The organism is Rossellomorea sp. YZS02 (genome assembly GCF_033963925.1).
GTDB lineage: Bacteria > Bacillota > Bacilli > Bacillales > Bacillaceae_B > Rossellomorea.
The window spans coordinates 1-115343 of the sequence record NZ_JAXBLY010000003.1 but is presented as its reverse complement, the minus strand read 5'-3'; the positions used below and the strand labels follow the sequence as shown (position 1 = coordinate 115343).

Genomic DNA, 115343 nt, shown 5'->3' with positions numbered 1-115343 from the left:
CTGTTACTGGCCCTCTTCATCGTCCTGTATGCTTCAAGCTCGGTGGACGCTCAGAAGTTCAAAGAGCTCTCACAAGTTTTCAATGAAATCTTCACCGGGGGCACGGGAATGATGGAGTATCCAAGCCCTGTGGCACCTCAGCAATCAAGTGATCAGGTAGAGAAACAAGCTGCATCACTGAATCAAAAAGAAGATAAAGAGAAGGAACTAAGTAAAGAAGAGCTCGATAAACAGGCATTCATGAAGGATCAGGAAGAGTTGAAGGAAATCCAGAAAAAGATTAACGAATATATTAAAACGAATAATCTGGAGGTTCAATTCATCACTAAATTGACGGATGAGGGCTTGCTCCTGACCATTCGGGATAATGTTTTATTTGATTCGGGATCTGCTACAGTTCAGGGCAGTGATCTGAGCGTGGCCGGAGAGCTATCGGACCTCCTCGTCATGAATCCGCCGCGGAACATCATCATCAGCGGTCATACTGACAATGTGCCAATCAGGAATGCGGAGTTCGAATCGAATTGGGAGCTCAGCGTCATGAGGGCGGTCAATTTCATGAAAATCATTCTGGACAATCCAGAGCTTGATCCCCAATGGTTTAGTGCGAAAGGCTTCGGTGAGTTCGAGCCCATCGCCGATAACGGAACGGCAGAGGGACGTGGACAAAACCGCCGGGTGGAAGTATTGATCCTGCCAAGGGTGACTGAATAGAAGAGAATCTGCAGCCGTTTATAGGCTGCAGATTTTTCTGTATTGTGACGTATTTCCGGGGAAATGGGAAAATCATGTCGAAGGGCCGTACTGACTCTATCATCGATTGATGAACACATATCGCACAGCATTTGTTGCTTATTCTTCCTATTATGTTTCACTGTTCCTATTTTAGGGAAAAGTCTGGAAAAGCAATTAGAAGCAGTGGCTAATTTTTCAGGATTTGGGGGTTGCTCGACTACATACATACTTAGATATTTCCCCCTGCTTTATTCCAAACGTTAGCCAGTGCCTCTAGCAAAGGAGGAGCATAATTGGATACGTTTTTTGACATCATAGGTAAAGTTTCGGCATGGTTATGGGGTCCACCGTTGATCATCGTCCTTGGTGCAACAGGGTTGTATTTAACATTTTTATTGAAATTCATACAATTCCGGTATCCTCTGTACATTTTTAAGCAAACGGTGGGAAGCGTGTTTAAAAAGCCGAAGGGAGAAGGAACCGTCACTCCCCTGCAGGCATTGACATCGGCACTGTCGTCCACGATCGGGGCAGCGAACATCGTCGGTGTACCGGCTGCGATCATGTTCGGTGGTCCTGGAGCCGTCTTCTGGATGTGGGTGATTGCCCTGATCGGTATGGCCCTTAAATTTTCAGAAAGTGTCCTTGCGGTTCGATACCGTGAGAAGAATGAAAAGGGAGAGTATGTGGGCGGTCCCATGTACTACATGACAAAGGGACTGAATATGAGATGGCTTGGCGTCTGGTTCGCTTTTGCCCTCATGATCGAATTGATCCCAAGTGTGATGGTGCAGGGGAATGCCGTTGCATCTACTGTGGAAGAAACGTTTAATATAAACGGTCTGATTACGGGGATTATCGTTGCCCTCATTGTCGTATTGATTGTTTTCGGAGGGATTAAACGAATCGGTAAGGTAACGGAAGTATTCGTTCCCTTCATGGCCCTGATCTATGTCGGCAGCGCACTGGTGATCCTGTTTATGAACGTCGATGCCGTACCAGAGTTTTTCAGTCTGATCCTGTCCAATGCCTTCCAACCAATGTCGGCAATGGGTGGTTTTGCCGGAGTGGCTGTGGCTGAGACGATCCGCTGGGGATTTGCCCGGGGACTATACTCTAATGAGGCAGGTCTTGGAACAGCACCGATCGCCCATGCGGCCGCACAAACAGATCATCCTGTACGACAGGGGCTTTGGGCGATTGTTGGAATCGTAATCGATACAATCATCGTCTGTACAGCTACCGCTTTTGTCGTATTATCGTCCGGTGTCTGGACGGCGGAAAACGCCCTCGACGATCCGTCAGCTCTGACAACTGAGGCATTCACAAATTATTTCGGGGAATTTGGCGGGATTCTCGTCACGGTTTCATTAATCTTCTTCGTCCTGTCGACAATCATTGTCATCGTCTTTTATGGAGCCAAACAGGCAGAATTTCTGTTCGGCTGGAAGGCTTCACAGGCAATCAAAGTAGTTTACACCGTGGCCATTGTCCTTGGGTCCGTCGGGGCGGCAAAGGTCATCTGGCAGTTCCTTGATCTGGCCCTTGCAGCCATCCTTATTCCGAATATCATCGCGGTCCTTCTCCTGAGCAAGGAAGTGAAGAGGCTCACGGATGAGTTCTTTACGTCCGACGAATATTACCTGAAAGATACAGGAAAAGTGAAAGATAAGAAAGTATCTTAATATAAAGACAAAAGAGTTATAGCTCAATGAAAATCCGAACGATTATTCGATATTCTTTGATGAAGATCGAATTTGTTCGGGTTTTTATTTTCTGGCTGTTTTCGCAAAGCCTGAGGAGGCTCACCGCCAGCCCCGCGGAAAGCGAGCACCTGTAGCGGAAATCAACCGCCACTCGCTACATCCAAAAGCAACAATGTTTACGATAACCGCCTATTTTCAAACCACAAAATGTACTATTTATTGGAATTTTTTAGCTGGAGGTCAAACGTCTTTTATTAATTTTCATCTTCCAACTTGTGTAAACCAAAACAAAAGTTTAGAATATTAACAAAAGTTACTTTTCTTTATAGGGGTGGGAGAAAGTGAACGAAAAAGAAAAGCTTTTACTGTCTTACATTGAAGAGAATCCATTCATGACACAGCAGGAATTATCAGAGAGAAGCGGGATTTCGCGCTCGGCAGTGGCCGGCTATATTTCTAATCTGGTGAAGCAGGGGAAGATTCTAGGAAGAGCGTACGTGATGCCGAATAAAAACGGGATCACGTGCATAGGGGGAGCCAATATCGACCGTAAGATGCGGCTTGAGGATACGCTGATACCTGAAACATCAAATCCTGCGAAGACTGAGCAAACGAGTGGTGGAGTAGCACGGAATATTGCCGAAAACCTCGGGAGACTGGGGAGAGAAGCGAATTTAATCACCGTGGTGGGGGAAGACACAGAAGGCAGCTGGCTTCTGCAGCAGACAAAGTCATTTGCCGACGTCTCAGCTTCCCATAGGCGAATGAATGAAAGTACAGGGGCATACTCGGCTATATTGGATGAACGTGGTGAAATGATGTTCGCCCTTGCTGATATGAGCATTTATGAAAGCGTTGACATCGGGTTCATTGAGAAAAGGTGGGGGATGATTTCATCTTCGGAAATGGTGCTGCTGGACACGAACTTCCCGGAAGAAGTGCTCATTTATATTATCCGCAGGTGTCAATCCGAAGGGATTCCATTGACGGTGATCCCCGTGTCTGCTCCCAAGGTAAAGAAATTACCTTCTTCATTAGAAGGTGTTACCTGGTTCATCTGCAACAAAGGGGAAGCGGAGATGTATCTGGACATGAAGATCGAAACAGAGGGGGATTATTTTAAAGCAGCCAAGGAACTGACCTTAAGGGGAGCTGAGCGGGCGGTCATCACCCGTGGAGATCAGGGGTTGATCTATTACACCACATATAAAGAGGCGACGGCCATCCTGCCTCCAAGAGTGGAGGTCGAGGACGTGACAGGAGCAGGGGATGCTCTTGTCGCTGGAATATTATTTGGCTATTTGAAAGGATCTGATACAGATGGAGCCTGCCGAATCGGTGTAATTTGTTCGTCGATCACTCTTCAGTCAAGATACACGGTGGCACCTACTTTGAATACAAGCAAGCTACAACAGGAATTCAGTCTTTATTATTAAGGGGGAAATGTGCGTGAATCTAGAGGCATATGTAGAATATTCAGAAGAGGTAAAAGAAGCGAAGAAACAAGGCTTTCCCATCGTGGCATTAGAATCCACGATTATTTCACATGGCATGCCATACCCGCAAAATGTCAGGACCGCAAGGGAAGTGGAGGATATTATTCGCTCCAGGGGGGCTGTACCTGCAACGATTGCGATACTGAATGGAAAGATTAAAATCGGTCTGTCTCCTGAAGAACTGGAATATTTAGGGCAGGCAAGCGGCGTCATCAAGGCGAGCCGCCGTGATATACCATATATCCTAGCCTCAAAAAAAGACGGGGCGACAACGGTGGCGGCAACGATGATCTGTGCAGAGATCTCCGGTATCGCTCTGTTTGTGACAGGGGGCATCGGTGGTGTGCATCGGAATGCAGAGGTGACCATGGACATTTCGGCGGACCTTGAGGAGCTTTCCGGCACAAGTGTGGCTGTCGTTTGTGCAGGAGCCAAGTCCATCCTGGATATCGGATTGACCATGGAATATCTGGAGACAAAGGGGGTACCGGTGATAGGGTATGGTACAGACACGCTGCCTGCCTTTTATACGAGGACCAGTCCTTACTCCGTAAACTACAAAGTAGAATCGGCAAAAGAGATGGCGAGTATATTAAAGGCGAAATGGGCTCTTGGCCTAAAAGGTGGGGTAGTAATCGCAAATCCGATTCCTGAAGAAGATGCCCTGGATGAAAGCGAAATGGCCTCCATCATCGAACAAGCACTGAAGGAAGCGGATGAACAAGGGATCAAAGGGAAAGAAGCAACGCCTTTCCTGCTTGGGAAAGTGAAAGAGTTGACCGATGGGAAAAGCCTGACAGCGAATATTGCCTTGGTGAAGCATAATGCCCATGTCGGGGCTGAGATTGCGGTTCGATATTCAGAGATGAATCGTGTAGGAACATTTTAATTTCATTGATAATAGATAACCCGGGCAGATGGGGATGTCCGGGTTTTTGTTGTGAATTGACATTCACCATTTATATGTAGGTGGAGGTAGGGTAAAATGATGGTAAATAACGTTACGAAAAAGGAAGGTACTATGGCTGAAATGCACCCCTATCATGCATTGAATGTTGATTCAATTCCCGTCCCTGCAGCAATCATCGATGTGAACAATCCATCCTATATAGAAGAAAATGAAGAGTGGAGAGGAATCATCCTGAAAGAAGACAATCTTCTATCGAAAATAATAGAGGAAGAGGACTATTCAATCCGCTTGAACCATCAACCTTACGGGTTCAAACGCAAGCGGCTGGATGAATCCAAAGTATTGGTCATGATGATTCCTAAGGGAATGAAACGTGAAGATTCATCCCACTCCCAATCGGCAGTGTATGAATCCCTCATCCACAATACTCCGACTTGTGTGTGTATCATTGATAAAAACGGAAAGGTCATGGAAATGAATCATTCATTCCAGAAACTGTTTCACATTTCCGATGCCATTCTGGGTGAGCCCTTGTGTAAGCAGCAGCCCCTGGAGAACGAATCATTCATAAGCATTGTCATGAATGGATTGAAAGGCTTGAATACGACTGGTGAAGAAGTGACGTTCGATATGGAGAATCAACGTAAGATTACATGCAATATCACCATTTCACCTGCAAATTATAAGAGTGATGGAACCGTCGACAGTGTGGGGATCATCCTACATGATATTACAGAGAAGAAAAAATATGAAAATGAATTGATGTCTCTGAAAGTCGAACTGGAAAATACACTCCGCCTTCAGAAGACGATCACATATAAAATCAAGAAAAGCAATCATGACTTCGTGATTGAAATGGCAGCAGGAGAACTTTTGAAGAAGCTGAACCTGACCCCTTCCAAAGTCATCGGGAAAACGATCCAGGAAGTGTTCGATTCCCATCATTTAGGAAAGATACAACCGAAACTAAAGCGGATCTGGGAAACAGGGGAAGAATTGACGTATGAAGATGAATACAAAGAATTAGAGTATTTGGCATCCATTGTCCCGGTATTACGACATGGTACAGTCGTGGAAATCATCGTTTCCATTTCGGATATTTCACTGATCAAGGATATTCAAAGGAAGCTGATCGAAAGCGAGCAAAAATATAAATCAATCGTCAAATACAGCCCGGATAATATCTATATGGTCGACACAATGGGGGTCATACAAGAAGTGAACCCTGCTGTGAAAACGCAGTGGGATCATATTTCACCGCAGATGATCGGCAGCCATTTCAGTGAATTCATCGCCAGGGGCAGCCGGGAGACGGCCATCAAACAATTCGAAGTCGCCCTCAGAGGAGAAGCATCAAGATTTGTGACCACCTTCGAAAATGGGGAAGGTGGGAAAAGTCATGTAGCGGTCACCAATATCCCCATCCGTGTTAAAAATGAGGTCATTGGCATCTATGGGTTCGGTCAGGACATCACGGAGAAACTAAAGATGGAAGAAGAGCTGAAAGAAGCGAAAGAATTGCTTGAAGCGTACTTTGAACATGCGGGAGACGGAATCGCCCTTCTTGATCCGGAAGGAAATGTATTAAAGGTAAATCAACAATTTGAATCCATGTTCGGCTGGTCGAAGGATGAAATCACTGGAGAGGTGATCACTTTCCTTCACCAGGAAGAGCAGGTCGGACAATTCAAACAGAATCTTGCCACGGTGAAAGCCGGGAAGCGGATCAAAGATTATGAAACCGTCCGTTACCGGAAAGACGGCTCCCCGGTGGAGATCGCCTTTAATATGAATCCGATTTTAAACGACAATGGACGCTTGATTGGGATTTCAGCCATCATTCGTGATCTATCCGAAAAGAAACGGAATGAAGACTTGCTTAAGAAGTCAGAGCAGCTAGCGATGATTGGGCAGCTTGCAGCTGGTGTGGCCCATGAAATCAGGAACCCTTTGACTACACTGAAAGGCTTCCTTCAGCTCATGAAGGAAAATGCAGAGGATGATTTCTACCTTGGTGTCATCCAAGGAGAGCTTGATCGCATCGAAATCATCACCAATGAATTCTTGGCTCTGGCGAAACCAAGGGCCGTCAAATTCTCCCTTACATCTTTGACGACCCTCCTCACAAGCTCGGTCGAATTCATCAAGATGGAGTGCCTCAAGCAGGGAGTGGACGTGAGATTCTCAGTGGAAGAAGCTGAGATCTACTGCGATTCCCATCAAATGAAACAGGTCATTTTGAACGTGATGAAAAATGCCCTTGAAGCCATGCCTTCAGGCGGACTCCTCAGCGTGCAGCTTGAGAAAGACGAGGGATACGGTAAGATCACCATCCAGGATAATGGAAACGGAATACCACCTGAACGTATGAAACATCTTGGCGAACCGTTTTACAGCACGAAAGAAAAAGGGACGGGACTCGGATTGATGATTTGTCAGAAAATCATTAAAGAGCATCACGGCTCACTATCCATCCAAAGCAACGTAAGCGAAGGTACCACTGTCACGATCCTGTTGCCAATTTCAAAAGAGAAATAAAACGTACTCTACGATGAGAGATGAATCTTGTCGTAGAGTTTTTTTGTTTAAACGGATCATGTCGATAATTCAAGGAAGATATTCCGACAAAAACCAATTTTATCTCGCTGTAATAGCTGATATTTTCCGGGAAATAGTGGGTTCTACAAAATTCTTCAGGACGCCGCCACAGTATAAAAAGTGTCACATCATGGGGAGAGCACATCTGCAAGTTTCAACATCCTGGAAATGGGATAAAGAATTGGAAAGAGGTGAGAAGAGATGAAGACGAACGTCTTTATAAGCGGTGGAGGGATTGGCGGACTTACCCTCGGGTTGAAACTTGCCCGTTGTAACATTGATGTAACCGTCGTGGAACGGTTACCGGGGCCGGGTTCAGTCTACAAAGGTGAGCTACTACAGCCGAAAAGTCTGGAAATATTCGATTCCCTGGGAGTCATAGATGCCGTCCTTCATAATGGTCATAGCATTTCTGATCTGGAATTGATCGAATTGAAGCAGGCAAAATCGAAGGCGGACCATTCAACGATGAGCTATTCGATCCTCCCCACACCTTATCCGTTTTCTCTTATGATCCACCACGAAACGCTGAAGGATATCCTGCGGAAGAAGGGGGAGGAATATCCGACCTTCCATTATCGGCCGAATACCGTCTGCAAGAATATCAACAAGCGTATGGTGACCATAGAGGACCGCGAGACGAAGGTGGAACAAGAGATTCATAGTGACTTCATTATCGGGGCAGAGGGAAGGAGCTCCGTAACCCGCGACTATATGGGGGTGGATGTGAAGGAGAAAAAGTACAATCATCATTTCCTGACCGTCACATTCCCGCGTCCAAAAGATATGACGAAAGGCAGGATCGTTTCTACATATCAATCATTCTTAGGTCTGTTTCCCCTCCCGGACAATGAGGTGAGATCCGTTTATCTCATCCCGGCAGGTGAGTACAAAACCCTTCGAAAAAAGCCGGTATCGGAGTTTCATAAACTGTATATTGAAATGTGCCCGGATCTTGCCGGCTATGTGGATCAAATAGGAGATTGGAAGAAAATCCAGCTAATGGTCCCGCTGAAATATCATGCGGAAACTTATGTGAAAGATCATCTTGCCCTTATTGGGGACGCGGCCCACACGGTGCATCCGATGGCAGGGGAAGGAATGAATATGGCGATCCAGGATGGGAGCATCCTCGGAGAGCTGCTGTGTGACATGTATGCAGATGGAAAGTTGGATCCCGTTAATCTTGAATGGTATCCAAAAGTCAGAAAGAGGCGGGTTGCACACCAAATGCATCTCAGTCATTTATCCGCCCTCGTCTACTCCTACCCATATCGCCCGGTCGGCTGGCTGAGAAATAAGAGCCTTCAGAGAATGGAAAAGGATTCGATTTCCCATTACAAACAGATGCTGAACATATCGGGTCTCGGAATGTGGCGGGAATCCATTCACGACAGGTTGATTCAGGGGGGGATGCTCCCGATCAGGCATGATTCCCTAACCGAAGAAAAGAAAATAACGACTACATTTACTAGAGATCAAGATTATCCCTGGAAAGGAAAGGAGGCGTTACAATGATTGGAGAAATGGTGAAAGTATGGAGGGCAAGAACCTGGATGAAGAAGAATGTCCCGTTCCTTTACAGCTGGCATGCTTATGTCGGATACGAGATGGACTTGTTCGACAGTTTTACAGAGCCTGCGTCCATCCAGGAAGTGGCCCTCTCGAGAAACATTGAAATGGACCTCCTTGAACAATGGGTGGAGGTAGGCATCACCATCAAGCATCTTAAACGGGTGGAAGCTGAGAAAGTCACGACGAGAAACAGATGGAAGCTTCCGACTTCAAAGAAAGATCCCCATTCTTCAGGGATCCTCCTGAAAGAGATGATGGAGCTGCATATACCGGCCCTTTTATCTTATCCTCAGTTGCTGCGGAACCAGACGAAACAGCACTTTAATTCGGATGTACATGGCGCAACCGTCGCGAAGACGTCGATCCTGCTGGAACGCTTTGCCTTTCCAAAGGTACAGAAAGCGATAAAAAAATACAACGTTGATTCCATCCTGGACTTAGGATGTGGTGAAGGCGGATATGTGAAAAGAATAGGGGACCGTTATCCTGACAAGAGAATGGTCGGGATTGAAATCCATGAAGCCGTCGCCAAGGCAGCGGAAGAATCCCTTCAAGATTTTCAAAACGTGGAAATCCTCTGTAAGGACCTCCATGAATATGAACCCCAGAAGCGTTTTGACATGATCATGGCCAACAATCTTTTTCACTATATCGATCCATCGGAGCGGCTGAAGTTTTTTGAAAAGGCCTCAACCTGGCTCGAGGGGGATGGGTTGTTCTTCGTCCTGACCCCGATGCAGAAGTCCAAGCATGGAAAGCAATTTTCAAGTGCTTTCAACAGCTTCTTCATGACATTCCAGAACCTTTATCCAATCCCGTCCCAGAAGGAGATGGAGACCCTTGCGGGGAAAACCGATTTTAAAGTCGAGTCCGTGGAACCGATTGTGAAAGAAGGCGGATGGTATGTGATGATTTTCAGGAAAAACTGATCCTTGTGGGGGGATTGGTTTTTTTGTTTGGGTGAGTTCAGCTGCTGAATAATGGATGAAAATCAGCAGCTGAAATGAAAGTCATAATCAACAGCTGAATCCCCGAGCCCATCCAAACAAATTAATTTCCCAAAACAGGATAGCCTCCCATCATTTTAGGGTAAGAATAAAAAAGTAGATTCTGAATGTGGAGGAGAGCCAATTGAGTAGACAAGACATGCATGATTGTATCGGGATTGGAATCGGGCCATATAACTTGAGCTTGGCGGCCCTGATGGAAGAGAAGACGGATCTGAAGGTGAAGTTTTTCGATCAGACACCTGAATTTCAGTGGCATCCCGGGATGCTGATCAACCTGACGGATCTGCAAGTACCGTTCATCGCGGATCTCGTGACGTTTGCGAATCCTCAGAGCCGGTACAGTTATTTGAATTATTTACATACTCATAATCGTTTATATAAATTTTTCTTTTTTCAGAAGTTTGAAATGCCGCGGCAGGAGTATAATGACTATGCCAGATGGGTGGTGGGGCAACTCGGTTCCTGTCAATTTCACAGTGAAGTGATCGGGGTCACGGATGTTGGGGACTGCTATAAGGTTGAGGTGGATAACAGATTAAGGGATGTACGTGAAGTCTATTATGCAAAGCATGTGGTGATGGGGACTGGAAGCAAGCCTCTTATCCTGGATGGGATGGAAGGTCTTCCGGATGAAGACGTCCACCATACGAGCAAGTACCTGTTTCATAAGAGTGCAACGATGGAAGGATCCACCATCACCATTGTGGGATCCGGTCAAAGCGCCGCTGAGGTATTCTTCGATTTATTGAAGGAGCAGGAAAATCATTCGTACCAGCTGACATGGCTTACCCGATCAGAAGGGATCCTTCAGCTTGAATCGTCAAAGCTCGGTCAGGAATTCTTCGCCCCTGACTATGTGGATTACTTCCACGGATTGACGTTTGAAAAGCGTGAGGAAGCTTTGGGGACACTGGATCAGCTCCGGAATGGAATCGATCCGGATACCCTCAACAACATTTACAACATTCTTTATAACCATTCAGTCAGCGATCAATCACCGAGCATTACCATACAGCCCCTTACTGAAGTGAATAAGATCCATCAAGAAGAAGAAGGTTATGTTTTGAACTGCCGTCAATGGCAGGAGGATCGTGATTTTTCCTATCAAAGTGATAAGGTGATCCTCGCAACGGGATATAAACCCAATATACCGAGCTGGTTTATGGATGAATTTGAGGAAAGAATTGTATGGGAAGACGAGATGAAATTTAAGGTGTCGAGAAACTATAAGCTTCAGTTCAAAGAGAAACCGGACCGTGAACATCATTTCTATACAGTGACGAATCTGGAGCATTCCCACGGTGCAGGGGCGACGAATCTAGGACTCGCCGTTGACCGGAACATCCAGATCATCAATGACATCGTGGGGGAAGAGGTATATGAAGTGCAGAGGAATACAATCTTTTCTCAATTTACGATGGATAAAAAAGGGTTTTAATCTATGCCAAGAGGGTAAAGTACAAGTGTGATAAAAATTAAACCATTATTAGGAGTGTTTCATTTTATGGCTAAGATCGCAACGTTAATTACCGATATGTTTGAAGACGTAGAATTTACAGATCCTGAGAAAGCGTTTAAAGAAGCAGGTCACGAAGTCGTGACGATTGAAAAGGAAAAAGGCAAATCAGTCAAGGGTAAGCAGGGGGATGCAACGGTGAAGATCGATGAAAGCATCGACAACGTCAATCCATCAGACTTTGATGCCCTGTTATTACCAGGTGGATTCTCTCCGGATCAGCTCCGTGCAGATGACCGTTTCGTGAAGTTTGCAAAGCATTTCATGGATGAGAAGAAGCCGGTATTCGCTATTTGCCACGGTCCGCAATTACTGATTACGGCAAAAGCGCTGGAAGGACGGAAAGCAACGGGCTTCAAGTCCATCAAGGTGGATATGGAATATGCAGGCGTGACGTATGAGGATAAAGAAGTCGTCGTATGCGGGAATCAACTCGTCACAAGCAGGACTCCGGATGATATTCCGGCATTCAACCGTGAATCACTGGCGCTTCTTTCAAAATAGGACAAGTAAATGAAAGGGGACATTCCCCAAGGTATTTCATACCTTTGTGGGAATGTCCCCCTTTTTTTATAGGAGCTTTATGCTTTTCTTCTAAGGCTACCCATTTCTTCGATGATCGCATTCATTTCACTTGGGCTGAAGTGATCCTTGCGATTCACCATTACATATAAGTCGTGGAGGTCCTCATACATTTCTTCATTAAAGTCTTCAGGTTTTACGGCGCCTGCATTGACCATTCTGAGCTTTTCTTTGATGGCATTGACCATGAATTCGATGTTTTCAGTTGTGTTTTGAGATAAATCCATTTCCGAATCGTCCTTTCTGACGTACCTTTACTACCATTAATCTTTCCATGATTCCTTCATCCTGTCAATAAGCCCCCCGAACATGAGTGACTCTTGGAGGATTTTTTTCGAAGAATGTTTTACACTATTAAGGAATGGGAAATGAGTAGGTAAGCTAAAACGTGAGGAAGGGATTGTTCATGGTATCTGTGTTGTTTGTGTGTTTGGGAAATATTTGCAGGTCCCCGATGGCAGAGGCGATTTTCAGGGCCAAGGTGGAGGAAGAGAATCTTGGTGAATCGATCGAGGTAGATTCAGCCGGTACAGGAGACTGGCATGTAGGAAAGAAACCTCATGAAGGAACTTTAGCCATTCTTAGAGAAAATAATATAAAGAGCGATGGCCTCGTCGCGAGACAATTTCATGTTGAAGATAAGAAATATGATTATATCGTAGCGATGGACGCTTCCAATGAACAGAATATGAAGACAATACTGGACCGTGATCATCACGGGAAGGTATTCAAGCTTTTGGACCTGATGGACGAAAGCAGGGATAAGGATGTCCCTGATCCATACTACACAGGAAACTTTCAGGAAGTGTATGATCTGGTGGAATCCGGCTGCAGCCGATTATTGAATAAAATAAAAAAAGACAATCATTTAAAGGAGGGTAATACATATGGGAAGTAATAAGTTTTTTAAAGGGGTCATGCTGGGTGCTGTTGCAGGGGGGCTACTATCGCTCTTGGACAGATCAACCCGACAGGAAGTGGGTTCCACATTAAAGAATAGCGGGACTTACATTTCAACCTACTCCAAAAACCCTCAGCAACTGATCGAGTCATCCAGGGAAGTGTACGAAAAATTGCGTACGACCGCCGATCAGGTCACAAGAGACATTCAATTCATCAGTGACAAGGTTGAGGAAATCAAAGGGATGACTCCTCAGGTGAAAGAGATCATCGAGGAGACGAAAGAAACGTTTGAAGACTCATCAGAAGCATATAAAGAGACGTTTTCCGACCGTGAAACATCCAATGAACTAACTGCTCAGGATGAAGAGAGTCAGCCGATTGCTTCTTCCTTTAAGGGGTATTAATGAAATGAGGTGAAAGCATGACGGATGAAACGGTCAAAGGAGGATGGAAAGGATTTTCAAAAAGTCTTTTTGGAAATATCAGTTCGAATGATGTAACGGGCCTTGCGGCGCAAATTGCCTATTATTTTCTGTTATCACTGTTTCCACTGCTGATTTTTATCGTCACCCTCCTCCCGTATCTGCCGGTTGAACAGGGAGATATCTTGGGGCTGGTCAGAGATTTTGCTCCCGGGGAAACGATGTCAATGATTGAGGAAACGCTTCAGGACGTCATGTCAAACCGCAATTCCGGTCTACTGTCTGTCAGTATCATCGCTACGATCTGGTCGGCGTCCAACGGGATGAATGCCATCGTGAAGAGTTTGAATCGCGCCTATGACGTAGAGGAAACGAGATCGTTCATTGCTACGCGACTCATGTCGATCCTTTTGACGTTCGCCATGATTCTCGTTTTTGTCATTGCACTCTTACTACCGGTATTCGGAAAGCAAATTGGACTTTTCTTATTTTCTCAATTTGGTTTTTCAGATCAATTTCTCGCCATATGGAATGGGATTAGATGGGCGATCAGTCCCATCATTCTCTTCATCATATTTGTTGGACTGTACTATTTCGCTCCGAGTAAACGGATCAAGTGTTTAAGTGCCTTCCCGGGAGCGATCTTTGCGACCCTAGGATGGGTTCTCGTTTCCCTTGCGTTCTCCTATTATGTAGGAAGCTTCGGGAACTATTCGGCCACATACGGAAGCATCGGGGGGATCATCGTCCTCATGATCTGGTTCTATCTGACGGGCATCATCATCATGATCGGCGGGGAAATCAATGCCCTCGTGACAATCAAGGACAACGATTCATGTTAAAATAGGGGAAATGTACTCCCCGGACATATCAGAAGATAAAAAAGGGGAAGATTCAATTAAACGAAACGTTTAGTGAATCTTCTTTTTTTGTGTAAACGAAAGGAGGGATCGCATGCTGATTGCGGCCATGGTCGAGAGGCTGGGAATCATCGTAACGATTGCCTTTGTAATGACGAGGATCAGCTTCTTCCGTCATCTGATCGAGAAGCGGACCCATGTGAAGAAATCCCAAACGATTCTCCTAATCCTGCTGTTTGGTTTCTTTGGGATCGTTGGTACATATACAGGACTGATTGTGAATCCTTTTCAGGAAGAATATACGAAGTGGCAGTGGCATCTGCAGCAGAATGAAGCGATTGCGAATTCCCGGGTCATCGGAGTCGTGGTAGCCGGGCTTCTCGGAGGTCCGTGGATCGGTCTTGGTGCGGGATTAGTTGCAGGGGTCCATCGCTATTTCCTTGGTGGATTTACGGCATTCTCCTGCGGGATATCAACGGTTTTGGCCGGTTTACTCGCAGGGTGGATCGGAAAGAGGGAAAAGAAGAACAGGCTCGTCTCCCCTCAGAAAGCCTTTCTTGTCGGATTCGCGGCAGAAGGGATGCAAATGTTACTCATCCTTCTCTTGTCTAAACCGTTTGACGATGCTTACTTGCTCGTTTCAGATATAGGCTGGCCGATGATCCTGGCAAACGGAATCGGGACGGGGATCTTCCTCCTTATCATCAAAAGTGTTTTCTATGAAGAAGAACGGATGGGAGCGGCGCAGTCACAAAAAGCGCTGCGCCTGGCAGACAGTACCGTGAAGTATATGAGGAAAGGGTTGAATGCGACCTCAGCTCAGGCAACATGTGAAATCCTCATGAGGGACGTGAATGCCCTTGCTGTATCGATCACAAATACATCCAATATCCTCGCTCATGTCGGATTGGCATCAGATCACCATCATGAAGGGCGGCCGATTCAAACCGAAGCCACGAAGCGGGTCATTGAAACCGGTGAAATGATGAAGGTCGGACGGGAGGATATCCAGTGTGACCGAAGCGGTTGCCCTCTCGGAGCGGCCATTATGGCACCTCTGCTGAAAGACGAAGAGATTGTCGGGACCCTTAAATTTTATTTTCATTCGGAAAAGGAGATTTCACCGATCTTGATGGAATTAACGAAAGGGATCGCGACGCTCCTTAGCCATCAACTGGAGCTGGCTGAAATCGATACGCATAAAGAGCTCGCGAAAGAGTCGGAAGTAAAAGCATTGCAGGCACAAATCAATCCCCACTTCCTGTTCAACACGATCAATGTCATTGTGTCTCTGACGAGAATCAATCCAGACAAAGCAAGGACCCTGCTGATTTCCCTTTCCCAATTCGTCAGACAGAACTTGACGGGGAGCACGAAGTCAACGTCCACCCTTAAAGAGGAAGTACAACATGTGAAAGCCTATCTCGCGATTGAAGAAGCGCGTTTTTTTGACAGGCTTGAAGTGGTGTACCACATCGATGAAGAGGCACTGAAGGTTCAAGTTCCATCCATCACCCTGCAGCCTCTTGTGGAAAATGCAATCAAGCACGGCATGAGGAATATGGAAGAGGGATTCATTTTGAAAGTCTCGATAGCAGGGGACGAGGATGAAGTAACCGTAAGGATCGATGATAACGGGGCTGGAATCCGTGAAGATAAAATGAATTCCCTTTTGGACGAGCCAGTGGAATCCGATTCGGGAACCGGTATCGGACTATACAATGTGAACAAGCGCCTGGAAATGATGATGGGAAAAGGATCCGGCCTATTGATCTCCTCATCAACAGGAAACGGAACCGTCGTAGAATTTACCCTAAGGAGTGAGAAGGAATGAGAGTCGCGATCATCGATGATGAACCATATAGCCGTGAAGAGATGAAACATCTTCTGAGCGGTTATCCATGGGTGGAAGTGGTTGGAGAAGCAAGTTCTGCAGAAAAAGGGCTGGAGGTCATATTAACTAAAAATCCTGATGTCCTGTTTCTTGATATAGAGATGCCCGGCATGAGCGGGGTGGATCTTGCTGAAACCCTTCAGAAAATGAAGCACAAGCCGGAAATCGTATTCGCGACAGCTTATCCTGACTATGCCCTTAAAGCATTCCGGGTAGAAGCGGTGGACTATTTGTTGAAGCCCTTTGAAGAAAGTCAGCTTGCCCAGACGATGGAGAGGTTAAAGTCCCTGGTGAAGATAGAAACTGAGACCAGGGAAAGTCCTTCCCTGGGGAAACTGGCTGTTCAGGATGAGGACAAAATAGTGTTCATCAGCCCTCAAGACATCCTCTATATTTTCCGGGAGGAGAGGGAAACGTTCATCTGTACCGAAAAAAAGAAATATACGTGCAGGCTCCCAATCAAGGATCTTGAAGCAAAGCTTGCTACTTACCCATTCTTCCGGGTCCACAAAAGCTATCTCGTTCAGTTGCCGTTTGTGGAAGAACTGATTCCATGGGGGAGCGGCGTGTATCAGCTGAAGGTTCATGGAGCGGATGAAGCGATTCCGGTGAGCAGGAATTATGTGAAAGAACTGCGGGAGAGGTTGGAATTGTAAGCATTACTGTGTGTACCGGGTACAATGAGACGGATTGGTACCCGGTACATTTTTTTGTTGGGGTATGAGGCGCAATTTGGCATTTTGCACGATGCACGTCAACACCGTATCAATACACTTCAACCTTAATTACCAACATCTTAAACAGAATGTGACGAATCTGTGAAAACGCTTGCTATAATGAAAGCGTATTCATAACTGAACGAAAGGGGATCATATACATGGTCACATTTCTGGTCTCGATTGTTGTCTTAATCATAGGTTACTTCACATATGGAAAATTAATTGAAAAGATTTTTGGTATTAATGAAACACGTTCAACGCCTGCGTATGCGAAGGCGGACGGAGTGGACTACGTGCCAATGGACACGAAGCGGAACTCCATGATCCAACTGTTGAACATCGCCGGTGTCGGCCCGATCTTCGGTCCGATCATGGGAGCGTTATACGGACCGGTTGCTTTCCTTTGGATCGTTCTCGGGGCGATTTTTGCCGGCGCGGTACATGATTACTTAACGGGAATGATCTCGATCCGTAATGGAGGAGCTCATTTGCCGGAGCTTGCAGGACGATTCCTTGGAAAAACGATGAAGCATGTGGTCAACGCATTCTCGATTCTATTACTTGTATTGGTCGGGACGGTGTTCGTGACCGCGCCTGCAGCACTGATTGCGAATCTGACACCAGCCTGGATTTCTCTTGGTGTCATCATTGCAGCGATCTTTATTTATTACATTGTCGCAACGTTATTGCCGATCGATAAAATCATCGGTAAAGTATATCCCCTATTCGGTGCACTGCTTTTAATCAGTGCCGTAGGGATCGGAGCAGGGTTAGTCATCACAGGAGCAGATATTCCTGAAGTTTCTCTAACGAATATGCACCCTGATTCAGTAGCTATTTTTCCTTTATTATTCTTGACGATCTCATGTGGGGCCCTTTCAGGTTTCCATGCCACACAATCACCGATCATCTCAAGAACGACTCAAAACGAAAAGAATGGACGCAAAATTTTCTACGGCATGATGATCCTGGAAGCGATCATCGCCATGATCTGGGCAGCAGCAGCGATGAGTTTATTCGAGCCTGGTGAACTGAATAGCATCCTGAAAGAAGGCGGACCGGCAGCGGTCGTGAGCGAAGTGTCGATCCTGATGCTTGGTTCCATCGGTGGAACGCTTGCCATCCTTGGTGTCATTATTCTTCCGATCACATCCGGTGATACGTCATTCCGAAGTGCACGTATGATCATTGCCGACTACATCAAAGTAGGACAAGTGAAGATGTCCAGCCGTCTTTGGATCGCCATTCCACTGTTTGTCATTTCAGTCGTACTGACTCGCATGGACTTCAACCTGTTATGGAGATACTTCTCTTGGGCAAACCAATCGACAGCGATGATTGCCCTTTGGGTAGGTGCCATGTATCTTGGTCTTCAGAAGAAACCGCACTGGGTCGCAACAATCCCGGCGATCTTCATGACGATGGTGACCTTCACATATATCTTGAGCGCACCGATCGGATTCGGACTTTCAATGGGGACAGCTTACATGGGTGCATCCATTGTGACGATCGTAGCCATTCTTGCCTTCATCTACACGTTAAGAAAGCGCTTAAACGATGGATCGGTCATCCAGGTCGACGAAGAGGTACCGCAGCCAGCAGCGTAAATGGAGAGTTTTCCGGTTATTACCGGGAAACTCTTTTCCTTTTCTGCACAAAATAAAGATGATTCACAAACTATGTTGTAGGAGTGATTCAGCATGACAAAGAAAACGAAAAAAGACGGCGGTACAAAGCAAAACCAAAATGCAAAACCAAAGCATAAAACATCCGGTTCTGCAAACGGACAGAATGGATATCACTAGAAATTCATGGCCAATCCTTCACGGGTTGGCTTTTTTATTTATAGAGCAGATGTCTTTATCCGTTAGGATGTATTATAATGGAGGTAGTTTCAAAAATTTAGTAGTCTCAAAAGGAGATCCCATTATGTCGAATACTAATGATCAACAAATACAGCCAGAAAAGAAAAAAATCAGCCTTCAGGAAGCGATGAAGCAGCAGCTTGCGAAGAAGAAAGAAGCTCAGGCAGGGGGCAAGCAGGCAACAGGTGGCCTTGCTTCGAACCAACGCATGCAAAGCCAGCAAACGAAGAAGCCTAGTAATACCCGCCGGAAGATGGGTAGCTAATAGTGGGAGAGGAGCGCTCGGGATTTGGGAGTGCTCTTTTTTATGTTGGCAGGCGGCTGCGTGGTGCGGAATTTGTCGGTTATTGGCGACAGGTTGATAAATCGAAAAAACGGTTGATAAAATCCCAATCACGCTGCTCGCCATTAACTTCCCTATTTACACTTCCATCCATTCATGCTAATATTAGAAAAATTTCAAAAAAATGCCATGAAGAGAAGAGTAGGTATCAAAGACTTCTTTAAAGAGAGCCCCGGCAGCTGAAAAGGGGCAGGAAGGACGGTATTGAACCAAGACTCTGAGCAGTGCATCGGAACCCGGTGGGGGATGGTGTGACGGGAGCTCCCGTTATAGAGCTAGGGTATATGCCAATGAGCCGTACCTGAAAAGGCCGGTATGGTGACATATTCGGCGAACTGGGGTGGCACCGCGATTCATAATCTCGCCCCCAAGATGAATGTCTTGGGGGTGGGATTTTTTTGTTTCACAAACACAATCGCGGGGAGGAATAGTGTATGAAAAAATGGAAGGATCCTTTATTGCTTTTGAGTGGAATCGGAATTTCGAATATCGGCGGGTGGATTTATTTGATCGCCCTTAATTTGATCGTATTGGATGAGTGGGCATCTCCCATGGCAGTCGTCATGTTGTATGTATTGAAGCCCGGAGCGGCCCTTTTAACGAATGGCTGGGCCGGAAGTGTGATTGACAGGGTCAATAAACGGAATTTGATGGCATTTCTGGATTTCTTCAGGGCGGTGTTGATTGCTGCGTTGCCCCTTCTTTCTACAGGATGGTGGATGTATGTAGTGGTGCTTTTCATCAACATGGGGAGTGCCATCTTTTATCCGGCATCGATGACGTATATCACGACTTTGATTCCGGGGAATAACAGGCAGAGGTTCAATGCTCTCAGGGGACTGATCGGGTCAGGGGCATTTTTGATAGGACCAGGGGTAGCGGGGTTGATGTTCATGATGGGAACCCCGACGGTCGCGCTTTACCTGAATGCTCTTGCGCTTCTATTATCAGGAGTGATTACCCTCTTTTTACCGAAGCTAGAGAATGGGGAGCGGGTTCATAAGGGGGGTTCCAAGTGGGAAGTGGTCAAGGGTGATTGGATGGTGGTCTGGAGCTTTAGCCGCAGGGCAGCGTATGTGATGGTCCTTTACGTTCTGTTCACGGTGATGCTTGTCATGACGGCCGTGATCGATTCCCTTGAAGCCGCTTTTTCAAAGGAGGTCCTGTACCTTTCCGACAGTACGTACGGTTATCTGGTGAGTATTGCAGGGGGAGGGTTCGTAATAGGATCACTTCTGAACACGGCGTTTTCTCACAAGCTCAAGCATTTGACTCTCATGGGCTCAGGCTCTGTGGTCGTTTCCCTAGGGTATATCATCTATGCCTGTTCACATAACTTCCTGACGGTGGCGATTGGGTTCGCCCTCCTATCCTTCGCCCTCGCCTTTGCGACTACAGGATTCGAGACATTTTATCAAGAACATATTCCGGTTGATATCATGGGCCGTGTGGGAAGCCTCTATGGATTGCTTGAAGGAGTACTTGTCATTTTATTAACAGTCGTGATCGGAATCGGCGCAGAGGCGTGGTCGATCCGAACCGCCGTGGCAGGGGGCTCGATTCTCATGCTATTGATCACGCTGATTTTATATTTCAGCTTACAGAAGAATTCTTGGGAAAAACAGTTGAAACAACATTCAGAATGTTATAATAAATAAAAAATATACTCATACAGGGGGGTTCGCGGATGAAGATGACGGTGGATCAGTATTGGAACAGATGGGAAGATCTGATGAACAGGGAAGAAGCGAGCTTTGATAAGTGGGAGGGTCTTGAGGACCTATTGTTCATTGCCCAAAAGGAAGGCGATCTCTATAAGGAGTTCTGCTGCCGTTTCGGCATCATCAGTACCGTCAACTATCTCGGGGAGTATGAGGAATTATTCGATCACTTTGAATGGTGCAGCGGCTTCTTCTTTGACAATGAAGAGAATCTTGAGGATTGGGTGGAAGACCTGCTGTGGATGTATAAATGGATGGCAGAACATTTAGTGAAGATGCCCGGCATAGAAAGGGAGCTTCTGGATGCCTTTTTCCGGGATTTCCAGGAAACATACGACCGCTATGGATACAGTCTTCGCCCTTATTACCAGCATCAGCATAAACGGGCTTTGAAGACAGGTGAAGCCGGAGATGCCCATGACCATTATACAAAATGGATGGCAGCTGAGCATGATTCTCTTTCGGATTGTGAAGCGTGTGAATATCAAACCCAGCTGGAGTATTTTTATTTTACAGGAGAAAAGGAAAAAGCCTCTCCCATCGAAAAGCTTTTATTGTCAAAGGAAGTGAGCTGTGGTGAAATCCCTCATCTGACATACAGTAAACTGCTCCTGCCTTATTATGAGGATGGACGGGTGGAGGAGGCGCGCCGATACCAGTCCGAAGGATATTTCTTCATCTATGATAAACCTCACTATTTGGTGGAAGCTTCAGAACATATCCGTTTCCTGGCGTTAACCGAACCTCAAAAGGGAATCAAGGTGCTGGAACGCCATATTGAATACGCCGACAGCGGGAAGGATCCATATGGGATGTTTTATTTCTATATGAGTTGCATCGTCCTTCACCGGAAGCTGATTGAAGCGGGTCATCGTCCTGGTTTCGCAGTGGATGTGATGAGTGAGGTGGCCGAGGAGATTGCGGCGGATTTTGATGAGAGGAATGGGAATGATTTTTTTGAGGGGGAGATGGAGAGGTTTTATGCTCTGTAAACATGGGAGGTTATATGCTGTGATCATACTTAGCATTCTTTCATTGTTGGCCTGTAGCAACCAGGATTCCAGGGAATGGTTTGAGACGGAGGAAGAGGCTATTCAATATGGTTTACGCACGGAAGGTTTTGAGGGAATTCCTCCGAAAATACTTTCTACGAAAGAGTATCGGGGAGAAACTCTCGTATTCTTTGACCTGGCAGGTGATTTTGGCGCGGCCAGTATATCCCGGGGTGAAAAGGGATATAGCTGGTATCGAACCGCTCCTCATTTCGGATTCGAAGGAGGCGGTGATTATTCTACGGGAGGCTTTGAGCTCTCAACGGAAAGTGGAGTCAAGGTTCCTGTTATCTGTGGGAAAGCATTTGATGTAAGCATTAAGAAGATGGTGCTATCGGGGGACGGACCTCAAAGGGATTTGACATTTACGAGTGGTTCGCGGCTGTATTTCAGTATTCAAGAAGCAGACTATAATGGGCTTGAGGTAGCCCCTGTGCGATCGGGTGAATAAAATGCAATTGACACCCCCATCAAATCTCTATATAATCATCTAAAATAACTGAAACATTGAAGAGGATCAGTAAAAGGATCTTGTCTTTTCAGAGAGGGAGCGGTTTGGTGAGAAGCTCCCATTGATGAACCTTTGAACCTGCCTCTAAGTTCTGTATCGATTGAAGATATCAGCGGTCCGAAACCGTTATCATGGAATGAGTGTAAAGCTTTGCTTTGAATCAGGGTGGTACCGCCAGAAATGGTCCCTGATGAGAAGCAGGGCTTTTTTTGTTTCTGACGGATGGTTCGCTGAAAAAATGGACGATAAATCCAACCAAAAAACGAGGTGCTATAAAATGGCTAAAGAATTTGTAAAGGATGTAACGGGCATGGAGGAAGACTTTGCCCAGTGGTATACCGATGTCGTCAAGAAAGCGGAGCTCATCGATTACTCAAGCGTCCGGGGATCGATGATCATCAGACCTTACGGGTATGCGATTTGGGAGAATATCAAGGATGCCCTTGATGCGAAAATCAAGGAAACCGGGCATGAAAATGTGTATATGCCCCTTTTCATTCCAGAAAGCCTATTGCAAAAGGAGAAGGATCACATTGAAGGATTCGCTCCGGAAGTAGCGTGGGTGACACACGGAGGGGACGAGGAATTAACGGAAAGACTCTGCGTGCGTCCGACGTCCGAAGTATTATTCGGTGAGCATTATAAGAATATCATTCATTCGTATCGCGATCTGCCTAAGCTTTATAATCAGTGGGCGAATGTTGTCCGCTGGGAGAAGACGACCCGTCCGTTCCTCCGTACACTGGAATTCCTTTGGCAGGAGGGGCATACGTGCCATGAAACCGATCAGGATGCACATGACGAAACGGTCAAAATGCTTGAAGTATATGCAGAGCTGTGTGAAGAGATGCTTGCGATCCCGGTCATCAAGGGGCAGAAAACGGAAAAAGAAAAGTTTGCCGGTGCGAAATATACGTACACAATCGAGAGTCTGATGCATGATGGGAAAGCCCTGCAGTCAGGTACATCCCACCATCTGGGGGACGGGTTTGCGAAATCATTCGACATTCAATTCACAGACCGTGACGGCAAGCTTCAATATGTACAGCAAACATCGTGGGGTCTCACAACTCGCATCATCGGGGCCATGATCATGGTCCATGGGGACGACCGGGGGCTTGTGGTACCGCCACGGATCGCTCCGACCCAGCTGATGATCGTACCGATTGCCCAGCATAAGGAAGGTGTCCTGGATTTTGCTTATAACCTGAAAAGTCAGCTGGCAGATGTTGCCCGTGTGAAGATCGATGCGAGTGACAAGAAGCCTGGCTGGAAGTTCAATGAGTATGAAATGAAGGGGATCCCACTCCGCCTGGAAGTTGGGCCAAGAGACATCGAGAATGGGCAGGTTGTCCTCGCCAGACGCGATACCGGTGAGAAGATCATCGTGAAGATGGAGGAACTTGAAGAGAAGGTCGCTGAGCTATTGGAAGATATCCAGCGTAATCTACTGGAAAAAGCGAGGGCTCATCGAGAAGAAAAAACATCGGTAGTTAAAGACTTTGACGAGTTCAAAACCGTCATCAATGAACAGGGTGGATTCATCAAAGCGATGTGGTGCGGGGATCGTGCCTGCGAAGATAAAATCAAGGAAGAAACGAGTGCGACTTCACGCTGTATGCCGTTTGAGCAGGAGAAAGTTTCGGACAAATGTGTGTGCTGTGACAAGGATGGGGAACATTTGGTGTATTGGGCTAAGGCATATTGAGGAAAGAAAACATTATACTTGCATTGTCTATAGTCAGTAGTTTAATGCTCTTGGCATTGGCGTTTTTTCAGTGGCAACTCGTCCACATTCTGACGCCGTTTTTGATGCCGTTTCTTTGGTTGACTGTAGCAGGTTTTTTCCTTGTAACGGTCATCTTCTCTATCATTGCCATAGTCAAGAAGCAGGGATGGAAACCGGTTCTCATTCAAGCCCTTACCTTGATCTTCATCATCTTTTTTCCCATCAACAAGGTAATAATCCACCTGGACTTTGAAAAACATCGTGGTGATCGGGAAATTGTGGTGAAGAAGGTTCAGGAAGGCGTACTCGCTTCAAACGTCTCTTACAATGACTCTCTCATTCACCTTCCAGAGGAATATGGAAAGTTATCCAAAGGCGGAGGAGATATTGTGGTAGAGAAGAAGAATGACGAATGCAAGGTCCTTTTCTTTACCTTGCGCGGAATACTTGACAGCTTCTCAGGGTTTGTCTACTCGTCTTCCGGGGAGAAACCCCGTTCAGGAGACTTTGGGGGAGATTTTATCGAAGTCAAGCAGCTGGCTGAACATTGGTATTTTGTGAGTTCCAGATAGGCAGGGGACTTTCGAACCTTTTCCCCACTTTTTCTGACTAAAGCCTTCTTTTTCCTATGTTTCGTTAATAAATATAGGTAAAGGAGGCGTCGATTATATGGATGTGGGACTCATCATCATTTTTTTCATGGTCTTCGTGGTAATCAGCCTTTGGATCGTGCATTCCAAGCTCAACCGAATCACCGAGCATGTGCGGCAGATGGATGAGGAGTATTTGACCGATGAACAGATCGAGAAGGAATTAGAGGAAGAGTGGAATAAAGATAAGTGACGATGGAGGCGTTTCTCGTAAAGAGGGGCGCCTTCCGTTTGTTGAAAAAGAGCTACCATTCTAATTGGGCAGTTGGTACTATTAACATAATACATAAAAGGATGGTGCAGGAGATGAAGCACAAGGACTTAACCATTGAAACAACGCGACTGGTGATCAGGCCTTTCGTGAACAGTGATTATGAGAACTGGTTAAGGGAACATTTGAACAGGCTCCCGTCACAACATAAATATGATGTCGGTTATCAGGATATGAGCGAGTGCACGGAGTTCTGGTTCCGGGAGATGATCGAGAAGCATGACGAAATGATGGATGGGGACCAGGTCTACATTCTCGGGATCTTCCTGAAGGAAAATGGAGCCAATATCGGGACCATCGATTTCTCTACCCTCATGAGATACAACTTTAATTGGGGAAGAGTGGGCTACACTTTACATAATCGATACTGGAACCGGGGATACGGGAAGGAAGCGGTGAAAGCGGCCCTTCAACTTTCTTTCGTGAAATTGAATTATCACCGGATCGAAGCCCATATCAATCTGGATAACACTCCGTCGATCAGGCTCGCTGAGAGTGTCGGGATGCAGTATGAGTGTACGAGAAAAGGTTTCATTTACGAGTTCGGGAAGTGGACGGATAACCTGGTGTACTATGTGAACGCCGGGGAGTGAATATAGAAAGGCCGAAATCAATGATGATTCCGGCCTTTTCTTTATTGTTCTAGTCCTTCAATCGTCATGTCTTTTACAGGGAGGAATGCTTCTCCTGTATCCATATACGTAACGTTCACTTTATCATTTTCTTTCAGATAGATCGCGAGTAAGCTATTTTCTGAAGAAACGATATAGTTTTTCCCATTGTCGAGAAGGAAAGATACCACGGTATAGTCACCGGATTTTTCTTTGTATACACGGACGACCTTACCTTCCGCTTGTTTCTCCTCCGCTTTCGAGCTGCCGTCGACACTTCCGCCGCCGCGTTGGAGGGCGGTTTTATAAGCTTTCAACGCCTGGTTCGGCGTATTCGCATAAGCTGAGATTTCCGGGTTGGCGGCTGACACGATGAAATAATTCTGTAAGAAACCATTCGCATCGAGAACAGGTGTCAGCCAGCTCGCTTCACCGTAGAAATTATAGAGTACCGGCATTTCGCCGTCCCATTTTTTCTCGATGAATTTCTTCTGGATGATCTGCAGGGCCCCTTGTGAATCCATATACGATTCTTCCAGATTACCAGTGTAGAACGTCGCTTTACCGGTTCTTGAGTTTGTCAGGGAATATCCGAGCATAGAATCAACACCTTCTTTTGGAGAAGTGAAATCGGTGAAGTAGTACATGTCACCATTTTCGTCAAAAATCGGACTCACATTCGCTTCGGTCCCTTCATCTGAAGGCAGTTTCACATCTGACTTACCAAAGCGGCTGTTCCAGAATCCTTTTACGTAGTTACCGAAATAGCTGTTCTGAAGGCTCACCGTTTCAGGTGAAACCGCGCCGTCGATGAACGCAGGAACATCTTTGATGCTATAGGATTTGGTATCACCTGTTTGGGGATCGACCATGACAATCCCTTCCACTTCGAATCCATTACGTGCAGAAATGAAGTTTCCATAAGTCTGGATATAGAATGGTTTTCCTTCATCATCGATTTCAAGTTGCACGTCTCCGTTGAAAATTTCCTTCGGATAGTTCAAGCGGATGTGACGCTCGATTTTTTTATTGAAATAAGCTGAAGGTGTATACACCATTTCTTCTTTGATGAACTTAGGGTTTGCGTTTGAATCCGTGGCACTAAGCTTGAAGTACCCTGGTGTCTCGTCACCTTTGAACCATTTGAAGAAACCTGAGAATTCAACAGGGGCGATGTAGACATATTCACCGTCCACCTTTTGGATCTGCAGATTGCCGAGCTCATAATAACTCGTATTCGGAACCTGACCGAACGCTTTCTTCATTTTGTTCCGTGCGAACTTCGGAGGGACGCTTGCCGGCGTTTCCTTTTCATCAAAGGCTTGAATTTCTGTTTTGACCTCCATTTGGGCCGATTCGAATTTCTTATCAGCATTAAAGACGAAAGCTGTCATGAAATAAGCGCCTACGCAGAGGGTTGCCAGGAAAAGAAGACCTTTCACCATTCGTTCTTTCCCTGTTGAGAGTGCGGCCCCGAATCCTGACGCAATGATCAGGAGGATCCACATACTCGTAAAGTTCTGGTCAAGATTCGTCAGGTAGTAGAAGACGAATACCACAAGAGATGTGATGATGAGGGTCGCTCCGAACAGGGCCGGAAAGGATGGATATCCCTCTTTTTTATGTTGTTTTTTCATGATGGTCATTGGTACGAGGAGTAGCGCCATGACCAATCCGACAATCAGTGAAAATAATAAGATGTTTCCCATAATGTTCCCCTTTCAAGGTTGTGATTCTGTTTATAGTGTATATACGGATGAGGGGGTGGGGAAGTTTCATTTGTTTTTAGAAGTATGGGTAGTGTGACTGAGCGCTCGGTCGAAGAATGAAGAGGAGTAGTTGGTCGGTGTCGAGGATTGTAGAATGGCAGATAAAACGGGATTAAGGCAGATATCTATTTCTTGAAATATTCCAAAGCAGATTCGTCCAGTAGTGATGTTGAATGTCACTTATGATTGCGAGCAGAAAACGATTATGAATCATCTTCAAAGACCCCAACCATATACCCAACCCAATCTTCATGGGATATAATAGGAAGAAGCAACCATTCGGGAGGATATTATGGATATTTTTGATATAGCGAGGCTTGCGGGGGTGTCCCGGAAGACGGTGCAGCGGGTGTTGAATGATTCGGATCAGGTGCGGGCCGAAACCAGGGAACGGATCTTGAAGATTATGGAAGAGAATCAGTATCAGCCAAATGTGTCAGCACGACGGCTGGTGAAAAAGAAGACCCATACAATCGGATTATTCATCATTCAGGATCCAGGGAAGGCCAGGATCTATTCGGATGATCTTTTTTACAGCGTAGTGATTGGGGCTGTGATCAATGCCTGTTCTCTCCGTGGGTATAAGGTTCTCGTGACCATGACGGAGTTGGATGATCCGACCCCGGTGCTGAAGCTTTACCGGGAGAAGAGTATTGATGCGGGTATCATCATCAGCTGGAGCAATGTACAGGGAATTGTAGATGAAATCCTGTCAGCAGGCTTTTTGGTCGGGGTTTTTGATCAGAACAATGTAACGCATCGAACGTCTCTTGTTCCCATGCCTCAATTACAAAATGAACAGGGGGCGATGGAAGCGACGAATCATTTCATTGAGCTTGGTCATGAAGCAATCGCCATCATAACGGGCGATGAAGATAATCCTGCAGCATTGGAACGCCTTCACGGTTTTCAAAAGGCAGTGGAAGCAGCAGGGATTCCCCTGAAACCCGAGTACATATATAAGGGCAGGTTCATGGAACAATCGGGAAGTGATGCCGTGCGTCATTGGATGGAGAAGGATGTCCTTCCTTCGGCCATCCTTTGTTCCAATGATCATATTGCCTTTGGTGCCCTCAAGGCATTGAGAGAGGCGGGCCTGGATGTTCCGGAAGATGTTTCCCTGATCGGTTTCGATAATATTCTGTTGACGGAGTATACGTCCCCTGCACTCACGACCATGAGCGTTCCCAGGGTGGAAATGGCGGTGGCATTGGTGGAGCAGCTGATTCACTGGATCGAAGGGACCCCTTATGAAAAAATGAGTCCATTTCAAGCTACTCTTGTAACAAGGGACTCCTGCCGTGAACGTAAAGCCTGATCCTCATAGGAACAGGCTTTTTTTATTGAATGGGAGATTACTATGGTAGAAAAATGTTGTCAAACGGTGATGAGGGTTTTATAGTTATATACAAATGTCCCACGTGAGACATAAGTAAAATCAGGAGGCGTTCACATGTTGAAAAAAGCTGTCACTTCGTTTACCGCTGCATGTCTCATCTTCACTCTGCCACCAGGAATCGGCAAAGCCGCACCACAAAAAGATAAACCTTATCACCTCAAAGATTCAACGTTAAAGGACATAACCATTGAAGGGGACCTGGTGATCACGCCGGATGCCGGGAAAGACATATCCCTTGAAAACGTGACGGTACAAGGGAAGACCCTGTTTAAGGGTGAAGCCCCCGATACCCTTAAACTGACAGATTCCGAGTTGCATAGTCTTTCCGTCAAAGGGCCGGGCCATCTTTCAAAGATCACGGTTACTGGAGAATCAATCGTTGAAGAAACAGTAGTGGAAGGAAATGTATTACTGAAAGAAAACGAAATTACGTTTGAAGGATTTCAAGATGTGACGGTATCCGCTTCGAATGTGAAGACAAAAAAAGCAGATCTAGTAGGAGAGTTTGAAACGATTACGACTTCTGGAAAAAAGGGAGAAGCGCAGGTAGAACTTGAAGGGATTGCAGACCGGTTAGAATTGAACACGCTTTCATCCGTCGTCCTTTCGTCTGGGGTCGTAAAAGAGCTTCAGGTGTCTGAAGCAGGTAAAGGTTCCACCATTGATGGGGAAGGTTCCATTGAGAAAGCGACGTTAGACAGCACCATTGTTTTCAATGGAAACGAAACCAGTGACGCTTCTTCTTTTGTCACACCATGGTCCCTCGTCTGGAATGATGAATTCAATGAGGATCAAATTGACCGTAACAAGTGGACGTTTGATATCGGCAACGGCTATACCGATGCAAATGGAACCTTTATTACTGGATGGGGAAACAATGAAAAGCAATACTATACAGACCGCCCGGAAAATGCGAAAACAGAAGATGGAAAATTAGTGATCACGGCAAAAAAAGAAAACTATAACGGATCTTCTTATACGTCATCCCGCCTGAAAACGAAGGGACTGTTTTCCAAAGCATTCGGGAAATTCGAAATGAAAGCATCACTGCCAGTCGGAAAGGGATATTGGCCGGCGTTCTGGATGCTTCCGGAAGATGACCGGTACGGAGGATGGGCTGCTTCAGGTGAGATTGATATTTTAGAAGCAAAGGGGAGTCAACCTCATAATGCAATCGGCACCCTTCATTACGGAGAAAGCTGGCCGAATAATAAATATACCGGAGCGGAATATGAATTTGAAGATGGTTCGACTATCGCAGACGAGCATGTGTACTCAGTGGAATGGGAGCCGGGGGAAATCCGCTGGTATGTAGACGGGAAGCTCCGTCAGACCCAGAACAACTGGTTCAGCAAAGGGGCAGGCAATGCAGCCAACTTCACGTATCCTGCTCCTTTTGATCAGCCGTTCCATATGCTGTTGAATTTGGCCATAGGCGGGAATTTCGACGGTGATCCGACGGAAGAGACGATGTTCCCTCAATCCATGGATGTTGACTATGTACGGGTGTATGAGTTGACGGGAAGGCCGTATCAAACGTCGGAACTTCCTGTATTCGAACAGGCACCATTACCGGAAAACGCGAAGCAGCCATTGGAAGATGGAAACATGATTTATAACAATGGATTCGATCAGGAATGGGAGGAAGTTGACGGAATTGCAGGGGTACCGAATACCGATTACTGGTACTTCTTGACCGTACCTGATTTTGGAGGGAAAGCGAATCTGTCCCTGGATCAGCTTGATGGAAGAAATTTTGCAAAAGTAGATGTAGAAGAGCCGGGAAGCCAGCCTTATTCTGTACAGCTCGTTCAGGATGTTTCCCTGGGGAAGGGACGATACTACCGTGTGTCCTTTGATGCGAAGTCGACTGGCTCAAGACCGATCAATGTAAAAGTCGGTGGAGGGGCAGACAGGGGGTACAGTGCCTATTCAAACAGTGAAGCCTTTTCTTTAAATGATGGACTGGAATCTTATGAAATGGTGTTCCAAATGACCGAGGAAATTGATCTTGCAGCACGGGTGGAGTTCAATCTTGGATTGTCCAAGCTTCCTGTGTGGATCGGGAATGTCCAGGTGGAAGAGATCCCTCCTGTAGAAGTGGATCCGGATGCATCCAAACCCGCACTTCCAAGCGGGAACCTGATCTATAACGGAACATTCGACCAGGGATTCCCTGACCGTCTGTTATATTGGAACCTGGTAGGTTCTAAGAGTGCTGATTCCATCGGAGTGGATCCGGAGGCGCGGGTATTCGCGACAAAGCCTTCAAATGAAACAGACGATGTTCAACTGGTGCAAAAAGGCATTCAGCTTAAGGCTTTCAATGAATATGAATTGACATTTGATGGTGCTGCAGAGAGTGCCCGTGATATTCAGGTAGAAATGAGAAGTAAGGACGGAGAAGTCGTTTATGCTTCTGAAACCATCCCTCTGATTGGTGATTGGGAAAAGCATGTTATGAGTTTCAAGACGCCGGATGTGACAGATTTGGAATCACAGCTTTTCATCCAACTCGGTGGAAGCACCGATGAGGTAAAGCTTGATAATCTAAAGTTAAAGAAAATTGCGGGAGCGCCGGGTGCGAATATGGTTCAAAACGGTTCATTCGATGCCAATTTAGAGTTCTGGGAAAATTACATCCATTTTGATGCTTCTGGGGGTGTAACAGAAGAAAATGGACAGGCAAAGATTTCAATCGGGTATGAAGGAAACGAAACTTGGAGTGTTCAACTTTTCCAGGGTGGCTTAAAGCTTCAGCCGGGAGTGGAATACACGCTTTCCTTTGATGCGAGTTCGACGGTCGACCGTACGATGGAAGTGACACTGGAAAATGCCGCGTATACACGATATTTATCAGAAGTCGCTCAGCTTAGTGGAGATAAAACACGATATGAATATACGTTCACGATGCCTGTTGGCGATGACACGAGCCTGAAGTTCCTGCTAGGTAAAATCGGATCATCGATTGGCGCTCATGATGTGGTGATTGATAATGTGGAGTTGAAGTAGATGGTGGGCACAGCGTCTTAGGGCGCTGTGCTTTTTTGTTGGGGTGGGGGTGTTGATTTGACTGAGGGCGCGGTCAAAAGAAGGCGTGCTTTGGCGGAACGGCCTATATCCAATCCCCAAACCTTCCATCCAATAAAAAAAGAAGCAGCCGACCCAAAGTCGGCTGCTTCTCTCCATTATGACATAGTCTTTTCCGGCTGCATCGGATGCAATCGTCCATCCTCATCTCGAAATACGATGTGTTCCCGTCCAAACTTCGTCGGTGTATCGATTCCTGAGGCAGCGGCCAGGTTGTACAGGCCTTCGCGCAGAGAGATGATGTAGTTGCAGACCCGGAACGATTTTTCTTCGACGATCAAAGCGCGTTGCAGCTTCTTATCGGTGGTGGCAACTCCGACGGGGCAGTTGTTCGTGTGGCAGACCTGCGCCTGGATGCAGCCTACAGAGAACATCAAGCCCCGGGCGATGTTGACGAAGTCGGCTCCGAGTGCGAGTGCGAAGGCAATCTTATCCGGCGTCAACAGTTTCCCTGAAGCGAAGATTTTGACTTTGTCCCGGACACCGTATTTCACGAGTGTATCGTGGAGGAAGGGAAGGGCCGATTTGATCGGAACTCCGGCAGATGCCGCCAGTTCTTGATAAGATGCGCCTGTTCCGCCTTCTCCACCGTCCACGGTGATGAAATCGGGATGCTTACCTGAAGTGGCCATATAGGAGGCCAGGCTTTCGATATCGTTGGTATTCCCTACGACCAATTTAATGCCAACGGGTTTGCCGCCAACTTCCCGCAGCTGTTCGATGAAGTTCAGCATCTGTTCGTTGGAGTTAAACTCCTTGAACCGGTTCGGGCTGTCGATGGATGTCCACGGTTCCACGTTGCGGATGCTGGCAATCTCCTCTGTCACTTTTTTTCCGTCAACGTGACCGCCCCGGGTTTTGGCCCCTTGTGCGAGTTTCAATTCGAAGGCCCTCACTTCTTTCAGTTCGCTCTTCTTCTTGAATTCTTCCCAGGAAAATTCACCATCCTTTGTCCGGACACCGAATAGGCCGGGGCCGATCTGGCAGATGATATCGACGCCTCCTTTCAGGTGATGCTTGGATAATCCACCTTCTCCAGTGTTCATCCATGATCCGGAAGCGAGGTTCAAGCCGGTCGACAGCGCCGTGATCGCCTGCTCACCGAGTGACCCATAACTCATGGCGGACTGGCCGACAAGTCCTTTCACCTTAAAAGGGTGCCTGCAAGTATGCTCGCCAATGACGGGGGCATCCTCGTCTTTCAGGAGAAAAGGATCTGCTTCTGCTTCTTCCCGGTGTTCCCGTCGGCTCAGTAAATTGTCTTTGTCCAGTTTATATACTTTGGTTTTCACTTTTGGGGTCTGATCGATCCTGAGTTCGTCCCGCTGTATAGGGAACAGGGTGTTTCGAATATAGTAACCCTCCTTTTCAAAGTCACGTTCAGATCCGAACCCGAGCATCCGGGATTTATACTTTCCCGCCATGACGGTATTGGTGTATTCCAGTCTTGAGAAGGGTTTCCCTTCGTTGTCATTATGAAAGAGATACTGTCTCAGTTCCGGACCGATTTTCTCCAGGATGTATCTCATTTTTCCGAGAACGGGGAAATTCCTTAGCACCGCATGCTCCTTTTGTTTTTCGTCGGTCAGCCATAGATAAACGATAAGTCCGATGGGGATCAGGAGTGCGAGAACGATGACCGTAAGGAGAATCCACTGAATGATGGATATGCTGTTCATACTCATTCCTCCAATAGTAAAGTGAGCCCTTTTACAGGCTCACGTTGTTAAAATAGTCGTTTCAATGCTTTACGCAGCGGTGGCATTTCGGCCTCGTGCTTTTTGAAGAATTTCTTCATGACGTGCTTGGAGTAGCCTGCTGCCTGCTCAAAGTTGATCTTACCTGGAAGAGGAGGCTGGTCTTCGATCACACAGTCGATGATGACCGGCTTATTGGATTTGGCCGCCATCTCAAAGGCAGGCTGCAAGTCCTCATGCTTGATGACGCGATAGCCTTCTCCTCCGCATGCTTTGGCAAATTGGGCAAAATCGATGTCCTGTAGGTCGGTTTCATATTCCAGGTGTCCGATTGATTCCTGCTCATACTTGATCATGCCGATCTTCCGGTTGTTCATGATCACGACGATGATCGGGAGCTTGTATTTGACGGCAGTGACGAAATCATGCATCACCATGGTAAAGCCTCCGTCTCCGCACACGGCAATTGTCTGGCGGTCAGGTTCGGCAATTCCGCTTGCGATTGCGCCCGGGAGTCCGCAGCCCATCGTCGCCATCCAGCTCGAGATGATCATCTTCTGATTGGTCATTTTGAAGTGTCGCGCGGTCCATACCGTCACATTCCCGACATCGACGGACAGTGTCGCATCATCGTCTGCGATCTTCTGGAGGGCAGCGATGACTTGAGGGGGCTTCATGGGTGTCGTCACTTCGACTTCATCTTTTTCAACGTGCGTCCACCAGTTCTTCATATTGGTCTGGCATTCTTCTAAAAAGGAGCGGTCCTCTTTGTAGGGGAATTGCTGGTTCCATTGTTTCAGGACCAGGTTCGAGTCGCCGACGATCCCGGCAGAGACCGGATATCTTTTCCCGATTTGGGTTGGATCCGCATCAATCTGGATGGCAGGTGTATCATCAGGAAGGAAATCTCGATAAGGGAACGAGGTCCCGATCATGATGAGAAGATCGGCTTCTTCCATGGCTTCATAGGCGGGCTTCGTCCCGATTTGACCGAGCTGTCCGAGATTATGGGGATGCTTATCAGGGAATATGCCCTTTGCAGGGAGAGTGAAAATGACGGGAGCTGCGATTTTATCTGCGAATCTCTCGAGTTCACGTGCTGCATGTTTGGAGCCCGTTCCTGCAAGGATGACCGGACGTTTCGATTTATGTAAGTAATCCAAACCGGTCTTCACGTCTTGATCCATTGGTGCGGGGATGGATCTGGCCGGGATACTTGATGTGGCCTTCACACCGTCCTTGATTTTTTGTCCTGGTATATCGTCGGGGATGATCAATACGGATACCCCTTTTTTGGCGTAAGCGGTCCGGATCGCCTGATTCATCAAGTCTGGAAGGGACTCTGGTGATGACACCCTTTCACAGTAAACGGAGACATCTGCAAATACGCGGTCCAGATGTACCTCCTGGAATGAATCCATCCCGAGTTCTTCTGTTGCCACCTGACCTGCCAGGACCAATACGGGTGCTCCGTCGGCTTTTGCATCATACAGGCCGTTTAATAGATGGATGGCGCCTGGCCCCCCGATGGATAAACAGACACCGATGTTTCCTGTCAGCTTTGCATAGGATGATGCGGCGAGCGCCCCGACTTCTTCATGCCGGACCTGGATGAACTCGATTTCCTCTTTTTCACTTCGGAGTACATCGACGAAGTGATTGATCGAATCACCGGGAAGACCGAATACATGCTTGATTTTCCATTGTTCCATAATATCTGCTGCTAGTTGCCCTGCGAGTTTGTTTCCCATAGTCAAACCTCCTAATCTTGTATAGTGATTTTTACCACTACTCGGAGATTATTAAACGTTGGGGGAGTGGAGTGCCAGGGAGTTGCAGATTTTGCCGGTGGATGTAGAACGGTCGATATCCCATCGGTTTCGGTTGATAAACGAACATACCGGTCGAAAACTAATCAGCACAAAAAAAGCAACCGATCCAAGATCAGTTGCTTTCTCCAAGTAACACTTCCACTCCAAAATGGTCCGAGACGACAGGTTTATTATCATCATTAAAGATAACCCGGGATGATTTCACCGGAATTTTTTCACTGGAAAGAATAAGATCGATCCGCAAATCGACTTTGTTCTCGTCCCATCCGGCAATGTTTCCTTGAACAGTGACTCCACTGTCCCGTTCTACAGCTTCATTGAACGTGTCCACAAGCCCTTTGGAAAGAAGGTAATCGTAGCCTTCCCCACGGATCAGGGCGTTGTTATTGAAGTCGCCCATTAAGAAGAATGGGGATTCAGGGGTGACCTGTTCCATCAAGCTATCGACCTGGAATTGGAATGGTTCTTCATCATCCGTCCACCAGCCGAGGTGACAGGAATAGAAAGTGAAGGGCTTTCCTTTATATGAAATCGTCGCCCCAGCGATTTTACGGGTTTTCCAATAGGATTGATCGTGGCTTTTTGAAATGAAGAAGCGGTGTTCTTCCACGACCGGGTGTATGGTTAAAATGGCGACTCCTTCTTCATACATGTCGTATCCGATATGAGCGAAGTCCCAGACGAGTGTATAATCTGTTACACCACGCTTCTCCAGTTCCCCAAGGAGGACCAGGGCAAAATTGTCTTTTTTGACCAACCCTTGGACGGTTTCGCTTTCGATCAGCTGACTTACTTCCTGTAGGGCGATGACATCGTAGGATTTCTCCGCGATGTCATCGGCTAAGGTCGAAATTTTTTCGTGTTGGTTGTCTTCCTGCCAGGAGTGACAATTCAACGTAAGTAATTTCATGGATTACGCTCCTAACAAATCTTGAATATCCGATTTGATGACGTCTGCTTTTGGACCATAGATGGCCTGGACGCCTTTGTCTTTCAGGATGAGTCCGAGAGCTCCGTTCTTCTTCCATTCTTGCTCTGTACCGACAAGGGCAGTGTCTTTTACCGTCACGCGAAGGCGTGTCATGCAGGCATCCACGTCTACGATGTTTTCTTTCCCGCCAAGCATGGCAACGACTTTTGGGGCGATGGAATCGGCACTTACCGTACCGCCGCCTGTTGAAGCTTCGTCTTCAATGTAGTTTCCGTTACGACCTGGAGTCGGGAAGTTGAACTTCTTGATCAGGAAGTTGGCAACCGTGAAGTTCAGGCCAAAGAATACGATACATGCAATGACAAAGTTCACAAGGTCGACCCACAGACCTGCTTTGATGATCATCGGCACGCGGGTCAGAAGCTCGATGGATCCGAATGAGTGGACGCGGATGTGAACGATATCCACAATCGCGAAGGCAAGTCCCGTCATGATTGCATACACAACATATAGAAGTGGGGCAGCGAACATGAACATGAATTCGATCGGCTCAGTAACACCGGTTAAGAATACAGCTAAACCTGCTGAGAAGAACATAGATTTGTATTTTTTCTTTTTATCTTTATCCACATTGCGGTACATAGCGTACGCGATACCGATCAGGGCAGCTGTGGATAAAATCATTTGACCTACTTTGAAGCGGGCAGGTGTGACGTCATTCAACAGCTGTTTGTAGCTTGCTGTGTCTCCCGCTGCCAGGAAGTTATTCAAGTCTGCGATCCAGGCAAGCCATAATGGATCTTGACCGGCAACCGTCGATCCAGCACTTGATCCTGTGAGGATCGTGTAAGTCCCGCCAAGTTCTGTGTAGTTGATTGGTACCGTTAACATATGATGCAGACCGAATGGCAATAACAGACGTTCTAATGCACCGAATACGAATGGTGCGATGATTGGTGCCGTGTTACGTGATGTGGCGATCCATTGACCGAAGTCATTCAGAAGCCCTTGGATGAAAGGCCAGACAATCGACATGATGACGGCAATGATGATGGAGCCTACAATCACGACGAAGGGTACGAAGCGTTTTCCATTAAAGAAGGAAAGGGCATCAGGTAACTTACTGTAGTTGTAATACTTGTTGAAAAGATTCGCTCCAAGGAAACCGGAAATGATTCCGACGAACACACCCATGTTCAAAGCCGGTGCTCCAAGGACAGATGTGAAATAATCTGAAACGACCAGCGTTTGGCCAAATAGGGAAGAGACCGTTGCTTCCGGATTTGAAAGCATATCCCCGCTCACTCCGAAGATGGCTCCTGTAATACGGTTAATCAGAATAAATGCAATCAGGGCAGCGAATGCTCCACCTGCACGTTCTTTCGCCCATGAGCCACCGATGGCTACGGCGAACAGGATGTGGAGATTCGTGATGACTCCCCATCCGATATCTTCCATTACTCTTGCAATCGTTTGCACTAATGTGATGTCTCCACCCATCATGGCAATCAACTTACCGAGGGAAATCATAATCCCTGCAGCTGGCATGACAGCCACGACCACAAGCAGTGCTTTCCCGAACTTCTGCCAAAAATCAAATGACAATAAATTCTTCATAAACCCGTTTCCTCCTTTAATATCAATCTATTGGACTATTTTTCTTACATTGGATAACATGAGTGCGTTTACATTTCAGGATAAAAAGAAACGTTTTTTATTATGTATTCATCTTAACGCGCTATGTAACAAGATAGTATGCAAAATAGATGCAACCGTTTGCACTTCTAACATAAACACATTTTATGATATCCCTTTCAAGAAAGCAATAACAAATTATTATTTTAGTAAAATATTAGTGCGTGGAGGGACGGACCTTGGTTGGAGAAGGTGGAAACGAGTGAGTTTCGGAATCTTAATAGTGGATAAGTCGTGGGTGATAGGTTGTGGATGAAATTTGTTTGGTAGAAGAGATATTCACATGTGGATAAGATTGAACTGTAGGGTATGATTATTTATTTTACGATAACGTTAAATGAAAAAGCACCCAATCATAGAGATTGGATGCTCCGACACGTCACTTCAACAAGCGCAGACCGTTCAGGATGACCAGAATCGTACTTCCTTCATGACCGATGACCCCATATGGAAGGTCAAGGATCTGCAGGAAGTTTGAAGCAATCAACAACATGATGACGGCGATGGAGAAGATGACGTTTTGCTGGACAATGCTTTTCATTTTTTTTGATAGTTTGATGGCTTCGGCAATTCGGGTAAGGTCGTTTTTCATCAGCACGACATCGGCGGTTTCCAGGGCGACGTCGGTTCCTTCCCCCATGGCAATCCCTACGTTGGCCGTTGCAAGGGCAGGGGCGTCGTTAATTCCGTCGCCGACCATCCCAACGGTCCCGAATTGCTGCTTCAATTTCTTCAGTTCATCTACTTTCGTTTCAGGAAGGCATTCGGCAATGTAGCTTGCGACCTTTGCTTCTTCTGCAATGGCACGGGCTGTTTTCTCATTGTCACCCGTCAGCATGATCGTTTGGACGCCTTCCTTCTCAAGGAGCTTCAAGGCTTCGACGGTTTCCTTTCGTACGACGTCTTTTAAAGCGATCAGGGCCACAATCTTCTTTTCCTTTGCGACAAATACGGTTGTTTTTCCTTCGGAGGCAATTCTTTCGTATGCTCCGTCCATAAACCGTTCTGCTAACATTTTATCCACAAAGTCGGCTTTCCCGATTTTCCATTCAGACCCTTTCATAAGGGCTTTGACTCCCCAGCCGGATACATCTTCAAGGGAGTCGGGTTGGGTGAGCTCCACGTTAAGCTCCCGGGTTGAGTGACCGACGATGGCTTGTGCGAGTGGGTGATTGGATTGGTTTTCAATGGAAGCCACGACACCCATTATTTCTTGTTCATCCTCATTTTCAGCAATCAGAATGTCTGTTACAACGGGTTTCCCTTTCGTTAAGGTCCCTGTTTTATCAAAGGCGATCGCCTTGATATTACTCAGATTCTCAAGATGGGCACCGCCTTTGAAAAGGATTCCGTGGCGGGCACCGTTTGAGATTGCCGAAAGACTGGCCGGCATGATGGCAGCGACCAGGGCGCACGGTGATGCGACTACGAGCAGGACCATGGCTCGGTAAAATGTTTCCGTCCAGCTCCATCCGAGGATGTAGTGAGGGAGGAACATCATCAGGAACACGACGGCGAGCACGATTTTGACATACGTCCCTTCGAACCGTTCAATGAACTGCTGGGAAGGGGATTTTTCACTTTGTGCCGATTGAACAAGATCGATGATTTTTTGGAAAAGGGTTTCGCTGCTCGGTTTGGTCATTTCTACCGTGATGGCACCGTTAATGTTGACCGTACCGGCGAACACTTCATCCCGCTGACCTTTTGAAACAGGGACGGCTTCACCGGAAATCGCCGCTTCATCGATGGAAGTCGTGCCTTTTACGACGACACCATCCGTTGGTACCCGTTCACCTGGTTTGATCAGGATATGGTCGCCGATTTCAAGGCTTGAGACACTGACTTTCTTTTCCCCGGAATCGGTGACGAGCCATGCTTCTTCCGGCTGTAGCTGCATAAGGGCAGAAATTTCTTTTTGGCTTTTATTCATTGTATACGTTTCAAGTGCTCCGCTGACGGCGAAGATGAAAATCAGGATGGCACCTTCCGTCCAGTATCCGATGATGGCAGAACCGACGGCGGCAAAAATCATGAGCATTTCCACATTCAGTTCCTTGTTTTCGATGGTTTCTTCGATTCCTTCTTTCGCTTTGGCGAAACCTCCGATGGCAAAAGCAAGGAGGTAGAAGATGATGCTCATGCTTGAGTCATCATTTGATGTCAGCCATCCGAGTAGTATAAACACACCGCTGATGAGGGCTGCGATCAATTCTGCATGGGGCTTTATTTTTTCAAGGAAGTGGATTTTATCATTCGGTGTCCCCATTGTTAGTGCTTTGGATTGTGAGCTCATAGTATGTTCCTCCTTTGATTAATTGAAAATGGGAGATTCTCATTGAGAATAATAATCAACGTCATTACCCCTATAAAACGACGAAAGCTGCCACCAGTGAAAGGTGACAGCAAAACAACACGTGCTCTTAGCTGAAAATATATAAAGTTAGTAATTTGTAATTATTATAATCTAATCCTACCACAAGTATATGAGGATGGAAAGCATTTTGTGCTAGTTATTCTGGGTTATTTCTCCATGCCGATTTTGAAAAGAAAAGAGTAGAAGGCTCACAAAAATCATCAGCATCATGCCGGCGATCAAATAGAAGAAGCTTGATCCCTTTAGCCAATCAATGGTGATTCCGCCGATGAATGGGCCGATCATGCTGCCGAAGCTGAAGAAGATTCCGCACATGATGTTTCCCGCTGGCAGTAATTCCTTGGGAAGGAGATCTGTCATATAGCTGATGCCGAGGGAAAACGTCGAACCCACGGCCATCCCTGCAAGAGTAAAGCAAATGAATAGGCCGAGTGTGGATTGGGATACGATGCCGGCAGCCGAGAAACACAGGAATCCGATCATCATGACGATGAGGAGGACATTTTGTCTACCATATTTGTCGCTCAAGATCCCAAGGGGGACCTGTGAGATGATGCTTCCCACTGCAAATGCAGGAAGGAGGATCGCCACGGCTTCAATGGAAAGACCGTTTCGCAGGGCGAAAACAGGAAAGTTCCCGTTCAGGGAGGCTTCCAGGAATCCATATCCGAGAGGTGGCAACAAGGCGACCCATGCATATTTGAGAACCTTTCCGAAACGCTGGAATGATCCGAGGAACGAGGCACTCCCGATGTTCTGCTGCTCCGGGTGTTCATTCTGTAATTTAAAGACAAACATCCAAACTGTTAAGCTTAATAAGGAAGAAATGATGAACGGCAATGCCTGATGGATCGTGATGAGCTGGGTCATCATCGGTCCGACGGCGAATCCGATTCCAAAGGAAACTCCGTAAATGGATATGTTCCGTCCGCGATGCTCTTTCGGTGAAAACGACGTGATCCACGTCTGGGTAGAGAAATGGAGCATGTGATCACCGATTCCGATCAGAAGGCGGAGGATGAACCAGAACCAGAAGGACTTCCACACCGGGAATAATAAGAGTGATACTGCGACGACAATCCCGCCGATGATGATCATCGGTTTATAGCCGATTTTCTGCAGGGGGCGTTCCATTAAAGGAGAAGCCAGCAGAATTCCGATGTAAAGGGCTGTTGCGTTTAATCCGTTCAGGGAGGAGGACAGGCCGTCCTGCTCAAATATGATGGCGATGAGGGGAAGGAGCATTCCTTGTGAAAAACCGGAAATGGCAACGATCCCGACAAGGACCTTGAAACGGAAGGATAATGTTTGATTCATTTGTCAGAACTCCCAATCGTAGTAAATGTCTTCTTTGATGGTACCCTCAATTGCAATGTTTGGCAATACGGGATGAATAGAGTAAAATCAAAACATCTACTAACATATATAGGAAGGAATGAAGAAGAAATGGAATATAAAATGCAAGAAGGCGGATTTTACACAGATTTAGGGTTTGGAAAACTGGAGGTATCGGGTAACGAAGAATATGGATTCCGCCCGTTCCAGCTGCTCGTATCATCCGTTGCCGTTTGCAGTGGGGGCGTATTGCGTAAAGTACTGGAAAAGATGCGCATTCAATTCGACGACATCCACATCAAAGCCGACGTCACCCGCAACGAAGACGAAGCCAACCGCGTCGAAGCCATCTCCCTCCACTTCACCATCAGAGGGACGGACCTTGACGAAGCAAAGATCGAAAAGGCCATGAAGCTTACAAGGAAGAACTGCTCCATGGTGCAATCGGTACAGGACAGCATTAAGATTGAGGAAACGTTTGAATTGGTGGGATAAAAAGTTTGGAGGGACGGACCTCCATCCGCTGATGGTTACGTGAGGATGATCATTGTGTGGAGGTCCGTCCCTAATGAATGAGGGATTCGGGTGAAGTGAGTCAATAGACGAGGGACGGACCTCGGAATAGATAGAAACCTTAGTAGGTCTCTACCGATGCGAAGGTCCGTCCCTCGAAATGACAACGACCCTATCCTAACTCTTCTTGGTAGAGGTCCGTCCCTCTTCAGAATGAACTCCTCTACAGTTCCTGAGGTTCGCTGCCAGGTTTTTCGTAGTAGAGGATGGTTTTGGGGGTGAGTTTGAGGAGCAGGTATTCGGGATCGTCGGGGCTTGCGATCCAGTGCTTGAGTTTTTCGTTCCAGAATTTTGCTTTCAGGTCCGTGGATTCTTCGACCGACGCCTCTGCCTCGATTTCTACATAATGTTCATGATTAGAGTCACGGTCATACCCGAGAAGGATATGCACATAAGGATTCTGTGCGATGTCTTCGGCCTTATGGGCATGTTCGTTAGTTGCCGTGTAGAGAGTAAGATCGTCATGATCGAACATCATAAACCGAGAGTACGGTTTGTTGTCACGGATGGTGGCAAGGGTGCCGATTTTATGATGGGAAAACAGTTCTACTATTTTATCTTTCAAGGATTGTGCCATGAATATTCCTCCAAAATGGGTTCTATCTTTAATGTGTCTAATCAGGACTGTTTTAACCAAATTTCTGAAAAAGGATGGATCGTTAACGTGAATAAAGTATTTACTCTGCTCGTATTCGCAGGTGTCCCGGTTTCGGTGATCGGTTCCTTGCTTCATTGGCCAAGTGTCATCATGTTTGTTGTCTACTGCGTCACCATCATTGCACTGGCAGCCTTCATGGGAAGGGCAACGGAAAGCTTGGCTGTTGTATCGGGTCCCCGCATCGGCGGACTCTTAAATGCCACTTTCGGTAATGCTGTTGAATTGATCATTTCCATCTTTGCGCTGAAAGCTGGTTTGATCGGGGTCGTATTGGCTTCCCTGACAGGATCCGTTCTCGGGAATCTTCTTCTGGTCGCCGGCCTTTCCTTCTTCGTCGGAGGAGTCAAATTCAAGCGCCAGAAATTCAACGTGTTTGACGCCCGTCATAATTCAGGGCTTCTCATGTTCGCCATCATTGTGGCATTCGTCATTCCTGAAGTGTTCTCCATGGATATGAATGAAGGAAGGACGATGAGCCTTTCCATCGGGATCTCGGTCATTTTGATCCTCCTTTACCTATTCGCTCTTTTCTTCAAACTTGTCACTCACCGCGGAGTGTATCAGAGCGAGGGGGGAGAAGGTGCTCACGATCACGACGAAGAACCGGAGTGGAGCAAGGGGAAGGCGTTACTCATCCTCGCTGTATCTACTCTTGCAGTGGCATATGTTTCTGAACGACTTGTCCATACCTTCGAAGAAGTAGGGGAAGCTTTCGGTTGGAGCGAACTCTTCATCGGGATTATCATCGTCGCCATTGTAGGAAATGCGGCTGAGCATGCTTCAGCGGTCATTATGGCGTATAAAAATAAGATGGATGTCGCAGTGGAAATTGCCGTCGGCTCCACCTTGCAGGTCGCGATGTTTGTAGCACCTGTACTGGTCCTGGTTTCGTTATTTTTCGAAAAAAGCATGTCACTCGTATTTACTTTACCGGAACTCGTGGCCATGGTATCCGCAGTCTTACTGACGGTGATCATTTCCAATGATGGGGAAACCAACTGGTTTGAAGGGTTGACCCTGCTTGCAGCTTACTTCATCATGGGGATCGGTTTTTATTTACTGTAATCTAATAAAGCCTCGGCAGTTTCCCTGCCGGGGCTTTTTCTATTGCAAAGAACAAGGAAATCATTTTGTGAGAACCGCCTACTCATTTCTGAATAAGATACCAAGAGAGTTTCTGTGCAAAGGAATGAGTAGCATGAAAAAAAAGAAAAAACCGACGAACGGTAAAGTCATCGATTGCAAAATTGATTTACCGCCTAGAGGATGTCAAGGGATCTTTCCCTTTAAAGGGTGTAAAAATCCAACCATACAATTAGACGATATCGGTATCATCAGCTGTAAAGGCATCATCAGCGGAAGAGTATTGTGTGATTTTCAGCCCCTTCAAGGTGTGACGGTCACTTTGACATCTTCGCGTATGGATCTTCTGGACTTTGATGATCCGACACCGGTCACCGACAGCACGGGGCGTTTTTCGACGAAGGTGACCGTGGCACCAGGGACGCCGATTACACCGAATGTCATCGTTACGGCAACGGCTGTCGTCATCGGAAAGACTATCAGTGATTCCATTTCTGTAAGAGTGGACTGTATCAAATGTAAAGATCCTGACCTCTCGCTAGATCCCATTCCTTGTCCTGTCGGCTGTAAGGGAACAAAGATCAAGGGAAGGCTATTGTGCGATGGGCTTGCAATCGGAAATGCAGCCATCACCTTCATCATCGAATCCGAATCCAACCGGGTCGTCATCACTCCCAATCCTGCCATTACACAGAGTGATGGAAGATACACGGCGACTCTGGTCCCGTTTCCTGATGTAAATGAAACCATTCGCATTACGGCTGTGACAAAAATTGGAGGGAAAAAGGTGTGCTCGGAAACGAGGGAGGTGGTAGTACGCTGTGTGAAATGTAAGAATCCATCCATCAAGCTAAAGAAGCTGAAAAAAATCGACTGCCAGGCAACCGTATCAGGCAAAGTCACCTGTGATGGTGTTCCTCAGGCTAATATTCCGGTCACATTGACGGGTTCATCCATTCTGAAGTTCCAGACTCCGGAACCAATAACGGATGAAGACGGAAGATTTTCTTCTGTTGTCACTGTGAAAAAAGGAACACCGTTTCAAACGGCGTCCTATACAGCAACAGCAGAAATTGATGGCAAAACCATCAGTGACAGTGATACCGTAATAGCAGGTTGTAAAAAGTGCCGAAAGACAAAGTTAACGCTTGAAGTTCCGTGTGATACTGTCACCTGTGAAGGAGCGAAACTGTTCGGAAGGCTGACATGCGATGGCAAACCCATTCAGCGTGCCAGAATATTATTTACCGTCATCTCCTCGACACCTGATGGAGTGGAGGTGGATCCTAATCCGGCATTCACCGATGAAGATGGAAGATATGTCACCATGATCAGGCCGCGACTCGGATTCCAGGAAACCATTTTATTCAAAGCAAAAGCAACGGTTGAAGGGGAGCAGGTTGTAGCGTCTGGAGAGGTCATCATTGATTGTCGCTGTAAACATCCGAAGATTCATATCCAGAAAATAAAAAAACTTAACTGTAAAGGAATCATTGCAGGTTATCTCTCATGTGAAGGATTTCCACTGGCGAATCAGCAAGTCACTCTTTCAAGCCCAGTGATAACGTTCAAACCTGCAATCGTGGTCACAGATGAAACCGGCGAATTCTCAACCATTGCTTTCGTTCCACCGAATACACCATTTAGGGAGGTGCCATTTACAGCAACAGCCACGGTAGATGGAATAGCGGTTTCTGAAATGGTGTTCGTTCGTGCCGGTTGTCTCACTTGTGAAAAACCGAAGCTGACCCTCTGCGTACCGGACTGCATCGAATGCTGTGGTGCGCCTATTACGGGGAATTTCACTTGTGATGGAAAGCCGGTTGCCGGTGTAGATATCAAGCTGAAGATTACACCAGATGTGGGTACCATAACCCCCGATAGCTTGAAAACAAATGATAATGGAGAGTATGAAGCAAGGCTGATCCCTGATTCACATGTATCCAAAGAAGCCGAGGTTCGGGCAACGGCTGAAATCAAAGGGGTGGAAATGGCAGCTGAAACGAAAAAGGTCAGAATTCGTTGCACATGTCAGCACCCGAAAATCAAACTCGATAATATAGACAGTATTGATTGCTGCGGAAAAGTGAAGGGGGAAGTGTTGTGTGACGGTATACCCCTTGCCGATTTAGAAGTCATCTTAAACAGCCCCATTCTTCAATTTTCGGATAGGATTGTCACAACAGATGGAAACGGTAGGTTTTCCAGTGAAGCTTCAGTCCCTTCGGGTACCATTTTTCAAGACATCCCACTTTTCGCGAGTGCTTCAGTGGAAGGCAGGATGATTACAGATAGAGCTTTTGCCTGGGCCGGATGCGATATATGCAGGAAACCGGAATTGACCCTGTGCGCTCCTGATATGGTGGACTGCGATGGAGCATGTATAACGGGGAAAGTAATATGCGATGAGTCTCCCCTTGAAAATGTAGAGGTATTCTTTGAAGTGTTGGAAGAACAGTTGAAGCGTATCATCAAGCCAAATCCAACTATGACAAAAGAAGACGGGGGATATTCAACAGACATAAACCCTAAGCACGGAATGAATGAAAGTATCACCGTCAGAGCATTCATCTTATGGGAAGGAAAGAAGATCGTTTCAAAGCCATATTGCATCGATCTTCATTGTTCATGTGACGACTAAAAAAGCAGTGAAATCCGTCAAAGGATTTCACTGCTTTTTTTAGGGAATGTAGGAATGATTGAAAACGTCAGTATGCTTTGTAGGAGAAGCCTAACGTTTTCTCTTCATAAATTAGTATAAAATAAAATTAGAATTTTGTAAATATTCTTTCAAATAAAGTTTTTTGGATAAGGCGAGGCTTCTAGGAAAAACTAACGGCAAACCCTTAAGCTAAGATTGAAAGGAGTCAAATTAATGAAAATAATGCGCACTGTTCTTATGGTCATTCTCGCATTTTTTGTTGCAACAACAGGCATACATGCTGAAAGCAGTCCTAAAAAGTCAAATGAAAAACCAAAAGCAGCGGAGAAAGCTCCCAAGGCAAAGGAAGATACCAGCGTAAAAATCCCTAATTCTGTTTTAAATATCGCCAAGGAAAATACGTACCCGAACTCCACTCAGGATCAGCCGTATCTTCAACCAAGCGAATGGAGTCAGGAACTGATCGAAACCTCCAATGTGAGAATCGAAAATCCGAACCTGATCCGCATGCTGAATGAGTCCACGGTCAATAAAGCACCGACAATCGGACTTCGTGCCACTATTTATCTAGGGGAATGGCCCCTGAACTATGCATCAACGGAAACCTCCCCGAACTGGGAATACCAGAAGGTCAATACCAATTACTTCGATAACCGCGGAGGAAAAAACAATTACCAGATACACTACGTCCAAGAAGCACAGAAAGTCGTGAAGGGTGGATTGACAGCGAAAGTACCCCATGCTGATGATGTGGAAAAAATGATGCTCATCAAAGCCATGGATAAATCCAAGCTTCCACTTGCATTCCAGACAATAGTAGGTGCGGGGACGAAGAAGGACCAGGTGTATAACATCTCACCTAAACGACTTGGTTACCTGTATGCATACGCACCTGCCATCAACGAAAAAGGAAAAGTGACATATGGGGAAGTGTACCTCGTCATGAAAGGAACCAAACGCTCCATCGTCGTAAAAAACGTTACGTCACAAGGAGTCGGAGCGTGGATTCCGGTTCAGGATCACGTCCATTTCGGCTTCATGGCAAGCGAAACACCAAGATAAATGTTTAAAGAAGAGTGAAATCGGGTAAATCCTTATTTCACTCTTTTATTATTTACTTTAATATGTTATAATAATTAGAATATTCTGAATTGAAGGAGAGGTACAATGGATTATTTACTTATTTTTGGAGGTCTATTAATTGCTTTCATCACATTACGCGTATGGTTCGGTGCAAGAAGAGCTAAGATCTATGCAGAAATCAAAAAACAAAAATACAACGTCATGGATCCGGCACTTGATAAAATCACCACCAACAACGACCGCGAACCCATTGGATAAAAAACACTTCGGATGAAGATCCGTAGTGTTTTTTTTTGAGAAGAAGAAGTTGAGGGGCGGACCTTGCTTTTTGGTGGGGAAACGTTGTTATATAAGGGTTTTGGGGTTGGTTTTGAGGGACGGACCTTAAGTGGAGGAATTGGGATATTCCAATGTGGCACGTGTTTGGTTATTAGTGGTACGAGTTTACCTTTAGTGTGGTACCAAAGGAAAAACCCAAATCCACAACAGATTTGGGCTTCGATCTTCATTATGAACGGGAAATCTTCGCTTCACGCTTCGAAAAGTCCACATCCTGATAATACATCGACTTAACAAGCACGTTCGGTCCAAGGCAGCGGGCCATTGGACAATGGCAGTTCAGTTCTTTCGCGAGTGGCTGCTCTTTCCACTTTTCAAAAATGTCCGGAAGTGTATCGTTCGTGATATTTCCGAGAGGAGGGGTGTCACCGAAGTCCGTGACGATGACGTCTCCTGTAAAGATGTTCACGTTCAGACGGGAACGGCCGTCCGGGTCATTTCGGACGCTCACCTTTTTTGCCGAGTAAAGTTCCTTCAGAAGGTCCAAATCTTCTTGTGAAGAACTGCAAGGGTAGAAAGGCAGAGTTCCGAACAGCATCCACACATTCTCATCACGGAATGCGAGAATATCCCGGATGGCGTCCCGAGTTTCTTCTAATGAAAGAGTCTCAAGGCTCGAAGCAAAGTCGGATGGATACATCGGATGAATTTCGTGACGACCACATTTCATCTCATCGACTACCTGCCGGTGGATTTTTTCCAGGTAAGGCAGAGTGTTTTTATTTAACATGGTTTCCGCCGAAACGAGTACTCCATGTTCAGATAGTGCACGGCTGTTTTCAATCATGCGGTCAAACAATTTCCGGCGCTGCTCCCTGGTTGGTTTCCGCTCCATATTGGCAAATCCGACATCGATGAATTCATCGATCGTTCCCCAATTATGTGAGATGTGCAGGACATCGAGGTACGGTGCTATCATTAAATAGCGATCAAGATCCAGTGTCAGATTCGAGTTAATTTGGGTATGTACGCCTCTGGAATGTGCATACTTGAGTAGAGGTAACACATAATTTTCTACGGATTTCTTGGACATCATCGGCTCCCCACCGGTAATACTAAGGGAACGTAGAGTCTTGATATCATCAAGTTTTCCGAGAATCAGTTCGATGGGCAGTGCGCTCGGGTCCTTCGGTGAAAGGGTGTAACCGACGGCACAGTGCTCACATCTCATGTTACAGAGCGTCGTGGTGGTGAATTCGATATTGGAAAGCGTGATATCACCGTGCTCATCCACATCTAAATAAGCCTCCCAAGGATCATGGTCGATGGACATTTTCTTGGAGAGAGTATCAGTTTTCATTCGTAAAAGCTCCTTTATGATTAGGTCATCTATCCATTATTGAGAAAGGGTCAGCCCTTGTCAATCGGAAAGTTATTGGTTACCATAGTAAACGTACTGAAAGGAGAGAGAACTCTTGGGTAAAGCTATCAATGATAAAGACTCACAAGTAAGTTATTTAAAACAGCGCCTGAACCTGTTCGTCGACGTTCTGGACTCGATCGACCCTGAACAAGCGGACATTGACGATATCGATCGCCTGATCGCCATGATCGATGATATAGAAGTAAAATGCGAGCAATTTAAGAAGAGTGAGTAAGAGTCCTTCGTGGGGCTCTTATTTTTTTGAGGGACGGACCTTGGTGGTGATAAAGTCCTCACAAAGGTCGATACTCCCATCTTCCATCCCTAAGACAAGAATGCATAAGCAGGATTTCTCCCCCAATATGTCTAACTTTAATACAACACTATCTATTAAAGGAGCGACACCCCATGATCATCACACCCATCGAAAAACACCAAAGCGAGCAGGCGAAAAATGTGATACTATCCGGATTCCTCGAACGGTTCGGATTCATCGATCATAGCCTGAATCCCGATATTCATGATATTTCACTTGAGTATGACGGCAATGAGCATCATTTTTTTGTAGGAAGAGAGAAGGACGAAATTATTTGTACCGGCGCGATCAGAAGAGAGTCCGAACACACCTATCAAATCGTCCGGATGTCCGTGCTTTCTCCCTACAGGAAATGCGGACTCGGCCGCATCATGCTTCAACATCTAGAAGAAAAAGCATACTCCCTCGGCGCACGCAGGCTCATCCTTGAAACGAACAAGCGGTGGGCGGACGCGATCCGTTTTTATCAAAATAACGGGTTTACTTATATGGAAGAAGACGAGGTTTCATGTTATTTCGAGAAGGAAATTCCATTGTGAAATCCCTTTCAATCTCATTCTTATAGGAGTATAATGATGTATGAAAATTACGACTGTTATTGAGATCTTTAGAGGGGGAGAACGATGAATAAAGAGACTTTACAGCAAAGTATGTATGACTTAATTGTGGAAACATCCACGAACCTGCCAAAGGATGTACGACGTGCGATCCGATCGGCGAAAGCCCGTGAAAACGCAGGAACCCGTGCAGCGATGAGTCTGGACACCATTTCAAACAACGTAAAGATGGCGGATGACAATGTATCCCCGATCTGTCAGGATACAGGTCTTCCTACATTTAAAATAAAAACACCGGTCGGCGTGAATCAGCTTGAGATCAAAGAAGCGATCTACGCGGCCATGGTACAGGCAACGAAGGATGGAAAGCTTCGTCCAAACTCTGTAGATTCTTTGACGGGTGCTAACTCAGGGGACAATCTTGGCCTTGGGACGCCTGTCATCAAGTTCGAGCAGTGGGAAAAGGATTATATCGACGCTCGCCTGATTTTAAAAGGAGGCGGTTGTGAAAATAAAAACATCCAGTACAGCCTTCCATGTGAGCTTGAAGGACTTGGCCGCGCCGGACGTGACCTCGATGGAATCCGTAAATGCGTGATGCATTCGGTGTATCAGGCTCAGGGTCAAGGCTGCAGCGCAGGATTCATCGGTGTCGGAATCGGTGGGGATCGTTCTTCCGGTTATGATCTTGCCAAAGAACAATTATTCCGTTCCGTGGATGATGTGAATCCGAATGAAGATCTTCGTAAACTGGAAGAGTATGTGATGGACAATGCCAACGAGCTTGGAATCGGCACGATGGGATTCGGCGGGGAAACGACGCTTCTTGGTTGTAAAGTGGGAGTCATGAATCGTATCCCTGCAAGCTTCTTCGTTTCCGTTGCGTATAACTGCTGGGCATTCCGCCGTTTAGGTGTGAAGCTTGATGCGGCAACAGGTGGAGTTGAAGAGTGGTTCTATCAGGAAGGCGAAAAAATCGACCTTACTCAAGGGTCGGAAGCGGAGCTTGAAACGGCGGCGGCATCTTCAGATGAACAGCCGAATGTGGTGGTCCTTGAAGCGCCGATTACGGAAGAAAAAATCCGTGAACTGAAAGTGGGGGACGTCGTTCACATCAACGGCCGCATGTACACAGGGCGTGACGCAATCCACAAACATCTTAGCGAAAACGATGCACCGGTTGATCTGGACGGACAAATCATCTACCATTGCGGACCGGTCATGCTGAAGGACGATGAGGGCAATTGGCACGTGAAAGCGGCTGGCCCGACAACATCGATTCGTGAGGAGCCTTATCAAGGGGATATCATGAAGCGTTTCGGTATCCGTGCCGTCATCGGAAAAGGCGGAATGGGACCGAAAACCCTTGCTGCCTTGAAAGATCATGGCGGAGTGTACTTAAATGCCATCGGTGGAGCGGCTCAGTATTATGCTGATTGTATCAAAGGAGTAGACGGAGTGGATCTGATGCAATTCGGTATTCCTGAAGCAATGTGGCATCTGACTGTGGAAGGTTTCACAGCGGTTGTGACGATGGATTCACATGGTAACAGCCTTCATGAAGAAGTTGATAAATCTTCGTTGGAAAAACTGGCTCAGTTTAAGGAGAAAGTTTTTAACTAAGTTGAAAGTACCACCTCGTACAGGCTGCGGGGTGGTTTTTCTTATGGGTAATTATGTTAATATAAGTGAAGAAATGAAACTTGAAAGAACGTTCATACGTATAACATACAAATAGAAGAGCTGGAGGATTAGTATGATATTTAATAAACTATTCGGCATGTTGATTCTTACCTTGATGATTCTGTTGACCGGGTGTGCCGCGAATCCTGAAAAAGATGCGGATATCACCTCCATTGAAGATGTAAATCTGGATACTTTAAAAGAAAATAGCGGAACCTATGTGGGAGATAACTCTAAAGTTCAGGCAATCCTGCAAGAGCTGCCCGGAGGCGAAACAATCAAGGAAATCGATCTTTCCGGTGAAATGGTGAAGGTGACATACGGCTATGAGAAAGAAAGTAAGCTATCAGAAAGCGATGTGAATGAGTACTGGTTCGACGGCACCAACGTCAACCGGAAAAATTTCTACTACAACGCCATTTATCTGACACTACTCGTTCCCAATGCGAAAGAATATCACTTCACCGTCGATGAATCCATGGTATCGGTTTCCAGGGACAAAATGGTCGCCGGCCTATCCAAACAATTCAACGACTTCCCAAAAGGGGAAAACATCTGGGACAAAAAAGCCGTCGCCACCTTCATTGACGAACATGAAGGCAAACTGACCGAAATGGCGACGAAATATCAGACGTTTTTTGAATAGAGGGACGGACCTTTGGTTTGGGGAAGTGGCTGCAACGATTGTTAGAAGTGCTGCAACAAAAATGCATAATATTCCTCTGTCCCGATTACAAGCATAATCAGCGCATGAACCCATTTATGGATACTATTAGTACACATGAATCCTTCCACTTCTCAAAAACTAAGGGAAACGGAAGTGAAAGAAGGGTTCAACCATGCGAAAATCACTAAAAGTGTTGATAATAGCGGCAATCTTAGTATTGCTCATACCGGCCGAGGCTTATGCAGTATCCAATAATCCAATCGGCTGGGGATTCAAAAAGAGTCAAAATGAAGAGCAGCCGGAAGCGGGAGCTGCCTATGATCAGCTTCTTGAGAAGTACGATGCCTTCTATAAAGGTTCACCAGATAAAAAAGTACTCTACGTTACATTTGATAACGGGTATGAAAATGGCTACACAGAAAAGATCCTCAATGTATTAAAGCAGGAAAAAGTACCAGCCACGTTCTTCGTGACCGGTCATTATCTACTAAGCGCCGAGGATCTCGTCAAGCGGATGGTGAAAGAGGGACATATCGTCGGAAACCACTCCTGGCATCACCCGGACTTCACGGCAAGCTCAGATCAAAAGATCAGGGAAGAGCTTGAAAAAGTGAAAGTGAAAACGAAAGAATTGACCGGGCAGAAGGAAATGAAGTATCTGCGTCCGCCAAGGGGCGTCTTCTCTGAACGCACGCTTCAAATTGCGAAGGAGGAAGGGTACACCCACGTATTTTGGTCACTGGCCTTCATCGACTGGAAGACCGACCAGCAAAGAGGATGGAAATACTCTTATGACAACATTATGGCCCAGGCCCATCCAGGTGCCATCATCCTCCTGCACTCCGTCTCCAAAGACAATGCAGACGCACTCGAAAAAGCGATACAGGACCTCAAAAAACGGGGCTACACATTCAAAAGCCTCGATGAGCATCCAATGATGAAATAAGAGGGACGGACCTGCATTCCTAGGACTTGGTCCTAGGAATTGAGGTCCGTCCCTAAAATATATTCTTTTCGATTGAGGGATGGATCATTTAAAGGTCCGTCCCTCTTCTGTTCAAGCTGCTATGTGCTATAATACACATACAAGTTTTGTGCGGGAGGTTGAGGAGTATGGCAGTTAGGAATGTTACGATTGAGGGTCCGTATGATTTTGACCGGGTATTGGAGCGGTTGGCACTGGATCCGTTGAATGCTGTGGATCAGGATGCCCGCAGTGTGAAGGTTCCTTATTATTGTCCAAGCGGGAATGGTGAAGTCATCCACGTGCAGGCGACAGGTTCGACAGATGAGCCTGAATTCAGCCTCACCTTTGAAAACGAAGAGAATCTGGATGAGAAGCAAAACCGCATTTCTGATATTTTCCAATGGCAGACTGGACTTCATGAGATGCATGAGCATTTCCTGCAAACAGACTTGAAGCCAATTTTTGAAGAGCATATCGGCACGCCGATCATCCTTGAGTTCGATCCCTTCGCCACCATCATCAAAAGCATCATCCATCAGCAGCTGAACCTGAAATTCGCCTTCACCCTGACCCATCGTTTTGTCACGACATATGGCTGGGAAAAGAACGGAGTATGGTTCTACCCATCTCCGGAAAAAGTATCAGCACTCACAGTGGAGGAATTGCGGGAACTGCAGTTCAGTCAGCGGAAAGCGGAGTATGTGATCGGAGTCGGACAAAAGGTGTCGAGTGGAGAACTCGATTTAGCCAAGCTCTCCACGCAAACGGACGAAGAGGTCATCAAAGAGCTCACGAAAATTCGAGGAATCGGACCATGGACGGCCCAAAGCTTCCTGCTATTTGGACTCGGCAGGCCAAACCTTTTCCCGAAAGCGGATATCGGCATCCAAAACGCCATCAAGAAACTGTTTCAAATGGAACAGAAACCGACCATGGATGAGCTGGACGAATTCAGCACGGCCTGGCATCCTTATTTAAGCTATGCATCACTGTATTTATGGAGAAGTATCGAATAGAACGGACGTGAACCAATGAAAAAGCAATACGCAAAAAAGCCACAACACAATGAAGTCAAAATTGAGCTCAAACAGCAGTTTCCTCTGACCATAAAGAAAATCGGCATCAACGGGGAAGGAGTCGGTTTCTTCAAGCGGAAGATTGTCTTCGTACCGGGAGCCCTCACAGGGGAAGAAGTGGTCGTCGAAGTGACCAAGGTTCACCCGAAATTCACCGAAGCCCGCATCAAAAAGATCCGGAAGAAGTCACCAGAGCGCGTGAAAGCCCCATGTCCTGTGTACGAACAGTGTGGAGGCTGCCAGCTCCAGCACCTATCCTATGAAGGACAGCTTGACGCAAAGCGCGACATCCTTCTTCAATCCCTTGAGCGCCACACGAAGCTCAAGCTTGAAGACATGGACATCCGCCAAACGATCGGCATGGACAACCCGTGGCATTACCGGAACAAAAGCCAATTCCAGGTGGGTACTCAAAATGGTAAAGCCATCGCAGGCTTGTACAGCATGAATTCCAATAAGCTCATCGACATCGACGAATGTATCGTTCAACACCCGCTCACAAACAAAGTGACAACAGAGATCAAGCGGATCATCAACGATTTCAATATCCCGGTCTACGATGATAAAAAGAAAAAGCCGCTCCTTAAAACGATCGTCACACGTGTCGGGTTTGAAACAGGGGAAGTACAGGTTGTACTCGTCACATCTGAGAAAAAAATTCCCCGCAAGGAATTGCTGATCAATGAAATTCAGAAACGACTTCCGGAAGTCGTTTCCATTGCCCAAAACATTAATCCGAAGAAAACGGCTCTCGTATTCGGGGACGAAACGATCCACCTTTCGGGCAAGGAAAGCATTGAGGAACGTCTGGAAGAATTCACGTACGAGCTGTCAGCCCGCGCTTTCTTCCAGCTGAATCCGATCCAGACGAGTAAGCTGTATAACGAAGCGAAAAAAGCAGCGGCCCTCACTGGTGAAGAAAAAGTCGTTGATGCCTACTGCGGTGTCGGTACCATCGGTCTGTGGCTTGCTGACGGAGCGAAAGAAATCCGCGGCATGGACGTCATCAAGGAAGGGATCGATGACGCGAAGAAGAATGCAGAGAAATTCGGAGTCGAGCATGCTGAATACTTCGTAGGCGGTGCTGAAACCCTCATGCCGAAATGGAAAAATGAAGGCTGGCGTCCCGATGTCGTCGTGGTGGATCCGCCGAGGACGGGCTGCGACAACAAGCTTCTCGATACGTTGAAAGAAGTGAAACCGAAGACGTTCGTGTATGTATCGTGTAATCCATCGACACTCGCGAAGGATATCGATTATTTGAAGAAGCAGTACCGTGTCGAGTACTTGCAACCGGTAGATATGTTTCCGCAAACCGCACATGTTGAGGTTGTGGCGAAGCTGTTACTGAAATAAGAGGCAGTAAAAAAAATTTTCAACTGCTTGCTTAAAACCCAATGTTAAAGCAAAAAAGGGCATCCCTCATTCTTCTGGGGATGCCCTTTTTGAATCCTGTGGGCATATCCTCCAAGCAGATGTCTGTTCAAATACCATATCATCTATTAAGATGTCCCTTGAACAACCACAAGGAGGCAAAAATCATGAACAGCAAATACAAAGAGTTATTAACTCCCTATACATTCAAAAACGGCGTTGAATTAAAAAACCGCATCATCATGGCACCGATGACGAATTTCTCATCGGATGAGAAAGGCAATGTTACGGATGCAGAGGTTGCCTACTATGAAAGACGTTCAAAAGATGTCAGCATGGTCATCACGGCCTGCACATATGTTACGCCAGATGGAAAGGGATTCCCTGGTGAATTCGGCGGAGATACGGACGAAATGATCCCAAGCCTTGAACGTTTGGCCAAGGGAATCAAAGACCAGGGTGCAAAAGCAGTCCTCCAGATTTTCCACGGGGGTGTACAATGCCCGCCTGATCTTGTTCCTGACGGAGACGTTGTGAGCGCCAGTGACGTAATGGGTGAAAACGGCGAGAAGAAAGCCCGTGCCTTAACAGAAGCAGAGATCGAGAAAATCATCGAAGCGTTCGGTGAGACGACCCGCCGCGCGATTGAAGCAGGCTATGACGGAGTCGAAATCCATGGGGCGAATGGGTATCTGATTCATCAGTTCTTCTCCCCGATGACCAATCAGAGAGAAGACCGCTTTGGTGGCAGTCTTGAGAACCGTATGACGTTCCCGCTTGCCATCGTGGATAAGGTGAAGAGCGTAGTCGCGGAGCATGCCGATCCATCTTTCCTCGTTGGATACCGTTTCTCACCGGAGGAGCCTGAAGAGAATGGATTCACGATGGGAGATACCCTTACTCTCGTGGATGCCCTGGCAGACAAGGACCTTGATTATCTTCACGTATCTCTGTTCGAATTCTTTTCGAAGCCAAGAAAAGGCGTGGAGGATTTAGAGAAAGCGAGAATCGACTATCTACTCGAAACCATCGGTGACCGTACACCTCTGATCGGGGTAGGGTCCATCTATTCTGCCGGTGATGCCGTGAAAGCATTTGGTTCAGGTGTACCACTGCTCGCTCTCGGCCGCGAACTCATCATCGATCCTGATTGGCTGAAGAAGATCAAAGAAGGAAGAGAAGATGAGATCGTGACGAAGCTTGATAAAGGAAAGCAGGAAGAATTGGTCGTTCCAGATCCGTTATGGAATGCGATTATGAATGCACCAGGCTGGTTCCCTGGAGTATAAGATTTCGATTAAGAATATCCTTAGAAAGAAAATGGCGTGCCATCTGACACGTCATTTTCTTTTTTTTATTGAATTAATTGGTGGTAACTTAACAAAATCCGCACAAAACAGATTACAAAATGTCATTTATAATTGACATTTTGTAATCTATTTAATAGTATATATATGGAAGGAGATGAATTTCCTTGAAAAACAAACGGATGAAGATAGCCCGCGTTGAATCTGATGTATCTCAAGAACAATTGGCAAGGATTGTCGGAGTCACCAGGCAAACCATTAATTTAATCGAAGCAGGTAAATACAACCCTAGTCTCAAGCTATGTATTGACATTAGCAAAGCACTGAATAAGACGTTAAATGATTTATTCTGGGAGGAATGAAGAATGATTGCTGAAAAAATTGTAAAAGAAATAAAATTGACCATTCTCGTATCGCTGCTTGTCAGCATGGCCCTTCTAGTTACGTGGTTCATTTTTGAAATATCCCATATTCCATTCGCCACCAAATCCCTCTTAGCCCTATCCCTTATTTCTTCTAGCACAGCACTGGCTTCTTTCCTAAAACTATTGAAAATAAAAAAGGATCCTAATGTGATGGTGTCCGAGACGGATGAACGATTGGTAGCAGAGAAAAATGAAGCCGATTCGAAAGCCCTGAAATTACTTCAAGGTGTTTTGTTTTTATCGTATTTGGGATACACATTTATCATTCCAGAGGATATCTTCAAATCGACCGGGTGGTGGATATCGTTGGGGACACTGCTTTTATCCCTGTTCGCTCCATTGATGTTTCGACGTATCACGAAAGAAATGTAAGTGAATCAGATGTTATTCCTTATAGTCATGTGGAAGTAATGACATGAAGAGAGGTGGAGGTAAAAATGGCCAATGGAATGTTTTTACTCATTATTGTATTAACCACAGTCATTCTTATAAGAAGAAAAAAGAAATAGATCTTCAAAAAAATGGCATGGTCATATGACCACGCCATTTTCTCTTTCATTGCTTTTTTATTCCACATTTTGCTCAGAACCCTTATTACCGGGAGCAAACCAGCCCAACAAGGCAATCCCCACCAGTACTCCGTAGAAAATCAGGGTCCATACGGTACTATGCGGAAAATCATGATCTAGCACCCCGATATCCTCATGTGCAAGGGTAATGACGGCAAGCTTCACTCCGACCCAGGCAACAATGGCATAAGCTGTTGTTTCCAGTGCCGGCCGTTTTTCCAATAGTTGAACAAACCAGGTTGCCGCGTATTTGATCAGGATCAATCCTGCAATACCGCCAAGGACCACCACGATGAATTGTCCGCCATCCATGCCACCGAAGTCCCCAAGGGGAGAGTCAGGGAGGCCGAGGGCAAGGGCGACTGCTGCGAGGATCGAATCGATGGCAAACGCAAGGTCTGCCAGGGCAATCTTCCCAACCGTCGGCCAGAACCCTTTGCCGGCCGCGTCTTCTTCCGTTTCTTCCTGATTCTTTTCATTATCCTTCCCAAACTTCGCTTTGATGACATGTTTTAGACCCAGATAAAGCAGGTAAGCTGCTCCGATCGCCTGGATCTGCCAGACATTTGCGATGAACGAAATGGCAAATAGGGCCACAAATCGGAAGGCGAATGCCAAGAAAATCCCGTATTTTATCGCTCGTTTCTTTTCATCATCTGGTAAATGCTTCGCAATAACTGCGAGAACGAGGGCGTTATCTGCTGACAATAAGCCCTCGAGGCCGATCAAGATTAATAAAGTCCATCCATATTCTAACCAAATTGATTCCAAGTATATCGCTCCCATCAAAAATGCAAGCTAAAAAGTAGTCCTTAGCTTATCTTACCACTTATTTTCCATCTCATACGAATCAAAAAGGGCTTTCCACTTATATGACTTTCATGGTATAGTGAATTTACTAAATATGACAGGAGTGATGGGTGGACGATGAAGCACTAATCTTATTTTCGAGACGTTTGAAATTCCATATTTCAAATCAACCTAAATAGGATTAGTCTGCCCATTTTTATATGCGTTTTTTGCTATTGAACGATGAATAGCTTTCTTTGTGTACGTGACCGGTACGGCTAATCCTTCCAGAACCATTGGGAGGATTTTTTTGTTCTCCCTTTTTTGAAGAGAGGGGAAGATACTATGAGAGAAATGTTGAAATTATTGAATATACGGTATGAATTAATGGATCAAAATATATTTGAAAAGGTGAATGGCAGCGTGCAGGAGGGAGACGTCATCGGGGTCATCGGGAATAACGGTGCCGGAAAGTCGACCTTGCTGCAATTAATCGCTGGTGAACGGACACCAACGGAGGGACAGATCCAATGGCTTCACCCCGATGTGACGATCACCATGGTGGAGCAGGAAACCGAAACCCATTCCACTGAAGGAATGACCCCAACACATTCCGCCTTACTGGATAAATGGCACGTTCCAAACCATGAATTTCAGCAGCTGAGCGGTGGAGAAAAGCTGAAGGCGAGGCTCGCAAAAGGGTTCTCGCAAAAGTCTGATCTGCTATTACTGGATGAACCGACCAATCATCTGGATCAGCCCAGCCTGGCGTTTTTGACGAAGCAAATAAAAGAGTGTAAAGGAACCATCATTCTTGTGTCACATGACCGTTATTTCTTGGATGAAGCCGTGACAAAGATCTGGTCCATCGAAGGAAAGACGCTCATGGAGCATAAAGGAAATTATTCGAGCTACATGGAGGTACGGAAGCAGAAAAGGTTGACTCAACAGCGTGAGTATGAGAAACAGCAGAAAATGGTGGAGCGGATCGAGAATCAGATGAAGGAGCTCACTTCCTGGTCCGAAAAAGCCCATGCACAGTCGACGAAACAGGAAGGCTATAAAGAATACTACCGCGTCAAAGCAAAACGTACGGACAGCCAGGTCAAATCCAAGCAAAAGCGTCTGGAAAGAGAACTGGAAAAAACAAAAATAGAAGAAGTCGAAAAAGAGCATAGCGTCCGTTTCTCCATCCAATCGACTCACAGAACGGGGAAGCGATTAATAGAAGTAAAGGGACTGAAGAAATCATTTGAGGGACGGACCTTATTCGAAAACGCCAATTTTACGATCCAGCACGGAGAAAAGGTTGCGATCACAGGACCGAACGGGAGCGGGAAAACGACACTGCTGAAGATCTTCATGGGAATGGAATCGACAGACGGTGGCATATGGATGTCGCCGTCCGCAAATATCGGCTACCTGACACAGGAAGTATTCGACCTCCCTCTTGACGAGACGCCGGGAGAGCTCTTCCATAAAGAAACCTTTACTGAACGAGGTAAAGTCCAGACGCTGATGAAGCATCTTGGATTTCAGACATCTCATTGGCATTCCCCGATTCGAAACATGAGCATGGGTGAACGGGTGAAGATCAAGTTAATGAAATACATTCTCGAGGAAAAAGACGTCTTGATCCTCGATGAACCGACGAACCACCTGGATCTCGCTTCCCGGGAGCAGCTGGAGGAAACCCTGTCTGAGTACAATGGTACCCTGATCGTCGTCTCCCATGACCGATATTTTCTTGAGAAAACGACGGGAATCAAGCTTGTGATAAAGAACGGGGCCATCATGAAACAGCTGGATGAACCGCCAGTTGAACGGGATGACAAGGAAGAACGGCGCATGAAGCTCGAGACGGAAAGGCAGGAAGTGTTGGGGCATCTGAGTTTTATGCTGCCAGGAGATGCGGGGTATGCAGAACTCGACAAGAAGTTTATCGAATTAACAAAACAAATCAATGAACTGAAGTGATAAAAGGGACGATCCGATTCGAAATCGGATCGTCCCTCTTTTTATGATATACACCAAAAAAGTCCAGACAATACCAAAAGAGTGCTAGTGAAAGCGATTACAAACATTCTGAATTCTCAATATAATTAACCTTGAGCTTGAAAACAAAGGGGGAGTAAGAAGTGAAGAAGACGTTAATGTTCATGGTTCTCATTCTATTTATGGGTATGCTTGCAGCATGTAGCAGTAGTACAGGTGGTAAGAAAGGCGTCAGTGTCGGGATCGTATTACCGACAAAGGACGAGCCGAGATGGGTTCAGGATGAAAAGCGCTTTAAAGATGCGTTGAAGGATTCCGAGTATACGACGGAAATCCTGTTCAGCCAAGGTTCTTCTGCCAAGGAAAAGGAAAATGTAGAAACATTGATCAATAAAGGGATCGATGTGCTGATCATTACACCACAGGATGGGGATGCGGCAGCAGCTGCTGTGGAGTCAGCGAAAAAAGAAGGAATTACGGTCATTTCATATGATCGTCTGATTACGAATACAGATGCGGTTGATTATTACGTAACATTCGACAGCGTCGCCGTTGGGGAAGCACAGGGACAATATCTGATCGATCACGCCGAGGGCAAAGATGTGCCACTTTATCTGTATGCCGGTGCAGCTTCTGATAACAATGCGTTCTTGTTCTTTGAAGGAGCCTGGAAAGTGCTTCAACCGAAAATTGCCGATGGTACATTCAAAATCGCCAATTCAAGCGAAGCGGAATCACTTAAAGACACAGCGGAGTTAAGCCGTGATGAAATGAGTAAAATCCTTGGTCAGGTGACAACGAACTGGGATCCAAACGAAGCGAAGAACAAAGCACAAACACATCTGACGGCTGCAGGGGCGGATATGAAGGGTGATGTGGCCGTTCTTGCACCGAATGATGGTACAGCCCGTTCCATCGCCGATGTATTCTCTTCAGACAAGGCTGTAACAAGCTTCGTCGTGACAGGTCAGGATGCGGAGAAAGCGTCTGTTCAATATGTGATCGATGGCAAGCAGTCCATGACGGTCTTCAAGGATGTGCGTACGCTCGTAACCGATGCAATGGGAATTGCCGTTGACGTCCTGGATGGAAAGACGCCTGAAACAACAGGTTCTTATGACAACGGTAAGAAAGATGTAGAAGCAAAGCAAACGGAAGTCATCGTAGTAGATCAAGAAAATGTGAAAGAAGAACTGATCGACTCAGGATATTATGAAGCGAAAGAATTCACAGGGTTGAAAGAATAACAGTAAACGGAATGGTGGCCGGGATGTCCGCCGCCATTCCGTATTGTCATTGCTTTTGTTAAAGGGGGTTAACTGTAATGAATAAGTATTTGTTGGAAATGAATGATATCTCCAAGGAATTTACGGGTGTGAAAGCACTGAGTGATGTGAATTTCAAAGTGGAAGAAGGAGAGATTCATTGTTTGATAGGTGAAAACGGGGCTGGGAAGTCCACGTTAATGAAGGTGCTGAGCGGGGTGTATCCCTATGGGACGTACACGGGGGACATCGTGTTCGATGGAGCCGTTCAGCAATTTAACAAAATCAGTGACAGTGTCAATACAGGGATTGCCATCATCTATCAGGAGCTGGCTCTCTTTCCGGATCTGACCGTCTATGAAAACATTTTCGCAGGCAATGAAGTGAAGCTTGGCGGCTTCATCGATTGGAACCGAACCATCGTGGAAGCACAAAAGCTCCTGAAGAAAGTGAAGCTGAATGTAAATCCGGATACCCTTGTGAGGGACCTCAGCGTAGGAAAACGACAGCTCGTCGAGATTGCAAAAGCGCTGAGTAAAGACGTGAAACTATTGATTTTGGATGAACCGACAGCGGCACTGAATGAAGATGATAGTGAGAACCTGCTTGAGCTATTGAAGGACCTGAAAAAACAAGGCATCACATGTATCATGATTTCACACAAGCTGAAGGAAGTCATCCACATCGCCGACAAGGCGACCGTACTCCGGGATGGAAAGACGATTTGCACCCTGGATGCATCAAAAGGGGAAGTGTCAGAAGGAATCATTATCAAAAACATGGTGGGCCGGGCCATTGAAGATATCTATCCGAAGCGACTAAATAAATCCCACGGCGAAAGCATATTAGAGCTTCAAAACTGGTCTGCTTATGATCCTCAGCTTGGCAGAGAGGTGGTCAAAGACGTAAATCTTCACGTGAAGAGAGGAGAAATTGTCGGAATTGCCGGGCTTATGGGTTCAGGCAGAACAGAGCTTGCATTGAGTATTTTCGGCAATGCGAAATCCTATAAGCTTGAAGGCAATCTTGTTTGGGATAACAGCCTTACCGCGCTGAAGCATACGAAGGATGCCATCAAAGCGGGAATCGCGTATGTCACAGAGGACAGGAAAGATGACGGGCTATTCCTACTGCAAGATATTAAAAGCAATATTTCCGCTGCCAACTTAGGGGGGATCTCTACGAAAGGGATCATCAATGACAATGAAGAGATCAAAGTGGCTGAACGCTATCATTCGTCCCTTCATATCAAGGCATCTTCCCTTGAACAGCTCGTCGGGAATCTGAGCGGGGGAAATCAGCAGAAGGTATCCATCGGAAAATGGCTCTTTGTCGGACCAAAGCTTCTCATCCTTGACGAGCCGACACGTGGAATCGATGTCGGGGCGAAGTTTGAAATCTATACAGTGATGAACGAGCTGATCGAACAAGGACTGAGCATCATCATGATCTCCTCCGAGCTCGGGGAGGTACTTGGGATGAGTGACCGTGTGTACGTCATGGCCCAGGGTGAAATCAAAGGGGAACTACAGGTGGAAGACGCCAATCAGGAAAAAATCATGGAGCTTGCAACGCAATAAGGGGGTAAAGACATATGAATATCTTTCAAGAAGCAAGAATGCTGATTCGCGACAACATCCGCGACTACGGCATGTATATTGCACTATTTGCTATCATACTGACATTTACATTCATGACGGACGGCTTATTCATTACGTCCAGGAACATTAGTAATCTATTGGACTCAGCAGGCTATATCGCCGTGCTTGCTGTCGGGATGACCCTGGTCATCGTCATCCGGCATATTGATCTGTCCGTTGGATATGCGGCGGGATTCCTCGGTGCCATTGCAGCGATTCTGCTTACTCAGGCAGGCCTTTCAACATGGCTTACGATACCGATCATCCTCGTCATAGGAGCCATTGTCGGCTTGTTCAACGGTTTGCTTGTGGCCCAGATCGGGATCCCATCTTTCGTGGCGACCTTAGCCGGGATGCTGATTTTCCGCGGAGCGCTTTTGCAGGTGACGGAGAAGACGGGGACCATCATCATCCAGGATGATCATTTCAATGCTATCGGAAACGGGTTCATCCCTTCCCTTATGGAAGTGAACGGACTTCATCTTCTATCCCTGCTCGTGGGGCTAGTCGGGATCGCCCTTTATATTTACAGTGAATTTTCAACGAGACGAAACAAGATCAAATATGATTTCGAAGTCATCTCTGCGCCGATTTTTGCCGTGAAGCTCGTCTTCGTTTCGGCCATCATCGGATATGTGACTTGGATCCTTGCAGGATACCACGGCTTTTCATGGACGGTCATCATCATCCTGATCGTCGTCATCGTGTATCACTTCCTGACATCCAGGACGGTTCTCGGCCGCCATATCTATGCGGTGGGAAGCAACCCGGAAGCGGCTCATCTGAGCGGGATCAATGTTAAGAAAATCACGTATATCGTCTTCGGTTCGATGGGAATGCTTGCTGCGCTTTCCGGGATTCTGTTCACTTCACGTCTTCAATCGGCCACGACCACTGCCGGGACGTTATTCGAGCTGGATGCCATCGCAGCCGCCTACGTAGGGGGAGTGTCATCTGCCGGGGGTGTCGGGAAAGTAACGGGTGCCATCATCGGGGCCATCGTCATGGCTTCATTGACAAGTGGAATGAACCTTCTCGGTGTCGGGATTTCCTATCAATATATGATTCGCGGCGGAGTGCTTGCCGGTGCCGTCATCTTTGATGTGATGACCCGTAAGAAACGATAATGAAACGGCTGGATTCCTATGGGGTCCGGCCTCGTTATTTTTTTAAAAAAGTACGGATGTACAGGTGAATATCCAAAAAGTACTCGAACCTTCCCAAAGATTCCTGTGCTATGATAAAAGTAATAGTTCTAACTGTTGAGGGGGGATGTGTCAGGTGCGGAAAATTCGGTTTCTCGGACTGTTAGTAGTCGTACTTTTGTTATGTCATTTAACGTTTTTATCAGCGAAAAAAGTGTTCGAAGCCGAGGCGCATCTCCCGCAGGGAATCGGGATGTCAGGTGAGGACCGGCACAGGCTTGTGCTCATCACTCAGGACACTCAGACCCCGTTTTGGGACAAGGTAGCGAAAGGTGCAAAACGCCAGGCGGAAGAAGAAGGTGTGAACCTTGAAGTATGGGGAAGCTTCGGGAAGAATCAGGAAGAGTTCTTGAAAAACATCGAAATCGCCATTCAATCGAAGGTCGATGGCATCCTGATCCAGGGGACGGATACACCAGAATTCAAGGAGCTCACGAAGGTGAAGGCTTCCTTCAATGGAATTCCGGTGATTACCGTCGCCAATGATGTGCCGATGGAGGATAGTCTCAGGCGGACATATGTTGGATCTGATCAGTATGAAGCTGGAAAGCTTGTTGCAGAAGAGCTTGTCCGCAAGATGGGGGATTCAGGAAGGATTGTCCTCATGGTGGACCGTGATCAGGAATATTATCAGAAAGAACGGGTAGAGGGCATCGGGGATGTGATGAAGGGATACCCGGGCATTAAGGTTGTGGAAGGGGAAACGGGAAGGGCCAGGGATCAAATCATAACAGCCACACGGGATGTCATGAATCGCTATCCTGATATCGATGCGTTCATCTCTGTCAATGCAAGTAATCTCGGGGCCATGATCGATGAAATAAGTAAGCGCTCTCAAGAGGAGTCTTATTTCATCTATTCTTTTGATGATGGACCGGAATCAATGACGTTGTTATCACAGGGGCTGATCGATGGGGTAGTCGAGCAGGAACCGGAGAAAATGGGCCAATGGAGCGTACGCCTCATGGAAGAATGGCTGAACGGAGAAACCGTCCCCCTTGATGAGGACGGGTATCTGACGGGAATCAAGATCTTGAAAGTGGAGAAGGACCAATGACAAACATCCAGAAAAAGATCCTGACACTCACGACGGTGGTCATGGTCATCATGTCCGCCATCTGGCTTGCGCTTACATATTATAACTATCGCACGCATGAGCAATACAATGAGATCCTCAAGCGCTATCTGGATATGAATGAAGTATCAAGGGCAAGTCAGCAGGTCGTCACTGACTTGAACAACTATATGGTCGACGCCAATGCCGAAACCCTGCAGCAATTGGAAGAAAGCAAGGAGGGGGTCCAAAGAGCCAAGACCGGGGTCTATTCCCTCAGAAACCGGGATAACGACTTTACACTGACCAACTACCTTAACTTGATTGACAGCCTGGTCGAAACAACAGACCGATTCATCCTGTTCCAGAAAGAAAGGGATGCGGAAGCTTCTGCACAGGAGTTTGCAGAGGCAAACCGGATATCAGGCTATATCTCTGAGATGACCCTCACCCTGATCGATAAAGAATTGACGACGTATAACGTGATGTACAGGGGCATCATGGAACAGTCCGCAGAAGTCATAAAGCTTGGAATCTGGGGGCTCCTGCTCATAACGTGCCTTCTCCTGATTGCATCATACTGGTTCTCACTCGGGATCACACGACCGGTCTTCCAGCTGACCAGAGCCGCCAATGAATTGTCCAAGGGTAATTTCAGCCGGCAGGTGAAGGTGGAGGGAAGCGGTGAGATCGCCTTTTTGGCCAAGACGTTCGACCGGATGCGGATCAATATCAATAATCTTATTTCAGAAATCAAACAGAAAGCGACATTGGAACGGGAACTCCAGGAAAGCAAGCTCCTCCTGCAGGAAAGCCAATTCAGAAGCCTTCAGAGTCAAATTAACCCGCATTTCTTATTTAATACGTTAAATACTCTTTCAAAGAAAGCTTATCTGGAAGGGTCCGAGGAAACGAGCGACTTACTCGTCAGCGTGGCGGGGATCCTCCGCTATAATCTGAAGCGGCAAAACCGGTCGGTTACCTTAAGGGACGAAATACAGGTCCTTGAGCAATATATGCACATTCAAAAAGCCCGTTTCACAGACCGCCTGCAGCTGTATATGGAGGTCGATGAAAGCTGTCTGGACGCGAGAATCCCTTCATTGACCCTGCAGCCGATCGTGGAAAATGCCGTGATCCATGCGGTGGAACCGAAAGAGGATGGGGGTACGATCTGGTTCCGTGTTCGTGAAGAGAATGATTTTATCCTGATTGAGATCGAGGATGATGGCGTGGGGATGTCACAGAAAAAGATCCAACAGGTGCTCCATGAAGAAGTGCTTCCCGAAGGTCACTCAACAGGGATTGGATTTAGTAACGTTGTGAAACGCCTTCAATTATATTATGGATTTGAGGATGTCCTCAGGATCGAAAGTATCGAGGGTGAGGGGACCACTATTATGCTGAGAATTACAAGGGAAGGAGCAGGTACCTATGATCAAGCTACTTATAGTCGATGATGAACAGTTGGAAAGGGAAGGAATGCAGGCGATCTTAGAGAGGCATTTCCCTCACGTAGGCATCCGGCAGGCCAAGAATGGAAATATGGCAGTAGAGTTGGCGAAAGAGTATTCCCCTGATCTGATCTTGATGGATATCAAAATGCCGGGGATGAATGGACTCGAAGCCATGGAAGCCATCAAAGCAGAACGGCCGGAGATCAAATTCATCATGGTGACGGCCTATGATACCTTCACGTACATGAAAGCAGCCATCAAACTCGGTGCCAAGGACTATGTGTTAAAGCCGAGCAAAGCGTCTGAGATTGTCCACACGATCGGGAAAGTGCTTGAGGAGATTGAACAAGAACGTGAGCAGATTGTGGAAAGCCGGCAGGAGAAGGAAAAATGGCAAAAGGCACAGATGCTGGTCGAAACCGATGTGGTTACCCAGTTATTATTTGATCATGTACATGATGTTCATGTCGATATGCTCATGGAAATGCTTGAGGTGCCTTCATCGCAGGAAATGTTCGTGATGGTCCTCTTCCTTCCTGAAGGAGTGGAAAACCAGTATTCCGCCATCAGGAAGAGGGTCCTGAAGTGTGGATGGACCGGGGCTTTGTACGGAAGGCAGCTTCCCATGATCGTATTCAGGAAGCCCGGGTTCACCTATAGATCCCAGGCAACCACCCTGGCGAGGGAACTGCTCTCCCTTGCAAAGGGAAGCGAATGGTTCATCGGAATCGGGAAAGCGTACGATTCCCTGGACCAGGTCCGTCACTCTTATCAGGAGGCCATGCTCTCATCCGTCGATACAGGGCTGCGCCAGAAATACCGGTTTTTTGAAGACATCCCATTGGAACCGGAGAAGCGGAAGCAGGCCATGATGGATCAGAAGCATTTAATGGAGAATATCAGGCTTGGAAAGTGGGATCAGGTGCTTACGCAGTTCCATACTGCTTTTGCTCTGTTGGAGAAAGAACGGACACCACTCGTGTACACCCAGCAGCGGACCCTTGAGGTATTGTGGATGATCTCGAGGACCTTGAGTGAATGCGGCGTCGAAACGGACACGCCCCTTTTCCCGATTCAGCCCATGGATTACCGCCAGCTGAGGGAAGAAACTGAGCGACTCATAGACGGGATGAAGGACTCCTATGTAAAACGGTTTAACCAAATGGAGAGCGATACGTTCCAGCAGATCAAACAATTCATTCAAGACCATTCCCATGAAGACATTTCATTGGATACCCTCGCACAAAAAGTGAACTTGAGTCCCATTTACATCAGTAAGATGTTCAAGGAAAAACAGGGAATGAACTACATCGATTTTCTGACAGAGTGCCGGATGGAGAAGGCGAAGGTGCTGATGGGGGATATGGAAAAGAGCATAAAGGAAATCACATTCGAAGTCGGGTACCATGATCCAAATTATTTCAGCAAGGTGTTTAAGAAAGTGACCCGTTACTCTCCGAAAGAGTACCGAAAGACGTTACTTGGACAACATGCATAAAGGGGAAGAGACGCCATGGTCCATTGGAAGAAAAGGTTAAGCATAGGCTGGTTATTGATCACCGTGCTGATTTTAGCTGCCTGCGAAGAGAAGGATCCCGTTGTTCAGGTGCATAAAGAAGAGGAGGAATCCCTTCCCGATGTCGTGAAGATCGGATTCTCAATGGATACACTTGAGGAGGAACGATGGGTCAGGGACCGTGACCTATTTAAGAAGGCTGTTGAGGACCTGGGAGCGGAAGTGGAGATCATGGAGGCAAGGGGAAATGATGCCCTTCAGGTGCTTCAGGCAGAGACCTTGATCAGTCAGGGGATCGATGTGCTGGTGATCGTTCCGTATAACGCGGAAGCCGCAGCAGCCATCGTGCAGAAAGCCCATCGCGCAGGCATCAAAGTGGTTTCATATGACAGACTCGTCAAGAATGCCGACATCGACTTGTACGTTTCATTCGATAACGAACGAGTCGGAGAACTTCAGGCGAGGGCCATCAAAGAACTGGTCCCGGAGGGGAAATACGTCTATATCGGCGGGGCCGATACAGACTACAATGCCCATCTGATGAAGAAAGGCGTCTTCAGCGTCCTGAATTCCCCTATTGACCTAGGTGACATCACGGTCGCATATGATCAGTGGACGGATAACTGGCTCCCGGGAAATGCCTATTCGAATATGAAAGAAGCCCTGAAAGCCAATCATAATGACATCGACGCCGTCATTGCGGCTAACGACGCAACTGCAGGAATGGCATTGAAGGCAATGGAAGAAGAGGGGCTGAAAGGGAAAATCCCCATCGCAGGACAGGACGCAGAGCTGGCTGCTGCTCAACGGATCGTTCAGGGCACCCAAACCATGACCGTCTACAAACCGATTGACACCCTTGCCCGTGAAGCGGCATCCCTTGCTATTGCTCTCGCCAAAGACGAATACATCGATACCGATAAAAAAATCAACAACGGTAAAATCGAGGTGCCTTCCGTCCTTCTGGAGCCCATTGCAGTGGATCGGGACAACCTGGATAGTACAATCATTGCAGATGGTTTTCATTCAAGGGAAGATGTGTATAGGTAATGTGAGGAAAGCACCCGGTATCGGGTGTTTTTTAATATAGAAATAGGAGAACGGGGTAAAAAGTATTTACTTAAATTTTCCAATTTCTGTATACTTAAAAGTATATAAATGCGAAGGGGGATGGGGAAATAGTGAGGAAAATGAGTTTTATGCTAATAGCCGGTTTTTTACTCTTTACCGGTTGTTCCAATAGCGAACAGGTAGATACATACACCATGGAAGAAGCGACCGACAACGGAGACACGCTGGTGGATGAAGAGGGTGAGGTATCGAACCTCGATCAACTGCTGCGTTTTGTAGACGGGGTGCAGGAAAAGAAAGAATCCGATGTAACGGTATCGAACTTCTTCAACAACCAGGTCAGTATCAATGAACTATCGTTCGATGGAAATAAAGTCAACTATGTGTTAAAGACCGGAACAGGGGAAGAAAAGAGACAGGCGGTATGCGACGGAATCGAAGAAAAGAGCGGGTTCATCTCGTTACAGGGATGTGACGGGGAAGAGGATGCCATCGGGATCGTTCAGGTTTCTGAGTACAATATTAACAAGAGCAGGGCTTCGATGAAAGATTGACGGGCATCCGGATGCGGGTGCTTTTTTATTTTGATGAGGGGTGTGGGTAGTACAAATATGTAGAGATGGTGGCAGAGATGTGATGGATTAATGAGCATGTAAGCTTCGTAAGGGTTTGGAAAAGTGTCCCCTTTAATCAGCAGGGTAGGTGCTTTAAGTATGCGGAGGCTTTGAATGTTCGGAAAGACTAGTATTTTGCCATTTTGGAATGATATATGTCATGATTGAAGTCCATTATCATGTATTTGCTAGGAAAAGAGAGTTGAGGGAGGTGGATATAGGGATGGATTGGGGAAGAGAAAGGCGTCAGTTGAAGGTAATTGCGTCATTTTCTCGGTTGATTGCGTCATTTCTGAATTTATTGCGTCGTTTTTGAAGTTATTGCGTCATTTTCAACCGTAATTACGTCATTTTTTCATTATTTGCGTATTTTTACATATAATCCCAATCTAAAGAGGCTAACAATGCTCCACAACGAAAATCCACTCAGCATACCCCGCCCAACCTCCGAATATGATGTCTAAGTGAATCCTTTACACAATCCATCACCCATCTGGTATATAATGAATCTATAACCCTCAGGAGGTACATATGAAACAACAAAACTATGAAAATCATAGCAAGGTGGATCCGGTATTCCATGTAGGGATTGCCTTGTCAGCACTGATTACACTCATTTTGACGATCACGTTTTTCGTGAAGAATGTGGGGGATGAAACGCTGCTTAGCTTTTTAGTGATCGTGGCGGTGATCACCATCATCCTGGTCGGGGTGAGGCTCCGTACATATGCCCTTCAGGTTCAGGACCGCGTCATCCGTGCAGAAGAGAATTTCCGCTATTACCGTTTAACGGGTAATGAGCTGGATAGCAATCTATCACTGAAGCAGATCATCGCTCTCCGGTTTGCACCAAATGAAGAGTTCCCGGCGTTGGTCGAACGGACGCTTACGGAAAACTTATCACCGAATGACATTAAGAAAGCTGTACAGAATTGGCGTGCAGATCATCATCGCGTATAAACAACAGGAATTTGGACCGCTCATTCGTGGGCGGTTACGTTTTTTTATAGGAGGCTCGTTATGCCAAATGAAGTCATGGTAGATGTAAAAGATTTAGTGAAAAGATACGGTTCCTTTACGGCGGTGAAGGGCGTCCGCTTTCAGGTGGAGAAGGGGGAGATCTTCGGATTACTTGGACCCAATGGGGCCGGGAAGACGACGACGATCGAGATGCTCGTGGGACTCAGGAAGCCTGACGCGGGGACGGCAAGCTTGGCAGGCTTTGACGTGCGTAAAGAAGTGAATCAAGTGAAGGAAGTAATCGGGGTTCAGCTTCAGTCTACCTCGTTGTTTGAACTCCTCAAGGTGGAGGAGATCCTTCATTTGTATGCAAGTTTTTATCCGAAAAATGTGGACATCAATCAACTGATAGAAGATATGCTGCTGACGGAAAAAAGGAAGGACCGGATCAAAGGGTTGTCCGGCGGGCAGAAGCAGCGATTGGCGATTGCCCTGGCACTGATCCATGATCCGAATATCGTATTTCTCGATGAACCCACGACGGGACTGGACCCCCAGGCGCGGAGGACGCTGTGGGATATTGTTCTCAGACTGAAGGAGCGGGGAAAGACGGTCATCCTGTCGACTCATTATATGGATGAAGCCCACGTGCTTTGCGACCGGATCGGCATCATGGATCAGGGGGAGCTGATTGCCCTCGATACGCCGACGAATCTTGTGAAAACGTTGCAGTCAACGAGTACGATCGAGTTCCATCTGGACAATCCTCCTGAACAGGAGTGGTTCATGAAGATGGATGGGGTGGAGGAAGTGGCCATCAAGGATACCTTCGTCCAGCTCTACACTGACGAACTTCAGCGTGCCTTGACTTCATTGATTTCACTTTCAACAGAGCATGACTTGAAAATCGAGGACCTTCAGACGCGTCAGGCAACACTTGAAGATGTCTTCATCCATATGACAGGAAGGAGGCTGCGGGAATCATGAGAGCGTATTGGCAGCTGACACTGGCACAGTTACGAATTTTTGCACGAAACAAACAGGTATTGTTCTTTACCCTGCTTTTCCCGGTGATCCTGATGGTTGCACTGGGTTCATTCGCTGGAGGGGGGGATTCCGTTTCACTGACTGTCGGAATGATCGATAGCGATCAAACGGATGCCTCAAAGGATTTAAAGAACTTATTTAATGAAAATGAAGGGTTCAAAACATCTTCATTTGACAGCGTTAAAGCCGGAAGAAAAGCCGTGAAAAATGGCGATATCCAACTTCTGATTGAAATCCCGAAAGGATACGGGGAAAACGTGAAGGAAAGAGATGAGGCGTTCTCAATCCCGGTCTACTATAACGAAAAAAACCTGGCGACAGCTGAGCTTGGACTTACGGTCGTGAATGGGGTTATCGATCAATACAGTAAGGACCTTGTCGATTACAAGCCTGTCGTGACGGTGGAAAAAGTCGGGATCGAAGCGCTGAACATTCGCTATGTCGATTTCCTTGTTCCCGGGATCGTCGCCATGATGATCATGAGCAACAATATGAACGGGGTGGCAGGTCAGATATCCGCGTGGCGGGAACGCGGGATCCTCCGCCGCATGCAGGGGACGAGACTGAAGGCATCCACCTTCATCGCGGCCCAGATCACGGCGCGCCTGATGCTGAACGGGACGCAGGCACTCCTGGTCGTATTGATTGCCGATCTCATTTTTGACATCAACGTAGCGGGTTCGTGGCTTGCGATGATTTTCTTTATCATCCTTGGGACCCTGGCGTTCATGTCACTCGGCTTCATCATTGCCGGGATGGCGAAGAACCCGGAAAGTGCGGGACCGATTGCAGGTTTCGTGACGTTCCCAATGCTGTTTCTCGGCGGGGTGTTCTTCCCGATCAACGATATGCCGGACATCATTCAGCCGATTGTGAAGGTGCTGCCGATTGCTCACTTGAGTTCTGCACTGCGTGAGACGATGAATCTCGGGACCCCGTTTTTGGAGCTTGGGACAGAGACACTGATATTGGGGGCGTGGCTTGTTGTCGGATTTGCCCTTGCGAGTTATGTGTTTAAGTGGGAATAGAAGAAAAAAGTCCGATCGGTTCAAATCCGATCGGACTTTTTTCATGCCCTCTTCTCCAAATCCTTCGCGGTCTCACTCATTTCTACGTCGCTTCCTTCTTTGTAGGTGCCGAACAGCACATCGACAAATGGGGTCGACACCCCGTACCAATAGTTCTCATTCTTATAATGATGAAGGACATGCGTCTTTTTAAGCCAGCGGCCAAAGCGCGTCTTCGGTTTCATCGGCCGGTGAGCGACGTAGTGCTTCCATTCATATACAAAGAACATGAAGAGTATCCCGGTGGTGAATGCAAGAGTAAATGACATGGATCCGGTTATGAAGTAAAACAACAGGCACAAGACAAAGAGGTTGGGTGCGCTGTACCAGATCGGTAGAAATAGGAGCTTTAGGTCGTTCGGCTTCTTATGATGATCGTAATGCAGGCGCTTGATTAAATTCAGTAATAAAGGGTTCTTCGGTGCCTTGATATGAAAGAGGAAGCGGTGGGTGAGGTATTCGCTGAACATGTAGGTGACGATCCCCACAGTGAAAAATAAGAGACTGAATAACGAAAGCTCCCTCGTGACCAAAAATCCCAGCACCACTAAAAAAATGCACGCCATCACTAAAATATCAAAATGTAAAAAGAAATCCCGATACAATCGATTCTCCTTCATTTCTCCGTTCCTCCATTCATTTTTTGTTTCCAAAGCGTAATGCTTGTTTCCATCATGTCCCGGATGGTTTGCTCGGCTTGTTGAATGTCTCCGGCCAATATCCATTCCAAAAGTCTGTTGTAATAGTCACGTGAAGCGGTCCTGAGTTCGGATTCCGAGAAGTATTTCTCTGCCATCCTGATATAAATATCCTTAAAGCTGTTCAGGATCAAGAGGTAAATGGGGTTCGGCGACAGCATGGCGACCCCGTGCTGGATCTGCCAGTCAAATTCCGCATAGGCATTGGCTTCTTCCGGGATATCCTCGAACGGGGCGAAGAGGGAAACAACTTTCAGCCTGCTGTTCTCCAGGGCATCCTTGAAATAAGCCGGTGTTATCGAGACCCGAAGCTGTAGCATATGGACGATGAATTCATCCGGAATCTCCTCCTCGTGCTGCAGGATGGTAACGATCGTCATCAAGTTCCCCTGTTTCCAGTAATCATTCACGACAGCAGGCATCCCCTTGCGGCCGGTGATCCAACCGTCCCGTTCCAGTCGCTGCAGGGCTTCGCGGATGGTGGGGCGGCCGACTTTGTATTGAGCAGCCAATTCCCTCTCAGATTGAAGAGGTTCCTGAATCTTCAGGATGCCCGCCAAAATGGAGCGGGAAATGTCTCTGGCGACTATATCCGAAGAACGGTCTTTCATGAAAGCACCTCCTGATTGGTAAGACCAATTTTAATTATGGTAATACCATTATATGATTTCTGGAGATAGATTTGTCAATGAATTCTGAAAAATATTGTTATCTTATCTATCATTAGAGATAATGAGGAAAAAGCGTGGGGGATGCCGATGGGGAAGGTCTTAATGGCTATAGCGATCCTAAGCATAATCATAAGTGGTTGTGGCCTGGAGAAGGATCAAGACGCAAATCCTGTGATCAAAACGGCCTATGACTCCCTTTCACGGTCAGAACAGAATGAAATAAAAGGGGACTGGAAAAACGCCACCCTGAAAGAGGGGACTGTGAATAAGAAAATGGGGGTCTTAACAGATCATCAGTATGATGGGGAAGAAGTGTATATCATTGTTTTCTATACGGGAAGCAACCATTCACTAGGGGATATTGATGTGTACGTTTCAAAAGACCAACAGAAAGTGATCGGGAAAGGGTACCGGGATTAAAAGACCTTGGGCTGCGGTGAAGGTAACAGCAGCCCAAGTTTTTTTTATTTATTCATTTTCATCTTATTACTTGACTCCGTATAGTTGACCCCCTAAACTATAAAATAACGATATTTAGTTTAGGGGGTCAACTAATTGGATAAGCGGTTAATCGAAGCAGTCGAGCTGTTCGAGGATGTCATGGTATTCGGGACAGAGCGGGTGCTCAAGAATGTGAAGGCAGAGGTATGGCAGGAGTATTCACCGGAGCAGATCCAGATGCTGAAGCTTGTCAGTAAGAACGGACCGATTCCTGCCGGGGTGATTGCAGAGCTTCAATGTGTTCATAAGAGTGCGGTTTCCAACCGGCTGAAGAAGCTCGAGGAGAAGAATCTGATTGAAATCATCAAGGCTGAAGGGGATCAGCGCTCCAAGCTCGTTTGTCTGACCGATGAAGGCCACAGGATCGTTAGGGAATCGGATCAAGCGGTCTATGCCTATATCGAAGCCTTATTCGCCGATCAGGTGAAGGATGAAGAGCTGGATCAATTCCTCACCATGTTCCGGAAAATCAAAACCATTTTAAAATTGGAGGGTGAAAAAGGATGAAATCCATGATCATGTTCAAGTGGCCGATTACGATTGGCCTGCTCGTCATAACGGCCATATTATTTATTATCTCACCGAACCTTACAAAGCAGGCAGAGGAAGCGGGTACATTCCAGCTTCCGGATGATGCCGCATCAAAGAAAGCGATGGAAATGCTGAATGATGCCGGTGCCGGGGATGAAACGATCTCAGTGGTGTATTCACTGGATGAAACATTGACGGATTCGGCGAAGAAAGACATCGCGTCGAATGTAGAGGAATTGAAGAAGCTCGGAGATCCTGTCAGTTCGGTCCTCGATCCGTTTGAAAGCGAGGAACTCGAAAACCAGCTCGTCTCAAAAGATCAAAAAACGGTCCTCGTACCCATAACAGTCGATGGATCACAAGAAGAAGTCGTAGAACTGGCTGACTCCATAAAATCAGACATTCTTAAAGGACAGTCATCTGTTTACTTGACGGGGGAAGCTATCATCAATAACGATGTAAACCTGAGCGCACAGGAAGGATTGAAACGGACAGAAATCATTACCGTAGTACTGATCTTTGCCCTCTTGCTTGCCGTGTTCCGTTCCATCGTGACACCCCTTATCCCCCTTGTAGCGGTAGGGATCACGTATTTGCTGAGTCAATCAATTGTGGCCTTTTTCATCGATTGGTTTGGGTTTCCCGTATCGAACTACACACAAATATTCCTGGTCGCCATCCTGTTCGGGATCGGGACGGATTATTGCATCCTGCTGTTGAGCCGTTTCAAGGAGGAACTCGGAGCGGGCCAGCCCATTAATGAGGCAATCATCCGCACGTATAAAACCGCGGGACGTACGCTTTACATAAGCGGGCTCGCCGTGTTCATCGGATTCTTCGCCATCGGCTTTGCCGATTTCCCGATCTTTAAATCAGCCGTGGCCGTGGCAGTCGGGATTGCGGTGCTGCTTCTTGTGTTGAGCACGGTCATGCCGTTCTTCATGGCCACATTAAAGGAAAAGCTATTCTGGCCATCAAAGAAATCCGTTTCCCACAATGACAGTAAGCTTTGGGCATGGATGGGCAAGCTTTCCGTCAACCGTCCCCTGCTGTCCATGGCAGTAGTGGCGATGATCACCGTTCCATTGTTGTTCACGTATGACGATGCCCTTTCCTTCAACACGGTGGATGAAATCGGGGACAGCTATGATTCAGTCAAAGGTCTTCACGCGATTGAAGAAGGTTTCGGGCAGGGGGATTCCCTTCCTGTGCAGGTCCTGCTTTCAAGTGAAGAGAAGCTAGTGACAGAGGACACGATCCCTTATGTGGAAAAGCTGAGCCGTGAGCTTGCGAAAGTCGACGGGGTCAAGAGTGTACGTTCCATTACGCGGCCTGCCGGAGATGCAATTGAAGAGTTCAATGCGGACTACCAGCTTGGAAAGATTGCAGAAGGTGTGAATGGAGCAGCAGATGGTCTTGATCAGGCAGTAAAAGGATTGAGCCAGCAGGCTGCCATGGCCGGGCAAGGTCAAGCTCCGCAACCAGGTGCGCCGAATCCACTGGACGGTCTGAATCAAATCACAGGCGGATTGAAACAGGCCGGTGATCAGCTTCAGGGGATGAGTGACAGTCAGACGATACGGGATACGGGCTTGTATCTCCCACCGGGTACCCTGGATAATAAAGACTTTGCCCAGGTGATCGACCGGTATTCTTTCGGGGATCAAAAAGGTATGAAGATTGAAGTCATCCTGAAAGATAATCCTTACTCACCAGAAGCCATTGATACGGTTGATCGCATCAATGAAACGACAGAACGCGTCATCAAGGATACACCACTTGAAGATACCGAAGTTGCCATCGGTGGGGTGTCAAGCATCAACCGCGACCTGAGTGATATCTCAACGAGTGACTTCACCCAGACCGTGACCATCATGCTTATCAGTCTGTTTGTAGTCCTGGCGATTCTTTTCCGTTCCTTCATCATGCCGATCTATATGATCGGATCCCTGCTACTGACGTACTTCACATCTGTAGCCGTGGCCGAGTGGATCTTCGTGGAGGGACTAGGATATGACGGCATCAGCTGGGCCGTTCCGTTCTTCGGATTTGTCATGCTGGTGGCTCTTGGGGTAGACTACTCGATCTTCCTCATGGACCGTTTCCGTGAACAATCCGCAGAAGGCATGACGGTGACAGACGCCATCAAAGCTTCCATGGCGAAGATGGGGACGGTCATCATCACCGCGGCCATCATCCTTGCAGGAACATTCGGGGCCATGGTGCCATCGGGGGTTCTGAGTCTTGTACAGATTGCGACGATTGTCATCACAGGGCTGCTCCTGTACGGGCTGATCGTCCTGCCGTTACTGATCCCGGCTATGACGGTATCATTCGGCAACGGGGTCTGGTGGCCGTTCCGAGCGAAGAGAGAGAAGTAGATTAATAGAAGCCCGCTCTGATGGATAGAGCGGGCTTCCTTTAAAAAAGGGATGTTTTGTTAGTCTAGTAGCCGAGAAATTTGTAGTGGAAGATTTTCACCCTATTTAGCTCGTGGACGAATAATAAATAGACAGAATTATCGAAATTAACGTCGGACCTATTCACGAAAAATATTTTTCTGGAAAACTAATAATGGATCTCTACTGATTTAGTCGGATTTACCATTGGGGCGCTTGGGTTCAGAGGGGAAAAGGTTCTAATAAACCTTTATCACCAAGTGTTCTTGACACTATTTGCGCTTTTGTTTTTTCGTAAAATAGTTTATAATAATCAGATAATACTAGATATTTTACCCTATGAATCATTATAATAGAAGATGGTATGATTTTTTTTGACACATGAAGGTGCTGGATTGGAAGCGCCTGCAAATATAGTGGATGAGGAAGGTTATAATGAGCAGCTTACAGAAGAAAACAGATGTTATCTTAATTGGTGCTGGTGTCATGAGTGCGACTTTAGGGGTGATCCTGAAAGAGTTGGCGCCGGAATGGGAAATCACAGTGTTTGAAAAGCTCGCGAAGCCAGGGGAAGAAAGCTCAAACGAATGGAATAATGCCGGAACCGGACATTCTGCACTATGCGAGCTCAACTATACGTCCGAAAAGCCTGATGGATCTATAGACATTTCGAAAGCAATCAAGGTCAATGAACAGTTCCAACTGTCAAGACAATTCTGGTCTTATCTCGTCAACCGCAATTTCATTGGTAAACCACAGGACTTCATCATGCCGATCCCGCATATGAGCATGGTTCAAGGTGAAGAAAATGTGGAATTTCTGAAAAAACGTTTGGAAGCGCTGTCAGCGAGCCCTCTCTTCGAAGGCATGGAATTCTCCGATAATCCGGAGAAATTGAAGGAATGGATTCCTCTGATCATGGATGGCCGTGAATCGGATGAACCGATCGCAGCGACGAAGATCGATTCAGGGACCGACGTCAACTTCGGGGCATTGACCCGCAAGTTGTTCGACCACCTGAGTGATAAAGGCGTGGAAATCAACTACAATCACAGTGTGGAAGATATCAAACGCAAATCTGACGGTTCATGGGAAGTGAAGGTCCATGATATCGACGGCATTAAGATGGAATATCATACGGCGAAGTTCGTCTTCATCGGAGGCGGTGGCGGAAGCCTTCCATTGCTTCAGAAGACCGGCATCCCTGAGTCCAAGCAAATCGGTGGATTCCCGGTTTCCGGCCTCTTCATGGTATGCAACAATCCTGAAGTCATCGAAAAGCATCACGGGAAAGTGTACGGAAAAGCAAAGGTCGGAGCTCCTCCGATGTCGGTTCCGCATCTTGACACCCGTTACATTGATAATAAAAAATCACTTCTGTTCGGACCATTTGCCGGATTCTCACCGAAGTTCCTGAAAACAGGTTCGAATATGGATCTGATCACATCCGTGAAACCGAATAATCTCTTCACGATGCTTGCAGCGGGTGTGAAGGAAATGGGATTAACCAAGTATCTGATTCAGCAGGTTCTTCTGTCCAATGAAAAACGCATGGAAGAATTACGCGAATTCATTCCAAACGCGAAGAGCGAGGACTGGGATATCGTCGTAGCCGGTCAGCGTGTTCAGGTCATCAAAGACACAGATGCAGGTAAAGGAACCCTTCAGTTCGGTACAGAAGTGGTAAGTGCCGCTGATGGATCCGTCGCTGCCCTATTAGGCGCATCTCCGGGTGCCTCCACTGCCGTTCACGTCATGCTTGAAGTATTGGATAAATGCTTCCCTCAGCACATGAAAGAGTGGGAGCCGAAGATCAAGGAAATGATTCCTTCCTATGGAGTGGCTTTGGGAGAAAATCCTGAGCTCTTCAAGGAAATCCATACGTCGACTGCGAAGGCGTTGGGTTTGAGGGATAAAGAAGTTGCGTATAGCTAAGTGAATCAATTGAAATGCCCTGTGGAGGTTCGCAGGGTATTTTTTATGGATGAAATTTCATGAGCCGTGCCAAGAAATGATCTGTTAGTGGTAAAATAAGGGAGTGACGGGAGGGATTAGATTGTACGTATTGAAAAGGGTGAATGTTCTCATTGCTTTTTTAGCATGTGGTGCTGGAGTCTATCACTTTTTTATTGGGAATCTGGACTTTTCAAGTAGTAGCATTTTAACATGCTTAGCCTTGATGTTTCTGCTATTCGGGATAGAAAAGAGGATAGAAAATGAGGGGGACCGGAAGCCGGGGTATGCTTATCTGGCAGTAGCCCTTGTTATGTTGATAGGACTTATAAAAGAATGGGTATCATTTATATAAATAATCAAGTATTAAGGAGATTTGCAACATGATTTTGATTGGAATGGCCCTGGTCATCACCGTTTTCTCCATTGAAGTTCAATTGAGGAAAATAAATAAGACAAATGAACGCATTGTGGAAATGCTTCAGGAAATGAAGGAAAAGGGGTGACATTATTGAAAACGAATCTAATTATCGTCGAGGGGATACCGGGATCAGGTAAGTCGACCACGGCTCATTTCATTAAAGAATATTTAGAGAGTGAAGGCATCACGGCTAAGCTCTTTCAAGAAGGAGACAGTCGTCATCCTGCTGATTATGAATCGACAGCTTGTTTAGATGAAAATCAGTTCAACGACATACTGGAGGCATTCTCTGAACATCGGAAGACAATCGGGGAGGTTGCTGAAAAGAAAGGCAACCACTATTTTATTCCATATCGTCAGCTTTCAAATGTGGATGCTGCTCTTGTCGATGAATTGGCTTCTTATGATGTCTACGAATTGGATCTCGACACGTTTGAAGACGTTTCGTATCACTATTGGAAGGAATTCGTGGAGCAGACGGAATTCGAAGAGGAAGTGTACATATTTGAGTGTTGTTTCGTGCAAAATCAATTTACTAAGTACATCGCTATGCATAATGCAGAGCCAAAGAGACTTGCAGACCAATTAAAGAAAATCAGTGAGTTGATCGCACCTCTAAATCCCCTGCTGATCTATCTTTACCAGGAGGACGTAGATCGATCGTTCCATCATGTATATGAGGATCGCAGTCAGGAGTGGCGTCAGTTCTTCACGGATTATCATGTGAAGCAAGGTTACGGAAAAGCGAATGGGCTCGAGGGTTACCAAGGGCTAGTGGAGTTTCTTGAGATGCGAAGGGATCTGGAGATAGGGATTCTTGAGGACTTGCCGGTTAAGCACATGCTTATTGAGAATGGAGAAAAAGACTGGAAAGCTTATTATGAAAAAATGAAGGAAGCGATGAAGTAGTTGGAGGGAAAGGTTTGTTTTTAATATTTCTAATTATCACAGCCTCCATCATCGGATTCTTATTGACCCCATTACACGTATTCGGCCTTGCCATCGGTTTTGGGATCATCACGGGTTGTCTGGTGAGAGGGTTATACCTTTTGCATGAGATTAATAGTAAGTTAGATAAACAGAACAGTGAAGGACAGTAGGCGGCTCGAGTGGGGGCCGTCTTTATTTGTGTTCGTACCATTAATTTGAAATAATGACATTATAAGGGTGTGAAAAGGAGGTGGGCAGGTGAATCATATGGTCCGCAGGTTGAGGGATATGGACGTAGAGCTTCTGAGCATGGAAACAATCGGTGGTGCTCACGCGGGGAATATTTCTAGAATCGATGCTTTAAGTGAAAAGAAAAGAGTCCAATACATCTACAAGGAATTTGCGAATGAACGAAATCAGGAAGTAGAGATTCATAGAAAAATAGCTGACATAGTGAATCCATTCAGTAGAGTCGTCCGTATATGGGATGATCCGCCACAAGCGATGTTGATGTGGGATTTGGGGTCTCCCATAAAAACAGGATTTCAGACACAGTCTTCAGATGAAAAAAGGAGATCGATAGGTGATGTTTTAACGAGATTAACTTCTCTTCATTGCATGAATCCCGTACAAACCAAGCTTCCTGTTCATCAATTAAGTTCGGAATGGCGGGATTGGTGCTTAGATCAATTAGGTAAACTATGCTCAAGAAAATCGTGGACCAGTCCAGGATGGGAGAGAACCATTTTGGATGCCTATGAGCGATTGGATATCCCTCATTATCAAACAAAATGTCCCCCCGTCATCACTCACGGAGACCCTCATCTGGAAAATATGTTCTATATGGATGACGAGATCTGGTTCATTGACTGGGAATGGGCAGCGATCGGCTCTCCTTTAAGAGACGTGACGATCCTGATGCAGGATGTATACGAAGATGAGTTGATTACGTTCGTCCCTGAATTCTATCTGCAATGCATGAGGGAGTGCGGAATCATTCTGGATGATGACGATTTTTCGAGTGATCTGGGCTATCTATACATAGACCATTTGACGATGATGCTTGCATGGGAAGTGGAGAAGTATTTTGAAGGATATCTGTCAGAACAGGGGATTCGTGAAATCATAGAATGGAAGATCGGGGAGATTGAGCGGGTGCAAACTGAAGTAATGGATAGAAAAAACGAGTAGCAACATCTTTTCATAAGGGGGAAGAGGATGAAAATTGAGTTTCATAATAATCACTTTACACTCAATGAAGTCAGAGAAGGTATCTATGCTGCCATATCAAAACCTGGAGGCGGGGCAGTTGCCAATGCAGGATTTGTAGATTTAGGTGATGGAGTAATCGTGTTTGATACATTTAACACGCAACAAGCATCGAAAGAGTTGAGGGAAGCTGCTGAAAGAATCACGAATCAGAGTGTCATGTACGTCGTAAATAGCCATTATCACGGAGATCACATCCGGGGCAATCAATCCTTTAAGGACATTTCCATCCTCTCAAGCGAGAAGACCTTAGAAAAAATGAAAGAAATTCATCCTCCCAGAATTGAGAAACAGAAAGTGGACATCGACGGACTTACTCAATATATCGCATCTCTTGAAAAACAGCTTAATGAATCCGGGGAATCAACCCTTCTAGATCAAGTGAGCTTTTTATATGAAATGAAACAGTCGTTGCCGGATCTGGAGTTGACTCTGCCCAATGAAACATTTAAGGAAGAGAAGATATTACAGGGAACAGACCGAAGGGCGAAACTATTTACATTGGGAGGGGGGCACTCCTTCTGCGATAGCATGCTTTACCTTCCGGAAGAGAAAGTGATTTTCACGGGGGATTTGGTATTTGTTCAGTGTCATCCGACATTCTTTGATGAAACCGACCCAATTAGTTGGATAGATATTTTACAAGAAATAAAGGAGCTGGATATTGAAACGGTCATTCCGGGACACGGCCCCATTGGGACAAGGGAGGACATTGATGCAATGATTCATTATCTAGCGCACCTTCTGTCCATTCAACACGAAGAGAGCACTGAAATCCCTCTTCTTTATAAAGATTGGTCATCTCCAGATGTATACTTTCAGAATATAAAAAGTTTGAAGAGTAAAGAGAGGGCTTAAGGTAATGACTAAAGAATGGTATGTGCAGGTTAGCGGCTTTAAACTATTCTCTAAATTAATAGGAGAGAAAAACAGTAAACCCACGGTGGTTATGGATGCCGGCTACGGGGATTATTCAAAAGCATGGGATTCAGTTGTCGAGGATTTATCAGAAATAACAGAAGTACTAGTATACGACCGTGCAGGACTTGGGAAGAGCGAGAAGAGTCCGAATCGGAGAACGAGCCGCGAGATGGTAAAAGAGCTGAAGGAACTGCTGAGATGCCTGGACATCAAGCCACCTTATTTATTTGTCGGGCACTCTTTCGGGGGAGTCAATGTGAGTGTATATGCCCATGAATATCCTGAAGAGGTCGCGGGCTTGGTGCTGGTGGACTCGACACCGGTGGATTATAGGGAACACTTCCTTCCTGCGATGCCGAAAGATTTCCAAGAAGCCTATCGCAAGCAATTTGTCCGTGAAGGCAATTACGAAGAATTTATGGAAAGCCTGGGGCAGCTAAAAGAATATAAGAAGACTTTAAGCATGCCGGTCACGGTGCTTTCAGCAGGTAATAAAGATCACTATTCGAAGGCATCTCAGCAATTGTGGAATGACATGCAGAGGGAGTTGGCCGTGATTTCTTCCAAGGGAGAATTTGTGCTTGCGAAGAATAGTGCCCATTATATTCAAAGAGATGAGCCACTGGTGGTTGTAAGGGCAGTAGAAAAGATGCTGGAGCTTGTCTGTTCCAATGAAGAAGTTGAAACCTTCAGTACCATAAATCAGTAAAGTAAGAAAACCCCATGGAGGTGCTGTCATGTACGAATACGCATACGTCCAAACCAGTCTGGGAGGATTTTTCACCGAGCCGAAGCACAGGGAGATCATCGAGGAGTATGCCGCTGACGGATGGCGGTTGGTCCAGGTGCTGCCCCTTAAGTACAACGGCCACGGAAAACCGACGGATTATGAGATCATTTTTGAAAGAGCGATGTTGTGATTAGTAAGGAAGAGACCTGAATTGGTAGGAAGTTAGACTACTTCTTCCAATTAAAAAGATAGAGGAACCCAGAATGATAGTGGGTACCTCTATCTTTTTTTTATCATAATGGTTATGCATCTAAGCAATGAAGTCACTACGGTCATATACTAAAGCATCCTCTAGCAAAGGAGGTGAATAGTATGCCTTATGCTGTAAAGTTAGTAGGAGCACCGTCTTTCACGACTGTTGGGCAGCAGCAGCCTCTTCAGGTTTGTGCTTTGTCAACGGAAGAAGTCGAAGTGCCAACATATGTTCAAGTGACTTTAGGGGACAAGGATCAAAGGGATGATATTGAATTTTCATTCGGTAATGGGTTTCCGATTGAATTTAATAGTGTCGGTATTCATGTATTTGAGCCTGTAACGTTAAACTCTTGTGCAAATATTGTCGCCACGTTTAATCGTCGAGGATTATATTACTTTTATGTAGAACTAAAAGATAGTAATAATAATGAAACTTTGGATAGAGAAGTAGTAGTTGTGAGAGTGAGTAGAAATAAAGAGTGTGTAAAAAATTATTAGATGTAATAAGACTTTAGTAAGTGATCGGTGAATCCTTTTCTTGTTTGAAGTAGATAGGGGGCTGACCATCACATCGATTATCGATGTGATGGGTCGGCCCTTTTTGATTTATCTTTGGATTCTTGAGTTGACTGCGTCGATAGAGTGGTTTATTTCCCTCAGTTCGACCTCGCCTGTATGGGTATCTTCCAGGCTGTATGATTGTTTTAATTGAATAATTCTTTTTACACTTTCATTAATTCGCTCCTCTGAAATATCACCATTTTGGACGGCTGATTTCAGAGCTTCCATGGCCGTCACTGCCTTTTGAGCATCATGGGCGATGAGGACAAGGTCGCTGCCGGCTTTGACGGCTTGTACCGCCGATTCACCCATACCAAAGTTGTCCGCTACGGCTTTCATGGTCATATCATCGGTGATGACAACGCCTTTGTACTTCAGTTTGTTGCGTAGAAGATCTGTCACGATTTTCTCCGATAATGACGACGGATAGGTGTCATCGAGTCTTGGGAGCAGGATATGAGCCACCATGATGAGGTCTGCACCATCATCAATGGCACGCTTGAATGGAATTAACTCCATGTCCTCTAGTTCTTGGAGACTCTTGTTGACAACCGGGAGTGCAAGATGGGAATCGACGGAAGTGTCCCCGTGACCAGGAAAGTGCTTAATCGTTGAAATAACTCCCTGAGACTGAATTCCTTTCATTGTCTGGATCCCTAATTCGCTGACGATATCCGGATCAGCACTGAAAGACCGGTCGCCGATGATCGGATTGTTCGGGTTACTGTTTACGTCGAGTACAGGCGCGAAGTCCAGGTTGAAACCAAACTCTTTCAGCTCTTGACCGAGAAGGGTACCGACTTCATAGGAGATGTCGGGATCGTTCGCGTTTCCAATCTTTTGATTGGTAGGGAAGTTGGAAATCCTTCCGGGCAATCTTGTCACATTTCCTCCTTCCTGGTCGACGCTTAAGAGCATGGGAAGAGGGTTATCGGTGTTTGCTTCTTTCAGCTGGTTCAAAAATCGGACCGTTTGCTCCGGGCTCGTCAAATGATCCGAGAAGAAGATGAATCCCCCGACTTTGTGCTTCTGTATCAGATTCTTCGTAGGTTCATCCATTTGGGTGCCATTGACTCCTGCTACGAGCATCTGTCCAATTTTTTCATCGAGGGTCATATTGGAAATCAGGGAATGGACGTCATTATCCCGGTTTTTTCCCCCGATCGGGTTGATGGCGAAATACGACAGAATGAATACTAAGATCATGATGATTAAAAGGGAATAGCCAATTTTGTTTTTGGACATATCGTTGTTCCTTTCGATGTTAGTTACTTGGTATCATTCTGTTCGTTACGGTTATACCGTAAACGCAAAAAAGACAAAAAGACCCGGTGTGAATGGGTCTTTTTGTCTGATTGGATCGTTATTTCCCTACATATTTGATATTCAATTATTAATCCTCATTTCGGATAATTGATCGCGCTTGTCGAAAAATCTTTGCGGGTTTGACATCATCCTCAAACATGAAATACCCACACCACAATCGGACCTACCATCGAACCCAGAAGGGCGCTCAACGTCATGGAAACTGAACTCATTGAGACCGTCAGTTCCCCGTACTCCATCGCTTTGGAGGTGCCAAGGGCATGTGATGCGCTGCCGAGGGCAATGCCACGCCCGAGTGAGCTGTGAATGCGGCCAATCTTCAAGACCAGCGGCCCCAGAATGACGCCGGAGAAGCCTGCAATCATTACGAAGATCACGGTCATGGAAGGGATGCCACCAAGACCCGCTGCAATTTGAATGGCGACGGGCGTGGTGATGGACTTTGGCACAATGGACAGAATAAGGTCATGGTCTATCCCAAGTACACGGGCAAACAGTAGTCCGCTTACCATTCCCGTCAAGAGACCTGCGAAAACGCCGCCGATGATCGGGAAGCGATACTTCATCAGGATCGTCCGCTGCTTATACAAAGGGTAAGCAAGGGCGACGACTGCCGGGCCGAGCAGGGAATGGATCCACTGACCGCCTATCATATAATCATGATATGGAATATGCATGCTGACCAAAAGTCCGACAATCACGATCGTTGTGGTCAGGACAGGGATCAGCAACGGGTAGGAGAATCGCTGATAGACCTTCACCATGGCAAAATAAAGGAGTGCGGTGAGGGCGATGATCATGATTGCGACAAGTGTTTGTTGCATGAATGTTCCCTTCTTTCAGATCGTTTCTCTAAGTGCTGACTGGCAAAACCGGATACAACCATAGTCACAACGGTGCTTATTACTACAATGAGAAAGAGCACGGCCCCGCTCCCGGATAGAAGAGACGGGTAGTTCATAACCCCCGTCATGGCCGGGATGAATAATAACGGCAGGATGGCAAGGAGAAAGCTTGCTCCATCCTCCACGATGATCACAGGGACGATTTTTAGCGATAAGAGAGTTAAAAGCAGAATCAGTCCAATGATGCTTCCGGGTATTGGGAGATGAAAGAGCTTCTCAATGACACTGCCTATAAAGGAAAAGGCATATAGAATGCCGATTTGAATGAGTATTCGAATGAATTTCATAGTACAGGTCTTTCGTAAGAAGAGGACCTATTTTCCCCACCTTTCAATGAAAACGCTTTACATTTTCCGACAGTAATTGTATGATACAACTATATACTTGTATTATACAAGTACTTAGAACGTTGTCAATGAAAAGGAGGGATCTCTATGTCTAAGGAGATCAAACGGATCGAGTATGAATTGACCAGTCTCATCAGAAAGGCGGTCTTCCGCGATCAGTCCGAGCGGAAAATCGGGATATTAGAGCGGTCTGCCTATCTGTTGATGAGGCAGCTCGATGAATATGGGCCATCACGATTGAAGGAGCTGGCAGAAGCGTTCAAACTCGATATTTCGACGTTGTCAAGACAAGCAGCCGCCCTTGAATCGAAGGAACTCATTCAGAGGTTCTCCGATCCAAGTGACGGGCGGGTAAGCTTATTCGATCTGACGGAGCTTGGGAAGGAAAAGCTTGCCGTCGACAGCCGCATGAGGCTCGAGTGGTATGAGGGACTGCTCGAAGGCTGGTCCGATGAGGAGAAGAAACTGTTCGGTGAACTTCTGGTCCGGATGAACGGGGCGTTTGATGAATGAAAAAGGGTTGCTTTCTGGTTTATGCACAAATCAGGAGGCAGCCTTTTTTGTCGAAAAATAATCGTTGACCTTGGAAATATCTAACAGTAAAATAAAGATTGATTAATCAATCATTTTTGGAAAAGGAGGGGAGCATCATGTCACGAGAGGAAAAAATGATGAAAAAGAGAGCGGCAATCTTAGGAGCGGCTGTTAAAACATACAGCGAAAACGGATTTGCCGAAACGACCATCTCGGCCATTGCCAAGGAAGCAGGTGTCAGCTTCGGATCCGTGTTTACGTATTTTGCCACAAAGGAAGTGCTCTTTGAAGCAGCGATCCTAGAGCCCTTGGAGGAAATCAAGCCGTACTTTAGTGAGATCGAGGAACGGTACAGCGGGAGCCCGAAGGAGATGGTGAAGAGCATGATCGACTGCCAGCTGGATGTGTTTGCAAGAAATAAGGATTTCCTGCGCCTCTCCCAGCAGGTACTGGCGAGGCCGGACCGATATCCTGTGCTGTTTACAGAGTTGAGTGCCTTTGTCGATGTCTTTGCAGAACGCATTTATCCTGTCATTGAAAGAGGACAGAAGGAGGGGGACTTCTATGAAGGGTCACCGGTGTTGATTGCCCAATCCTACATATCCCTTATAAATGGGTTACGATTGACCTTCGTTGATGACCATACGAATCTGATCTGGAACAATATGAAAATACAGGCCCTGCGGTTATTCGGTCCTGTGACGGAAGGGTGGGGATCCCAATGAGAATACGTGATATTCATCCGAACCTGAAGTTGAGGCTTGCCATGCAGTTCCTTGGTGGACTTGTCTCCATGGCCGTCATTCCGTTCATGGCCATCTATTTCGCCCAGAAGATCGGCGCCACCCAAACCGGGATCATCCTGGTCCTGATCGTCATCAGCGGAATCATCGGCGGATTTATTGGCGGACATATATCCGACAAGATCGGTCGCCGGAAGATCATGATTTTGGCTGAACTCGGCATCATGGTGACGTACTTCTTCATATCCCTGAGCAATTCACCGTGGTTCGATTTGCCATATGTCACAGCGGCGTTCTTCGTCCTTAATATGTTTGCAGGCGGGATGTTCCAGCCTGCGGCACAGGCGATGATCATCGATGTGACGGATTCGGATTCACGAAAGCTCGTCTTCACCATCAGCTACTGGCTCGGAAATCTTGCCACCGCCATCGGAGGCATCGTCGGAGCGTTTCTATTTAAAGCCTATCTGTTTGAGTTATTCCTTGGGATCACAGGAATCACACTTCTGTCCGTCCTGATCACCATCTTCTTCATTTCAGAAACCTACACACCTGAACCTGCCACCACTGAAAACACTTCTTCATCCAACAAGATGGTTCAAAGCTATTCAACCGTATGGAAAGATAAATTATTCATGATGTATATCCTCGGGGCCGTTTTCATTCTCACCTTGGAACAATCCCTGACCAATTACGTCGGTATCCGTCTAGAGAGGGATATTCCCGAGCAGCATACTTCCCTCTTAGGCTTTGACTTCACGCTTGACGGTACGAGGATGCTTGGATTCCTGCGGACGGAAAATACGATGATCGTCGTACTCTTATCAGCCGTTGTACTATTTTTGTTCAAAAAATGGAGTGACCGCCGCACGCTTGTGACGGGGATGTTCATCTTTTCCGTTTGTTTCAGCGCCTTTGCTTTCACGAATAATATTTTATTCCTTTTTATCCTGGGCTTTGTAGGGACGTTCGGGGAACTCATGTATGTGCCGATCAAGCAGGCGATGATCGGGGACCTGGCGCCGTCCAACGCCCGCAGTACGTATATGGCTTTTTACAGCCTCACCTTTTATGGCGCTATGATCATTGCATCCCTGCTCATCATAGTAGGGGAATGGGTGAGTCCGGTTGTGATGGGAGGCATTCTGTTGGTCCTCGGGATGACAGGCACTGTCATGTATCATCTGATCATGAAAGCATTGGAAGCGAAGAGGGAAGTGATGCAGGAAGTCGAGGTGAAGGCATCGGTTTCTTCTTGATAACGAGTGAAGACCCTGATCGCAGGGTCTTCTTTACTTTCTGATGAAAATTGAATGTATCTCCAACCGACTCTCCCCATAAGCCTCTGCGATGCCCACCTTCCGGATCGCCATCTTGTCCACTTTTTTATAAGGCAGCGTTACGTGGAAATCTGTTTCAAAAGGATAGACATCGAACGTCACTTCATGTTCATTCACCCATCTGGACAGAAGAAGTTGATTCCTCGGATGAAAATTCCCGGTGTTCTTAAAGCCATCTTTAAACCACGGATGCTCGTACTCTTTCTCCACTCCCGGTTCATTCAGGCAAAAGTAGAGTGATAGATTATCGGACAGTTGAAGCAACTGGAAGTGCTGGGTGAGCAGTTCTTCATCAAGCTTTGTCAGCTGATTTCGGATTTCATGCTGCCTTCTTGCTTCGTCCTGTAGAAAGCGCAGGCAGTCCGGATCCTTTGACTTTGCGAAGAAAGAACAGAAATGCAGGCTGCATAGGAGTGCCGCATAGAGGTTGACCTTCTCGACCTCATCCACCCCCATTTTATAGAATGCAAGTTTTGGGAGGAGTGGGTAGTCTGAAAAGGTGAAGGGGATCTGCTTCCCGTCGTTCCAGATTGGCGTGTCGTCGAGTCCGATCCAGCTCCGGTCATGCTGGTGGGCAGCGTACACGAAATCATCGAAGAGGTCATCGGATTTTAAGAGATTCTTATTGAAATGTTTGATCGTTTCGCCGGATACATAGGCGTGGTCGTGTTGTTTGATCATAAGGAAGGAGTCTTCGGTTTCTCGGATAATCATAGAATCAACATCCCCTTTTATGACCATTATAGCAAATTTGGAATCTGCTATTCTGCAAAAAAAAGATCGAAAGCAGAGGCTTTCGATCTTGAAATGTTAATGATGCTGACTGTGATCTCCACTCTCAACGGGAGCCTGGTCATTCAAGGCTTCGACGTCTGATTTGGATAATTCTCCGACGGCAAAGGGCTTAGTCGGCATGATCGTGGAGCCGTTGTTTCCTGCGTGGACTTTGATGTAATAGAGCCCATCTTCCTTCAGTTCCTTATGAAACGTGTAAACACCATCTCCAGCATTCTCGGCTTCTTCCATTCCAGCGTGGAACGTTCCGTCGTTCTTCCAGATTTCCACATGTACGAAATCGGCATCCTTCACGATTTTCTTGTCCTGTGTGAGTTCAACCTTGATCGGGTCGCTGCCGGAGAAATCGTCAGGCATCGTAATATCCGCCTGAAGAGGTGATTCCTGATGGTACAATTCCGCTGCATCTTCCTTCGGGGCACAGGCACCTAGTAGCGTGCACAAGAAAAGGATACTCAAATATTTAAAGGTTGTTTTCATATTACATCGTCCTTTCTTATGCCGCACCGAAGAATTTTTTCGTGGCAGGGATTTTTTTGATCAATAGCCGGTCAAGAAGCAGAACGATAATCAAGGAAGCCCCGACAAGTGGGAACAGGATCCCGAGTGCGATCATGACAAGCAGGAAGTACTTCATTTTCAGGATACCTGGTGATTTCGGTGCACCCATTTCTTTTTTCGGTTTCCGTTTCAGCCATAGATAGAATCCGCTGACTGCGACAAGCATGATGCCAAGGCAGATGAGCAGGCTGATCAGCTGATTGATGAAGCCGAATTGTGTGCCCGTATGGAGGGTGATCCCCATGGCTACGATTTTGCCGCCAATTCCATAGTTGTCGAAACGGTAATCAGCAAGGACTGCACCTGTATATTGATCAAGATGCATCGTGACTTCATTCTGTGCCTTGGCCGGGAATGCGGATAATGTATAGACCCCGTTTTCATCCTGTGGGATGTATACTTTATAGCTCGGGTCGATGCCTTCTCTTTCGGCGATCTGGACGACATCATTCAGTGATAAAGGCGTATACCCTTCAAGTGCTGATACTGGTACTTCCAGGTTTTCCGCTGCCCAGGGGACGTCGGCGATTTCCTTTGTTTTGACGACGGACTGTGGAGCTTCCCCACTCCAGATGGATGGAGGATAGCCGGCCCCTGCGTTCGTCATGAGATTCTGGAAATTGGTTCCCCAGAATCCGGACCAGGGCAGTCCAGTCATGATCAGGAACAGCATCCCCGCTGTGACCCAGAAAGCCGGTACTGCGTGAAGATCCCTTCTGAAGATTTTCTTTCCTTTATTGAAGCGGGGAAGGAACACGCCTGACAGCTTGTCTTTTTTACGCGGGAACCATAGGAATAATCCCGTGACAATCAGGACGACGGCCCAGCAGGCAACTAGCTCGACGATTCGGTCTCCGATCGTCCCCGCCATCAGCTCCCCGTGGATTTCTTCGACTTTATTCATGATCCGGTCCTCTGGCTTCAATTCACCCAGTGACTTTCCTGTGTAGGGATTTATGAAGACTGTTGCGGAACCTTCTTCTGTACTGATGCCGATTTCACTGGAACGGTCGGCACTTTCCCCGGGACGGAAGCTTGTGATCTGTGCATCAGGGTGAAGCGTTTTCACATTATCGATGAGTTCAGTGGCAGGAAGCTTCTCTCCCTGTGGATTGACTTCGTAGTATTTTTGATAGAGATTTTGCTCGATCTGGGGCTTGAAGAGATAAATCGATCCCGTTACTGCGAGGATCAATAAAAACGGGGCAATAATGAGGCCCGCATAAAAATGCCATCTCCAAATCGTTTGATATGATTTTTTTTCCATCGTCTTTTCCTCTTTTCTTAGTCGTGGCAGCAGCCCGATCCTTGCATGTCTTTGGAAATCGCCGTGATGGCGTCTTGAAGATTAAGTAGTTTTCCACCGAATCCCGTTTGGAATTGTCCGGCCTGCTTCCTGGAATCAAAAGCGATGACCTGTGGCTGACAACAGTTCAAGTTCAGGTCTGCATCAATCAGGTAGGTGGCCGTTTTTCCGCTGATCGTCATATCCGTCAGGAAATCCCTGCAGAGGATCTGCATGACTTCCTCCTTGATATCTTCATAACGCAGTAAGCCACAGTGAGGACAACAAGTCTGTTCAATTCCATGATCCTTTTTGATGAGTTGGACCGATCTTCTTGAGGTCGCCGGTTTCAGGCAATATGTACATGTATCAGCTGGGAGGCTGTGAGCTTCCATCGTTGAAATGCCATTCGAGGTCTTTCGGACTTTATTTGCTTCCATTAAGGGCTTCAGATCACGGTAGACCGTCATTTCCGATACATCCAGGCGGGAACTGATATCAGACACCCGAAGTGTACCTTCTTCTTCGAGCCAGGTTAAAATCTGTTGTTGTCGATCAATCGGCAGCATAAGGATCATCCTTTCCGTTTTCGTTTACCTACTAAATCATAATGAAGCATCACGTACCGTACAATAGAGGTTCTTTGAAAAAAAGTGAAAAAATGTTGAGATGTAACAGAACGGACAAAGAAACTTTTTATTTTCCACACATTTCACATGTGATGATTTGTGAAACGTGTGTGGGACTTATACAGGTAACGAACATGTTTCCCATTTGGATCATGTGTGACCTCTTTTTTATGACTTACTGACGTTCAATGTGTCCTATTTCTGGACAGTTCAACATCTTCTCCTGTCATGAACATGGTCACATCAACACTGGCACATTTCTTGCAATAGAACAGGTGAATCGATGAAAAGGGAGGACATCCAATGAAAATCAGTGAATCAATCGCCATCGTGACGGGTGGGGCGTCAGGATTAGGGGAAGCGACAGTGAGGCAGATCATCAAAGCGGGCGGGAAAGCAGCGATATTGGATTTATCCGAAGAGAGGGGCCATTCACTCGTTGAAGAGCTTGGAGATCGAAGTCTGTTTGTTAGGACTGATGTCACGAGTGAGGAGGAAGTGTCCCACGCCATCCATAAAGCCGTGGAGTGTTTCGGTACGATTAATACGGTCGTCAACTGTGCAGGCATCGGCATTGCCTCCAAGCTTCTTTCCAGAAAGGGGGTTCATTCTCTCGATATGTTTTCGAAGGTGATTTCCATTAACTTGATCGGTACGTTCAATGTGATCCGGTTAGCTTCGGAACACATGGCGAAGAATGAACCGAACGTGTCGGGGGAGAGAGGTGTCATCATCAATACGGCATCGGTAGCGGCATTTGAAGGACAGATCGGACAGGCGGCCTACAGCGCTTCAAAAGGGGGAGTCGTCGGAATGACACTGCCAATTGCAAGGGAACTGGCTTCGTACGGGATCCGTGTGATGACGATCGCGCCGGGCTTGTTTCATACGCCGATGTTTGAATCACTGCCGGAGGAGGCGGTAGAATCTCTTGGGAAAATGGTTCCATTCCCTAAGAGGCTGGGACACCCTGATGAATATGCCCGGCTGGTGGGGAGTATTATGGAAAATACGATGCTGAACGGGGAGACGATCCGTCTCGACGGAGCCATCCGTATGCAGCCGAAATAAAGGAGGGATCAGAGGTATTATAGCCTCTGGTCTTTTTTTTGTGAGGTTCTCCTGGTTGGACAGTTGAAATGATTAGTGGCACCAATCGAAAATGGGGGAAGTGACCTTTGATGCATAAAGCTTTATAATGGTGATAACAGATTGAATTTTCGGAAAAAGGGGGATTGGAATGATTCAGTTCCGGGATATGGTCACGCCGATCGATTGTGTGATGACGGAAGAAACCACATTAAAAGAAGCGATTGAGGTCATTAAAGAAAAGAAGTGGAACCTCCTGCCGGTTACAGACGGTGACCGTAACCTCCAGGGAGTGTTCACACGCAGCGGTTTGTACCAGATGATGCTTGACCAGATGCCGCTTGAGACGCCGATCAAGGCATACATAAAGAAGGAAACACGAACCATCCGGGTGGATACACCGTATCACGAAATCGAGGAGATGGTGAAAACGAGCAAGGCGGGAACGGGGATTGTCCTTGATGAGGAGGGCAAAGTGATGGGGTTACTGACCAAAACGGAAATGGTGATGGCTTTATTGAAATCAGCCAATACGTTAAAGGATCAGCTGGAAACGATCATGATGCACTCAAGTGTAGGGGTATTGATGACGGATGATAAACTGGAGATCATTTATGCCAATGAATCATTTTCGAAGATCACAGGTCGCTCCATCGATTCCATTCATGCACGTCATCTCCGCGAAATAGTTCCAAGTCTGGCTATAGAAGACCTTGGACATCATCATGATGAAACCTATCAGTGCATCCTGCATATTTCCTCCTATGAAACCGTGAACCATAAGGAAGGGAAAATCGTTCTGTTCCAGGATGTTTCTGAAATTGAAAAGATGGCCGAGGAGCTGCAGACCGTCAAAAAGTTGAAACTGACCATCGAGACGACGTTGGAGCATGCGTATGATGGCATCTTGATGACCGATGAACGAAATGTGATCACGATGGTCAGTCCGCCGCTGCTTGAGCTTTTCAATCTCGAAAAAACAGAGGTGCTGCATCGCGAGGCGGATAGTGTGCTCCCACAGTTGAAGCTTCGGAAGGTCTTTAAGACAGAAACAGCAGAATTCAGTGATGTTTACGAAAGGCAAGGCATTAAATATATTGTGCACAGAATTCCGATCATGAAGGATGGCAGGGTCATCGGCGCCATCGGGAAGGTGATGTTCCGGCAGCTGAATGAGGTGAGCGAGCTGTTCAAGAGGCTGCAAAAGGCTGAAAACAAGGCAAGCTTTTATCAAGGCCAGCTGCAAAAATCCGAAGCCGCCAGATTCACCTGGGATCATATCCTCAGTGAATATCCTTATATGGATAAATTAAAGAAAAGTGCCGCCAAAGCAGCGAAGGGCAGGTCGACTGTGCTGGTGAGGGGAGAAAGCGGGACCGGGAAGGAATTATTCGCCCACGCCATCCATAACAGCAGCGCCCGGAGCGACGGCAAATTTGTCATCGTGAATTGTGCAGCGATCCCGGAGGATTTACTGGAGTCGGAGTTCTTCGGATATGAAGAAGGGGCGTTTACAGGAGCGAAGCAGCGGGGGAAAGTCGGGAAATTCGACCTTGCCAATGGGGGGACGCTGTTTCTCGATGAAATCGGCGATATGTCGATTTCGCTTCAGGCAAAGCTGTTACGGGTTCTGCAGGAGCGTGAATTTTACCGGGTCGGGGGTAATGAACGGATCAAGGTCGATGTGCGCATCATTGCGGCAACCAATCGGAATTTGGAGGAAATGGTGAAGGCAGGGGAATTTCGGGAGGATCTCTATTACAGGCTGAACGTCATTTCCTTGAATATTCCACCGCTTCGCGAGCGTGTCCATGATGTAGAACATCTCACCGGAAAATTGATGATCGAACTCAATTCCATGCTTGGAACGAGCATCACCGGCATATCCGCAAAAGCGAAAACAGCACTTCTTCAATACGACTGGCCGGGAAATGTAAGGGAGCTTCGAAACGTACTGGAACGGGGAATGACGTTTGCCGAGCATGGGAATATTCAGGTGGAGGACCTTCCGGATTATTTGGTCTCAAAGGTGACGGTTACGAATACGGTCAGCCTGGCAGAAGATGCGGAACTCGGCGCGATTAAAAAGGCACTGAGTCAGGCGAGTGGCAATAAAGCACAGGCAGCGAGGCTTCTCGGGATCAGCCGTTCCGGATTATATGAAAAACTGAAGAAGTATGATCTGACCGTATAGAGCAATCTTGCACAGAACTGTCCAAATCAAGGTGTCCAATTTCTGGACACCTTGATTGCTAAAGAATCCGGATACCCCTTATGATCGCTGTTTTCTGAAAGTTGGCACAATTATTGCATAAATAAAAATGAATGCGTTTTCAAACATATCACTAGGGGGAAATGGAGAATGGATATTGGTTCTTGTGTAGCGCAAAATGCGAGGAAGAAGCCGGAGAAGCTGGCGGTTGTATGTGAAGGGAGAACCTATACGTATAAGCAGTTGAATGAAGAAGTGAATAAACTGGCACATGGTCTTCTCCATCTTGGAATCCGAAAAGGTGACAAGATGGCATTGATGATGAAAAATTCCGATCAGTTCGTGCTTGCTTTCTTAGCAGGTGCCAAGGTCGGGGCGGTCCTCGTTCCTGTCAATTTCCGCCTGACGTCATCGGAGGTTCATTATATTCTCGACCAGTCCGAAGCGGCTCTTGTCTTCTGTGACGAAGAATTCGAGGAGACCGTCACGTCTGCCAGGGAAGAAACCCAAGTCCTCCATGTCATCACGACAGGGACCCCGGGAACAGTGGGGCACCATTCATTCCAGCGGGTGCTTTCAGAGAATACAGAGGAACCGCCCGTTCAGGTCGGTGATGAGGATGATCTGGAAATTTTATATACATCAGGCACAACGGGTAGACCTAAAGGAGCCTTATTCGATCATAAGCGGGTCTTCAATGTGGGGCTTACGATGATGATCAGCATGGGAATCAACGAGAAAGAGAACTTCCTTCATGTGGCTCCATTATTCCATTCCGCCCAACTCAACCTGTTCCTCCTATCCGGAATTGTCCTAGGGGCGACCCATGTCATTCACCGGGAGTTCCATCCAGTGAAGACCCTTGAAGCGATACAGGAGCATGGGATCACCCATTTCTTCGGCGTACCTGCCATGTATACCTTTATGCTTCAGGTGCCAAATGCCGACAATTACGATCTATCTTCGATTAAACGATGTGGATATGGTGCGGCACCAATGGCCCCTGAACTTGTAAGAAAGAGCATCGGATTGTTCAAAACCGACCAATTTTATAATCTATGCGGGCTGACGGAAGCGGGACCCGGCGGAATCCTGTTAGATCCCGAGGGACATAAAAACCATTTCGGTAAGGGTGGGAAAGCCGCCTTCCTGACCGAAGCAAGAGTAGTCAATGAAGAAGGAAAGGACATTTCGCCAGGTGTGGTCGGAGAGTTCATCATCAAAGGTGAGTCGATCATGAAGGAATATTATAAAAAGCCTGAGGAAACGGCAAAGACGCTGAGGGACGGCTGGCTGTATACGGGGGATCTCGCCACCATCGATGAGGAAGGCTACATCACCCTAGTGGACCGGAAAAAGGATATGATCATCTCTGGCGGTGAAAATGTGTATTCCATCGAAGTCGAGGAAGTCCTGTATGAGCATCCTTCAGTCCTTGAAGCCGCCATCATCGGACTTCCTGATGAAACATGGGGAGAAGCCGTCTGTGCCGTCATCGTACCGAAAGAGGGAGCAGAAGTCGATGAGCAGGAACTGAAGGATTTCTGCCGTCAGAAGCTCGCAGGCTACAAGATTCCAAGGAGGATCTTCGTGGAAGAGGCCCTGCCACGGAATGCGTCGGGGAAAATATTAAAATATCAACTCCGACAGTCCCTTGCTGGAGTCAAACAATAATAGAGTTTCATAGAGGAGAGGGAAACATGAAACATCTTTACTTATCAGATGATCATGACATGTTCAGACGGTCATTACGAAAGTTCTTAGAAAAAGAAGCGTATCCTCACTATGATCAGTGGGAGGAGAATCGGATGATTCCCCGTTCCTTCTGGACGAAGATGGGGGAACAGGGCTATCTCTGTCCGGATATTGAGGAACAATATGGTGGCAGTGAAGTGGACTGGGGATTCTCGGTCATCATCAATGAAGAGATTGAAAGAGTCGGCTCAGGCCTCGTCGGAATCGGACTCCATAATGATATTGTAGTGCCCTATATTACAGCCTATGGAACGGAAGAGCAGAAGAAACGCTGGCTTCCTAAATGTGCGACGGGGGAAATCATTACGGCAATTGCCATGACGGAGCCCGGAACCGGGTCGGATCTGGCGAATATCAAGACGACAGCGGTCCTTGACGGTGATCACTATGTCGTCAACGGTGCGAAGACGTTCATTACCAATGGAATCCATTCAGATCTCATCGTGGTTGCCTGTAAAACGGACCCTAAGGCGAGCCCGAAACATAAGGGGGTCAGCCTTCTTGTGATCGAACGGGATGCACCCGGTTTCTCACGGGGAAGGAAGCTGAATAAGGTGGGTCTGCACTCTCAGGATACGGCGGAACTCATCTTTGAAGACTGTCGCGTCCCGAAAGAAAACCTGCTCGGGGAAGAGGGGAAAGGCTTCGTGTATTTGATGGATAAACTGCAGCAGGAACGTCTGCTGGTGGCGATTGCCGCCCAGACGGCATCGGAAGTGATGCTCGAACAGACCATCGAATATGTGAAAAGCAGGGAAGCGTTCGGAAAGCCGGTGAGCAAATTCCAGAATACCCAGTTTAAAATTGCGGAAATGGCGACAGAAATCGAAATGGGCAGATCGTTCCTTGATCAGTTGATCGCCGAACATATCGCCGGCGAGGATATCGTGACAAAGGTGTCCATGGCCAAGTGGAAACTGACCGATATCGCCAAGAAAATCTCCGCCGAATGCATGCAGCTCCATGGGGGATACGGATATATGGAAGAATACGAGATTGCGAGAAGGTTCCGCGATATTCCCGTCGCGAGTATTTACGCAGGCACGAATGAAATCATGAAGACGATCATTGCGAAGAATTTAGGTTTATAGATATTTGAATTGTAGAAAGGGAGAGGTATATGCGTGAAGTAGTCATTGTAGAAGGTGTGAGAACACCCGTCGGAAGAAGGAAGGGGTTATTGAAGGATATCCGTCCCGATGATCTTGCGGCAGGGGTCCTTGAAGAGGTCGTGAAGCGAGCCGGGATCGATCCAGGGATCGTGGAGGATGTCATTCTTGGCTGTGTGTCTCAGTCAGGGGAACAGGCGGGGGATATTGCCCGTGTGGCTGCCCTGATTGCAGGTTTTCCCATTGAGGTACCGGGAACGACGATTGACCGCCAGTGCGGATCAAGCCAGCAGGCCGTTCATTTCGCCGCCCAGGCGATTCTGGCAGGAGATATGGATGTCGTGATTGCAGGCGGTGTGGAGAATATGTCCAGAGTTCCGATGGGGTCCAATTATGGAAATGCCGAGCCGTTCAGTCCAAAACTGAAAAGTCGTTACGAAGTCATCCACCAGGGCTTATCGGCAGAACGGATTGCCGAAAAATATGGATTTACCCGCAGGGAGCTGGATGAATTCTCGGCGGAAAGCCATCGTCGTGCGTTGAAGGCTCAGGCTGAAGGTCATTTTAAAAAGGAAATCATGCCGCTACAGGTCACGGATGAAAACGGCGAAACCATCTTGATCACGGATGATTCGGGTCCGAGGGAAGGGACGACTCCGGACGTTCTGGCCGGTTTGAAAACGGTCTTTAAGGAAGATGGCGTCATCCATGCAGGGAACGCGAGCCAGATCAGTGACGGGGCAGCAGTCCTTCTATTGATGAGTCGTGAAAAGGCAGAGGAGCTCGGATTAAAGCCTCGCTTCAAAGTCCATACCCGTGTGGTCGTCGGATCCGACCCCACTTTGATGCTGACAGGGCCGATTCCGGCAACGGAAAAAGCATTGAAGAAATCAGGTCTGGCACTTGAGGATATCGATGTGTTCGAGGTCAATGAAGCCTTTGCGTCCGTCCCGATGGCCTGGCTCAAGGAAACAGGTGCGGATCCCGGGAAACTGAACCCGAATGGAGGAGCGATCGCTCTCGGTCACCCGCTAGGTGCAAGCGGGGCTCGCCTGATGCTGACCATGATGAGTGAGCTTGAACGAACGGGTGGCCGATACGGCTTACAGACAATGTGCGAAGGTCATGGAATGGCGAATGCCACCATCATCGAGCGTCTCTAATGAACAGATCCAAACGAGGAGGTGTGAGGGTTCCGATATGCTAAAAGGTATTAGAGTCATCGACTTTACTAACTATATACCCGGACCCTTCACGACCTTACGGCTTGCGGAGCTCGGAGCAGAAGTGATAAAGGTAGAATCCCCGGAAGGAGATCCGGCGAGACAAAATGGAAACGGCTTAGTGTTCAAAGCACATAACCGGGGTAAAAAAAGCATCGTCCTGGATCTGAAACAGGAGGAAGGGAAAGGGGTTGCCCTTGACCTGATCCGGCAGGCCGATGTACTCGTAGAAAGCTTCCGTCCCGGCGTCATGGAAAAGCTCGGACTCGGGTATGAAGCGGTCAGCGACATCCATCCGGCTCTTATCTACTGCTCCATTACCGGCTACGGGAACAAGGGGAAGATGTCTCAGCTCGGAAGTCATGATTTGAATTATATGAGTGTAAGCGGCGCCCTTGCCCAGTTGAAGGATAAGAGTGGAAGACCGGTTCATCCGAGTCATACCTTTGCCGACTATATCGGAGGGTTGGCGGCAAGCGAACGGATCCTTGGCGGACTTGTCGCTAGAGGGATATCAGGGGAAGGAAGCTATCACTGCGTTTCCCTTGCAGAGAGCATGGCTTCCCTGATGACGAATCATGTCCTGATTGAAAAAGAAAGAGGATACCCCAATGGAGTTCAGGTTTTAAACGGCACCGTGATTTCATACGGTTTATACGAAACGAAAGATCATGGGTACGTCACACTCGCGGCCCTGGAGCCGAAATTCTGGCTGAATTTCTGTAAGGCCCTTGGCAGGGAAGACTGGGTGTCTGCCCATTATTCGAAGCCGGGTTCGGGAAATCCCGTTTACCGTGAGCTCGTCGATTTGTTCAAGAGTAAAACACGGGAGGCATGGTCAGAATTCGGGCAGACAGTGGACTGCTGTCTTACCCCGGTTCTCGAAGCTGGGGAGCTTGCCGAGTATCCTGCTTTTAAAGAAAAGGATTTTATCACAGGTGAAGGGCATGTGAATATGTACAGTGATAATCGAGGGGCCGTCACACCGCCTCCGGAAAAAGGGGAGCAGACGAAAGAGGTGTTAAGGGACTGGCTTCAAGAAACGGTTGAATAATAGATGAAGAGAAGCGGAAGGGGAAATGGTTGTATGATGAATGTTCCATTAACAGTAGGTTCGCTCTTGGAGAGAGCCGAAAAATTCTTTCCAAAGAAGCAGGTCGTTTCAAGGACACTAACAGGAATCCATCGTTTTACGTATAAAGAAATCGGTGAGCGCACACGAAGACTGTCGAGCGCACTTCAGAAACTGGGTGTAGGGAAAGGGGACAGAGTCGGGACATTCGCGTGGAATCATCATCGCCATCTGGAGGCCTACTTCGCAGCACCGGGAATGGGAGCGGTGATCCACACCATCAATATCCGCTTGTCTCCTGAACATATTACTTACATTGTGAATCATGCGGAAGACAAGGTGTTATTGGTCGATGAGGATTTACTGCCCCTCATTGAAAAAAGCAAGGACCAGTTCAAAACAGTAGAAGCTTATATTGTCATGACCGATAAGGATGAACTTCCGGAAACGACACTGGAGCCCGTCTACTCTTATGAGGAGCTGCTGCGTGAAGCAAGTCCTAATTTCGAGTTCGTGAAGGATATCGACGAAAATGAACCTGCCGGAATGTGCTATACATCTGCCACCACCGGTCAACCAAAGGGTGTCGTCTATTCCCACAGAGGGATTGTCCTGCACAGCTATGCTTTCGGTCTGGCGGATACGGCCGCCTTATCAGAAAGGGATGTCGTATTGCCGGTCGTGCCGATGTTTCATGCGAATGCATGGGGACTGCCTTTCGCTGCCACATGGTTCGGCTCGACGCAAGTGTTGCCTGGTCCCCTGTTTACCCCGAAGCTCTTGGCTGAACTGATTGAAAAGGAAAAAGTTACCTTTACTGCCGGAGTCCCGACGATTTGGCTTGGGCTTCTGAATGAACTGGAAAAGGGTGAATATGATACTTCTTCCCTGCGATCCATCGTCTGTGGAGGGTCAGCAGCTCCGAGGGGCATGATCAAAGCATTTGAAACGAAGTACAACATTCCATTCCTTCATGCGTATGGGATGACAGAAACCGCTCCCCTTGCCGTTGTTTCAAGGCTAAAGAGCTACCAGACGGACCTTGATCAAGAGGAAATCCTCGATATTCGTTCCAAGCAGGGGCTCATTGTGCCAGGACTTGAGATGAAGGTGATAGGCATTAACGGAGAAGTAAAATGGGACGGCGAGGAAATGGGAGAGCTTCTGCTCCGCGGCCCGTGGATTGCCGATGAGTATTATAAGGACGAGCGTTCCCAGGATGCGTTCAGGGATGGATGGCTTTATACAGGTGACGTTGCGACCGTTGATGAAGAGGGCGTCATCAAGCTGGTTGATCGGACGAAGGACCTGATCAAGAGCGGCGGGGAATGGATTTCATCCGTTGATCTTGAGAATGCCTTAATGGCACATGATGCCGTGTTCGAAGCGAGTATCGTGGCCGTTCCTCACCGAGAGTGGCAGGAACGACCGGTTGCCTGTGTCGTGTTGAAGGCACCTTATAAAGATAAAGTCGACAAACAAGAACTGCTGAATTTCATTGCCCCGCAATTCGCGAAGTGGTGGCTTCCTGATGAAATCATCTTTATGGAGGAAATCCCGAAAACATCGGTGGGGAAATTCCTGAAAAGGGCATTGCGTGAGCAGCTGAAGGATCTGTTGGTGGAGAAATCCTAGTCAGCCCTGATTTATATAAGAAAAAAGAAGGGATTCTCCCCGGGATACCGAAATGATAGTGTGAATGACAATATAATGGGAGGTATGAACAATGGGGAGAATGGTTCATTTTGAAGTACATGTGGATGACATGGAACGTGCAAAGACGTTTTACGGGGAAGTATTCGGCTGGAAGTTCGAGGACTGGAGTGAGTACGCCGGAATGCCTTACGTGGGGGCCGTGACCGGGGATGAAAATGAAATGGGGATCAACGGTGCATTGATGCAGCGTCAAAGTCCTCCACCTCAGCCGAATCAGCCGATGAACGGGTATTCGTGTACGATGGGTGTCGGGAACTATGATGAAACAGAAAAGCTCATCCTTGAACACGGCGGCAAGGTCGCCATGCCGAAGTATGCCCTGCCTGGAATGGCTTGGCAAGGCTATTACATAGACACAGAAGGCAATGTGTTCGGGATTCATCAGCCGGATAAGGATGCGAAGTAGAGAAAAGTGTGTCTGACCTGTATGTGGTCAGGCACTTTTTTATGCTAAGAGGGACATAATCATGTGGTAAAATAAGGATGTGGAAGAAACAGAAATGGGGAATCAACCATGTTAGAAAAAATGAGAAAAACGATCAGCATCATTGTGCTGGCAGTAGCCGTCTATGGTCTTGTTTCGGACAATAATGATGTGCTTCCTTATACGATGGCGGGGATGGGGACTCTTATGGTGATCATGGGACTAGAAGAGTACCAGAAGAATCGAAAGTCGTATAAAAGCTACATGTTGTTTGCTGTATCTGTCTTCATGTTATTTGTCTTTATTCAACTCCTGATTTATAAATCAAGTATATAAAAAGGGATGAGGCACGGCCGCCTCATCCCTTTTTTCCTGTCATCACGTTGATGAAATCCTCAACAAACATTTGATAATCCATCTCCAGATAGATGTTAATGTTCTTTTCAGCCGGTTTCGAGCTGACCCTGAAATCGGCGATGGATGTACCCTGCCCAAGTCCTGAAGTCAGTACTTCGACGTCCCTACGGATTGTTTTCCCCATATCGGGGTTCACCATCAGGGAGAGGGTGACGACATCGTGAAGGGGGGCGCCGCCTATACCGGGGATCAGCTTTTTATAGGCGTCGATATAGTAAGTCATGACGTCATCAAGGATCTCGATGACGGGATTGCCGTTCATCTCCTGGATGGTTTTAATGTGTTCAAGGGTGACAATTGCCTTATTCGTAACGTTTAGAGGGGCGATATACAGATTGTCGAAATTCTTGACCACGAGTTCTGATGCGATCGGATCTCCGTAGAAGTTGGCTTCCGCTGAAGGAGTCACATTTCCAGGTACGAAAAACGCCCCTCCCATAATATAAAATTCCTTTACTTTTTTTGTTATGTCTTCGCCTAACAGGTAAAGGGAAGCGAGTGACGTATTCCTTCCGACATCTACGATTGTGACGTCCTGATTCTCTTCAATGATGGTGTAGAGTTTGGAAAAGTTGGTGAGTTCCCCGGAGAAGTTTTCCGGAGGCCTGATCGGTCCCAAGCCTTCCTGTCCGTGGATTTCAGGATAATAGGTCGGGATTTTCCCGGATGAAGGGCTGTTGGATCCGCCGATGATCGGGATATCCGTCCTATCAGCAAGCTTGAGCAGATAAGCGATGTTATCGGTTGCCTGCTTCTTCTCGACATTTCCGTAGCTGGAGACGATACCGAGAACCTTAATGTTTGGATTCAAAAGGGCATACATGATGGCGATGGAATCATCAATGCCGGGATCCGCAAATAAAATGATGTTTTTCATGGGAGACTCTCCTTGATAACGTTTTTTAAAACATATCAAAGAGAAGGGAGAATTATTCCATTCGGCGATAAAATGAAGCCGTAGCCTCAGCCATTTTAACGATCTTCTGCTTGAGGTCAGCGGGCTCTATCACCTTTACCCCATCGGCGAACCCTAGGAGATACGCTTTTGCCTCTTCTTCCGTATCAAAGGAGAGCGTCACGGGTATCCACTCGTCACCTCTTCGTTCCCCAACTGCGAGGACCCGGGCAAACCTTCCGGAGAATGTGAGCCTGGATAAAAGATGTGGTGACACCTCCACTTTCACTTCATAAGAAGGCAGTCTTTTGATGAAGGATTGGGTGGAGGACGACCAATACTCGGTCAGGTCAAAGCCCAAGGGTCTTTGGAACGTCTCGTCCAAGGTTTCTGTGTGATGAATCCGGGACACTCTGTAATTCCGGATATCCCCGTTTTCCTTGGCAGCGATGAGGTACCAGAGGTCACCTTTGGCTACGAGGCCGAGTGGTTCCACAATGCGTTCATCCCTTTCTCCGTCAGCCCGTTCGTAGGTGATTCTTAATTTGATCTCCTGAAAGACCGCCTCTTTGATGGTTTCGAGAGAGGCCGTCTTATTTTTCTGCTTTCGCCATGAGCTTGTGTCGATATGGATCCGGTTCCAGACATCCTTCCCGTTCTCACGGTAAGAGGGCGGGAGGGAGGCCATCAGTTTGTTCCTTGCTTCTTCGGTTATACGCGTCAGACCGAGATCCTCCAGAAGATGATTGGAAGGAGAAACGAATAGGGCGCGGATTTCCGATTCCTTCAACCCTGTCAGGTCCGTCCGGTAGTCCTCAAGAAGCGACCAGCCACCCTTTTGTCCCCTCTCTGCCACCACGGGAATCCCGGTCCCGCTCAAGGCATCCATGTCCCGGTGGATGGTCCGCTCGGAAACCTCCAGCTTCTCTGAAAGTTCCTTCGCCGTCATCCGGCCATGTGTTTGTAGGAGTAGTACTATGGATATCAAACGGTCGCCTCTCATGTTCCTCACCTTTTTCTTGGTTTTTCTTTTATTTAATGAAATATGACAATGGATGTCAAGAATGGAATCGTATAATGGGGTTATCTTAGTGGATGAAAGGAATGGTTGGATGAAATCACTGACAGGAAAAGTAGCGCTTGTAACAGGAGGAAGCAGGGGAGCGGGGCGTGGGATCGCCATTGAACTTGGAAGAGAAGGAGCCACGGTGTATGTGACCGGGCGCAGTACAAAAGGGAACTCTACGCAAAACTTTCCAGGGACAATCGATGATACAGCAGCTCAAATCCAAGAGGCAGGTGGAATAGGAATCGCGGTACAGTGTGATCATACGATTGATGCTGAAACGAAAGCGGTCATTGAGCAAATTCGGGAGGAACAAGGCAGACTCGATATACTCATCAATAACGTATGGGGCGCTCATGATATCGGTGTGAATCCAGGGAAATTCTGGGAACAGTCTCTTGAAAATTGGGACACGATGTTTACGGCAGGCGTGAGGGCACAGCTCGCGACGAATCATTTTGCCATCCCTCTCCTGCGGGAAGGGGATGGTACGCTCATCATTCATACGACGTTCTGGGATGAAGGCAAGTACACGGGACAGTTCTATTATGACCTTGCGAAAAACGCCCTCGTCCGCATGGCGTACGGTCTTTCAAAAGAACTGAAAGAGGACGGAATCGCCGTCATGGCTGTATCCCCGGGATTCATGAGGACAGAGCTGGTGCTTGAACATATGGGTGTGAACGAGGAAAACTGGCAGGAATCAGAAGACTTAAAGAAATCCGAAACCCCATATTATGTTGGACGTGCCATTACGGCACTGGCAATGGATCCAGGGGTGATGGAGAAGACTGGGCAGGCTTTGAGAGCAGGAGATCTTGCGAAAGAATACGATTTTACGGATGTGGATGGCCGGTATATTCCGCCGTTTACGTTATAAGAAAGTCCCTTTTGGGGCTTTTTTATTTGAATGCAGACTTAATCAACCCCTTTGCCGAATAAACTATCCATGATAACCACTTTTCAAAAGGAATAGGGGTGGCATGATGTTTTCCGTGACAGAGATGCAGACGTTCGAGTTGTTTTCTGTTCCCCATATCTCAGTGCTTTTGATGTTTGTGGCGATATCGTTTTGGCTGGTGTATTTCAGGCATTTCCTGAAGGGGTATCAGTCTGTGCTGAAGTGGACTTTTTTTTCGATGCTCGTGATGAGTGAAGTGTCGTGGCATATCTGGCTCGTGGCCACCGGAACGTGGGAAGTAGGGGATCTGCCCCTTCAGCTCTGTTCTGTCAGCACGTTCATTGCAATTTATCTATTCCTCAGACCCAATCAGAAAGCCTATTATTTGCTCTTTTTTATCGGTCTTCTCCCGCCAATCTTAAGTATGGTGACACCTGAAATGGCGTACCAATTTCCCCATTTCCGTTTTCTGAAATATTTCCTTCATCATGCAGCCATCGCGTGGTCCGTCCTTTATTTCATCGTGTATGAGGGATACCGTGTGCCAAGAAGAGCAGTATGGACCGGTTTTCTCATGGTCAATCTACTCGCCCTTCCGATTTTCTTCCTGAATATCCTTCTCGATACGAATTTCTTCTATCTCGCAAATCCCACGGAATCGAAAACAATCTTGTCCTTTTTCGGAGAGGGGGTCATATATTATATTAATCTGGAAATCGCGGCACTTGTCGTGTTTTTCGTGACATATCTGCCTATGGGTATGCTGGTGAGAAAAGAGGGTCAAAGGGTAACCCAATGACTATTAGGCACGTCTAAAGTAGAAAAGGGGGTATGGCTGTGCGTAAGCTATTGGCAATCGGTAATGTCGTTGCGTTGATTGCCATCATTCTGTTTATGATCAAACCATTTGAGACATCCCCGCCGACGGCCATTGTGACAGCAGGCGAAGTCGCCATTCCTGTTACCGAGGGTTCCTATTGCTGGAATGGCCTCTTTTCCGGTCAATGTGTGGATAAGGATTATGGAAGTATCGTGGCCATGGGAGAGGAATATAAGCCAACGGTCGTTTCCCCCGGAGAGGAGATCCGCGTAACGTTCGATAAGAAACCGAAAGCGGTGGAAGCGGAGCAATGGTTGGGGGAGGAGCAGGTGCAGAGGGTGGAACTGAAGAACCATACGATCGTGGCTCCTAACCAGAAAGGGATCTATGTGTATCATCTCGTGGCACACTGGAAGAAAGGGGACGGAAGTTATGCATTTTCAGTGGAAGTAAAGTGAAAACGCTTGGATCCCCAAGCGTTTTGTCATGTCTTACAGCTTAAGCTTCAATCCTTCATGGGTAGCTTTAAAACCTAATTTCTCATAAAATCTCAGTGCCTCGGGCCTTTGCTTATCCGTCGTCAATTGAATGAGATGGCAACCCCTCTCCTCTGCGCGGGCGATCGCCCACTGGATCATCTTCGTACCCACGCCTTCCCCTCTTACAGAAGCAGAAGTTCTGACGCCTTCAATCGTTGCTCTCCAGCCACCTTGATGGGTGAGGTATGGGGTGAACGTGATTTGCTGCACGCCGACTACCTTTTCTCCGTCACAAGCGACGACCAATTCGTTATTGGGATCGGTATCGATGGCTTTGAATGCTTGTAAATAGCTTTGAGGAAGAGGCTGTTCGTAGCGCTCGCGCTGTTTTCCAAGTACGTCATCGGCGAGCATTTCGACGATATGGTCTACGTCTTGTTCGGTCGCTTCTCTAAAGTGCAATGGTCTCTCCATGCGAATCCCCCTTGTTTAAAAACAGTATTGATAGTTTCAATGCTAACGAATTTGAACTAATAAGTTAATGATATTTAAATGATGGAAAGGTATAAGAATTCCTTATCATTATGAAAAAATTCATCCCAACCGTATCCATTTTTGATTCAAACCTGTATATAAAAAGTGAGGGTGAATGGGATGGAAGGAGTGAAATGCTATGAACTGAATGACGTGAGACAGGGGTTTTCACCTAAATGGCAACCCTCCATTTCCCTATTGCCCAAACGACGTGAATCATCCCTGGAACTACCGTGAAAACAGATAGTAGATCTTTAAAGAAAGAATAGAAGGAAAACAACACCAACGTGCGTGTAGCGGGCGCGCGTAGGGTGGTTTCAGTGGTCGCAGAAACAGATATCGATTCAAATTTCTTCTAAGAAGCCAATGATTCTAGCCCTCGTTTCGTTTGCAGATTCACGATGAAAGGAAGATGAATAGGGATCACTGAATCCATGTTTACCACTATATTTCTGAATGTCGATGGGCTTTCGCTCTAGCATTGCAATCACTTCGTCCACCTGGAAAGAAGATTCTTCTTCAGGGAAGAACAACATGGTTGGACACAGTGGTGTGACCTCTAAAAAGTTTCGTATCCGTGAACCGTAGTAGCCGATGACACCATCAACCCTTTCATCATCACTGCATAACCAGGCAATCGTTGCTCCCACACTGAACCCTATGATGACAATCCGTTTGTATTGCGGTCGATAGGTCGAGAGAATGCTCTTTATTGTTTCTGACGGCTCTTCAAAGCCTATGTTCCCGATGAAATGATGATAAGCAGCCTCTTCCTGAGAATAATCAAAAGCAGATCCCTTTTCTAATAAATCCGGACAGATGACGTCCATTCCTTGTTTTGAGATGAATTCGCAGAAGTCTTGTATGTGTTGGTTGATTCCGTAGATTTCGTGGATGACTATGACAAGCGTACTAGAATTTTGTTGAAGTTGTATCATGTTATTTCCCTCATATTCTTAAATAATGGGTATATGTTCAGAGGATAGCAGGAGCTTATTCTCTTGTTTTACAAGCAACATAACGATTGCTCCCCGGAAGCTTCTTAATCTCATTCCACGCATCTATCGCATCCGCCCGAGTCCTACCTTTGTTGTCCGGATCCCTAAAGAAATCACGGGTGAATTGATTGTATTCGAATTGCGGTCCGATTTCCTTCTTGTATGAAGGAGCTTTCTTCCGCTCTTCTTCTTTGTGCCATTCTTCAACGGCATCTCGATAGGTTCTTCCTGCATTCTGTTTGAAGTAGTTCTGGATGTGGGTGGAGAAATGAAATGTGGGAATGACGGATTTGAAGAATGCCCTCACTTCCTGGCTGCACCGATGTTGGTCGGTGATGACGGTATCAAGACTTAAAGGTTCTTGAAGGACAGCCGGCTTTTTTGATTTCCTGACGGGTTTCATGATCTCACCGGTCGAAAGGAAAATGCTAACTCGTTCTGATATCTCTATCTTTGATCCGGAAGCACTGATGCCATGGTGACGGCAGAACGTTTGCAGCTCTTCCTTTAACCAGTAGTACTCTTTGAACGTTTCAACCGGGGTGTCCTTATTTAATACAGGTCTCAATGTAACCAGCTCCCTAAATTCCATTTACACCCATTTTAGAACAAACGTTCTGTTTTGTCTATTGTCTTGGTCCCAGCAGCATCACACCAACCCCGACCAGACAAATCCCGGCACCGACCCAGTCATATACATCCGGTGTTTTCTTATCGATCCCCCACCCCCAGAGAACGGACAGGACGATGAACACCCCGCCGTAAGCAGCGTAGACACGGCCGAAGGAAGGAAAGGACTGGAAGGTGGCAATGACCCCATAAAGAGCTAAGGCGATTCCGCCGGCGAGTCCCCAATAGGATGGTTTTCCTTCGCGAAGCCATAGCCAGATGAGATACCCTCCCCCGATTTCGGCGATACCGGCAAGGATGAATAAGATGATGGCATTTAACACAATGATCACTCCCAATTGTAGTTTACTTAGATGAAGTATAACGCAAATCCACCTGTCCAAACATTTGTTTATTTTCCCTAAACCTTCTACAATGAAAGAATAAGAGAAGGTCTAGTCTCACGGAGGTGGAAATGAAATGGACAATACGGAAAAACATTTTTCAGAAGAAAAGTTTTGGGATAAGTTGAAGAGGTATGGGGTGAAGGCAGGTCATTCCGTCGTGTATACGGCATTGCTCCTTTATTTCGTCCTGCAAAAGCCGGATGTCCCAAAGAAGTCGAAGATGGTCATCATCGGGGCCCTCGGATATTTCATCCTTCCAACGGATTTCATTCCGGACATGGCAGTCGGGATAGGGTTTACAGATGATCTTGGAGCCCTGGGACTCGCTTTATTGCAAGTGTCCATGTATATCGATGATGAAGTGAAAGTAAAGGCCAAGGCGAAGTTGAGTGACTGGTTCGGCGATGATGTGGATACGTCTGAGGTGGATGGGAAGTTGTGATATGACCAAGTGTCATTGACGGTTGGGTCGATGATGCTTTTTTTATTGTGGGGAAGATGTTAATGTCCAGTTACCTGATTTCGTTTTTCAAGGACCTTTCCATGAAGGATTTTGTTGTCGGATATGTTGTCATAAACCAATTCATTCTCTTCACAGCCTAGAAGGAGGAGGGTCGCCAGCAGGATGAGGTAGCCGATTTTTTTCACAGTTAATCAGTCGATAAGGAGGGGAGGGATGTTACAGGAGGCAGAGACTCCCGGCGTTTATTCAACCATTATCCCCAACTATCATCATTCCCCCTTGTACGTATCGTCGAATAAATCCTCATCACCCTGCCGTTCTTTAATCTCATGCTTCTCTTCCAAGTAGCTTCCGATGACTGAGCTATTAATGCCGTCCCGCACAGCTCTTTCTATGATCATATAAAAAAGTGATAGCCCGACGAGTGCACCTAAAATGATCAATGTAATTTCCATATCTTCACCTCCCTGATTACTCGATAACAATATTCCCGACATACTGAGCATTTCCCCGATCCGTTTGAAGGTCGACCTCCAATACGTAAGACCCTTTTCCTTTGGGTAATGTGAAGGAACGGTTCTCACTCATATCCAGCTGCAGCTTTTCGTTACCCAGCCATAAGAACGCACGTAATTCCTCAACGGCAAAGTCTTCGCTTTCAAAAAGAAGATCTACCTGCTGCCCGGATGGAAAGGTGAGCTCCTTTTGTTCCCGGGCGAAGTCCACTACCTCTTTCGTTTCCTTCTCCAATGGTTTGCTGTTTTCACCCCGCCAATCGATATTGGTTTCGGTTAATTCAACGGAGTTGACGCTGTCAGTATTCATAAGCGTTACAGTTGGTGGGGTGAAGTCATAGTCTTCTCCAATGCAGCCTGTCATGAAAAAAGTGAGGAACAAACATAGGAAAGCCTTAAAATGGTTTCTCATTCATCCAAATCCTTTCTATTCAAAGAGTGATAATCTAGTTTATCCATCCATTCAGCACCATCCCCATATTCATTACCATATGAAAGACGATGGCTGGGTAGATGCTGTCTGTCTTCAATACTACGAAGCTATAAAAGAGTCCCCCGAAAGAGAATAAGAGACTGAGGGCGAGCGGGATCCCGATGGATAGATGAAGCAGACCGAACCCGATACTTGTCACAGTGACGGCATAAACGACTGATGTGTTACTCGTCAACGAGGACAGCATCACTCCTCTCCAGATAAATTCCTCAACTGTAGCGTTGAGGAGGGTGAATCCTACAGCGAATAAAATTAATGACCTCATTTCGCTGATTTCCCCGAACCAGGGGAGGGGGATGAAGATGGAGCAAGAGCCAGCCAGCCCGATGAATAAAAATAAGGGCAATGAGATGGAATGTGACGGCATGGAGATGCGCTTTTTCCAATCGGGTAAGCTTGTGTAGGTATGGATCGTGTCTTTTGATACTGAATGTGAGATTATTACTGCCATCAGTATGATTACAAGTGCAGCTCTGTTCAACAGTATGTATATTTCTTTTGAAATATCCCATTCTTCCATCCAACCGGTTGCGAATTGAAATACCAGCAAACCGAGCAAGAAGAACAGGAAGAGGGAAGCGACGGACCTGTCCTTTTTGGTAGAGAGATAGAGGGAGAAATGGCCCAGTAACGGCAGCAGTCCCCATTCGTATGCTCTATAAGATAGAAGGATGATCCCTGCGAAAAACAGGGTGGCCGAACTTATGTGGAAAAAGGGATGCAGGGAACGGATCATGTGGTCCTCCTTGAAAGGCTTTGAAAATAGTTTAGCATAATTTTCCTGTTTTTAGTAAAAGTCATATTCTCCTATGGACGAAAAGGTCATTTCTTGTGGTAAAATTAGGATAGTTTACATAAGAAGGGGGAATGGACATGTACAAACATATAATATGGGATTTCGACGGGACGCTTTTTGACACATATCCCGTCATGGCCGGAACCTTCAAGGAAACGCTTAAGCAGGATGGGATTGATGAACCTTTAGAGGAAATCATGAAACATATGAAGGTATCGATGACCTATGCTTTCAATCATTATGGAGAGAAGTACGGCATCGGGACCGAGTTTATCACAGCCTACGATTCCCGCAGAAAAGAAGTGGAATTTGATTTGTCCAAACCCTTTGAAGGTATGATGGAGCTTTGTAAGTATATTCATGAAACCGGCAGAAGGAATTATCTTTACACTCATAGGGGGGAGTCTTCCATGAGAATGTTGGAGGATTTCGGGATGATTGGCTACTTTTCTGATTTCATCACCTCCGAACACGGGTTTGAGCGTAAGCCGAGTCCGGATGCCATTCATCACTTGATCCGTACCCACGGCATCGACCAGTCCGAGGCAATCATGATTGGCGACCGGGATCTTGATCTGCAAGCAGGGAAGAACGCCGGAATCAGTTCATGCTACTTTGCGGACGAGTTGGTTGCAAATACCCATGCTGATTATGTGGTGACGAGCGTGGAGGAATTGTATAAGATTATTTAATATGAAGACCATTGAGGGACGGACCTTGGTGGTCTTTTTTTAGTGAATAATTGGAATTTAAGTCAAGTCCTTAATATTGTGTAAATTCCTTACTTGTCTTTTTTAACTATTAATCAGCTATAGCTATTCAATTCAACATTTTTTTGCGAAACTTCCATGAAGTAATT

General features: G+C 46.7%; 111 protein-coding genes and 2 other annotated features (1 of these 113 running past the window's edge). Of the genes, 82 read left to right on the top strand and 29 right to left on the bottom strand.

Going from position 1 to position 115343, the window contains the following annotated elements; all coding sequences use genetic code 11:
* The 9 genes from motB to SLH55_RS04590 all read left to right on the top strand — a co-directional run.
* Nucleotides 1-714, top strand: the 3' portion of a protein-coding gene (gene motB, locus SLH55_RS04630; RefSeq protein ID WP_219167707.1) for a flagellar motor protein MotB. The gene continues 78 nt to the left of window position 1, outside the view; the window shows 714 of its 792 coding nt (coding positions 79-792); the start codon falls outside the window, past its left edge; it ends in the stop codon at nucleotides 712-714.
* Between the two features lie 314 nt (nucleotides 715-1028).
* Nucleotides 1029-2420, top strand: a complete 1392-nt coding sequence (locus SLH55_RS04625; RefSeq protein WP_219167705.1) for an alanine/glycine:cation symporter family protein — start codon at nucleotides 1029-1031, stop codon at nucleotides 2418-2420.
* Nucleotides 2421-2782: 362 nt separating this feature from the next.
* Nucleotides 2783-3877 (top strand): carbohydrate kinase, encoded by a 1095-nt coding sequence (locus SLH55_RS04620; protein WP_320322811.1) that lies wholly within the window; start codon nucleotides 2783-2785, stop codon nucleotides 3875-3877.
* A gap of 13 nt (nucleotides 3878-3890) precedes the next feature.
* The gene (locus tag SLH55_RS04615; protein WP_308807562.1) at nucleotides 3891-4826 is read left to right on the top strand and encodes a pseudouridine-5'-phosphate glycosidase; all 936 of its coding nucleotides are present in this window, start codon (nucleotides 3891-3893) and stop codon (nucleotides 4824-4826) included.
* A 96-nt stretch (nucleotides 4827-4922) separates the two neighbouring features.
* On the top strand, nucleotides 4923-7385 hold the full coding sequence (locus tag SLH55_RS04610; protein ID WP_320322810.1) for a PAS domain S-box protein: 2463 nt from the start codon (nucleotides 4923-4925) through the stop codon (nucleotides 7383-7385).
* Between the two features lie 261 nt (nucleotides 7386-7646).
* Nucleotides 7647-8963 carry an NAD(P)/FAD-dependent oxidoreductase gene (locus tag SLH55_RS04605; protein WP_320322809.1) on the top strand — a complete coding sequence of 439 codons (1317 nt, stop codon included), beginning with the start codon at nucleotides 7647-7649 and terminating at the stop codon, nucleotides 8961-8963.
* Nucleotides 8960-9949, top strand: coding sequence for a class I SAM-dependent methyltransferase (locus SLH55_RS04600; RefSeq protein WP_219167695.1), 990 nt, complete (start codon nucleotides 8960-8962; stop codon nucleotides 9947-9949). The genes SLH55_RS04605 and SLH55_RS04600 overlap by 4 nt, the downstream gene beginning before the upstream one ends.
* A gap of 202 nt (nucleotides 9950-10151) precedes the next feature.
* The gene (locus SLH55_RS04595) at nucleotides 10152-11468 is read left to right on the top strand and encodes a lysine N(6)-hydroxylase/L-ornithine N(5)-oxygenase family protein (RefSeq protein WP_320322808.1); all 1317 of its coding nucleotides are present in this window, start codon (nucleotides 10152-10154) and stop codon (nucleotides 11466-11468) included.
* 66 nt (nucleotides 11469-11534) lie between these two features.
* Nucleotides 11535-12050, top strand: coding sequence for a type 1 glutamine amidotransferase domain-containing protein (locus tag SLH55_RS04590; protein ID WP_219167692.1), 516 nt, complete (start codon nucleotides 11535-11537; stop codon nucleotides 12048-12050).
* A gap of 77 nt (nucleotides 12051-12127) precedes the next feature.
* On the opposite strand, the gene SLH55_RS04585 is transcribed toward SLH55_RS04590, so the two are convergent.
* Complete coding sequence (locus SLH55_RS04585; RefSeq protein ID WP_219167691.1) at nucleotides 12128-12355, bottom strand: DUF1128 domain-containing protein; 228 nt, start codon at nucleotides 12353-12355, stop codon at nucleotides 12128-12130.
* Nucleotides 12356-12534: 179 nt separating this feature from the next.
* Between SLH55_RS04585 and SLH55_RS04580 the strand changes: the two genes are divergently transcribed.
* From SLH55_RS04580 to SLH55_RS04515, 14 genes are all read left to right on the top strand, one after another.
* Entirely contained in the window at nucleotides 12535-13026 is a 492-nt protein-coding gene (locus tag SLH55_RS04580; protein ID WP_219167690.1) for a low molecular weight protein-tyrosine-phosphatase, read from the top strand.
* Nucleotides 13016-13435, top strand: coding sequence for a hypothetical protein (locus SLH55_RS04575; protein WP_219167689.1), 420 nt, complete (start codon nucleotides 13016-13018; stop codon nucleotides 13433-13435). The genes SLH55_RS04580 and SLH55_RS04575 overlap by 11 nt, the downstream gene beginning before the upstream one ends.
* Before the next feature lie 17 nt (nucleotides 13436-13452).
* The gene (locus SLH55_RS04570; RefSeq protein WP_219167687.1) at nucleotides 13453-14295 is read left to right on the top strand and encodes a YihY/virulence factor BrkB family protein; all 843 of its coding nucleotides are present in this window, start codon (nucleotides 13453-13455) and stop codon (nucleotides 14293-14295) included.
* Between the two features lie 112 nt (nucleotides 14296-14407).
* Nucleotides 14408-16147 (top strand): sensor histidine kinase, encoded by a 1740-nt coding sequence (locus SLH55_RS04565; RefSeq protein ID WP_320322807.1) that lies wholly within the window; start codon nucleotides 14408-14410, stop codon nucleotides 16145-16147.
* Nucleotides 16144-16863 carry a LytR/AlgR family response regulator transcription factor gene (locus tag SLH55_RS04560; RefSeq protein ID WP_219167683.1) on the top strand — a complete coding sequence of 240 codons (720 nt, stop codon included), beginning with the start codon at nucleotides 16144-16146 and terminating at the stop codon, nucleotides 16861-16863. The genes SLH55_RS04565 and SLH55_RS04560 overlap by 4 nt, the downstream gene beginning before the upstream one ends.
* 221 nt (nucleotides 16864-17084) lie before the next feature.
* Nucleotides 17085-18533, top strand: coding sequence for a carbon starvation protein A (locus tag SLH55_RS04555; protein ID WP_320322806.1), 1449 nt, complete (start codon nucleotides 17085-17087; stop codon nucleotides 18531-18533).
* 322 nt (nucleotides 18534-18855) lie between these two features.
* Nucleotides 18856-19056: a hypothetical protein gene (locus SLH55_RS04550; protein WP_034761269.1), complete on the top strand. Its 201-nt coding sequence runs from the start codon at nucleotides 18856-18858 to the stop codon at nucleotides 19054-19056.
* A 198-nt stretch (nucleotides 19057-19254) separates the two neighbouring features.
* Nucleotides 19255-19506, top strand: a binding site (T-box leader).
* A 62-nt stretch (nucleotides 19507-19568) separates the two neighbouring features.
* Complete coding sequence (locus SLH55_RS04545) at nucleotides 19569-20792, top strand: MFS transporter (protein WP_320322805.1); 1224 nt, start codon at nucleotides 19569-19571, stop codon at nucleotides 20790-20792.
* Nucleotides 20793-20821: 29 nt separating this feature from the next.
* The gene (locus SLH55_RS04540) at nucleotides 20822-21847 is read left to right on the top strand and encodes a hypothetical protein (RefSeq protein ID WP_320322804.1); all 1026 of its coding nucleotides are present in this window, start codon (nucleotides 20822-20824) and stop codon (nucleotides 21845-21847) included.
* Between the two features lie 19 nt (nucleotides 21848-21866).
* Nucleotides 21867-22358 (top strand): hypothetical protein, encoded by a 492-nt coding sequence (locus SLH55_RS04535; RefSeq protein ID WP_320322803.1) that lies wholly within the window; start codon nucleotides 21867-21869, stop codon nucleotides 22356-22358.
* A 47-nt stretch (nucleotides 22359-22405) separates the two neighbouring features.
* Nucleotides 22406-22610 (top strand) — a binding site (T-box leader).
* Nucleotides 22611-22695: 85 nt separating this feature from the next.
* On the top strand, nucleotides 22696-24126 hold the full coding sequence (proS, locus tag SLH55_RS04530) for a proline--tRNA ligase (protein ID WP_219167674.1): 1431 nt from the start codon (nucleotides 22696-22698) through the stop codon (nucleotides 24124-24126).
* A 50-nt stretch (nucleotides 24127-24176) separates the two neighbouring features.
* Entirely contained in the window at nucleotides 24177-24719 is a 543-nt protein-coding gene (locus tag SLH55_RS04525; RefSeq protein ID WP_219167672.1) for a hypothetical protein, read from the top strand.
* Between the two features lie 97 nt (nucleotides 24720-24816).
* On the top strand, nucleotides 24817-24990 hold the full coding sequence (locus SLH55_RS04520) for a hypothetical protein (protein ID WP_219167670.1): 174 nt from the start codon (nucleotides 24817-24819) through the stop codon (nucleotides 24988-24990).
* Between the two features lie 113 nt (nucleotides 24991-25103).
* Entirely contained in the window at nucleotides 25104-25661 is a 558-nt protein-coding gene (locus SLH55_RS04515) for a GNAT family N-acetyltransferase (protein WP_219167668.1), read from the top strand.
* A 41-nt stretch (nucleotides 25662-25702) separates the two neighbouring features.
* Here SLH55_RS04515 and SLH55_RS04510 read toward each other — a convergent pair whose 3' ends face one another.
* A complete protein-coding gene (locus tag SLH55_RS04510) occupies nucleotides 25703-27388 on the bottom strand; it encodes a hypothetical protein (RefSeq protein WP_219167667.1) in 1686 nt (561 codons plus the stop codon).
* A 352-nt stretch (nucleotides 27389-27740) separates the two neighbouring features.
* Here SLH55_RS04510 and SLH55_RS04505 point away from each other — a divergent pair, with 352 nt between their 5' ends.
* Together SLH55_RS04505 and SLH55_RS04500 are read left to right on the top strand one after the other, a co-directional pair.
* On the top strand, nucleotides 27741-28766 hold the full coding sequence (locus SLH55_RS04505; RefSeq protein ID WP_320322802.1) for a LacI family DNA-binding transcriptional regulator: 1026 nt from the start codon (nucleotides 27741-27743) through the stop codon (nucleotides 28764-28766).
* A gap of 135 nt (nucleotides 28767-28901) precedes the next feature.
* On the top strand, nucleotides 28902-31859 hold the full coding sequence (locus SLH55_RS04500) for a carbohydrate binding domain-containing protein (protein ID WP_320322801.1): 2958 nt from the start codon (nucleotides 28902-28904) through the stop codon (nucleotides 31857-31859).
* A gap of 176 nt (nucleotides 31860-32035) precedes the next feature.
* Here SLH55_RS04500 and SLH55_RS04495 read toward each other — a convergent pair whose 3' ends face one another.
* The 6 genes from SLH55_RS04495 to SLH55_RS04470 all read right to left on the bottom strand — a co-directional run bounded on the left by SLH55_RS04495 (nucleotide 32036) and on the right by SLH55_RS04470 (nucleotide 41786).
* The gene (locus SLH55_RS04495) at nucleotides 32036-33616 is read right to left on the bottom strand and encodes an FMN-binding glutamate synthase family protein (RefSeq protein ID WP_320322800.1); all 1581 of its coding nucleotides are present in this window, start codon (nucleotides 33614-33616) and stop codon (nucleotides 32036-32038) included.
* Nucleotides 33617-33663: 47 nt separating this feature from the next.
* The gene (locus tag SLH55_RS04490; RefSeq protein WP_320322799.1) at nucleotides 33664-35385 is read right to left on the bottom strand and encodes a pyruvate oxidase; all 1722 of its coding nucleotides are present in this window, start codon (nucleotides 35383-35385) and stop codon (nucleotides 33664-33666) included.
* Nucleotides 35386-35578: 193 nt separating this feature from the next.
* On the bottom strand, nucleotides 35579-36376 hold the full coding sequence (locus tag SLH55_RS04485) for an endonuclease/exonuclease/phosphatase family protein (RefSeq protein ID WP_320322798.1): 798 nt from the start codon (nucleotides 36374-36376) through the stop codon (nucleotides 35579-35581).
* A 3-nt stretch (nucleotides 36377-36379) separates the two neighbouring features.
* A complete protein-coding gene (locus tag SLH55_RS04480; protein ID WP_226671881.1) occupies nucleotides 36380-38014 on the bottom strand; it encodes a PTS transporter subunit IIBC in 1635 nt (544 codons plus the stop codon).
* 457 nt (nucleotides 38015-38471) lie between these two features.
* Complete coding sequence (locus SLH55_RS04475) at nucleotides 38472-40388, bottom strand: heavy metal translocating P-type ATPase (protein ID WP_320322797.1); 1917 nt, start codon at nucleotides 40386-40388, stop codon at nucleotides 38472-38474.
* A 213-nt stretch (nucleotides 40389-40601) separates the two neighbouring features.
* A complete protein-coding gene (locus SLH55_RS04470) occupies nucleotides 40602-41786 on the bottom strand; it encodes an MFS transporter (protein WP_320322796.1) in 1185 nt (394 codons plus the stop codon).
* A gap of 129 nt (nucleotides 41787-41915) precedes the next feature.
* Between SLH55_RS04470 and SLH55_RS04465 the strand changes: the two genes are divergently transcribed.
* Complete coding sequence (locus SLH55_RS04465) at nucleotides 41916-42299, top strand: OsmC family protein (RefSeq protein WP_320322795.1); 384 nt, start codon at nucleotides 41916-41918, stop codon at nucleotides 42297-42299.
* A gap of 241 nt (nucleotides 42300-42540) precedes the next feature.
* Here SLH55_RS04465 and SLH55_RS04460 read toward each other — a convergent pair whose 3' ends face one another.
* Nucleotides 42541-42954 (bottom strand): pyridoxamine 5'-phosphate oxidase family protein, encoded by a 414-nt coding sequence (locus SLH55_RS04460; protein ID WP_320322794.1) that lies wholly within the window; start codon nucleotides 42952-42954, stop codon nucleotides 42541-42543.
* A gap of 87 nt (nucleotides 42955-43041) precedes the next feature.
* Here SLH55_RS04460 and cax point away from each other — a divergent pair, with 87 nt between their 5' ends.
* From cax to SLH55_RS04440, 4 genes are all read left to right on the top strand, one after another.
* Nucleotides 43042-44100, top strand: coding sequence for a calcium/proton exchanger (gene cax, locus SLH55_RS04455; protein ID WP_320322793.1), 1059 nt, complete (start codon nucleotides 43042-43044; stop codon nucleotides 44098-44100).
* 133 nt (nucleotides 44101-44233) lie between these two features.
* Nucleotides 44234-46759: a hypothetical protein gene (locus SLH55_RS04450; RefSeq protein ID WP_320322792.1), complete on the top strand. Its 2526-nt coding sequence runs from the start codon at nucleotides 44234-44236 to the stop codon at nucleotides 46757-46759.
* Between the two features lie 234 nt (nucleotides 46760-46993).
* Nucleotides 46994-47842, top strand: coding sequence for a YfkD family protein (locus tag SLH55_RS04445; protein WP_320322791.1), 849 nt, complete (start codon nucleotides 46994-46996; stop codon nucleotides 47840-47842).
* 105 nt (nucleotides 47843-47947) lie between these two features.
* Nucleotides 47948-48121 (top strand): hypothetical protein, encoded by a 174-nt coding sequence (locus SLH55_RS04440; protein WP_219167654.1) that lies wholly within the window; start codon nucleotides 47948-47950, stop codon nucleotides 48119-48121.
* Between the two features lie 250 nt (nucleotides 48122-48371).
* Here SLH55_RS04440 and yfkAB read toward each other — a convergent pair whose 3' ends face one another.
* Nucleotides 48372-49502, bottom strand: coding sequence for a radical SAM/CxCxxxxC motif protein YfkAB (gene yfkAB / locus SLH55_RS04435; RefSeq protein WP_226671889.1), 1131 nt, complete (start codon nucleotides 49500-49502; stop codon nucleotides 48372-48374).
* Between the two features lie 115 nt (nucleotides 49503-49617).
* Here yfkAB and SLH55_RS04430 point away from each other — a divergent pair, with 115 nt between their 5' ends.
* The 10 genes from SLH55_RS04430 to SLH55_RS04385 all read left to right on the top strand — a co-directional run bounded on the left by SLH55_RS04430 (nucleotide 49618) and on the right by SLH55_RS04385 (nucleotide 58309).
* A complete protein-coding gene (locus tag SLH55_RS04430) occupies nucleotides 49618-49800 on the top strand; it encodes an SE1561 family protein (RefSeq protein WP_034761313.1) in 183 nt (60 codons plus the stop codon).
* Between the two features lie 173 nt (nucleotides 49801-49973).
* Nucleotides 49974-50420, top strand: coding sequence for a GNAT family N-acetyltransferase (locus SLH55_RS04425; protein WP_219167652.1), 447 nt, complete (start codon nucleotides 49974-49976; stop codon nucleotides 50418-50420).
* Nucleotides 50421-50504: 84 nt separating this feature from the next.
* Entirely contained in the window at nucleotides 50505-52061 is a 1557-nt protein-coding gene (locus tag SLH55_RS04420; protein WP_320322790.1) for a fumarate hydratase, read from the top strand.
* A gap of 133 nt (nucleotides 52062-52194) precedes the next feature.
* Nucleotides 52195-52767 (top strand): DUF4825 domain-containing protein, encoded by a 573-nt coding sequence (locus SLH55_RS04415; protein WP_219167650.1) that lies wholly within the window; start codon nucleotides 52195-52197, stop codon nucleotides 52765-52767.
* 193 nt (nucleotides 52768-52960) lie between these two features.
* Nucleotides 52961-53734 (top strand): delta-lactam-biosynthetic de-N-acetylase, encoded by a 774-nt coding sequence (gene pdaA / locus SLH55_RS04410; protein ID WP_219167649.1) that lies wholly within the window; start codon nucleotides 52961-52963, stop codon nucleotides 53732-53734.
* A gap of 167 nt (nucleotides 53735-53901) precedes the next feature.
* Complete coding sequence (locus SLH55_RS04405; protein ID WP_320322789.1) at nucleotides 53902-54771, top strand: DNA-3-methyladenine glycosylase; 870 nt, start codon at nucleotides 53902-53904, stop codon at nucleotides 54769-54771.
* A gap of 15 nt (nucleotides 54772-54786) precedes the next feature.
* Nucleotides 54787-56187 (top strand): 23S rRNA (uracil(1939)-C(5))-methyltransferase RlmD, encoded by a 1401-nt coding sequence (gene rlmD, locus SLH55_RS04400; RefSeq protein ID WP_320322788.1) that lies wholly within the window; start codon nucleotides 54787-54789, stop codon nucleotides 56185-56187.
* A gap of 185 nt (nucleotides 56188-56372) precedes the next feature.
* Nucleotides 56373-57494: an NADH-dependent flavin oxidoreductase gene (locus tag SLH55_RS04395; protein WP_320322787.1), complete on the top strand. Its 1122-nt coding sequence runs from the start codon at nucleotides 56373-56375 to the stop codon at nucleotides 57492-57494.
* A 185-nt stretch (nucleotides 57495-57679) separates the two neighbouring features.
* Nucleotides 57680-57874 carry a helix-turn-helix transcriptional regulator gene (locus SLH55_RS04390; RefSeq protein WP_219167645.1) on the top strand — a complete coding sequence of 65 codons (195 nt, stop codon included), beginning with the start codon at nucleotides 57680-57682 and terminating at the stop codon, nucleotides 57872-57874.
* Nucleotides 57875-57877: 3 nt separating this feature from the next.
* Nucleotides 57878-58309 carry a hypothetical protein gene (locus SLH55_RS04385; protein ID WP_219167644.1) on the top strand — a complete coding sequence of 144 codons (432 nt, stop codon included), beginning with the start codon at nucleotides 57878-57880 and terminating at the stop codon, nucleotides 58307-58309.
* Between the two features lie 194 nt (nucleotides 58310-58503).
* On the opposite strand, the gene SLH55_RS04380 is transcribed toward SLH55_RS04385, so the two are convergent.
* Nucleotides 58504-59277 carry a TerC family protein gene (locus SLH55_RS04380; protein WP_219167643.1) on the bottom strand — a complete coding sequence of 258 codons (774 nt, stop codon included), beginning with the start codon at nucleotides 59275-59277 and terminating at the stop codon, nucleotides 58504-58506.
* A 363-nt stretch (nucleotides 59278-59640) separates the two neighbouring features.
* On the opposite strand from SLH55_RS04380, the gene abc-f reads away from it, so the two are divergent.
* The 12 genes from abc-f (at nucleotide 59641) to SLH55_RS04320 (ending at nucleotide 74147) form a co-directional block, all read left to right on the top strand.
* The gene (gene abc-f / locus SLH55_RS04375; RefSeq protein ID WP_219167642.1) at nucleotides 59641-61272 is read left to right on the top strand and encodes a ribosomal protection-like ABC-F family protein; all 1632 of its coding nucleotides are present in this window, start codon (nucleotides 59641-59643) and stop codon (nucleotides 61270-61272) included.
* 200 nt (nucleotides 61273-61472) lie between these two features.
* Nucleotides 61473-62537: a sugar ABC transporter substrate-binding protein gene (locus SLH55_RS04370; RefSeq protein WP_257475030.1), complete on the top strand. Its 1065-nt coding sequence runs from the start codon at nucleotides 61473-61475 to the stop codon at nucleotides 62535-62537.
* 77 nt (nucleotides 62538-62614) lie between these two features.
* Nucleotides 62615-64135 (top strand): sugar ABC transporter ATP-binding protein, encoded by a 1521-nt coding sequence (locus tag SLH55_RS04365; RefSeq protein ID WP_219167641.1) that lies wholly within the window; start codon nucleotides 62615-62617, stop codon nucleotides 64133-64135.
* 14 nt (nucleotides 64136-64149) lie between these two features.
* Nucleotides 64150-65322: a sugar ABC transporter permease gene (locus tag SLH55_RS04360; RefSeq protein WP_219167640.1), complete on the top strand. Its 1173-nt coding sequence runs from the start codon at nucleotides 64150-64152 to the stop codon at nucleotides 65320-65322.
* Between the two features lie 154 nt (nucleotides 65323-65476).
* A complete protein-coding gene (locus tag SLH55_RS04355; protein WP_308807560.1) occupies nucleotides 65477-66457 on the top strand; it encodes a sugar ABC transporter substrate-binding protein in 981 nt (326 codons plus the stop codon).
* Nucleotides 66454-67914: a sensor histidine kinase gene (locus tag SLH55_RS04350; protein WP_219167638.1), complete on the top strand. Its 1461-nt coding sequence runs from the start codon at nucleotides 66454-66456 to the stop codon at nucleotides 67912-67914. Before SLH55_RS04355 ends, SLH55_RS04350 begins: the two co-directional genes overlap by 4 nt.
* Nucleotides 67889-69409 carry a response regulator gene (locus tag SLH55_RS04345; RefSeq protein WP_320322786.1) on the top strand — a complete coding sequence of 507 codons (1521 nt, stop codon included), beginning with the start codon at nucleotides 67889-67891 and terminating at the stop codon, nucleotides 69407-69409. The genes SLH55_RS04350 and SLH55_RS04345 overlap by 26 nt, the downstream gene beginning before the upstream one ends.
* A gap of 15 nt (nucleotides 69410-69424) precedes the next feature.
* The gene (locus SLH55_RS04340; RefSeq protein WP_320322785.1) at nucleotides 69425-70477 is read left to right on the top strand and encodes a sugar ABC transporter substrate-binding protein; all 1053 of its coding nucleotides are present in this window, start codon (nucleotides 69425-69427) and stop codon (nucleotides 70475-70477) included.
* A gap of 131 nt (nucleotides 70478-70608) precedes the next feature.
* A complete protein-coding gene (locus SLH55_RS04335; RefSeq protein ID WP_320322784.1) occupies nucleotides 70609-71052 on the top strand; it encodes a hypothetical protein in 444 nt (147 codons plus the stop codon).
* 591 nt (nucleotides 71053-71643) lie between these two features.
* Nucleotides 71644-72072: a DUF6526 family protein gene (locus SLH55_RS04330; RefSeq protein ID WP_320322783.1), complete on the top strand. Its 429-nt coding sequence runs from the start codon at nucleotides 71644-71646 to the stop codon at nucleotides 72070-72072.
* Between the two features lie 60 nt (nucleotides 72073-72132).
* A complete protein-coding gene (locus SLH55_RS04325; RefSeq protein ID WP_219167633.1) occupies nucleotides 72133-73059 on the top strand; it encodes an ABC transporter ATP-binding protein in 927 nt (308 codons plus the stop codon).
* Nucleotides 73056-74147, top strand: coding sequence for an ABC transporter permease (locus SLH55_RS04320; RefSeq protein ID WP_219167632.1), 1092 nt, complete (start codon nucleotides 73056-73058; stop codon nucleotides 74145-74147). The genes SLH55_RS04325 and SLH55_RS04320 overlap by 4 nt, the downstream gene beginning before the upstream one ends.
* 41 nt (nucleotides 74148-74188) lie before the next feature.
* Here SLH55_RS04320 and SLH55_RS04315 read toward each other — a convergent pair whose 3' ends face one another.
* Nucleotides 74189-74806, bottom strand: coding sequence for a sterol desaturase family protein (locus SLH55_RS04315; RefSeq protein ID WP_320322782.1), 618 nt, complete (start codon nucleotides 74804-74806; stop codon nucleotides 74189-74191).
* On the bottom strand, nucleotides 74803-75495 hold the full coding sequence (locus tag SLH55_RS04310; protein ID WP_320322781.1) for a GntR family transcriptional regulator: 693 nt from the start codon (nucleotides 75493-75495) through the stop codon (nucleotides 74803-74805). The genes SLH55_RS04315 and SLH55_RS04310 overlap by 4 nt, the downstream gene beginning before the upstream one ends.
* A gap of 147 nt (nucleotides 75496-75642) precedes the next feature.
* Here SLH55_RS04310 and SLH55_RS04305 point away from each other — a divergent pair, with 147 nt between their 5' ends.
* The 13 genes from SLH55_RS04305 (at nucleotide 75643) to SLH55_RS04245 (ending at nucleotide 85963) form a co-directional block, all read left to right on the top strand.
* The gene (locus SLH55_RS04305) at nucleotides 75643-75975 is read left to right on the top strand and encodes a hypothetical protein (protein ID WP_320322780.1); all 333 of its coding nucleotides are present in this window, start codon (nucleotides 75643-75645) and stop codon (nucleotides 75973-75975) included.
* Nucleotides 75976-76110: 135 nt separating this feature from the next.
* The gene (locus SLH55_RS04300) at nucleotides 76111-76563 is read left to right on the top strand and encodes a MarR family winged helix-turn-helix transcriptional regulator (RefSeq protein WP_320322779.1); all 453 of its coding nucleotides are present in this window, start codon (nucleotides 76111-76113) and stop codon (nucleotides 76561-76563) included.
* Entirely contained in the window at nucleotides 76560-78968 is a 2409-nt protein-coding gene (locus SLH55_RS04295) for an MMPL family transporter (RefSeq protein ID WP_320322778.1), read from the top strand. The genes SLH55_RS04300 and SLH55_RS04295 overlap by 4 nt, the downstream gene beginning before the upstream one ends.
* A 453-nt stretch (nucleotides 78969-79421) precedes the next feature.
* Nucleotides 79422-80921 carry a malate:quinone oxidoreductase gene (locus SLH55_RS04290; protein ID WP_320322777.1) on the top strand — a complete coding sequence of 500 codons (1500 nt, stop codon included), beginning with the start codon at nucleotides 79422-79424 and terminating at the stop codon, nucleotides 80919-80921.
* 121 nt (nucleotides 80922-81042) lie between these two features.
* Nucleotides 81043-81294 (top strand): hypothetical protein, encoded by a 252-nt coding sequence (locus SLH55_RS04285; RefSeq protein WP_219167625.1) that lies wholly within the window; start codon nucleotides 81043-81045, stop codon nucleotides 81292-81294.
* A gap of 28 nt (nucleotides 81295-81322) precedes the next feature.
* A complete protein-coding gene (locus SLH55_RS04280) occupies nucleotides 81323-81445 on the top strand; it encodes a hypothetical protein (RefSeq protein ID WP_320322776.1) in 123 nt (40 codons plus the stop codon).
* 5 nt (nucleotides 81446-81450) lie between these two features.
* Nucleotides 81451-82269, top strand: coding sequence for a hypothetical protein (locus SLH55_RS04275; protein ID WP_320322775.1), 819 nt, complete (start codon nucleotides 81451-81453; stop codon nucleotides 82267-82269).
* 14 nt (nucleotides 82270-82283) lie between these two features.
* Nucleotides 82284-82460 (top strand): hypothetical protein, encoded by a 177-nt coding sequence (locus SLH55_RS04270; RefSeq protein WP_320322774.1) that lies wholly within the window; start codon nucleotides 82284-82286, stop codon nucleotides 82458-82460.
* Nucleotides 82461-82557: 97 nt separating this feature from the next.
* A complete protein-coding gene (locus SLH55_RS04265; protein ID WP_320322874.1) occupies nucleotides 82558-83481 on the top strand; it encodes a phosphotransferase family protein in 924 nt (307 codons plus the stop codon).
* Nucleotides 83482-83508: 27 nt separating this feature from the next.
* Nucleotides 83509-84417 (top strand): MBL fold metallo-hydrolase, encoded by a 909-nt coding sequence (locus SLH55_RS04260; protein ID WP_320322773.1) that lies wholly within the window; start codon nucleotides 83509-83511, stop codon nucleotides 84415-84417.
* Between the two features lie 4 nt (nucleotides 84418-84421).
* A complete protein-coding gene (locus tag SLH55_RS04255) occupies nucleotides 84422-85189 on the top strand; it encodes an alpha/beta hydrolase (RefSeq protein WP_320322772.1) in 768 nt (255 codons plus the stop codon).
* Nucleotides 85190-85217: 28 nt separating this feature from the next.
* Nucleotides 85218-85400 carry a DUF4177 domain-containing protein gene (locus tag SLH55_RS04250; protein WP_320322771.1) on the top strand — a complete coding sequence of 61 codons (183 nt, stop codon included), beginning with the start codon at nucleotides 85218-85220 and terminating at the stop codon, nucleotides 85398-85400.
* Nucleotides 85401-85582: 182 nt separating this feature from the next.
* The gene (locus tag SLH55_RS04245) at nucleotides 85583-85963 is read left to right on the top strand and encodes a hypothetical protein (protein ID WP_219167618.1); all 381 of its coding nucleotides are present in this window, start codon (nucleotides 85583-85585) and stop codon (nucleotides 85961-85963) included.
* 108 nt (nucleotides 85964-86071) lie between these two features.
* Here SLH55_RS04245 and nagZ read toward each other — a convergent pair whose 3' ends face one another.
* From nagZ to SLH55_RS04230, 3 genes are all read right to left on the bottom strand, one after another.
* The gene (gene nagZ, locus SLH55_RS04240) at nucleotides 86072-87271 is read right to left on the bottom strand and encodes a beta-N-acetylhexosaminidase (RefSeq protein ID WP_320322770.1); all 1200 of its coding nucleotides are present in this window, start codon (nucleotides 87269-87271) and stop codon (nucleotides 86072-86074) included.
* Nucleotides 87272-87483: 212 nt separating this feature from the next.
* Nucleotides 87484-88176, bottom strand: a complete 693-nt coding sequence (locus SLH55_RS04235; protein WP_320322769.1) for an LrgB family protein — start codon at nucleotides 88174-88176, stop codon at nucleotides 87484-87486.
* Nucleotides 88149-88544, bottom strand: a complete 396-nt coding sequence (locus tag SLH55_RS04230; protein ID WP_219167615.1) for a CidA/LrgA family holin-like protein — start codon at nucleotides 88542-88544, stop codon at nucleotides 88149-88151. The genes SLH55_RS04235 and SLH55_RS04230 overlap by 28 nt, the downstream gene beginning before the upstream one ends.
* A 147-nt stretch (nucleotides 88545-88691) precedes the next feature.
* Here SLH55_RS04230 and SLH55_RS04225 point away from each other — a divergent pair, with 147 nt between their 5' ends.
* From SLH55_RS04225 to SLH55_RS04215, 3 genes are all read left to right on the top strand, one after another.
* Complete coding sequence (locus tag SLH55_RS04225) at nucleotides 88692-89117, top strand: MarR family winged helix-turn-helix transcriptional regulator (RefSeq protein WP_320322768.1); 426 nt, start codon at nucleotides 88692-88694, stop codon at nucleotides 89115-89117.
* Nucleotides 89118-89254: 137 nt separating this feature from the next.
* Complete coding sequence (locus SLH55_RS04220) at nucleotides 89255-89863, top strand: TetR/AcrR family transcriptional regulator (protein ID WP_320322767.1); 609 nt, start codon at nucleotides 89255-89257, stop codon at nucleotides 89861-89863.
* The gene (locus SLH55_RS04215) at nucleotides 89860-91140 is read left to right on the top strand and encodes an MFS transporter (RefSeq protein WP_320322766.1); all 1281 of its coding nucleotides are present in this window, start codon (nucleotides 89860-89862) and stop codon (nucleotides 91138-91140) included. Before SLH55_RS04220 ends, SLH55_RS04215 begins: the two co-directional genes overlap by 4 nt.
* Nucleotides 91141-91173: 33 nt before the next feature.
* Here the strand turns inward: SLH55_RS04215 and SLH55_RS04210 are convergent, their stop codons facing one another.
* The 4 genes from SLH55_RS04210 to SLH55_RS04195 form a co-directional block, all read right to left on the bottom strand.
* Nucleotides 91174-91935 carry a DUF3891 family protein gene (locus tag SLH55_RS04210; RefSeq protein ID WP_219167611.1) on the bottom strand — a complete coding sequence of 254 codons (762 nt, stop codon included), beginning with the start codon at nucleotides 91933-91935 and terminating at the stop codon, nucleotides 91174-91176.
* Nucleotides 91936-92031: 96 nt separating this feature from the next.
* Entirely contained in the window at nucleotides 92032-92496 is a 465-nt protein-coding gene (locus SLH55_RS04205; RefSeq protein WP_320322765.1) for a FixH family protein, read from the bottom strand.
* A 16-nt stretch (nucleotides 92497-92512) separates the two neighbouring features.
* The gene (locus SLH55_RS04200) at nucleotides 92513-93844 is read right to left on the bottom strand and encodes a PepSY domain-containing protein (RefSeq protein WP_320322764.1); all 1332 of its coding nucleotides are present in this window, start codon (nucleotides 93842-93844) and stop codon (nucleotides 92513-92515) included.
* A gap of 17 nt (nucleotides 93845-93861) precedes the next feature.
* Nucleotides 93862-94431: a DeoR family transcriptional regulator gene (locus tag SLH55_RS04195; protein WP_320322763.1), complete on the bottom strand. Its 570-nt coding sequence runs from the start codon at nucleotides 94429-94431 to the stop codon at nucleotides 93862-93864.
* Nucleotides 94432-94794: 363 nt separating this feature from the next.
* Between SLH55_RS04195 and SLH55_RS04190 the strand changes: the two genes are divergently transcribed.
* From SLH55_RS04190 to SLH55_RS04150, 9 genes are all read left to right on the top strand, one after another.
* On the top strand, nucleotides 94795-95562 hold the full coding sequence (locus SLH55_RS04190; RefSeq protein ID WP_320322762.1) for a 3-hydroxyacyl-CoA dehydrogenase: 768 nt from the start codon (nucleotides 94795-94797) through the stop codon (nucleotides 95560-95562).
* A gap of 169 nt (nucleotides 95563-95731) precedes the next feature.
* On the top strand, nucleotides 95732-97774 hold the full coding sequence (locus SLH55_RS04185; RefSeq protein WP_320322761.1) for a sigma 54-interacting transcriptional regulator: 2043 nt from the start codon (nucleotides 95732-95734) through the stop codon (nucleotides 97772-97774).
* A 168-nt stretch (nucleotides 97775-97942) separates the two neighbouring features.
* Nucleotides 97943-99466: a long-chain-fatty-acid--CoA ligase gene (locus SLH55_RS04180; protein ID WP_320322760.1), complete on the top strand. Its 1524-nt coding sequence runs from the start codon at nucleotides 97943-97945 to the stop codon at nucleotides 99464-99466.
* 26 nt (nucleotides 99467-99492) lie between these two features.
* Nucleotides 99493-100638, top strand: a complete 1146-nt coding sequence (locus tag SLH55_RS04175; protein ID WP_219167604.1) for an acyl-CoA dehydrogenase family protein — start codon at nucleotides 99493-99495, stop codon at nucleotides 100636-100638.
* A 29-nt stretch (nucleotides 100639-100667) separates the two neighbouring features.
* A complete protein-coding gene (locus tag SLH55_RS04170; protein WP_320322759.1) occupies nucleotides 100668-101819 on the top strand; it encodes a thiolase family protein in 1152 nt (383 codons plus the stop codon).
* A gap of 37 nt (nucleotides 101820-101856) precedes the next feature.
* Nucleotides 101857-102933, top strand: coding sequence for a CaiB/BaiF CoA-transferase family protein (locus SLH55_RS04165; RefSeq protein ID WP_320322758.1), 1077 nt, complete (start codon nucleotides 101857-101859; stop codon nucleotides 102931-102933).
* A gap of 33 nt (nucleotides 102934-102966) precedes the next feature.
* A complete protein-coding gene (locus tag SLH55_RS04160; protein WP_320322757.1) occupies nucleotides 102967-104586 on the top strand; it encodes a long-chain fatty acid--CoA ligase in 1620 nt (539 codons plus the stop codon).
* 91 nt (nucleotides 104587-104677) lie between these two features.
* Entirely contained in the window at nucleotides 104678-105073 is a 396-nt protein-coding gene (locus SLH55_RS04155; RefSeq protein WP_060673648.1) for a VOC family protein, read from the top strand.
* Nucleotides 105074-105181: 108 nt separating this feature from the next.
* Nucleotides 105182-105427 carry a DUF3953 domain-containing protein gene (locus tag SLH55_RS04150; protein WP_219167600.1) on the top strand — a complete coding sequence of 82 codons (246 nt, stop codon included), beginning with the start codon at nucleotides 105182-105184 and terminating at the stop codon, nucleotides 105425-105427.
* A 22-nt stretch (nucleotides 105428-105449) separates the two neighbouring features.
* Here the strand turns inward: SLH55_RS04150 and SLH55_RS04145 are convergent, their stop codons facing one another.
* Both SLH55_RS04145 and SLH55_RS04140 read right to left on the bottom strand, forming a co-directional pair.
* Complete coding sequence (locus SLH55_RS04145; protein ID WP_219167599.1) at nucleotides 105450-106385, bottom strand: nucleoside hydrolase; 936 nt, start codon at nucleotides 106383-106385, stop codon at nucleotides 105450-105452.
* A 52-nt stretch (nucleotides 106386-106437) separates the two neighbouring features.
* Nucleotides 106438-107406: a helix-turn-helix transcriptional regulator gene (locus tag SLH55_RS04140; protein WP_219167598.1), complete on the bottom strand. Its 969-nt coding sequence runs from the start codon at nucleotides 107404-107406 to the stop codon at nucleotides 106438-106440.
* A gap of 109 nt (nucleotides 107407-107515) precedes the next feature.
* Here SLH55_RS04140 and SLH55_RS04135 point away from each other — a divergent pair, with 109 nt between their 5' ends.
* From SLH55_RS04135 to SLH55_RS04125, 3 genes are all read left to right on the top strand, one after another.
* Nucleotides 107516-108349 (top strand): SDR family NAD(P)-dependent oxidoreductase, encoded by an 834-nt coding sequence (locus SLH55_RS04135; RefSeq protein ID WP_320322873.1) that lies wholly within the window; start codon nucleotides 107516-107518, stop codon nucleotides 108347-108349.
* Nucleotides 108350-108455: 106 nt separating this feature from the next.
* Entirely contained in the window at nucleotides 108456-109169 is a 714-nt protein-coding gene (locus SLH55_RS04130) for a TIGR02206 family membrane protein (protein ID WP_320322756.1), read from the top strand.
* 38 nt (nucleotides 109170-109207) lie between these two features.
* The gene (locus tag SLH55_RS04125; protein ID WP_320322755.1) at nucleotides 109208-109648 is read left to right on the top strand and encodes a hypothetical protein; all 441 of its coding nucleotides are present in this window, start codon (nucleotides 109208-109210) and stop codon (nucleotides 109646-109648) included.
* A 33-nt stretch (nucleotides 109649-109681) separates the two neighbouring features.
* Here the strand turns inward: SLH55_RS04125 and SLH55_RS04120 are convergent, their stop codons facing one another.
* From SLH55_RS04120 to SLH55_RS04105, 4 genes are all read right to left on the bottom strand, one after another.
* A complete protein-coding gene (locus SLH55_RS04120; protein ID WP_320322754.1) occupies nucleotides 109682-110143 on the bottom strand; it encodes a GNAT family N-acetyltransferase in 462 nt (153 codons plus the stop codon).
* 404 nt (nucleotides 110144-110547) lie between these two features.
* Complete coding sequence (locus SLH55_RS04115; RefSeq protein ID WP_320322753.1) at nucleotides 110548-111141, bottom strand: dienelactone hydrolase family protein; 594 nt, start codon at nucleotides 111139-111141, stop codon at nucleotides 110548-110550.
* 55 nt (nucleotides 111142-111196) lie between these two features.
* Entirely contained in the window at nucleotides 111197-111769 is a 573-nt protein-coding gene (locus tag SLH55_RS04110) for a DUF6434 domain-containing protein (protein ID WP_320322752.1), read from the bottom strand.
* 58 nt (nucleotides 111770-111827) lie between these two features.
* The gene (locus SLH55_RS04105; RefSeq protein WP_149154292.1) at nucleotides 111828-112154 is read right to left on the bottom strand and encodes a YnfA family protein; all 327 of its coding nucleotides are present in this window, start codon (nucleotides 112152-112154) and stop codon (nucleotides 111828-111830) included.
* A gap of 136 nt (nucleotides 112155-112290) precedes the next feature.
* On the opposite strand from SLH55_RS04105, the gene SLH55_RS04100 reads away from it, so the two are divergent.
* Entirely contained in the window at nucleotides 112291-112659 is a 369-nt protein-coding gene (locus SLH55_RS04100) for a YkvA family protein (RefSeq protein WP_320322751.1), read from the top strand.
* A gap of 290 nt (nucleotides 112660-112949) precedes the next feature.
* On the opposite strand, the gene SLH55_RS04095 is transcribed toward SLH55_RS04100, so the two are convergent.
* Genes SLH55_RS04095 through SLH55_RS04085 form a run of 3 tightly spaced genes read right to left on the bottom strand, consistent with a single transcriptional unit; the run spans nucleotide 112950 to nucleotide 114424 of the window.
* Nucleotides 112950-113135 (bottom strand): hypothetical protein, encoded by a 186-nt coding sequence (locus SLH55_RS04095; protein ID WP_320322750.1) that lies wholly within the window; start codon nucleotides 113133-113135, stop codon nucleotides 112950-112952.
* Between the two features lie 16 nt (nucleotides 113136-113151).
* Nucleotides 113152-113607, bottom strand: a complete 456-nt coding sequence (locus SLH55_RS04090; RefSeq protein WP_320322749.1) for a hypothetical protein — start codon at nucleotides 113605-113607, stop codon at nucleotides 113152-113154.
* Nucleotides 113608-113641: 34 nt separating this feature from the next.
* Nucleotides 113642-114424: a CPBP family intramembrane glutamic endopeptidase gene (locus SLH55_RS04085; RefSeq protein WP_320322748.1), complete on the bottom strand. Its 783-nt coding sequence runs from the start codon at nucleotides 114422-114424 to the stop codon at nucleotides 113642-113644.
* A 137-nt stretch (nucleotides 114425-114561) separates the two neighbouring features.
* Here SLH55_RS04085 and SLH55_RS04080 point away from each other — a divergent pair, with 137 nt between their 5' ends.
* On the top strand, nucleotides 114562-115176 hold the full coding sequence (locus SLH55_RS04080; protein WP_320322747.1) for an HAD-IA family hydrolase: 615 nt from the start codon (nucleotides 114562-114564) through the stop codon (nucleotides 115174-115176).
* Nucleotides 115177-115343 lie beyond the last annotated feature (167 nt).

Bases quoted from the DNA above. Each gene is read 5' to 3' on its own strand.
- SLH55_RS04195 (WP_320322763.1), bottom strand. From the start codon at position 94,431: ATGCTGCCGATTGATCGACAACAACAGATTTTAACCTGGCTCGAAGAA.
- proS (WP_219167674.1), top strand. From the start codon at position 22,696: ATGGCTAAAGAATTTGTAAAGGATGTAACGGGCATGGAGGAAGACTTT.
- SLH55_RS04420 (WP_320322790.1), top strand. From the start codon at position 50,505: ATGAATAAAGAGACTTTACAGCAAAGTATGTATGACTTAATTGTGGAA.
- SLH55_RS04245 (WP_219167618.1), top strand. From the start codon at position 85,583: ATGCCTTATGCTGTAAAGTTAGTAGGAGCACCGTCTTTCACGACTGTT.
- SLH55_RS04315 (WP_320322782.1), bottom strand. From the start codon at position 74,806: ATGAAGGAGAATCGATTGTATCGGGATTTCTTTTTACATTTTGATATT.
- SLH55_RS04295 (WP_320322778.1), top strand. From the start codon at position 76,560: ATGAAATCCATGATCATGTTCAAGTGGCCGATTACGATTGGCCTGCTC.
- SLH55_RS04095 (WP_320322750.1), bottom strand. From the start codon at position 113,135: ATGGAAATTACATTGATCATTTTAGGTGCACTCGTCGGGCTATCACTT.
- SLH55_RS04570 (WP_219167687.1), top strand. From the start codon at position 13,453: ATGACGGATGAAACGGTCAAAGGAGGATGGAAAGGATTTTCAAAAAGT.
- SLH55_RS04160 (WP_320322757.1), top strand. From the start codon at position 102,967: ATGATGAATGTTCCATTAACAGTAGGTTCGCTCTTGGAGAGAGCCGAA.
- nagZ (WP_320322770.1), bottom strand. From the start codon at position 87,271: ATGTCCAAAAACAAAATTGGCTATTCCCTTTTAATCATCATGATCTTA.
- SLH55_RS04495 (WP_320322800.1), bottom strand. From the start codon at position 33,616: ATGAACAGCATATCCATCATTCAGTGGATTCTCCTTACGGTCATCGTT.
- SLH55_RS04220 (WP_320322767.1), top strand. From the start codon at position 89,255: ATGTCACGAGAGGAAAAAATGATGAAAAAGAGAGCGGCAATCTTAGGA.
- SLH55_RS04555 (WP_320322806.1), top strand. From the start codon at position 17,085: ATGGTCACATTTCTGGTCTCGATTGTTGTCTTAATCATAGGTTACTTC.
- SLH55_RS04485 (WP_320322798.1), bottom strand. From the start codon at position 36,376: ATGAAATTACTTACGTTGAATTGTCACTCCTGGCAGGAAGACAACCAA.
- SLH55_RS04330 (WP_320322783.1), top strand. From the start codon at position 71,644: ATGAAACAACAAAACTATGAAAATCATAGCAAGGTGGATCCGGTATTC.
- SLH55_RS04550 (WP_034761269.1), top strand. From the start codon at position 18,856: ATGTCGAATACTAATGATCAACAAATACAGCCAGAAAAGAAAAAAATC.
- SLH55_RS04575 (WP_219167689.1), top strand. From the start codon at position 13,016: ATGGGAAGTAATAAGTTTTTTAAAGGGGTCATGCTGGGTGCTGTTGCA.
- SLH55_RS04230 (WP_219167615.1), bottom strand. From the start codon at position 88,544: ATGAAATTCATTCGAATACTCATTCAAATCGGCATTCTATATGCCTTT.
- SLH55_RS04215 (WP_320322766.1), top strand. From the start codon at position 89,860: ATGAGAATACGTGATATTCATCCGAACCTGAAGTTGAGGCTTGCCATG.
- SLH55_RS04440 (WP_219167654.1), top strand. From the start codon at position 47,948: ATGGATTATTTACTTATTTTTGGAGGTCTATTAATTGCTTTCATCACA.
- SLH55_RS04290 (WP_320322777.1), top strand. From the start codon at position 79,422: ATGAGCAGCTTACAGAAGAAAACAGATGTTATCTTAATTGGTGCTGGT.
- pdaA (WP_219167649.1), top strand. From the start codon at position 52,961: ATGCGAAAATCACTAAAAGTGTTGATAATAGCGGCAATCTTAGTATTG.
- SLH55_RS04565 (WP_320322807.1), top strand. From the start codon at position 14,408: ATGCTGATTGCGGCCATGGTCGAGAGGCTGGGAATCATCGTAACGATT.
- SLH55_RS04255 (WP_320322772.1), top strand. From the start codon at position 84,422: ATGACTAAAGAATGGTATGTGCAGGTTAGCGGCTTTAAACTATTCTCT.
- SLH55_RS04090 (WP_320322749.1), bottom strand. From the start codon at position 113,607: ATGAGAAACCATTTTAAGGCTTTCCTATGTTTGTTCCTCACTTTTTTC.
- SLH55_RS04475 (WP_320322797.1), bottom strand. From the start codon at position 40,388: ATGAGCTCACAATCCAAAGCACTAACAATGGGGACACCGAATGATAAA.
- SLH55_RS04405 (WP_320322789.1), top strand. From the start codon at position 53,902: ATGGCAGTTAGGAATGTTACGATTGAGGGTCCGTATGATTTTGACCGG.
- SLH55_RS04165 (WP_320322758.1), top strand. From the start codon at position 101,857: ATGCTAAAAGGTATTAGAGTCATCGACTTTACTAACTATATACCCGGA.
- SLH55_RS04490 (WP_320322799.1), bottom strand. From the start codon at position 35,385: ATGGGAAACAAACTCGCAGGGCAACTAGCAGCAGATATTATGGAACAA.
- SLH55_RS04585 (WP_219167691.1), bottom strand. From the start codon at position 12,355: ATGGATTTATCTCAAAACACAACTGAAAACATCGAATTCATGGTCAAT.
- SLH55_RS04470 (WP_320322796.1), bottom strand. From the start codon at position 41,786: ATGAATCAAACATTATCCTTCCGTTTCAAGGTCCTTGTCGGGATCGTT.
- SLH55_RS04370 (WP_257475030.1), top strand. From the start codon at position 61,473: ATGGGTATGCTTGCAGCATGTAGCAGTAGTACAGGTGGTAAGAAAGGC.
- SLH55_RS04310 (WP_320322781.1), bottom strand. From the start codon at position 75,495: ATGAAAGACCGTTCTTCGGATATAGTCGCCAGAGACATTTCCCGCTCC.
- SLH55_RS04540 (WP_320322804.1), top strand. From the start codon at position 20,822: ATGAAGATGACGGTGGATCAGTATTGGAACAGATGGGAAGATCTGATG.
- SLH55_RS04580 (WP_219167690.1), top strand. From the start codon at position 12,535: ATGGTATCTGTGTTGTTTGTGTGTTTGGGAAATATTTGCAGGTCCCCG.
- SLH55_RS04500 (WP_320322801.1), top strand. From the start codon at position 28,902: ATGTTGAAAAAAGCTGTCACTTCGTTTACCGCTGCATGTCTCATCTTC.
- SLH55_RS04325 (WP_219167633.1), top strand. From the start codon at position 72,133: ATGCCAAATGAAGTCATGGTAGATGTAAAAGATTTAGTGAAAAGATAC.
- SLH55_RS04180 (WP_320322760.1), top strand. From the start codon at position 97,943: ATGGATATTGGTTCTTGTGTAGCGCAAAATGCGAGGAAGAAGCCGGAG.
- SLH55_RS04260 (WP_320322773.1), top strand. From the start codon at position 83,509: ATGAAAATTGAGTTTCATAATAATCACTTTACACTCAATGAAGTCAGA.
- SLH55_RS04425 (WP_219167652.1), top strand. From the start codon at position 49,974: ATGATCATCACACCCATCGAAAAACACCAAAGCGAGCAGGCGAAAAAT.
- SLH55_RS04085 (WP_320322748.1), bottom strand. From the start codon at position 114,424: ATGATCCGTTCCCTGCATCCCTTTTTCCACATAAGTTCGGCCACCCTG.
- SLH55_RS04590 (WP_219167692.1), top strand. From the start codon at position 11,535: ATGGCTAAGATCGCAACGTTAATTACCGATATGTTTGAAGACGTAGAA.
- SLH55_RS04465 (WP_320322795.1), top strand. From the start codon at position 41,916: ATGGAATATAAAATGCAAGAAGGCGGATTTTACACAGATTTAGGGTTT.
- SLH55_RS04135 (WP_320322873.1), top strand. From the start codon at position 107,516: ATGAAATCACTGACAGGAAAAGTAGCGCTTGTAACAGGAGGAAGCAGG.
- SLH55_RS04120 (WP_320322754.1), bottom strand. From the start codon at position 110,143: ATGGAGAGACCATTGCACTTTAGAGAAGCGACCGAACAAGACGTAGAC.
- SLH55_RS04345 (WP_320322786.1), top strand. From the start codon at position 67,889: ATGATCAAGCTACTTATAGTCGATGATGAACAGTTGGAAAGGGAAGGA.
- SLH55_RS04360 (WP_219167640.1), top strand. From the start codon at position 64,150: ATGAATATCTTTCAAGAAGCAAGAATGCTGATTCGCGACAACATCCGC.
- SLH55_RS04205 (WP_320322765.1), bottom strand. From the start codon at position 92,496: ATGAAAACAACCTTTAAATATTTGAGTATCCTTTTCTTGTGCACGCTA.
- SLH55_RS04190 (WP_320322762.1), top strand. From the start codon at position 94,795: ATGAAAATCAGTGAATCAATCGCCATCGTGACGGGTGGGGCGTCAGGA.
- SLH55_RS04170 (WP_320322759.1), top strand. From the start codon at position 100,668: ATGCGTGAAGTAGTCATTGTAGAAGGTGTGAGAACACCCGTCGGAAGA.
- rlmD (WP_320322788.1), top strand. From the start codon at position 54,787: ATGAAAAAGCAATACGCAAAAAAGCCACAACACAATGAAGTCAAAATT.
- SLH55_RS04545 (WP_320322805.1), top strand. From the start codon at position 19,569: ATGAAAAAATGGAAGGATCCTTTATTGCTTTTGAGTGGAATCGGAATT.
- SLH55_RS04080 (WP_320322747.1), top strand. From the start codon at position 114,562: ATGTACAAACATATAATATGGGATTTCGACGGGACGCTTTTTGACACA.
- SLH55_RS04340 (WP_320322785.1), top strand. From the start codon at position 69,425: ATGGTCCATTGGAAGAAAAGGTTAAGCATAGGCTGGTTATTGATCACC.
- yfkAB (WP_226671889.1), bottom strand. From the start codon at position 49,502: ATGAAAACTGATACTCTCTCCAAGAAAATGTCCATCGACCATGATCCT.
- SLH55_RS04115 (WP_320322753.1), bottom strand. From the start codon at position 111,141: ATGATACAACTTCAACAAAATTCTAGTACGCTTGTCATAGTCATCCAC.
- SLH55_RS04100 (WP_320322751.1), top strand. From the start codon at position 112,291: ATGGACAATACGGAAAAACATTTTTCAGAAGAAAAGTTTTGGGATAAG.
- SLH55_RS04210 (WP_219167611.1), bottom strand. From the start codon at position 91,935: ATGATTATCCGAGAAACCGAAGACTCCTTCCTTATGATCAAACAACAC.
- SLH55_RS04225 (WP_320322768.1), top strand. From the start codon at position 88,692: ATGTCTAAGGAGATCAAACGGATCGAGTATGAATTGACCAGTCTCATC.
- SLH55_RS04130 (WP_320322756.1), top strand. From the start codon at position 108,456: ATGTTTTCCGTGACAGAGATGCAGACGTTCGAGTTGTTTTCTGTTCCC.
- SLH55_RS04460 (WP_320322794.1), bottom strand. From the start codon at position 42,954: ATGGCACAATCCTTGAAAGATAAAATAGTAGAACTGTTTTCCCATCAT.
- SLH55_RS04235 (WP_320322769.1), bottom strand. From the start codon at position 88,176: ATGCAACAAACACTTGTCGCAATCATGATCATCGCCCTCACCGCACTC.
- SLH55_RS04250 (WP_320322771.1), top strand. From the start codon at position 85,218: ATGTACGAATACGCATACGTCCAAACCAGTCTGGGAGGATTTTTCACC.
- SLH55_RS04175 (WP_219167604.1), top strand. From the start codon at position 99,493: ATGAAACATCTTTACTTATCAGATGATCATGACATGTTCAGACGGTCA.
- SLH55_RS04150 (WP_219167600.1), top strand. From the start codon at position 105,182: ATGTTAGAAAAAATGAGAAAAACGATCAGCATCATTGTGCTGGCAGTA.
- SLH55_RS04610 (WP_320322810.1), top strand. From the start codon at position 4,923: ATGATGGTAAATAACGTTACGAAAAAGGAAGGTACTATGGCTGAAATG.
- SLH55_RS04385 (WP_219167644.1), top strand. From the start codon at position 57,878: ATGATTGCTGAAAAAATTGTAAAAGAAATAAAATTGACCATTCTCGTA.
- SLH55_RS04305 (WP_320322780.1), top strand. From the start codon at position 75,643: ATGGGGAAGGTCTTAATGGCTATAGCGATCCTAAGCATAATCATAAGT.
- SLH55_RS04395 (WP_320322787.1), top strand. From the start codon at position 56,373: ATGAACAGCAAATACAAAGAGTTATTAACTCCCTATACATTCAAAAAC.
- SLH55_RS04145 (WP_219167599.1), bottom strand. From the start codon at position 106,385: ATGAAAAACATCATTTTATTTGCGGATCCCGGCATTGATGATTCCATC.
- SLH55_RS04600 (WP_219167695.1), top strand. From the start codon at position 8,960: ATGATTGGAGAAATGGTGAAAGTATGGAGGGCAAGAACCTGGATGAAG.
- SLH55_RS04365 (WP_219167641.1), top strand. From the start codon at position 62,615: ATGAATAAGTATTTGTTGGAAATGAATGATATCTCCAAGGAATTTACG.
- SLH55_RS04140 (WP_219167598.1), bottom strand. From the start codon at position 107,406: ATGAGAGGCGACCGTTTGATATCCATAGTACTACTCCTACAAACACAT.
- SLH55_RS04510 (WP_219167667.1), bottom strand. From the start codon at position 27,388: ATGGGAAACATCTTATTATTTTCACTGATTGTCGGATTGGTCATGGCG.
- SLH55_RS04265 (WP_320322874.1), top strand. From the start codon at position 82,558: ATGGTCCGCAGGTTGAGGGATATGGACGTAGAGCTTCTGAGCATGGAA.
- SLH55_RS04450 (WP_320322792.1), top strand. From the start codon at position 44,234: ATGAAAAAAAAGAAAAAACCGACGAACGGTAAAGTCATCGATTGCAAA.
- SLH55_RS04520 (WP_219167670.1), top strand. From the start codon at position 24,817: ATGGATGTGGGACTCATCATCATTTTTTTCATGGTCTTCGTGGTAATC.
- SLH55_RS04280 (WP_320322776.1), top strand. From the start codon at position 81,323: ATGATTTTGATTGGAATGGCCCTGGTCATCACCGTTTTCTCCATTGAA.
- SLH55_RS04350 (WP_219167638.1), top strand. From the start codon at position 66,454: ATGACAAACATCCAGAAAAAGATCCTGACACTCACGACGGTGGTCATG.
- SLH55_RS04605 (WP_320322809.1), top strand. From the start codon at position 7,647: ATGAAGACGAACGTCTTTATAAGCGGTGGAGGGATTGGCGGACTTACC.
- SLH55_RS04560 (WP_219167683.1), top strand. From the start codon at position 16,144: ATGAGAGTCGCGATCATCGATGATGAACCATATAGCCGTGAAGAGATG.
- SLH55_RS04155 (WP_060673648.1), top strand. From the start codon at position 104,678: ATGGGGAGAATGGTTCATTTTGAAGTACATGTGGATGACATGGAACGT.
- SLH55_RS04320 (WP_219167632.1), top strand. From the start codon at position 73,056: ATGAGAGCGTATTGGCAGCTGACACTGGCACAGTTACGAATTTTTGCA.
- SLH55_RS04185 (WP_320322761.1), top strand. From the start codon at position 95,732: ATGATTCAGTTCCGGGATATGGTCACGCCGATCGATTGTGTGATGACG.
- SLH55_RS04200 (WP_320322764.1), bottom strand. From the start codon at position 93,844: ATGGAAAAAAAATCATATCAAACGATTTGGAGATGGCATTTTTATGCG.
- SLH55_RS04445 (WP_320322791.1), top strand. From the start codon at position 46,994: ATGAAAATAATGCGCACTGTTCTTATGGTCATTCTCGCATTTTTTGTT.
- SLH55_RS04415 (WP_219167650.1), top strand. From the start codon at position 52,195: ATGATATTTAATAAACTATTCGGCATGTTGATTCTTACCTTGATGATT.
- SLH55_RS04505 (WP_320322802.1), top strand. From the start codon at position 27,741: ATGGATATTTTTGATATAGCGAGGCTTGCGGGGGTGTCCCGGAAGACG.
- abc-f (WP_219167642.1), top strand. From the start codon at position 59,641: ATGAGAGAAATGTTGAAATTATTGAATATACGGTATGAATTAATGGAT.
- SLH55_RS04515 (WP_219167668.1), top strand. From the start codon at position 25,104: ATGAAGCACAAGGACTTAACCATTGAAACAACGCGACTGGTGATCAGG.
- SLH55_RS04480 (WP_226671881.1), bottom strand. From the start codon at position 38,014: ATGAAGAATTTATTGTCATTTGATTTTTGGCAGAAGTTCGGGAAAGCA.